This is a genomic window from Bacillus sp. SIMBA_005, assembly GCF_046535585.1.
GTDB classification, from domain to species: Bacteria; Bacillota; Bacilli; order Bacillales; family Bacillaceae; genus Bacillus; species Bacillus pumilus.
On record NZ_JAWRWI010000005.1, the window covers coordinates 172,841 to 288,183 of the forward strand.

At 42.4% G+C, this 115,343-nt stretch carries 116 protein-coding genes, 1 tRNA gene, 1 other RNA gene and 1 riboswitch (2 of these 119 running past the window's edge); of the genes, 24 read left to right on the forward strand and 94 right to left on the reverse strand.

Annotation, left to right across the window (positions count from 1 at the left end):
- The 11 genes from SB660_RS10300 to SB660_RS10350 all read right to left on the reverse strand — a co-directional run.
- A protein-coding gene (locus tag SB660_RS10300; RefSeq protein WP_180310115.1) for an ABC transporter substrate-binding protein crosses the window boundary here: on the reverse strand, positions 1–229 show its 5' portion. It extends 722 nt beyond the left edge of the window; the window shows 229 of its 951 coding nt (coding positions 1–229); its start codon is at positions 227–229; the stop codon falls past the left edge of the window.
- A 172-nt stretch (positions 230–401) separates the two neighbouring features.
- Positions 402–1,793, reverse strand: a complete 1,392-nt coding sequence (locus SB660_RS10305) for a glycoside hydrolase family 28 protein (protein ID WP_410582400.1) — start codon at positions 1,791–1,793, stop codon at positions 402–404.
- Between the two features lie 20 nt (positions 1,794–1,813).
- Entirely contained in the window at positions 1,814–3,307 is a 1,494-nt protein-coding gene (locus SB660_RS10310) for a UxaA family hydrolase (protein WP_410582402.1), read from the reverse strand.
- Positions 3,304–4,761 carry a tagaturonate reductase gene (locus tag SB660_RS10315; protein WP_410582405.1) on the reverse strand — a complete coding sequence of 486 codons (1,458 nt, stop codon included), beginning with the start codon at positions 4,759–4,761 and terminating at the stop codon, positions 3,304–3,306. The genes SB660_RS10310 and SB660_RS10315 overlap by 4 nt, the downstream gene beginning before the upstream one ends.
- Positions 4,762–4,820: 59 nt before the next feature.
- A complete protein-coding gene (locus SB660_RS10320) occupies positions 4,821–5,831 on the reverse strand; it encodes a LacI family DNA-binding transcriptional regulator (protein WP_180310111.1) in 1,011 nt (336 codons plus the stop codon).
- Between the two features lie 68 nt (positions 5,832–5,899).
- Positions 5,900–7,336 (reverse strand): glucuronate isomerase, encoded by a 1,437-nt coding sequence (uxaC, locus tag SB660_RS10325; protein ID WP_180310110.1) that lies wholly within the window; start codon positions 7,334–7,336, stop codon positions 5,900–5,902.
- A 136-nt stretch (positions 7,337–7,472) separates the two neighbouring features.
- The gene (locus SB660_RS10330) at positions 7,473–9,227 is read right to left on the reverse strand and encodes a HAMP domain-containing sensor histidine kinase (RefSeq protein WP_180310109.1); all 1,755 of its coding nucleotides are present in this window, start codon (positions 9,225–9,227) and stop codon (positions 7,473–7,475) included.
- A gap of 3 nt (positions 9,228–9,230) precedes the next feature.
- The gene (locus SB660_RS10335) at positions 9,231–9,953 is read right to left on the reverse strand and encodes a response regulator transcription factor (protein WP_410582408.1); all 723 of its coding nucleotides are present in this window, start codon (positions 9,951–9,953) and stop codon (positions 9,231–9,233) included.
- 177 nt (positions 9,954–10,130) lie between these two features.
- Positions 10,131–10,946, reverse strand: a complete 816-nt coding sequence (locus SB660_RS10340; protein ID WP_169055691.1) for an ABC transporter ATP-binding protein — start codon at positions 10,944–10,946, stop codon at positions 10,131–10,133.
- Positions 10,947–10,965: 19 nt separating this feature from the next.
- On the reverse strand, positions 10,966–11,988 hold the full coding sequence (locus SB660_RS10345; RefSeq protein ID WP_410582410.1) for a FecCD family ABC transporter permease: 1,023 nt from the start codon (positions 11,986–11,988) through the stop codon (positions 10,966–10,968).
- Entirely contained in the window at positions 11,989–13,041 is a 1,053-nt protein-coding gene (locus SB660_RS10350; RefSeq protein ID WP_410582412.1) for a FecCD family ABC transporter permease, read from the reverse strand.
- Positions 13,042–13,300: 259 nt separating this feature from the next.
- Here SB660_RS10350 and SB660_RS10355 point away from each other — a divergent pair, with 259 nt between their 5' ends.
- A complete protein-coding gene (locus SB660_RS10355) occupies positions 13,301–14,239 on the forward strand; it encodes an iron-hydroxamate ABC transporter substrate-binding protein (protein ID WP_410582414.1) in 939 nt (312 codons plus the stop codon).
- 35 nt (positions 14,240–14,274) lie between these two features.
- On the opposite strand, the gene SB660_RS10360 is transcribed toward SB660_RS10355, so the two are convergent.
- The 3 genes from SB660_RS10360 to SB660_RS10370 form a co-directional block, all read right to left on the reverse strand.
- A complete protein-coding gene (locus SB660_RS10360) occupies positions 14,275–15,681 on the reverse strand; it encodes an amino acid permease (protein ID WP_058013694.1) in 1,407 nt (468 codons plus the stop codon).
- A 192-nt stretch (positions 15,682–15,873) separates the two neighbouring features.
- A riboswitch (Lysine riboswitch) is annotated at positions 15,874–16,052 on the reverse strand.
- 121 nt (positions 16,053–16,173) lie between these two features.
- The gene (gene sspJ / locus SB660_RS10365; RefSeq protein ID WP_003213383.1) at positions 16,174–16,317 is read right to left on the reverse strand and encodes a small acid-soluble spore protein SspJ; all 144 of its coding nucleotides are present in this window, start codon (positions 16,315–16,317) and stop codon (positions 16,174–16,176) included.
- Positions 16,318–16,399: 82 nt separating this feature from the next.
- Positions 16,400–16,828: a MarR family winged helix-turn-helix transcriptional regulator gene (locus SB660_RS10370; protein ID WP_058013693.1), complete on the reverse strand. Its 429-nt coding sequence runs from the start codon at positions 16,826–16,828 to the stop codon at positions 16,400–16,402.
- 171 nt (positions 16,829–16,999) lie between these two features.
- On the opposite strand from SB660_RS10370, the gene SB660_RS10375 reads away from it, so the two are divergent.
- The 4 genes from SB660_RS10375 (at position 17,000) to modB (ending at position 21,057) form a co-directional block, all read left to right on the forward strand.
- Entirely contained in the window at positions 17,000–17,491 is a 492-nt protein-coding gene (locus tag SB660_RS10375; RefSeq protein ID WP_410582417.1) for a metal-dependent hydrolase, read from the forward strand.
- A 122-nt stretch (positions 17,492–17,613) separates the two neighbouring features.
- On the forward strand, positions 17,614–19,464 hold the full coding sequence (locus SB660_RS10380; RefSeq protein WP_061409600.1) for an LTA synthase family protein: 1,851 nt from the start codon (positions 17,614–17,616) through the stop codon (positions 19,462–19,464).
- A gap of 151 nt (positions 19,465–19,615) precedes the next feature.
- On the forward strand, positions 19,616–20,392 hold the full coding sequence (gene modA, locus SB660_RS10385) for a molybdate ABC transporter substrate-binding protein (protein ID WP_061409602.1): 777 nt from the start codon (positions 19,616–19,618) through the stop codon (positions 20,390–20,392).
- The gene (gene modB / locus SB660_RS10390; protein ID WP_410582420.1) at positions 20,392–21,057 is read left to right on the forward strand and encodes a molybdate ABC transporter permease subunit; all 666 of its coding nucleotides are present in this window, start codon (positions 20,392–20,394) and stop codon (positions 21,055–21,057) included. Before modA ends, modB begins: the two co-directional genes overlap by 1 nt.
- 38 nt (positions 21,058–21,095) lie before the next feature.
- Here modB and SB660_RS10395 read toward each other — a convergent pair whose 3' ends face one another.
- The 7 genes from SB660_RS10395 to SB660_RS10425 form a co-directional block, all read right to left on the reverse strand.
- Positions 21,096–21,941 carry an aldo/keto reductase gene (locus SB660_RS10395; protein WP_180310101.1) on the reverse strand — a complete coding sequence of 282 codons (846 nt, stop codon included), beginning with the start codon at positions 21,939–21,941 and terminating at the stop codon, positions 21,096–21,098.
- Positions 21,942–22,010: 69 nt separating this feature from the next.
- Positions 22,011–22,880, reverse strand: a complete 870-nt coding sequence (locus SB660_RS10400; protein WP_410582556.1) for an ROK family protein — start codon at positions 22,878–22,880, stop codon at positions 22,011–22,013.
- A 63-nt stretch (positions 22,881–22,943) separates the two neighbouring features.
- Positions 22,944–24,959, reverse strand: a complete 2,016-nt coding sequence (locus SB660_RS10405) for a Na+/H+ antiporter (protein ID WP_410582422.1) — start codon at positions 24,957–24,959, stop codon at positions 22,944–22,946.
- A 319-nt stretch (positions 24,960–25,278) separates the two neighbouring features.
- A complete protein-coding gene (locus SB660_RS10410) occupies positions 25,279–25,890 on the reverse strand; it encodes a trimeric intracellular cation channel family protein (protein WP_003212961.1) in 612 nt (203 codons plus the stop codon).
- A 146-nt stretch (positions 25,891–26,036) separates the two neighbouring features.
- Entirely contained in the window at positions 26,037–26,450 is a 414-nt protein-coding gene (locus tag SB660_RS10415) for a disulfide oxidoreductase (protein WP_012011257.1), read from the reverse strand.
- Positions 26,447–27,133 carry a DsbA family protein gene (locus SB660_RS10420; protein ID WP_268466715.1) on the reverse strand — a complete coding sequence of 229 codons (687 nt, stop codon included), beginning with the start codon at positions 27,131–27,133 and terminating at the stop codon, positions 26,447–26,449. Before SB660_RS10420 ends, SB660_RS10415 begins: the two co-directional genes overlap by 4 nt.
- A gap of 143 nt (positions 27,134–27,276) precedes the next feature.
- Positions 27,277–29,376 (reverse strand): heavy metal translocating P-type ATPase, encoded by a 2,100-nt coding sequence (locus SB660_RS10425; protein WP_180310097.1) that lies wholly within the window; start codon positions 29,374–29,376, stop codon positions 27,277–27,279.
- 430 nt (positions 29,377–29,806) lie between these two features.
- Here SB660_RS10425 and SB660_RS10430 point away from each other — a divergent pair, with 430 nt between their 5' ends.
- The 3 genes from SB660_RS10430 to SB660_RS10440 are packed head-to-tail and all read left to right on the forward strand — an operon-like array spanning position 29,807 to position 32,374.
- The gene (locus SB660_RS10430) at positions 29,807–30,550 is read left to right on the forward strand and encodes a metal ABC transporter ATP-binding protein (protein ID WP_180310096.1); all 744 of its coding nucleotides are present in this window, start codon (positions 29,807–29,809) and stop codon (positions 30,548–30,550) included.
- Positions 30,550–31,422, forward strand: a complete 873-nt coding sequence (locus SB660_RS10435) for a metal ABC transporter permease (protein WP_144461805.1) — start codon at positions 30,550–30,552, stop codon at positions 31,420–31,422. The genes SB660_RS10430 and SB660_RS10435 overlap by 1 nt, the downstream gene beginning before the upstream one ends.
- Positions 31,423–31,435: 13 nt before the next feature.
- Complete coding sequence (locus SB660_RS10440; RefSeq protein WP_410582427.1) at positions 31,436–32,374, forward strand: metal ABC transporter solute-binding protein, Zn/Mn family; 939 nt, start codon at positions 31,436–31,438, stop codon at positions 32,372–32,374.
- A 38-nt stretch (positions 32,375–32,412) separates the two neighbouring features.
- Here the strand turns inward: SB660_RS10440 and SB660_RS10445 are convergent, their stop codons facing one another.
- Positions 32,413–32,961 (reverse strand): hypothetical protein, encoded by a 549-nt coding sequence (locus SB660_RS10445; RefSeq protein ID WP_410582429.1) that lies wholly within the window; start codon positions 32,959–32,961, stop codon positions 32,413–32,415.
- Positions 32,962–33,050: 89 nt separating this feature from the next.
- Between SB660_RS10445 and SB660_RS10450 the strand changes: the two genes are divergently transcribed.
- Positions 33,051–33,659 (forward strand): TetR/AcrR family transcriptional regulator, encoded by a 609-nt coding sequence (locus SB660_RS10450; RefSeq protein ID WP_410582431.1) that lies wholly within the window; start codon positions 33,051–33,053, stop codon positions 33,657–33,659.
- 16 nt (positions 33,660–33,675) lie between these two features.
- Here SB660_RS10450 and SB660_RS10455 read toward each other — a convergent pair whose 3' ends face one another.
- From SB660_RS10455 to SB660_RS10500, 10 genes are all read right to left on the reverse strand, one after another.
- Positions 33,676–34,608, reverse strand: a complete 933-nt coding sequence (locus tag SB660_RS10455; protein WP_410582433.1) for a response regulator — start codon at positions 34,606–34,608, stop codon at positions 33,676–33,678.
- Positions 34,605–35,921: a sensor histidine kinase gene (locus tag SB660_RS10460; RefSeq protein WP_306011199.1), complete on the reverse strand. Its 1,317-nt coding sequence runs from the start codon at positions 35,919–35,921 to the stop codon at positions 34,605–34,607. Before SB660_RS10460 ends, SB660_RS10455 begins: the two co-directional genes overlap by 4 nt.
- A 116-nt stretch (positions 35,922–36,037) precedes the next feature.
- Complete coding sequence (gene aspA / locus SB660_RS10465) at positions 36,038–37,483, reverse strand: aspartate ammonia-lyase (protein ID WP_342490967.1); 1,446 nt, start codon at positions 37,481–37,483, stop codon at positions 36,038–36,040.
- Between the two features lie 16 nt (positions 37,484–37,499).
- A complete protein-coding gene (locus SB660_RS10470) occupies positions 37,500–38,777 on the reverse strand; it encodes a cation:dicarboxylate symporter family transporter (RefSeq protein WP_003213370.1) in 1,278 nt (425 codons plus the stop codon).
- 176 nt (positions 38,778–38,953) lie between these two features.
- On the reverse strand, positions 38,954–39,088 hold the full coding sequence (locus SB660_RS10475; protein ID WP_257474600.1) for a hypothetical protein: 135 nt from the start codon (positions 39,086–39,088) through the stop codon (positions 38,954–38,956).
- Positions 39,085–41,520 carry a heavy metal translocating P-type ATPase gene (locus SB660_RS10480; protein ID WP_410582436.1) on the reverse strand — a complete coding sequence of 812 codons (2,436 nt, stop codon included), beginning with the start codon at positions 41,518–41,520 and terminating at the stop codon, positions 39,085–39,087. The genes SB660_RS10475 and SB660_RS10480 overlap by 4 nt, the downstream gene beginning before the upstream one ends.
- Before the next feature lie 80 nt (positions 41,521–41,600).
- Complete coding sequence (gene copZ / locus SB660_RS10485; RefSeq protein ID WP_144461787.1) at positions 41,601–41,807, reverse strand: copper chaperone CopZ; 207 nt, start codon at positions 41,805–41,807, stop codon at positions 41,601–41,603.
- Between the two features lie 73 nt (positions 41,808–41,880).
- Entirely contained in the window at positions 41,881–42,186 is a 306-nt protein-coding gene (locus tag SB660_RS10490) for a metal-sensing transcriptional repressor (protein WP_012011272.1), read from the reverse strand.
- 100 nt (positions 42,187–42,286) lie between these two features.
- Positions 42,287–42,742, reverse strand: a complete 456-nt coding sequence (locus tag SB660_RS10495; RefSeq protein WP_061409637.1) for a DUF6376 family protein — start codon at positions 42,740–42,742, stop codon at positions 42,287–42,289.
- 279 nt (positions 42,743–43,021) lie between these two features.
- Positions 43,022–44,614, reverse strand: a complete 1,593-nt coding sequence (locus tag SB660_RS10500) for a histidine kinase N-terminal 7TM domain-containing diguanylate cyclase (protein ID WP_410582439.1) — start codon at positions 44,612–44,614, stop codon at positions 43,022–43,024.
- 247 nt (positions 44,615–44,861) lie between these two features.
- On the opposite strand from SB660_RS10500, the gene SB660_RS10505 reads away from it, so the two are divergent.
- Complete coding sequence (locus SB660_RS10505) at positions 44,862–45,101, forward strand: hypothetical protein (protein WP_410582441.1); 240 nt, start codon at positions 44,862–44,864, stop codon at positions 45,099–45,101.
- Between the two features lie 327 nt (positions 45,102–45,428).
- Here SB660_RS10505 and SB660_RS10510 read toward each other — a convergent pair whose 3' ends face one another.
- The 8 genes from SB660_RS10510 to SB660_RS10545 form a co-directional block, all read right to left on the reverse strand.
- Positions 45,429–45,656 carry a hypothetical protein gene (locus tag SB660_RS10510; protein WP_410582443.1) on the reverse strand — a complete coding sequence of 76 codons (228 nt, stop codon included), beginning with the start codon at positions 45,654–45,656 and terminating at the stop codon, positions 45,429–45,431.
- A 357-nt stretch (positions 45,657–46,013) separates the two neighbouring features.
- Positions 46,014–46,375, reverse strand: a transfer-messenger RNA (tmRNA) gene (gene ssrA, locus SB660_RS10515).
- Positions 46,376–46,549: 174 nt separating this feature from the next.
- Complete coding sequence (gene smpB, locus SB660_RS10520) at positions 46,550–47,020, reverse strand: SsrA-binding protein SmpB (RefSeq protein WP_003213153.1); 471 nt, start codon at positions 47,018–47,020, stop codon at positions 46,550–46,552.
- A 139-nt stretch (positions 47,021–47,159) separates the two neighbouring features.
- A complete protein-coding gene (gene rnr, locus SB660_RS10525; RefSeq protein ID WP_058013672.1) occupies positions 47,160–49,502 on the reverse strand; it encodes a ribonuclease R in 2,343 nt (780 codons plus the stop codon).
- A gap of 19 nt (positions 49,503–49,521) precedes the next feature.
- On the reverse strand, positions 49,522–50,268 hold the full coding sequence (locus SB660_RS10530; protein ID WP_410582446.1) for an alpha/beta hydrolase: 747 nt from the start codon (positions 50,266–50,268) through the stop codon (positions 49,522–49,524).
- A gap of 124 nt (positions 50,269–50,392) precedes the next feature.
- The gene (gene secG, locus SB660_RS10535; RefSeq protein WP_003212746.1) at positions 50,393–50,626 is read right to left on the reverse strand and encodes a preprotein translocase subunit SecG; all 234 of its coding nucleotides are present in this window, start codon (positions 50,624–50,626) and stop codon (positions 50,393–50,395) included.
- A gap of 186 nt (positions 50,627–50,812) precedes the next feature.
- Positions 50,813–51,103, reverse strand: a complete 291-nt coding sequence (locus tag SB660_RS10540) for an AbrB/MazE/SpoVT family DNA-binding domain-containing protein (protein WP_003213714.1) — start codon at positions 51,101–51,103, stop codon at positions 50,813–50,815.
- Between the two features lie 26 nt (positions 51,104–51,129).
- Positions 51,130–51,363 carry a helix-turn-helix domain-containing protein gene (locus SB660_RS10545; RefSeq protein ID WP_410582449.1) on the reverse strand — a complete coding sequence of 78 codons (234 nt, stop codon included), beginning with the start codon at positions 51,361–51,363 and terminating at the stop codon, positions 51,130–51,132.
- Between the two features lie 153 nt (positions 51,364–51,516).
- Between SB660_RS10545 and SB660_RS10550 the strand changes: the two genes are divergently transcribed.
- The 3 genes from SB660_RS10550 (at position 51,517) to catR (ending at position 52,853) form a co-directional block, all read left to right on the forward strand.
- The gene (locus tag SB660_RS10550) at positions 51,517–51,921 is read left to right on the forward strand and encodes a helix-turn-helix domain-containing protein (protein ID WP_044138963.1); all 405 of its coding nucleotides are present in this window, start codon (positions 51,517–51,519) and stop codon (positions 51,919–51,921) included.
- A 130-nt stretch (positions 51,922–52,051) separates the two neighbouring features.
- A complete protein-coding gene (locus SB660_RS10555) occupies positions 52,052–52,450 on the forward strand; it encodes a helix-turn-helix domain-containing protein (RefSeq protein ID WP_058013670.1) in 399 nt (132 codons plus the stop codon).
- 82 nt (positions 52,451–52,532) lie between these two features.
- On the forward strand, positions 52,533–52,853 hold the full coding sequence (catR, locus tag SB660_RS10560) for a catDE operon transcriptional regulator CatR (RefSeq protein WP_058013669.1): 321 nt from the start codon (positions 52,533–52,535) through the stop codon (positions 52,851–52,853).
- A gap of 80 nt (positions 52,854–52,933) precedes the next feature.
- Here catR and SB660_RS10565 read toward each other — a convergent pair whose 3' ends face one another.
- The 4 genes from SB660_RS10565 to SB660_RS10580 are packed head-to-tail and all read right to left on the reverse strand — an operon-like array spanning position 52,934 to position 56,391.
- Complete coding sequence (locus SB660_RS10565) at positions 52,934–53,623, reverse strand: ABC transporter permease (RefSeq protein ID WP_044138966.1); 690 nt, start codon at positions 53,621–53,623, stop codon at positions 52,934–52,936.
- A 21-nt stretch (positions 53,624–53,644) separates the two neighbouring features.
- On the reverse strand, positions 53,645–54,562 hold the full coding sequence (locus SB660_RS10570; protein ID WP_058013668.1) for an osmoprotectant ABC transporter substrate-binding protein: 918 nt from the start codon (positions 54,560–54,562) through the stop codon (positions 53,645–53,647).
- Between the two features lie 13 nt (positions 54,563–54,575).
- Positions 54,576–55,229, reverse strand: a complete 654-nt coding sequence (locus tag SB660_RS10575; protein WP_058013667.1) for an ABC transporter permease — start codon at positions 55,227–55,229, stop codon at positions 54,576–54,578.
- A 13-nt stretch (positions 55,230–55,242) separates the two neighbouring features.
- Positions 55,243–56,391: a betaine/proline/choline family ABC transporter ATP-binding protein gene (locus tag SB660_RS10580; protein ID WP_003212926.1), complete on the reverse strand. Its 1,149-nt coding sequence runs from the start codon at positions 56,389–56,391 to the stop codon at positions 55,243–55,245.
- Between the two features lie 269 nt (positions 56,392–56,660).
- Here SB660_RS10580 and SB660_RS10585 point away from each other — a divergent pair, with 269 nt between their 5' ends.
- Complete coding sequence (locus tag SB660_RS10585; RefSeq protein ID WP_012011291.1) at positions 56,661–57,197, forward strand: GbsR/MarR family transcriptional regulator; 537 nt, start codon at positions 56,661–56,663, stop codon at positions 57,195–57,197.
- Between the two features lie 55 nt (positions 57,198–57,252).
- Here SB660_RS10585 and SB660_RS10590 read toward each other — a convergent pair whose 3' ends face one another.
- Positions 57,253–57,885 (reverse strand): MarC family protein, encoded by a 633-nt coding sequence (locus SB660_RS10590; RefSeq protein ID WP_410582452.1) that lies wholly within the window; start codon positions 57,883–57,885, stop codon positions 57,253–57,255.
- 117 nt (positions 57,886–58,002) lie between these two features.
- Here SB660_RS10590 and SB660_RS10595 point away from each other — a divergent pair, with 117 nt between their 5' ends.
- Together SB660_RS10595 and SB660_RS10600 are read left to right on the forward strand one after the other, a co-directional pair.
- Positions 58,003–58,467, forward strand: a complete 465-nt coding sequence (locus SB660_RS10595) for a hypothetical protein (protein WP_410582454.1) — start codon at positions 58,003–58,005, stop codon at positions 58,465–58,467.
- Between the two features lie 15 nt (positions 58,468–58,482).
- Complete coding sequence (locus SB660_RS10600; RefSeq protein ID WP_410582455.1) at positions 58,483–58,947, forward strand: GNAT family N-acetyltransferase; 465 nt, start codon at positions 58,483–58,485, stop codon at positions 58,945–58,947.
- A gap of 22 nt (positions 58,948–58,969) precedes the next feature.
- Here the strand turns inward: SB660_RS10600 and SB660_RS10605 are convergent, their stop codons facing one another.
- From SB660_RS10605 to SB660_RS10665, 13 genes are all read right to left on the reverse strand, one after another.
- A complete protein-coding gene (locus SB660_RS10605) occupies positions 58,970–59,251 on the reverse strand; it encodes a hypothetical protein (protein WP_061409652.1) in 282 nt (93 codons plus the stop codon).
- The gene (locus SB660_RS10610) at positions 59,248–59,616 is read right to left on the reverse strand and encodes a hypothetical protein (RefSeq protein WP_058013663.1); all 369 of its coding nucleotides are present in this window, start codon (positions 59,614–59,616) and stop codon (positions 59,248–59,250) included. Before SB660_RS10610 ends, SB660_RS10605 begins: the two co-directional genes overlap by 4 nt.
- Positions 59,613–61,010, reverse strand: coding sequence for a hypothetical protein (locus SB660_RS10615; RefSeq protein WP_410582458.1), 1,398 nt, complete (start codon positions 61,008–61,010; stop codon positions 59,613–59,615). The genes SB660_RS10610 and SB660_RS10615 overlap by 4 nt, the downstream gene beginning before the upstream one ends.
- A complete protein-coding gene (locus tag SB660_RS10620; protein ID WP_061409658.1) occupies positions 60,982–61,749 on the reverse strand; it encodes an ATP-binding cassette domain-containing protein in 768 nt (255 codons plus the stop codon). Before SB660_RS10620 ends, SB660_RS10615 begins: the two co-directional genes overlap by 29 nt.
- 58 nt (positions 61,750–61,807) lie before the next feature.
- Positions 61,808–62,077, reverse strand: coding sequence for a hypothetical protein (locus SB660_RS10625; protein WP_012011299.1), 270 nt, complete (start codon positions 62,075–62,077; stop codon positions 61,808–61,810).
- Positions 62,078–62,333: 256 nt separating this feature from the next.
- Complete coding sequence (eno, locus tag SB660_RS10630) at positions 62,334–63,626, reverse strand: phosphopyruvate hydratase (RefSeq protein WP_012011300.1); 1,293 nt, start codon at positions 63,624–63,626, stop codon at positions 62,334–62,336.
- Positions 63,627–63,655: 29 nt separating this feature from the next.
- Positions 63,656–65,191, reverse strand: a complete 1,536-nt coding sequence (gene gpmI / locus SB660_RS10635; RefSeq protein ID WP_410582461.1) for a 2,3-bisphosphoglycerate-independent phosphoglycerate mutase — start codon at positions 65,189–65,191, stop codon at positions 63,656–63,658.
- Positions 65,184–65,945 carry a triose-phosphate isomerase gene (gene tpiA / locus SB660_RS10640; RefSeq protein ID WP_034660024.1) on the reverse strand — a complete coding sequence of 254 codons (762 nt, stop codon included), beginning with the start codon at positions 65,943–65,945 and terminating at the stop codon, positions 65,184–65,186. Before tpiA ends, gpmI begins: the two co-directional genes overlap by 8 nt.
- A gap of 30 nt (positions 65,946–65,975) precedes the next feature.
- Positions 65,976–67,160, reverse strand: a complete 1,185-nt coding sequence (locus SB660_RS10645) for a phosphoglycerate kinase (RefSeq protein WP_003213359.1) — start codon at positions 67,158–67,160, stop codon at positions 65,976–65,978.
- A gap of 213 nt (positions 67,161–67,373) precedes the next feature.
- The gene (gene gap / locus SB660_RS10650; RefSeq protein ID WP_012011304.1) at positions 67,374–68,381 is read right to left on the reverse strand and encodes a type I glyceraldehyde-3-phosphate dehydrogenase; all 1,008 of its coding nucleotides are present in this window, start codon (positions 68,379–68,381) and stop codon (positions 67,374–67,376) included.
- 31 nt (positions 68,382–68,412) lie between these two features.
- Positions 68,413–69,450, reverse strand: coding sequence for a sugar-binding transcriptional regulator (locus SB660_RS10655; protein ID WP_058013660.1), 1,038 nt, complete (start codon positions 69,448–69,450; stop codon positions 68,413–68,415).
- A gap of 314 nt (positions 69,451–69,764) precedes the next feature.
- Positions 69,765–71,180 (reverse strand): amino acid permease, encoded by a 1,416-nt coding sequence (locus SB660_RS10660; protein WP_061409664.1) that lies wholly within the window; start codon positions 71,178–71,180, stop codon positions 69,765–69,767.
- A 106-nt stretch (positions 71,181–71,286) separates the two neighbouring features.
- On the reverse strand, positions 71,287–72,480 hold the full coding sequence (locus SB660_RS10665; protein ID WP_410582464.1) for an ornithine--oxo-acid transaminase: 1,194 nt from the start codon (positions 72,478–72,480) through the stop codon (positions 71,287–71,289).
- A 209-nt stretch (positions 72,481–72,689) separates the two neighbouring features.
- On the opposite strand from SB660_RS10665, the gene SB660_RS10670 reads away from it, so the two are divergent.
- Positions 72,690–74,132, forward strand: a complete 1,443-nt coding sequence (locus tag SB660_RS10670) for a sigma-54 interaction domain-containing protein (protein ID WP_339163935.1) — start codon at positions 72,690–72,692, stop codon at positions 74,130–74,132.
- Positions 74,133–74,159: 27 nt separating this feature from the next.
- Here the strand turns inward: SB660_RS10670 and SB660_RS10675 are convergent, their stop codons facing one another.
- Positions 74,160–74,897 (reverse strand): FadR/GntR family transcriptional regulator, encoded by a 738-nt coding sequence (locus SB660_RS10675; RefSeq protein ID WP_058013657.1) that lies wholly within the window; start codon positions 74,895–74,897, stop codon positions 74,160–74,162.
- 171 nt (positions 74,898–75,068) lie between these two features.
- Positions 75,069–76,367 carry an RNA polymerase factor sigma-54 gene (rpoN, locus tag SB660_RS10680; protein ID WP_061409669.1) on the reverse strand — a complete coding sequence of 433 codons (1,299 nt, stop codon included), beginning with the start codon at positions 76,365–76,367 and terminating at the stop codon, positions 75,069–75,071.
- Between the two features lie 70 nt (positions 76,368–76,437).
- Here rpoN and yvfG point away from each other — a divergent pair, with 70 nt between their 5' ends.
- Positions 76,438–76,653, forward strand: a complete 216-nt coding sequence (gene yvfG, locus SB660_RS10685; RefSeq protein WP_058013655.1) for a protein YvfG — start codon at positions 76,438–76,440, stop codon at positions 76,651–76,653.
- Positions 76,654–76,673: 20 nt separating this feature from the next.
- Here yvfG and SB660_RS10690 read toward each other — a convergent pair whose 3' ends face one another.
- The 19 genes from SB660_RS10690 to SB660_RS10780 all read right to left on the reverse strand — a co-directional run bounded on the left by SB660_RS10690 (position 76,674) and on the right by SB660_RS10780 (position 96,977).
- The gene (locus SB660_RS10690) at positions 76,674–77,999 is read right to left on the reverse strand and encodes an MATE family efflux transporter (protein WP_061409671.1); all 1,326 of its coding nucleotides are present in this window, start codon (positions 77,997–77,999) and stop codon (positions 76,674–76,676) included.
- 62 nt (positions 78,000–78,061) lie between these two features.
- On the reverse strand, positions 78,062–78,877 hold the full coding sequence (nikE, locus tag SB660_RS10695; protein WP_061409673.1) for a nickel import ATP-binding protein NikE: 816 nt from the start codon (positions 78,875–78,877) through the stop codon (positions 78,062–78,064).
- Positions 78,878–78,890: 13 nt separating this feature from the next.
- Positions 78,891–79,706, reverse strand: a complete 816-nt coding sequence (gene nikD / locus SB660_RS10700) for a nickel import ATP-binding protein NikD (protein ID WP_410582468.1) — start codon at positions 79,704–79,706, stop codon at positions 78,891–78,893.
- Positions 79,707–79,710: 4 nt separating this feature from the next.
- Positions 79,711–80,544: a nickel ABC transporter permease subunit NikC gene (nikC, locus tag SB660_RS10705; protein ID WP_323639384.1), complete on the reverse strand. Its 834-nt coding sequence runs from the start codon at positions 80,542–80,544 to the stop codon at positions 79,711–79,713.
- Positions 80,541–81,485, reverse strand: coding sequence for a nickel ABC transporter permease subunit NikB (nikB, locus tag SB660_RS10710; RefSeq protein WP_061409677.1), 945 nt, complete (start codon positions 81,483–81,485; stop codon positions 80,541–80,543). Before nikB ends, nikC begins: the two co-directional genes overlap by 4 nt.
- A gap of 18 nt (positions 81,486–81,503) precedes the next feature.
- Positions 81,504–83,126 (reverse strand): nickel ABC transporter substrate-binding protein, encoded by a 1,623-nt coding sequence (nikA, locus tag SB660_RS10715; protein WP_058013650.1) that lies wholly within the window; start codon positions 83,124–83,126, stop codon positions 81,504–81,506.
- 150 nt (positions 83,127–83,276) lie between these two features.
- Positions 83,277–84,455 (reverse strand): DegT/DnrJ/EryC1/StrS family aminotransferase, encoded by a 1,179-nt coding sequence (locus tag SB660_RS10720; protein WP_061410271.1) that lies wholly within the window; start codon positions 84,453–84,455, stop codon positions 83,277–83,279.
- Positions 84,455–85,141: an acetyltransferase gene (locus SB660_RS10725; RefSeq protein ID WP_342498006.1), complete on the reverse strand. Its 687-nt coding sequence runs from the start codon at positions 85,139–85,141 to the stop codon at positions 84,455–84,457. Before SB660_RS10725 ends, SB660_RS10720 begins: the two co-directional genes overlap by 1 nt.
- Positions 85,104–85,697, reverse strand: coding sequence for a sugar transferase (locus SB660_RS10730; RefSeq protein WP_081106472.1), 594 nt, complete (start codon positions 85,695–85,697; stop codon positions 85,104–85,106). Before SB660_RS10730 ends, SB660_RS10725 begins: the two co-directional genes overlap by 38 nt.
- Positions 85,698–85,717: 20 nt before the next feature.
- Positions 85,718–87,232 (reverse strand): MATE family efflux transporter, encoded by a 1,515-nt coding sequence (locus tag SB660_RS10735; protein ID WP_323639389.1) that lies wholly within the window; start codon positions 87,230–87,232, stop codon positions 85,718–85,720.
- Positions 87,233–87,260: 28 nt separating this feature from the next.
- Positions 87,261–88,283 carry a polysaccharide pyruvyl transferase family protein gene (locus SB660_RS10740; RefSeq protein WP_410582471.1) on the reverse strand — a complete coding sequence of 341 codons (1,023 nt, stop codon included), beginning with the start codon at positions 88,281–88,283 and terminating at the stop codon, positions 87,261–87,263.
- A gap of 11 nt (positions 88,284–88,294) precedes the next feature.
- Positions 88,295–89,317 (reverse strand): glycosyltransferase family 2 protein, encoded by a 1,023-nt coding sequence (locus tag SB660_RS10745; protein WP_058013646.1) that lies wholly within the window; start codon positions 89,315–89,317, stop codon positions 88,295–88,297.
- A 27-nt stretch (positions 89,318–89,344) separates the two neighbouring features.
- A complete protein-coding gene (locus SB660_RS10750; RefSeq protein ID WP_410582474.1) occupies positions 89,345–90,448 on the reverse strand; it encodes an EpsG family protein in 1,104 nt (367 codons plus the stop codon).
- Between the two features lie 14 nt (positions 90,449–90,462).
- The gene (locus tag SB660_RS10755; RefSeq protein ID WP_410582476.1) at positions 90,463–91,593 is read right to left on the reverse strand and encodes a glycosyltransferase family 1 protein; all 1,131 of its coding nucleotides are present in this window, start codon (positions 91,591–91,593) and stop codon (positions 90,463–90,465) included.
- A complete protein-coding gene (epsE, locus tag SB660_RS10760; RefSeq protein WP_410582478.1) occupies positions 91,586–92,425 on the reverse strand; it encodes a glycosyltransferase EpsE in 840 nt (279 codons plus the stop codon). Before epsE ends, SB660_RS10755 begins: the two co-directional genes overlap by 8 nt.
- A 2-nt stretch (positions 92,426–92,427) precedes the next feature.
- Positions 92,428–93,567 carry a glycosyltransferase family 4 protein gene (locus SB660_RS10765; RefSeq protein ID WP_410582480.1) on the reverse strand — a complete coding sequence of 380 codons (1,140 nt, stop codon included), beginning with the start codon at positions 93,565–93,567 and terminating at the stop codon, positions 92,428–92,430.
- On the reverse strand, positions 93,533–95,407 hold the full coding sequence (locus SB660_RS10770; RefSeq protein WP_410582482.1) for a polysaccharide biosynthesis protein: 1,875 nt from the start codon (positions 95,405–95,407) through the stop codon (positions 93,533–93,535). The genes SB660_RS10765 and SB660_RS10770 overlap by 35 nt, the downstream gene beginning before the upstream one ends.
- A 165-nt stretch (positions 95,408–95,572) precedes the next feature.
- Positions 95,573–96,256, reverse strand: coding sequence for a CpsD/CapB family tyrosine-protein kinase (locus tag SB660_RS10775; RefSeq protein WP_058013640.1), 684 nt, complete (start codon positions 96,254–96,256; stop codon positions 95,573–95,575).
- Positions 96,246–96,977 (reverse strand): YveK family protein, encoded by a 732-nt coding sequence (locus tag SB660_RS10780; protein ID WP_044138999.1) that lies wholly within the window; start codon positions 96,975–96,977, stop codon positions 96,246–96,248. Before SB660_RS10780 ends, SB660_RS10775 begins: the two co-directional genes overlap by 11 nt.
- A 257-nt stretch (positions 96,978–97,234) precedes the next feature.
- Between SB660_RS10780 and slrR the strand changes: the two genes are divergently transcribed.
- Positions 97,235–97,705, forward strand: coding sequence for an HTH-type transcriptional regulator SlrR (gene slrR, locus SB660_RS10785; RefSeq protein WP_058013639.1), 471 nt, complete (start codon positions 97,235–97,237; stop codon positions 97,703–97,705).
- 88 nt (positions 97,706–97,793) lie between these two features.
- Here slrR and SB660_RS10790 read toward each other — a convergent pair whose 3' ends face one another.
- From SB660_RS10790 to SB660_RS10805, 4 genes are all read right to left on the reverse strand, one after another.
- On the reverse strand, positions 97,794–98,018 hold the full coding sequence (locus SB660_RS10790; RefSeq protein WP_058013638.1) for a phage holin: 225 nt from the start codon (positions 98,016–98,018) through the stop codon (positions 97,794–97,796).
- A 139-nt stretch (positions 98,019–98,157) separates the two neighbouring features.
- A complete protein-coding gene (locus tag SB660_RS10795; protein WP_061409695.1) occupies positions 98,158–99,063 on the reverse strand; it encodes an iron-hydroxamate ABC transporter substrate-binding protein in 906 nt (301 codons plus the stop codon).
- Between the two features lie 18 nt (positions 99,064–99,081).
- Entirely contained in the window at positions 99,082–100,083 is a 1,002-nt protein-coding gene (locus SB660_RS10800; protein ID WP_058013636.1) for a FecCD family ABC transporter permease, read from the reverse strand.
- On the reverse strand, positions 100,080–101,132 hold the full coding sequence (locus SB660_RS10805) for a FecCD family ABC transporter permease (protein ID WP_081042266.1): 1,053 nt from the start codon (positions 101,130–101,132) through the stop codon (positions 100,080–100,082). The genes SB660_RS10800 and SB660_RS10805 overlap by 4 nt, the downstream gene beginning before the upstream one ends.
- A 297-nt stretch (positions 101,133–101,429) precedes the next feature.
- Here SB660_RS10805 and SB660_RS10810 point away from each other — a divergent pair, with 297 nt between their 5' ends.
- A complete protein-coding gene (locus tag SB660_RS10810; RefSeq protein ID WP_410582486.1) occupies positions 101,430–102,839 on the forward strand; it encodes a polysaccharide deacetylase family protein in 1,410 nt (469 codons plus the stop codon).
- 14 nt (positions 102,840–102,853) lie between these two features.
- Here the strand turns inward: SB660_RS10810 and abc-f are convergent, their stop codons facing one another.
- The 5 genes from abc-f to SB660_RS10835 all read right to left on the reverse strand — a co-directional run bounded on the left by abc-f (position 102,854) and on the right by SB660_RS10835 (position 107,617).
- The gene (abc-f, locus tag SB660_RS10815; protein WP_410582559.1) at positions 102,854–104,413 is read right to left on the reverse strand and encodes a ribosomal protection-like ABC-F family protein; all 1,560 of its coding nucleotides are present in this window, start codon (positions 104,411–104,413) and stop codon (positions 102,854–102,856) included.
- Positions 104,414–104,904: 491 nt separating this feature from the next.
- Entirely contained in the window at positions 104,905–106,074 is a 1,170-nt protein-coding gene (locus SB660_RS10820) for a macrolide family glycosyltransferase (RefSeq protein WP_180310052.1), read from the reverse strand.
- A 263-nt stretch (positions 106,075–106,337) separates the two neighbouring features.
- Complete coding sequence (locus SB660_RS10825; protein ID WP_306011232.1) at positions 106,338–106,802, reverse strand: DinB family protein; 465 nt, start codon at positions 106,800–106,802, stop codon at positions 106,338–106,340.
- Between the two features lie 316 nt (positions 106,803–107,118).
- Positions 107,119–107,194: transfer RNA gene (locus SB660_RS10830), tRNA-Arg, on the reverse strand.
- Positions 107,195–107,311: 117 nt separating this feature from the next.
- Complete coding sequence (locus SB660_RS10835; protein ID WP_050944247.1) at positions 107,312–107,617, reverse strand: TM2 domain-containing protein; 306 nt, start codon at positions 107,615–107,617, stop codon at positions 107,312–107,314.
- A gap of 228 nt (positions 107,618–107,845) precedes the next feature.
- Here SB660_RS10835 and clpP point away from each other — a divergent pair, with 228 nt between their 5' ends.
- Complete coding sequence (gene clpP / locus SB660_RS10840) at positions 107,846–108,442, forward strand: ATP-dependent Clp endopeptidase proteolytic subunit ClpP (RefSeq protein WP_024719872.1); 597 nt, start codon at positions 107,846–107,848, stop codon at positions 108,440–108,442.
- Positions 108,443–108,501: 59 nt separating this feature from the next.
- On the opposite strand, the gene SB660_RS10845 is transcribed toward clpP, so the two are convergent.
- On the reverse strand, positions 108,502–109,080 hold the full coding sequence (locus SB660_RS10845) for an LOG family protein (protein ID WP_410582490.1): 579 nt from the start codon (positions 109,078–109,080) through the stop codon (positions 108,502–108,504).
- A 136-nt stretch (positions 109,081–109,216) separates the two neighbouring features.
- Here SB660_RS10845 and SB660_RS10850 point away from each other — a divergent pair, with 136 nt between their 5' ends.
- Positions 109,217–109,546, forward strand: coding sequence for a MazG nucleotide pyrophosphohydrolase domain-containing protein (locus SB660_RS10850; RefSeq protein WP_058013624.1), 330 nt, complete (start codon positions 109,217–109,219; stop codon positions 109,544–109,546).
- 28 nt (positions 109,547–109,574) lie between these two features.
- Here the strand turns inward: SB660_RS10850 and SB660_RS10855 are convergent, their stop codons facing one another.
- Entirely contained in the window at positions 109,575–111,197 is a 1,623-nt protein-coding gene (locus SB660_RS10855; protein ID WP_410582492.1) for a SulP family inorganic anion transporter, read from the reverse strand.
- Positions 111,198–111,234: 37 nt separating this feature from the next.
- Positions 111,235–111,816, reverse strand: coding sequence for a beta-class carbonic anhydrase (locus SB660_RS10860; RefSeq protein WP_119125413.1), 582 nt, complete (start codon positions 111,814–111,816; stop codon positions 111,235–111,237).
- 553 nt (positions 111,817–112,369) lie between these two features.
- Here SB660_RS10860 and SB660_RS10865 point away from each other — a divergent pair.
- On the forward strand, positions 112,370–113,347 hold the full coding sequence (locus SB660_RS10865) for a 2-hydroxyacid dehydrogenase (RefSeq protein WP_180310048.1): 978 nt from the start codon (positions 112,370–112,372) through the stop codon (positions 113,345–113,347).
- 232 nt (positions 113,348–113,579) lie between these two features.
- Positions 113,580–114,020, forward strand: a complete 441-nt coding sequence (locus SB660_RS10870; RefSeq protein WP_371869438.1) for a ribonuclease — start codon at positions 113,580–113,582, stop codon at positions 114,018–114,020.
- A 49-nt stretch (positions 114,021–114,069) separates the two neighbouring features.
- On the opposite strand, the gene SB660_RS10875 is transcribed toward SB660_RS10870, so the two are convergent.
- The 3 genes in view from SB660_RS10875 to whiA are tightly spaced (at most 39 nt apart) and all read right to left on the reverse strand, a layout consistent with a single transcriptional unit that may run on beyond the window.
- A complete protein-coding gene (locus SB660_RS10875) occupies positions 114,070–114,813 on the reverse strand; it encodes an arylamine N-acetyltransferase family protein (protein WP_410582495.1) in 744 nt (247 codons plus the stop codon).
- A 39-nt stretch (positions 114,814–114,852) separates the two neighbouring features.
- The gene (locus SB660_RS10880) at positions 114,853–115,110 is read right to left on the reverse strand and encodes an HPr family phosphocarrier protein (protein WP_044139392.1); all 258 of its coding nucleotides are present in this window, start codon (positions 115,108–115,110) and stop codon (positions 114,853–114,855) included.
- Positions 115,111–115,136: 26 nt separating this feature from the next.
- On the reverse strand, positions 115,137–115,343 hold the end of the coding sequence (gene whiA, locus SB660_RS10885; protein ID WP_003213321.1) for a DNA-binding protein WhiA. 744 nt of this gene lie beyond the right edge of the window; only the last 207 of its 951 coding nucleotides appear in the window; the start codon falls outside the window, past its right edge; the stop codon is at positions 115,137–115,139.

Here is a 115,343-nt window from a genome sequence, read left to right on the forward strand (position 1 = left end):
CATAGGCAACTTCTGTATTACTTGGAATTAATGAAACAATTCGTTTAGGCTGTTCTTTGATGTCAACTGTTTTACCAGCTGCATCTTTAATCGAGACAGGAAATGCCGCAGCCGCTGTTTCGTTATTTTGTGAACTCTTTGCTTTATGGTCTGTTTCAGCACCTGCACATCCTGCTAAAACACCCATCACAAGCAGGAGCGATAGCCAAATGGCCGTTAACTTTTTCATGAATGAACCCCCTGATTTATGTACTGCTTGACGAAATCTCTTCCGTCAATTCTTTTCTAATTTCGGGAATATTATACTACAGTGCAGATAGGTTGTATATGTGATTTCTAAAAGCGTCTTTTTCGTTCTGATATAAGAAAAACAGCCTTTAAAAAGACTGTTTTTCACCCATCTATTTATTAATTTGTTCCCCATTGATGACGACTTTCTGAAAAGAAGGCGCTACTGCATGCTCCAAAGAAAGCGGATACGTCACATGATCTATGACACAATTTTTCATGTTGAAATGGGTCACAGGAGAATGTGGGTAGGCGGCTATTTTCACACCATATCTTCCGCCGCTGCTTTTCAATTCTTCTACTTCAATATGACGTACAACAGGACGATGTGGACCCGCATCCCCTTCCTCATACATCATGTCGATACAGACCACTTCATGCTTTAGGCTTTTGACTGTGTTGTTTTTAAAGTAAATATGTTCAATGGTCCCGCCTCTGACAGAGTTGGTTTTAATCCGAAGTGCCCGGTCAAGGTTCGGACTATCCATTACATTATTCTCTGCATAGACATACCTTACCCCGCCAGAGATTTCACTCCCAATCGTCACTCCGCCGTGTCCATCACGCATCTCATTTCTACGAATGACAATGTTTTCAGACGGAATCCCTATTCTCCGTCCGTCCTCGTTCCTTCCAGATTTAATGGCAATACAATCGTCGCCATTATCAAAATAACAATCTTCAATGAGCACATTCCGGCAAGATTCCGGATTGACACCATCTGTGTTTGGTCCATGCCCAATAATATGGACTCCACGGACAATCACATGTTCACTCAGTACAGGGTGAATTTGCCACATCGGTGAATCCTTCACTGTCACTCCCTCAATAAGAACTTGCTGACATTGGTAGGGCTGGATAAAGCTTGATCTTAAATAATGCCCTTCTCCAAACTCTCTTTCTTCTACTGATATTCTCTTTTCAGCCATCTCAAATAGAAGCTGACGATCCCGATCTTGAGAAGGCTGGCCATTCGTGCCATATTTCCAAGGCCACCAATGATGCTCATCCCCTCCGCCATCAAGCGTTCCAGCTCCTGTAATGGCGATGTTTTCTGCATGGTGTGCATAAATGAGAGGTGAATAATTATAAAGCTCAACCCCTTCATATCTTGTCAGTACAAGCGGCAGATAATCCTTTGGGTTTTGGCTGAATGTCACATACGCTTTCTCATGCAAATGCAATTCTACATGACTCTTCAATTCTAGCGCACCTGTCACAAACGTCCCTTCCGGAATCAGCACACGTCCCCCTTTCAAACGGTGCGCATCATCAATGGCAGACTGGATCGCATCTGTTGAAAGCTCGATTCCTTTTGCATCTGCACCATAAAGAACCACATTAAATTCACGATCAGGGAACAGCGGTGCTTTTATCTGTTTTAACACTTGATGGATTCCGTTTGCTTCTTTGTCTTTCTTCCCTTGCCTTGCTAAACGAGTGAGTCCAATCCCCGTAAGTACCGTTCCTGCTGTGATATACATCAAATCCCGTTTTCTAGACACATTATGATCCCCCAGTCGCCTTAAAGTGTGACACCTGTTTTGAAAATAGCCAGCTCTCTAAAATTGTTTTTTTCATGATTTAATAGCTTTCCGCTCGCCACATCAATGACCGTTGAAATGAATTTTTCTAACACAATATCTTCTGGTACATCTTCAAGCAATTCTCCCGCATTAAAGTCAATCCAATGTTTTTTTGTTTCATATAAGGCTGTATTCGTCGAGACTTTCATTGTTGGGACAAACGTGCCGAATGGTGTCCCTCTACCTGTTGTAAAAAGAACCAACTGACAGCCAGAAGCGGCAAGAGCAGATGAGGCAACCAAATCATTTCCCGGGGCACTTAACAAATTTAAACCCTTTCGCTTCAGCAATTCCCCATATTTCAATACATCTTGAATGTCAGAAGTTCCTGCTTTTTGTGTACAACCGAGAGATTTATCCTCTAATGTCGAAATTCCACCTGCTTTATTTCCCGGGGAAGGATTTTCATATACTGGCTGTCGATGATCCATGAAGTATTGTTTAAAGTCATTGATCATTTGCACAATATTGTCGAAAGTCGCTTCTGATTCCGCTCTCTCCATTAAAATCGTTTCTGCTCCAAACATTTCGGGCACTTCTGTTAACACTGTCGTGCCGCCTTGAGCAACAATAAAATCGGACAGCCTTCCTAAAAGCGGATTTGCGGTAATTCCGGAGAATCCATCTGATCCCCCGCACTTCAAGCCGATTTTCAGCTCAGATAACGGGATTTCTTCACGGTGATCTTCTTTCGCTGCCTCATAAATTTCCTTGAGTAAAGCAACTCCCGTCTCAATCTCATCTCCTACTTCTTGGCTTCTTAAAAATTTCACTCTCTCACGGTCATAATCACCTAATGTAGACTGAAAATGGTCAATATCGTTATTTTCACAACCAAGTCCGAGGACAAGCACTCCTCCAGCATTGGGATGCTTCACGGCATTTTGTAAAATGGTTTTTGTATTCTCATGATCGTCCCCAAGCTGTGAGCATCCGTAATTGTGCTTTAACACGAGAGCTGTTTCAAACGGATGGATGCTTCCGCCCATTTCAGCGGTAAAAATTTGAATGATTTGATCGGCGATGCCATTTACGCATCCAACGGTTGGGACAATCCAAAGCTCATTTCGAATCCCGCTTTCCCCATTTTTTCGTTTATATCCTTTAAATGTAAGGTTCTTTTTTTCATAGGGGTTATTTGTAAAAGAAGGCTCGTATTCATAATCGAGCTTGCCTGATAAATTGGTTTTGATGTTATGTGTATGCACCCACTCTCCAGCAGAAATGGCAGTCGTTGCATGCCCAATAGGGTAACCATATTTCATGACATTCTCTCTTTGCTTGATATCAGCCAATGCAAACTTATGACCTTTGGCGATGGTCTCTTTTAAAATAACGGAATGATCTTGATGATGTAGCTCCTCCCCTTGTTCAAGTACTTTTAAAGCAATACCGACATTATCTGAAGGGTGAATCACAATAAAATCTTTCATGCCTTCTCCCCCTGACTTTCATATTGATGTTGTAGCATTCGTTGAACAGCCGCTCTCATCCCTTGCTCCTTTATGAGGGTAAGCTGGTCAGCTACAGCGTAAACCAAATCATTTATATCCGTTAAATTTCTCCCCCATAATTTCTCACATGATAGAATCTTTGCTGCGATCGTTTCATTAGATTGGTTCTCTTCTTCAAAGGCTTCCTTCATGAATGCCAGTACAGTCTCATCATCCTTTATCTTTTCTGCATGTACTCTGTAAAAATAAATGAGGCTGCTGAGTGAAAACACGAGTTTCATTGGCAGCTGTTTCTTTTGCTCAACATAATCGAGCAATGACGGGAGAATACGGGTTCGAAACTTAGATACACCATTAAGCGCAATATCCAGCAATTGATGCTTCACAAATGGATTGCAAAAGCGATCCCAAACCGATTGTGTATAAAGAAGAAGCTCATCTCGAGAGAGCTCAAGCCCTGGCAGTACTTCCTCCTCCAGCAGCCGCCGGATGAACGTGCCGACATCCTCATCATCCACAGCTTCTTTTACAGTTTCTACCCCGCATGAGTAAGCGATTGGCACCATTGCTGTATGAGCACCATTTAAAATCCGTACCTTGCTCATGCGATAAGGCGCAATATCCTCTACAAAAAGGACATTTAAACCTGCTTCTTGAAAGGGAAGCTCTTTTTGTACGAAGGCAGGTGCTTCAATAACAAAGAGGTGATAGTATTCTGCCGTGACAAGCAACTCGTCGATGTATCCCTCTTCCTTTTGGACAATTTCAGCTGCTTCCTTAGAAAACCCAGGAACAATCCGATCCACAAGCGTATTACAAAACGTATTGGCTTCCTTGATCCATGTGATAAATGCAGACGGCAGATTCCACTCAGCTGCCATGTCTATCACATATTCCTTCAAGCGATCACCGTTATGTTCGACCAGTTCACATGGAAGGATGATCAGCCCTTTTTGTTCATCACCAGCAAATGCTTTAAACCTGTGATATAGGAACGCCGTCAGCTTTCCTGGAAAACTAGCTTGCGGTCGATCCTCCAAGCGATCGGCCTTGCTGAACATAAGTCCTGCCTCTGTCGTGTTTGAGAAGACAAAGCGAAGATCGGGGTTTTCAGCTACTTGTAAAAAAACATCATAATCCGTATACGTACTGATTCCTCTGCTGATCGATTGAATGATCATGCGCTCATTCATTTCTTGCTGGTCATGATAGCCCTGTATACATAAAGTGTATAAGCCATCTTGTTCATTTAAAGCTGCAACAGATCCTTTTCTCGGAGGAACAATTACAGCTCTTCCTTTAAAATCTGTGCAGTCGTTCAGCTTTTGAATGTGCCAATTAATAAAGCCTCGCATAAAATTCCCTTCACCGATCTGCAAAATCGTTTCAGGATACTCAGGCACCGGATATATCGTTTTTGATAAACGTCTCAAATGGATTCTCCTATCTGTAATTTATGCACACGTGAACATTTCTCTATAAAAGATGCTGATTACTGCATCTTTTTGACTGAATCTCTAATCATCAGCTCTGTGTGGACATACACTTTTTCCATATGATCTTCTTCTTGCTTTTCACCGTTAATGACGGATAGGATGGCCTCTGCTCCAAGTGCACACATTTTTTCGATTGGCTTTTTCACCGTTGTCAGTGCAGGCGTGGTATAGGATGAAAATGCAATATCATCAAAACCGATAATAGAGACATCACCCGGGCACGTCTTGCCCTTTGCATATAAAGCATTCATCGCACCAATGGCCATGTCATCATTAGAGCAAAAAAGTGCTGTTGGCGGATGATCAAGGGTCAGCAGGGATTCCATTGATTCATAGCCGCTTTTCATATGATAGTCACCCGCGATCATATATTCTTTTTTCATAGGAATATGGTGATCAATTAACGCTTGGAGAAAACCAGCTTTTCTCTCCTGAGTCGATTTAAAGCCTTCTTTTCCTTCAATGATGGCGATTTGTTGATGGCCTTGCTGAATGAAATAGTGCGCTGCCTGGTATGCTCCTTGACTATCATCTGCTAATATATTCATCACTTCATTACTTTCTACACGGCGGTTCAACACAATGATTGGAATGCCCTGTTTCTTGACATGATGGATAAACGCTTCATCGTGCTCACTTTGGCTCATCAGCAAAATGCCATCGTAGCGCTGCTTATGAATGGTTGTGTAATCGTGAAAATCGTCAATACCCCTAACAAACAAATTGTAATGCTCTGTCATGACGCTATTGACGCCTTTTAACGCATCCACAAAGAAGCTTGAGGATGTGCCTTCTGTTAAACTCGTAAAAAACAGACCGATTGTAAACGATTTTTGTGATACAAGGCCTCTGGCATGGACATTTGGTGAATAATTCAGCTGTTTTGCAATCGACAAAATCTTTTGTTTTGTCTTCTCTTTAATAAAAGGACTGTTATTCAAAGCCCTTGATACTGTGGTATGAGAGACATTTGCCAATTTTGCTATGTCTTTAATTGTGACTGTCATGCTATTCCGCCTTTTATGATTTTTTTCCATCTTATCATAAAACCGCTTTCATTTTCTTGTCTTTCTCTTCATGTGATTTTACTTTGATGATAGAGCTGCTTTGCCCGGTCAAATTGAAAATATTGCTTGGCGTTTTCATAGCTGATACCTTTCACAATGCCCCCTAACAGCTCAAGGTCATAGGGGACTTCTCCTTTTTCTACCCAATCCCCGATAATATCACAAAGCAGCCTTCGGAAATATTCATGCCTTGTATAGGACAAAAAGCTTCTTGAATCAGTCAGCATTCCGATAAATCGGCTGATCAGTCCGATACTGGAAAGAGCCATCATCTGCTCTGTCATTCCTTGTTTCGTATCATTAAACCACCAGGCTGTGCCGTGCTGCATCTTCCCCGGTGTCTTCCCGTCTTGAAAGCTTCCAGCCAATGTTGATATCACGACATTATCCCTTGGATTCAAGGAATACAAAATCGTGTTTGGCAATGCATCTTTTTGTTCTAAACGATCTAATATGCGGCAAAGCGGCTTTGCAATGTCTTCGTCATTCATCGCATCGTACCCCGTATCTGGTCCGAGCCGCTCAAACATTTTCGTATTGTTATTTCTAAGTGCATTGATATGAAGCTGCATTGCCCAGCCACGCTCACAGTAAGCCTGACCTAGCATAATGAATGTCTCTGTTTTAAATTTGATCTTCTCTTTTTCCGTCAATGGATGACCAGACATTCTTTTATGAAAGATAGTCTCCACTTCTTCTTGTGTCGTTTCTTCATATGTCATTTCATTAATAGCATGATCCGAGATCAAGCAGCCGTGTTCATGGAAAAAATCAATTCTCGCTCTGAGGGCATGTAAGAAGTCTTGGTAGGATTGTATTGGAATAGCTGAAGCCTCTGCCAGCTCATGAACATATTTTTCAAACAGATCATTCGCTATATCTAGAGCTTTATCAGGTCGAAACCCTGGAAGCACTTGTACAGAGAATCCCTCTTCCCGCAGTTTTTGATGATATTGAAGTGAATCGACCGGATCATCTGTTGTCACAACGGTTTCAACGTTTGATTTCATGATGAAGTCTCTCGCCCCAAATCCCTCTCCTTGCAGCTTTTCATTGACTTTCTGCCAAATGATATCTGCATTTTTTTCATTTAATAGGTCTTCGACTTCGAAATACCTTCTCAGCTCTAGATGGGTCCAGTGATAGAGCGGATTTCCTATGGTCATAGGGACGGTCTTCGCCCACGCCAAAAATTTATCATCATCAGATGCATCACCCGTGACGTGCGTTTCAGGAATGCCATTTGCTCTCATGGCCCGCCATTTGTAATGATCTCCATAAAGCCAAGCCTCAGTGATATTTCGGAAGGTTTTATTTTCATAGATGTCTTTAGGACTTAAATGGCAATGGTAATCTATGATTGGAAGGTCCTTTGCAAACTCATGATATAACTTTTCCGCCGTTGGACTGTTTAGTAAAAACTGCTCATCTAAAAAGGCTTTCATCAAATTCCCCCATCCCTCTTATCGTATGAAAATGATTTGTTCACGTTAACAATTTAATTGTAATCGTTTACAAAGTTGATTTCAATCCTAAAATAGGAAAAAACGATCTCCTTCAGAAAGGAAAATCGTTTTTTGTCTATTTTACAGGGGGTGATTTTTTTAGGATAATCGCAATAGTTGTTCCAGCACCAGGTTCACTTTCTACTTGAATATCACCGTCATGCAGTAAGACAAGCTCTTTTGCTATTGCCAGACCAAGTCCTGTTCCATTCGTTGGGTCATTTGTATTTGTCCCTCTATAGTAGCGGTTAAATAAGTGATCGACCGTTTCTTGTGCCATTCCGCATCCGTTGTCTTTCATTTCGATCCGAACTTCTTCATCTGTTTCAGACAAAACAGCTGTAATATGCGTGCCTTTTTGGTTATGCTTGACTGCATTCGCCAGCAGGTTCTCAATCACTCGCCTGAACCAAGCTTTGTCGATCTCAAAGATGACACCGCTAGTTTGATCTTCAAAAGAGGATGAAAAATCCTCAGAAAAAGAGCTTCTTGAAAACTCGTCCATAATAGAGGCTAAAAATTCACCCAGCTCGACCGGCTTTCGATTAATAGGCAAGGCCCCATTTTTCAATCGATACGTGAGGTTTAAATCTTCAATCAAGGTCGACATGTATTCTGATTTCTCACGAATCACCTGTCCCATTTCCATGACTTCTTCCTTGGACCATTGATATTGATCAGATTCAAGCATGAGCCCGTAGCCGTAAATGGTACTAAGTGGTGTTTTCAAGTCATGAGACAATCCTGCAATCCATTCTTCCCTTGTGGTTTGAATTTTTCTACGGTTTTCTTCATTCTCTTTTAATGTAAGCGTGAGCTGATCCATTGTTTTTAGGATATCCTCAAATAATCGGTATTCCCGCTTAATACGACCTTTTTTATTTTTACTGATTGGAATTCCTTTTCTATTTGTTGGTTCCTGCAATTTATTTCTAGATAAGAAAATCAGCCAGCGGATAATGTGATAGATCGGAAGACCATAGCGATACGAGTACCATAATGTCATGACGATAATAACCGTAATCACAAGACCTGCAATTAAAATGGTTGTATATTGATTTAATGCGTCTGTTTCTTTATCGTATAATCCATCTGGGCTGTATACTTTATTTGGTACAGAAATAATGATATACAGATTTTTATTCACTCTAATATAAGACAGATCACTTCTAAACTCCCAAGGCTTTGATTGATACTTGAGCAGTTCAACATCTGTTACATCATGTTTCAAATTGGTATTGGCTCGAATGCCTTTTAAATATTTCCCTTCATCATTGAACAGGTGCACCGACCCATTCATTCTCTTCAAGAATTCTTTCGTTTCAACCGAATATTGAGAGAGTGCAGCCAAATTTTTCTCGTTCTGCTTCAAATAATTGGCTACCTTTGTGCTGTTTGTTTTAAACCCATATAGCACGATAAAGCTTTTTTGATCAATCTCAATTGGCCAGAAGTACATCTTATAATCTTTATATTGCCTTTTTTCAAAGATCTTGATCATTTCATCCTTTTGATAGGATGTTGGAATGGACTTGGGGCGGTGATAACTATAGACGTTATGTTTTTTTGAATCAATCACTTGCAGCCAGCCGTCTCGTTTTCTCACTGCTTGCTTGAGCTGATCATCGGCTTCCATTTCTCCATCCTCGTTAAAATAAAGCCAGCTCATGAGTGTATCTCCATCAGCTTTTGTTAAACCGGTTTCAGCCATGTTCTCGTAGTATTTTTTTAAATATAAATTATCAGAGAACGTATTTCCGATTAACAAAATGGCAATCACAATAAACATTTGTCCGACAAAGTGAAAGAAAAGTTTTGCTCGTAAATTCATGAATTAATGATGAACCTTTACTGGGTGTGGTATAAATTTATATCCCATTCCACGGATCGTCACAATATATTCGGGCTGACTCGGATCTAACTCGATCTTTTCTCTCAGCTTTCGAATATGAACCATGACGGTGTTGTTATCACCATATGATGGAACGCCCCATACTTTCTCATAGATTTGATCTTTTGAAAGAACCACATTCGGATGATCACAAAAGTACTTCAGCAAAGAAAGAAGCTGAGCAGAGCATGCAGTCAACTCTCCTCTTACTTTCAATTCAGCTGAATGAGGATGATAAGAGAAATGAGCATATTCATATTGACTTTGAGCCTCTTCTTGCTCTTCCTTTAAAGAGATATAAGTTCGGTTTAAGTGAGCCTTAATTCTAGCCACAAGCTCTAGCGGATTAAATGGCTTTGTGATGTAATCATCTGCCCCTTGAGCAAAGCCGGTCAGTTTATCTACATCAGACGTTCTTGCAGTTAAATAGAAAATGGGTGCTTTCGTATATTTTCTCATTTCAGGAAGAACATCAAAACCAGACTTACCGGGCATCATCACATCTAGAAGTAAGAGGTGGATGTCCTCGTTTTTGACAACATCTAATGCTTCATCTGCATGGTAGGCTTTATATATATGCTTGAAACCTTCTTTTTTTAATACGCGTTCAACCATTTTGACAATTGCTTCTTCGTCATCTGCAATCAATATTTTTGCTGTTTCCACGCATCTCTTTCCTTTCTAGCTATGATCTCTAACCGTATATTACCATTGTCTAAAGTAAAAAAGTACCTCTTTTCTGCATAAAAGCGAAAAAATATCAACTGGGAAAAATGGTGGTACTAGGAAGTTTCAGAGACGCAAAAAAAACTCGGCTATTCCACCGAGTTCCTTTTACTTCTATTATCCATTCACAGCTTCTAGCTTTCTTTCATGGTTCACCAAATCATATGTTAAACAGATCGGCTTATTCGTTCTAGGATCAAGTACGATTTCTGCATCAATGTGGAATACCTGACCAAGCACCTCTTTGGTCATGACCTCATGAGGCGACCCATCTTTGATGACTTTTCCTTGATTGAGAGCAATCATGTAATGAGAAAAACGTGCGGCATGATTCAAATCATGAATGACCATCAACACAGTTCGTCCCTGTTCTCTGTTTAACCGTTCTAGCAGCTGAAGAATCTCGAGCTGATGTGCCAGGTCCAAATACGTCGTCGGCTCATCCAATAGAAGCAGTTCTGTTTCCTGGGCAAGTGCCATTGCAATCCATACACGCTGACGCTGTCCACCAGAAAGTGCTTCAATTGGCCTGTCATGAAAAGCAATCATGCCCGTTTCCTCAAGTGCCCATCTGATGATTCGTTTATCTTCATTTGATAAGCGACCAAATCCATTTTGATGTGGGAAACGTCCATATGACACCAGCTCATACACTGTCAGTCCGCTTGGTGCTTCGGGTGTTTGCGGTAGGATCGCCATTTGTTTTGAAATTTCTTTTGTAGGCGTTTGATGAATAGCCTGACCATTTAAGTAAACAGCGCCTTGATTGGACTTCATGATACGGGACATTGTTTTTAAAATTGTTGATTTCCCGCACCCATTCGGTCCGATCAATGTTGTCACCTTGCCTTTTGGGATACTGATATTTAAATCCTCTACAATCAAACGGTCCTGATAACCGATACATAGCTTTTCTGTTTCAAGCGATTTCATATGTTTTTCTCCTCCCTCATTAGTTCGTTTTCATCAATAAGTAAATGAAGTAAGGTGCACCTAAAGCAGAAACGACTAGACCAACTGGCACCTCTGATGGTGCAAGTATGACACGGCCGAGTGTATCCGCCAGTAATAATAACAGTGCGCCAATCAACGCGGAGGCTGGTATCATTCCTTGGTGCTTTGGTCCAACAAGCTTTCTCGCCAAGTGCGGTGCGGCTAACCCTAAGAAAGAGATACTCCCTGCAACAGCGACACTTGCACCTGCTAATGCAACGGCAATCAGCATCATAAAGCTTCTTTCTTTATGAACTGAAATCCCTAATCCATAGGACAGCTGGTCACCTAAATTCATGATATTTAAGTAGCGTGCTCTCACAAGCGCTAACACAAGGAAAATAAGCATCCATGGCAAAACTGATAGGACATACGTCCAGCTTGAGCCCCAAATGCTTCCTGATAACCACACAATGGCTTGGTTAAAATCATTTGGGCTCATTTTTAATTGAATGACCACAATTGCTGCTGAAAACGCAGCATTGACGCCAATACCCGTTAAAATCAAGCGAACAGGTGTGATGCCTTTTTTCCACGCTAACACATAGATAAGAAATGCAGCAAAGGCTGCACCTGCAAATGCGAAAAGCGGCAGTACAAAAATCGTCAAATGACCTAAGTTCGACATCGTGCCTTGAAATGCAAAGATAAAAAGCACAACAGCAAACCCTGCGCCCGCATTCACACCAAGAATACCAGGATCAGCTAAGCCGTTTTGAGAAACACCTTGCCAGATAGCTCCTGAAACAGCAATAGAAGCACCAACAAGTAAAGCGATGATCATTCTTGGAAGTCTAAATTCGAACAGCACCAGCTCATCCATGTCACTTCCGAGTCCAAAAAATGTTTTCAATGTATCTATCGGAGAAATACGAATTTCTCCGGTATTTAAACTAATCAAAAATACCACGACGATGGCTAAAAAGATCATCAGCATCGTTCGTTTATATTTCTTTTTCTTTGCCTGCTGCACCATTTCCATTTAAATTCCGCTCCTTTCACGTCTAGCTAAGTATAAGAAGAAAGGAACGCCTATAATCGCAGTAATGGCACCAACTGGTGTTTCAAATGGAGCATTGACCAGTCTTGCAGCAACGTCTGCATAAATTAACAAGATGGCCCCTAAAATAGCTGAGCAAGGGATGATCCACCGGTAGTCCACTCCGACCAAGAATCGAGTGACATGGGGAATGACAAGCCCGATAAAGCCAATTGAGCCTGCCACTGACACAGCAGCACCGGTTAAAAGAATCACGACCAATATTCCTAGCACCTTGACCGTTTTCGTATACTGCCCGAGCCCTTTAGCCAATTCATCACCTAAGCTCAGTACAGTGATCGAGCGAGCAAGGATCATCGCAATCACAAGCCCTACGATGGCGACTGGAATAACGACCTGAATGTTGCTCCAATTCAAGCCTGCCACGCCGCCTGCGTACCAAAAACTCATGTCTTGAGCGACGTCAAACCGAATGGCAATTGCTGAAGAGATCGAGCTTAAAAGAGCTCCAACCGCCGTACCCGCTAGTGCGAGCTTCACTGGGGTTAGTCCTCCCTTAGACAGGGTACCGACACCAAACACAATAGATGCACCGAGTGCGGCTCCAGCAAATGACCAAAGAATTAATGTGAAAGATGATTGGCCAGGGAAAAATGCAAATGCTATCGCAATCGCAAATGCAGAGCCATTTGTCACACCCATAATTTCAGGAGACGCAAGCGCATTTCTTGTCATCCCTTGCATGATGGCACCAGATACAGCTAAAAAGGCACCGACGAGTGCAGCCCCAACTGTACGCGGCAGCCTCAATTCCCGAATGATTTGATGTGAAGTTTGCTCTTGATCAAAATGAAAAATGGCTTCCCATACCGTGTGTAGATGAATATTTGCTGCTCCTAATGATACCGATAAAAAAAGACCAAATGCTAAAGCGATGATTCCTATGATGACAACAGCTGCTGTTCCAAAAGGCTTCGTGACAATATCCATTGCATCGTCCTTGGCTGGCAGCTGCTTATTCGATTGTGAGCCCAAAACCAGTCTCTTCCTTTCCGTTCATATCTATTCCTTATCAGTGATAATGATTATCAATCTCGAAGTCTAGTATATCATTTTCTTTCCTTTTTGAAATCATTGTTCTGAACATTTTCTTTATTTTCATCAAAAAACCGGGAGAAATTCACCATTTTTCTTTAGGTCCTAACATAGCCGATGCATTTTTCATTCCATCGTGTTACGATATAATTGAAATTGAGAATCATTATCATAAGAACGTGAATAGGAGAGAATCTTTGTGAAAAAACGATCTGGATTTCTTTTGATATCCTTAGCCTTTCTCATGCTTTTTACAGCTGCTTGCAGCGGCACTTCAAATAAAAAGTCTGGCGCCAACCAGGATGACACAATCACCTATCAGGACGTGAAAGGCGAAGTCAAACTCCCTAAAGATCCAAAACGAATTGTGCTTTTGGCAGAAAGCTACTACGGTGACCTCGTGACACTTGGCAAGACGCCGATTGCTGCAACTGCCCCCATCTTTAAAAACCCTTTCTATAAAGGCAAAACAGATGGTGTCAAAAACCTTGGAACATCCCCTTCTGTCGAAAAGGTCGCCGCTTTGAAGCCAGATATGATTATTGCTTGGGGAGAAGACGAGAAATTTGATCAATACAAAAAAATTGCGACAACCGTTGCCATTAAATACAATCAATATTCCTTTAAAGATCAGCTGAAAGAATTCGGTAAAATGACAGGTACACCGAAAAAAGCAGCAGAATGGATCACAAAATGGGATACAAAAATAGCTGAGGTAAAGCCTAAAGTAACAAAAGCGGTCGGCAGCAAAACCGTTTCAATCGTGTCACCCTTTGATAAAGGTATCTATATCTTTGGAAACACCTTTGCACGCGGAGGCGAAATTATTTATGATGAGCTGAAATTACGTGCACCAAAGGCAGTTAAAAAAGATGCCATCGACAGCGGCGTCGGCTATGCAAACATTTCCCTTGAAAAGCTGCCAGAATACGCAGGCGACTATATTTTCACTAGTCCATGGAGCGGTTCAAAAAGTAAAGGAGACCAGGTGTATGAAAGCAGCATTTGGGCATCACTTCCTGCTGTACAAAATAAACACGTATTTGAAATCGATCCTGTCGGTTACTTCTTTAATGACCCAGTGTCACTAGAAGGACAGCTTGAGTTTATTGTGGACCGTTTAACATCTGAATCATAAAAAAACGTTTCTCCATATACGGAGAAACGTTTCCCTTATACCGTTCCTTTGGCAAATCCTTTTGACATCAATGGATAAAGCAAAATACCTACTAAGAACAGACCGATGCCAAGTCCAAATGTTTTAAAATCAGCTGTTCCTGAAATAATGACCCAAGCGGAATACCCCATCGCAACAAGCGCAATGATTCCGTCTCTTGTTCGCTTCCCTTTTTGAAGATCATACGTGTCACCTTGCATGATGACTTTAAAGCTATAGATCGAAGACACAATATACGGAATGAGATACGCAAGTGTCGCTGATGTCGTTAAAAAGGTAAAAGCTTCATTAATCGTACGAGACATCACTGAGAAAATAAACAGCTGTGACATAATGTTTGTAACCGTTAAAGCAAAAACAGGACTGCCTTTTTTGTTTGTTTTTGCAAATACTGCCGGGAAATCGCCAGCCTTTGCTGCTTGATACGGTACTTCTGAACCAAGTAAGATCCAGCCAAGCATCGAGCCAAATAAACAAATAATCGCAAGCAATGCCATTACAATTCCGCCAGCCGGCCCAATAATAAGCTGAAGCACGTCAACGAATGGTTTATCTGAGCCTTGCAACTGATCGTGCGGCAGGACGCCCATTGTAATCAAAGTAATAATCATGTAGATAGAAAGTGCAATTAAAAGTCCTGTAATCGTTGCACGTTTCACATCGCGCTGCGAGGACGCTCTTCCTGATAAAATGACAGCAGACTCGATGCCAATAAATGCCCATAGTGTGGAAATGGCCGCATGATGAATTTGGCCCCCAAGTCCGAGCATTCCTTCGCCCTCTGCTGCAACTGGGAAGTAATAATGTTCAAATAATGCCGTTTGGAATGCAAATAACCCTGCAACAATAAAAAGGACAAATCCAAGTACCTTTGAAAAGGTCGTAATAAAGTTTAATTTACTTGCAGCACTTAAGCTTGTAATTAAGATCGTATGTGTTCCCCAAAGAAGAATGGTACATACAATAAACGTGGTCAGCTGACCTAGTGTGATCGCTTCTTTACCAAAGGTGAAAATTTCCGTCTTCACGGTGAGAATTGGGAAAAATGTCGTTAAATAACCAGCAAGACTCGTAATAATCGCGACATTACTAATCCAGCTTGCTACCCAATATCCCCAAACCATTGTAAAACCGGCCGCTTTCCCTTTTTTCGGATCGTTAAAAAGCGCTCTTGCATAACTTTGTGGTCCAGCCGTCAGCTGCGGCTTATGAATGGACAAATGCCCAAAAACAAGTGCAATCATCAGCACACCGCCACCTGTGACAAGCCATGCCATCGTCACACCTAAAGGACTCGCATGCTGGGCAAGCGTACTTGGCAGCATAAAGATGCCTGAACCTACCATATTTCCGACGACAAAAGCCGTCAATAACCAAAAACCCCATTTTTTTGTCTGTTCCATTTCCGTACCTCCGTTATATTCACTTCGGACCAGACCCGGCAGTATCTTCATTGATATATTTGTGAAGCAATGACTTGTATTCTTTATGTTCATTATGGGTCACTTTCTTAACAGCATACCCTTATCTTCAGTACTCAGAACATAAAAAAAAGCCTGAACAACAGTCCATGCTTTTCAAAACATACACCTTGATCTCCGGATAGCCCTCCACGCTTCAAAGACGTGGCAGTCCTGCATTTATTCAATGCAGACCCAGCATAAAGAAAGTTGGAGCTCTCTCTACACTTCGGCGCTGATGCCTTTTTTCTCATGATCTTCGATTCCATCTCTCCCATGAGTGACTCATCATCCGCGCAACCTCTACCTCACTGAGACATAGCGTGAGGATTTCTATTCATTTTTACTACACGAAGGTTATCAAACATTCTCACTTCTGTCAAAGGGAAAAACATAGAAAAAGGGCAGAGATCTTTTTCTCTGCCCTATACCTGCTTATTGATCGTTATTTTTCTTCTTTTGTACAGCTTCCTGAAGCGGATCGCCTGCTAGCTCTTTGCTTGCTTCTTCTAACAGCTGATCTACTTGCTTGTGGTCTTTCTCGCTTTTCGCCTTTTTATCCTTTTGGAAAAATGACATCGCTGTTTCCTCCCTTTTTATAAAATGCGGTTGCCTGTTTAATTTGTGCTACAGTGCGCCGCATTATACAAAGTGGAAAGGCTCAATCATCATGAAAGGTCTGTCTCATTTTTTGCAGATACGTCAAAAAGGTCTTTAAGTCTTCCTTTGTGAAGTCTGACATCATATGCTGAATCACCTTTCCGAAAAGACGTGTATGCTTTTCATAAATCGCCTGCCCTTTTTCGGTGGCTTCTAATCGGACGAGCGAGGGGTCATCTTTGTCCCGTTCTCTCTGAATATAGCCCTGCTCACATAATTTATTGAGTGCAATGGAGGCTGCACCTGGGTTTAAAGAGAGCCTTTGTTTCAGCTCTTCGGCATGTGATACTTTGCCTTGTATCAAAATAGTAAGAGCATATATCTGCGGAGGCGTGATGTCTTTTTCTAACTCAAGTAACTTGCGGTTTAATTTACGGCTGACTTCATAATGTACAAGAACAATTTCTTTTAAAATGTCTGCATTACCCATCCGAATCGCATCCTTATCGTTAGTATCAACTTGACTTCCTCCTTATTATAGAATGTTTTACCAATCAGCCAACCCTTTTGTCCTTTTTTTCTTTAGAAATAAGCCTTGCTGAATGAATTCACCCTTGATATAGTGAATACTTGAACAAAAAATAGAACAGGAGTACGCATCATGACAGGAAAAACACACATTATGGGCGGAATCGCCGCCTCAACGGCCGTCGCCTACTACTACGGATTCGACCCAGTCATCATGGCTGCAGCTGGATCAGCAGGTGCTTTGATCCCCGATCTTTGCCATACAAAAAGTAAAATCGGTAGAAAATTTCCGCTGCTCTCGGCCCTGATCAGCAGCGTATTCGGTCATCGCACGTTTACTCACAGTTTATTATTTCTGCTGATCATTTATTTTCTAGCAACAACATACATTCCAAATGACAGCCTAAGTATTGGTTTATTAGTTGGAATGGCGAGCCATCTTATCCTTGATGCTGGAACAGTAAACGGCATTAAATTTTTATTTCCAGCTTCCATTAAAGTGCGTCTCCCCTTCTATGTCAAAACAGGCAGCACAGGAGAACAAGTTGTACTAGCTGCTCTCACTGTCGTCACCTGCTATTACATCGCAGTCATCTGCGGCATGTCTATCCCCATCCAGATCTAACAGAATAAAAAAGAGTTTTGAAAAAGATAAGATATGAATTGATCATTCCTCATTTTTTTAGTAGGTTTAAGATAAGTGTTTTTGCCTTGCAGCTGAATACAGAATGGTGAGGAGATACATAGATGAAAGCGTTTTTCAAAAATCACTGGTTTTTAGTGTATTCCATCCTCTTTATGTGGATGAAAACATACATCATTTATCAACTAGGTTTTCACATACGAACAGCCAATCTGTTTCATGAATGGCTGCTTTTGATCAATCCACTTAGCTTTCTACTCCCTTTGTTTGGGATAGCTCTTTTTTTAAATGAAACCAAACAAAAGGTTTTTTTATTGACTGCAAATTTTATTCTCACGGCGATTCTTATATCGAATACGATCTTTTACGGTTTTTATATTGATTTCATTACCATTCCCGTGCTATTCCAAGCGAAGAACATGGGAGATATGGGCAGCAGTATGACGGAATTATTCCACCCGCTTTTTGTGCTGATGCTCGTTGATTTTGTCGTACTTGCTTGGCTGCTCAAGCGCAGACCATTAGCCCCAAAAGCGTCATACAAGACGATCAAAACATATTATGCGATCTGCTGCAGCTTCCTATTGTTTCATGTCAGTTCAGCTATGATGGATCACCCTAGATTTCTGACAAGCTCTTATGATCGTGAAGTCATTGTTAGAAACCTCGGGCTGTTCCAATTTCATCTGTACGACGGTGCTGCCCAAACGGCACGCATTGGACAAAAGGCTTTTGCAGATGAAGATACGCTTTCTACTGTAGCAAACTACACAAAGGCTGATTACAGCGCACCAAACGAAGAGTACTTCGGACTAGCTAAAGGCAAGAACGTTGTGTTCATTTCACTTGAATCGACGCAGCAATTTGTCATGAATCAAAAGGTGAATGGACAATATATCACTCCCTTTTTAAATCAATTGGCTAAAAAGAGTTTTTATTTTGATGAATTTTATCAGCAGACAGAGCAGGGGAAGACGTCCGATTCAGAGTTTATTGTCGCTAATTCTCTCTATCCTTCTAGCAGCGGCGCTGTTTTTTTCACAGCGAGTGACAATGAATATGACACATTATACAAGCAGTTGAAAAAAGAAAACTATCAATCCGTCCAATTTCATGCGAATAATAAAACGTTTTGGAATCGTGATGTGATGTATGAATCTCTAGGAATTGATCGTTTTTACGATGTCGATTCATATGATGTCAATGAACGGAATTCCACTGGCTGGGGTTTAAAGGATATCGACTTCTTTGATCAATCCGTTGATCATTTAAAAAAGTTGAAGCAGCCTTATTACAGTACGTTCATTACTTTGACCAATCATTTTCCATTTGAAATTGACCCGAAGGATCAGTTTATTGATGAATATGATTCGTCCAGCACTATTTTAAACCGCTATGTGACGACCGTCCGCTATCAAGATGAAGCGATTAAGATGTTTTTTGATCGTATGAAAGAAGAAGGATTGTATCACAATACGATGTTTGTCCTCATGGGTGACCATTATGGCATCTCTGAGGCACATCATGAGGCAATGGCACAGCTGCTCAATCAAGAGGAAATCACACCGTTTGATGCGGTCAAACTGCAGCGTGTTCCATTTTTGATTTACATTCCTGGTGTCACGGATCAAGCACCGCAGACGATTTCTGAAACAGCTGGTCAAATGGACGTGAAGCCTACACTTCTTCACTTACTAGGGATTGAAACGAAGGATTCCATTCAATTTGGCAATGATTTATTTTCAAATGAACGGACGCCTTTCGCTGTATTGAGAAACGGGAACTTTATTACAGATGATTATCTCTATACAAAAAACACCTGCTATGATCAAAAAACAAAAGAACCCGTGAAGCAGGATGAGGTATGTCAGCCCTATATAGAAAAAGCCAACAAAGAGCTCTCCTTATCAGACAAGGTGATCAATGGGAATTTGCTGCGTTTTTATCAGCAGTAAACAGGATAAAACGATCTCCTTTGTCGTCATGCTAAAAGTCGCCATTTGGCGGCTTTTTCTTCTCTCTTTTTGCTGAAAGCCTATGAATGCTCAAATAAGTTTGCTTATAATAAAGGGAACTACATGATATTAAATGATAAGAGGTGTGAACATGAAGTATACATTCTTAGCCCTCATCTCCATATGTTTGCTCCTGAGTGGATGCCAAACAGAGATGAAGCGATCTAATTCGAATAAAGAAACAGAGCTTGTGATTTCAGCAGCGGCAAGTCTTCAGGATGCACTAAAGGAAATTGAAGCCTCCTTTCACAAACAGCATCCACATGTGACATTAACGAATAACTACGGGTCATCCGGCGCATTGAAGCAGCAAATCGTTCAAGGAGCAAAAGCGGATCTCTTTTTCTCAGCAGCTGAGGAGCCTTTTGATGAACTTGTTCAATCCGGAGACATTGATCAAGATTATATCAAGGACGCCATACAAAACGAGCTAGTCCTTATTGTGCCAAAAGATGGCTCTTCCTCTATTAAAAGCTTTCAAGACGTCCAGCACATAAAAGGAAAGATTGCTCTTGGCACACCTGAATCGGTTCCTGCAGGTACATATGGCAAAGAGATCTTCACAAAACTGAACATATGGGACCAAGTGAAAAAGAATGCAGTCTACGGCAAGGATGTGCGGCAAGTTCTAAGCTACGTCGAAACAGGAAATGTTGACGCTGGTGTTGTGTATAAAACAGACGCCCTCGTCTCCAAAAAGGTAAAGATTGCAGCTGAGGCACATTCGGACATGCACTCCCCGGTTATATATCCAGTAGGGATTGTCAAAGGGACAAAACATCTAACAGAAGCCAAGGCCTTTTTTGAATTTCTTCAATCTGATAAAGCCAAATCAATTTTTAAGAAATACGGCTTTCAAGTGTCGTAATGCCTATGCTGACTGAAGACTTTCTATCACCCATTTGGCTGTCCGTTCAAGTGGCCATCGTTAGCGGACTGTTGGCCACTGTCTTTGGCACAACAATTGGCTTTTGGATGGCGCGAACTACTTTTAAAGGGAAAATGATTGTGGAAACGCTCCTGATGATGCCGCTCGTTCTCCCGCCAACAGTCGTTGGCTTTTTATTGCTCATCGTATTCGGAAAGCATAGTGTAATAGGGGGCGCGATTGAATGGATCTTCCATCAGCCGGTAATCTTCACATGGTGGGCGGCGGTCATTGCATCGACTGTCGTGGCATTTCCGCTCATGTATCAATCAGCAAAGGCGGGCTTTTCTACAATTGAGTCAGATATTGAAGGGGCTGCAAAAGTAGATGGTGCTCATTCATTCCAAGTCTTTGCCTATATTACTGTACCTCTTGCCCTGCCTTCCCTCTTGTCAGGCAGCATCCTTAGCTTTGCAAGAGCCCTTGGGGAATTCGGAGCGACCTTAATGTTTGCCGGCAACATCCCAGGAAAAACCCAAACACTCCCAACCGCTATCTATGTGGCGATTGATTCTGGGCGTATGGAACTTGCTTGGGCATGGACGATCTGTATTGTGATCTTATCTTTTATGATGCTTTTGGCTGTTCGTAGAAGCAGTACATAAAAAAACCCCTTTCTCACATGAGAAAGAGGATTTTTTATTTATTCAAACCCAACCGTCATCGTCTCTGGATTCGAGCCGACGCGCTCGTTATTGTTTAATGCATCGATTTTTTCCATGTCTTCTTTTGAAAGTTCGAAATCAAAAATATCTGCATTTTGTTTGATACGTTCTTCGTTGATTGATTTAGGAATCGTCACGACGCCGCTTTGCAGATCCCAGCGCAAGATAACTTGTGCAACGGATTTGTTGTAGCGTGCAGCAATGTCCTTTAATACGTCATGATCTAATAGCTTTCCTTGCATAAGCGGAGACCACGCTTCAATTTGAATGCCTTTTTCTTTTGCGTATTGACGCAGTTCGACAAGTGTCAGTTTCGGATGAAATTCAACTTGGTTCACGGCTGGAACAACTTCAGCATTCTTTAATAGCTCTTCTAAATGCTGAATGTAGAAGTTGCTGACGCCAATGGCTCTCACTTTCCCATCCTTGTAAAGCTTCTCAAGCGCACGCCATGTGTCTTTAAATGTTTCTGCATTTGGGCCAGGCCAATGAATCAAATAGAGGTCTAAGTAATCAAGGCCTAATCGATTTAAGCTTGCGTCAAATGCAGCCAGCGCTTTGTCATAGCCTTGATCCGTATTCCATACTTTAGACGTAATGAACAAATCTTCTCGTTTCACGCCAGATTCTTTAATTGCTTTGCCTACGCCTGTCTCATTTTTATAAACGGCAGCCGTATCAATACTGCGGTATCCGTTTCGTATGGCTGCTTTTACGGCATCTACCACTTGATTGCCGTCCTCCACTTTGAATACACCTAAACCAAACCAAGGCATTTCCACTCCGTTATTCAGTGTTACGGTATCATTCAAGCTTTTAACCATTTTAACAACCACCTTTTTCATAGATTCCATCTTTTTCATTATCTCACGTTGTCCATTAAAACTCTATTATCAGACGTTTTTCTTCGCTTCGATGGCTAACAGCAAAGCACCTGTCATGCCGGCCTTGTCTTCAAGTTCTGGAGAGACAATATATGAATCAAGCAGCGGCAGGTCTACATAATCATTGAGATAAGCAGCAAGCTTCTCTCGAATTAGTGGAAACAGTTGTTTTTGCTTCATGACGCCCCCGCCCATAATGATGCGCTCTGGGCTTAAAATAAGCGAGTACTGCATCAGTGCCTGCGCCAAATAGTCGGCTTCAAGTGTCCAAACTGATTCTTCCTCTGTGAGCTCTTTAGCAGATTTCCCCCACCTTTTCTCAATCGCTGGTCCAGCGGCCAGTCCTTCTAAACACGTCCCATGCGCTGGGCAGACTCCTTCAAACACGTCTGATTCATGCTGCCTGACAAGGATGTGCCCCATTTCTGGATGCGAATGACCGTGAAGAAGCTCGTTTTTTACAACAGCGCCAGCACCGATACCCGTACCGACCGTGATATACATACAGCTATTCAGCCCTTTGGCTGCTCCTTTTGTTAATTCACCTAAAGCTGCCGCATTTACATCTGTTGTAAAAGATACTGGGACTTCTAATTGCTTCTCTAGCTCTGGGATGAACGGGTAATGCTTCCACTCTACTTTCGGCGTGTTCATGATATAACCATAGGAAGGGTCGTCCTTTTGGACACAAATCGGTCCAAAGGAGCCGACCCCTAAAGCTTCAATGTCATGCTGCTTGAAAAATGGGATGAGCTTTTGTAATGTTTTTTCTGGGTGCTCTGTAGGTATCGTCATTTCTTCGAGAATGTCCCCGTGCTCATTGCCGATTGCACAACAAAACTTTGTACCGCCAGCTTCAATTGCTCCATAATACGCCATCATTGATCTCCCCCTGCTTGTTCTCTTTCATCATCATAAAACATAGGGGAGGAGATGACAACATTACGTATTGGTCAGAAGAACAGCTTCCATATCATTGATATACTCCCTTAGATGATGGGCAATATCACGATTGATTTCACCATTTTCATACAAAGTTTGAATTTCATTTCGAATCGTCTGTACAGCTTGGAAGTTAAGCTCTTTTTTCTTCCGGTCAAATGAACGGTCTTTTTGCTGAAAGAAGCTTGGACCGTGTTCACAGCGATAAATGACTTGGTTGTAAAAGCCAATCACTTGATGACACGTTTGTTTATTTTCATCGGTCATATGCTGTTTGATCGAGTCCACAGCAGCCTCTGCCGTTTTCTTACGGATTTGCTTGTACGAGTCCTCGTTTTCTAAAATACCGCTGGAAACGAGCTGATTCGGCCGCCATAATTGGAGCCATTGAAGCAAGCGTAGAAACTTCACTTTTGAGAAACGAATTTTGAAGGAGTTTGAATACAGCATTTCGAGCTCATGAAATCTTTCTTGCAGCTCATAGGCTTCATGTTTATCGATTTTCTCTTCCTCAATGAGCTGTTGGAGCTTCATCTGTTCCGCTTTAATTCCGTGCAGCCTGATTTTTTTCTCTTGTCTTCTCATCCCGAATTGGTACGGCTCACGCTGGATATTACGCAGCTTCATTCGGTAATCATTGATGAGCGCAAGAGACACTTCTCTGTTGTCTTCATTCATTCCTTCTCTTAGCGTTTTAATCGCACTTCTCAGCAGCTTCCGTTTCGCATGCTGAATCTTTGTATCCAAATCCACAGCGATTTGTTTGTCTTTTTTCTCAGATAGAAGAGGCAGTAGCACACTAGCTAAAATGAGTGTACATAAAATGACGCCTGCTGCGAGGAAAATAATCAAATGCCGTTCAGGAAACGGTGATCCGTCCGCAAGCGTAAATGGTATTGAGAAGGCACCAGCTAAAGTGACAGCTCCACGAACACCAGAGAATGTCATCAGCATCGAAGCACGCAGCTTCGGTTTTTTCACATTCTGCTTTTTCGTTACACTCCAGTTACCTGCCCAGAAGAGCCATACCCATAAAAATCTCAGAATCATGAGACATAGCGTGATGATTAAGATGTAACTGATGACCTGCAAATTATTAAACGCTTCATCCTGGAAAATGACTGTCGATACATCAGGAATCTGCAGTCCTAGAATAACGAAAACAAGTCCGTTTAATATAAATAAAATAATATTCCATGTGTTTGATGAAGCAATTTGCAGTTTGGCTAAATTTGCTTCCATTCGATCCTGCTCAATGGCATGTGTCACACCACCAGCAACAACGGCTAAAATGCCGGATACACCAATTTCTTCAGCTGCTAAATAGATAACAAATGGTGTAAGGATTTGCAGGATGATGTGCATCGTGACATCGTCCATTCCTAAACGGCGGAGAAAATAGCGAAAACGAATGATAAAAAAGGATAGAATAAATCCAGTCAATAGACCACCTGCGGCAATCAGGACAAAGCTAAAGGATGCCTCAGCAATTGAAAAAGCGCCAGTCACTGTTGCTGCAATGGCAAATTTAAAGGCAACAAGTCCTGATGCATCGTTCATCAATCCCTCGCCTTCCAAAAGTCTCATGATGCCCTTTGGCATATTCACACGGCTGGAAAGAGCACTGACTGCTACCACATCTGTCGGTGATAAAATTGCTGCAAGTGCAAATGCGGCTGGAAGCGGAATGCTTGGGATCATCCAATGGATGGTATATCCCGCCACAATGACTGTCGCAAAGACTAAACCTAAGGCTAACAGAAGAATCGGCGCTCTTAATTTCCACAGCTCATCCCTTGGGGTACGCTTCCCGTCATTAAATAACAGCGGCGCAATGAATAAAACGAAGAATAGTTCAGGATTTAAAGAAATATGTAAACCTGAAGGAAAAGCTGCCACCAGTATTCCTAAGCCCACTTGAATTAACGGGACTGGAATAAAGGGGACAAAACGATTGATAATATTAGATGATGCAATGAGTGCTAGTAGTACGAGCACTGCTAAAAAAATCTCCACTAATACGTGTCCCTCCTTCATTCATGTTTTTGTCAAGTTTTGCTTACATGCAGTGATGTGTTCATTTCAAAAATTCATCCGTTCTGTGATATATGCCTTCTTAGTATTCCGCAAAAAGAGAAACCAACACATAACAATCCATCTAGGCAAAAAAAGACTGAATCCACATATTCAGCCAGCTGACAAAATTTTCATCACATGCATTGTTCTAATGATGAACAAAAAGATCCTGTTTTTATTTTACACGAAAACTCTCTTACCTGCTGACATCCAGCTCGTATTAAACACAAAAAAAGAGCGAAATCGCTCTTTTCTCGTTTTACCCTTTATTTAAAAAATAAGACCTAGCGGGAAGCCGCCATTTGAATAGGTAGGAACACACTCTGCATACGACTAGGATGAGAAACAGCAAATACAAAGCAATCTCTCCTTGTGCTAAACCGAGTCCTACGAGTAAGCCGCCAAGTGCTGCCCAGACTGCGTAAATCTCCGCTTTTAGCACAAGCGGCTTGCGCCCTGCCAATAAATCACGCACAATTCCGCCTCCGCTTCCAGTCAAAATGGCTGCCACAATGACCGCACTGAGCGGGAGCTCTCTTTGCACAGCAAATAATGCACCTTGGATCGCAAACGCTGCTAACCCAATCGCATCCGAGAAATTCCCCCATGTGCTCCAGTGCTTGAGCAAAAGCTTTGGAAAAAGAAACACAATCGTAATGGATACAAGAGCAATGGTAAACATCTTGCCCTGTGACCATAAAGCAGACACCGGAAGACCAATTAATAGATTCCGAATCGCTCCACCGCCAAATGCTGTCACAATCCCTAAAATGTACACACCAAGAATATCGTACTCTTCCTCCATTGCCACTATCGCACCACTAATGGCGAATGCGATAATACCAATGATACTTAAGACTTCCCATGCCATTTTCCGCTTATCTCCTTACATGATCTGATCATCTCATACTACTCCCTTAATGTATATCTGACATAAGCGAAAAGCAATACAAATTTTCTTTAAATTTTATCTTTTTGCAAAAATAAAAAATAGCCCGCTTAAAAGCAGGCTATCTCTCAATCTTCTTTTGCATTTAAGAGCAGCATACTGATGATAATCAGAATAAATGCAATAAGTGCTAACAGCGGAATGGTGATAAAACCAAACCAGTTCAAATAATCAACAGAACAAGGAATGCCGCTCAGGCAAGGGCGAATCGACGCAAAGCCTGGAATCTTTTGTTCCATATAATGATAGATGGAAAAGCAAGCACCGATCACAGCCAAAGGCAGTACGTAATACTTCACTTTGACATCACCCCGGAACGTAGCAATTCCAAGTAAAAGCACGAGCGGGTACATGAAAATGCGCTGAAACCAGCACATATCGCATGGAATAAACTTTTTAATTTCACTTAAATACAGGCTGCTCATCGTTGCAACGATCGAGACAATCCAAGCACTGTACAAGTAAATAAGCTTATTCTTCATGATTTCTTCCCTTTCAGCTCTTGATCAATTAATTCTTTGATTTCATCATAGTCATAGAAGTTTTGAACTTGTTTATTGTTAATGAAAATCGTTGGTGTTGAATTCACTTTGTATTTGTTCACAAGCTGATCGTCTGTGTTCAGCTGCGGCTGATACGTTTTCTTTGATAAGTTATCTTTGAGTTTGTCCGTATCAATTTTTGTTGTCTTTTTCGCCAGTTCAGTCAGCTTAGCAGGCGTCACCCATTCTGCTTCACTATCTGGCTGTGCTTGATAGACAGCTTCATGGAATGCCCAGAAGTTTTTTGGATCTTCTTTCCATACTTCTTCAGAAGCTAGTGCTGCTAACACTGCGCCATCTCCATGAACAGGCAGTGGCAAGTTAATAAATGAAAATGATACATCGCCTTTATCTATGTAGTCTGCTTTCAGTTTTGGGAAAATGTCTGTTTCGAATGATTTACATGACGGACATTTGTAGTCCCCAAACTCGACAATTTGCACCGCTGCATTTTTGTCTCCTAAGACAGGCTGTCCTTTCATCGAAGGCTTACTGTCAACTGTTTGTGCTTCTTGGCTGTTCTTGTTTCCAATCACAACAAATAAACCGATGAGAAGGGCTGCGATGATGGTTAAAATGACAGCAAATTTAATGGATGAAGATTGATTATTTTTCTTACTCACATAAGCACCTACCTTATCTTTTTCATTCCTTAAAAAAAGAAAAAGGATAATAGCTCAGGGAAATGCCATTATCCAACTTCTTCTATTTTAACAAGAGGGGGTCCATTATGAAAGATGGTATTCATGAAATTTTCCTTACAATTTTATTTCATGACCCTCATCGCATTTAAAACAGCGAGTACGGTGACACCGACATCTGAGAAGACGGCTTCCCACATCGTCGCAATACCGAATGCACCGAGTAATAGGAAAATGCCTTTGACACCAAGAGCAAATGCGATATTCTGCCAGACAATCCTTCTTGTTCGTTTTGCGACAGCAATGGCTTCTGCTACCTTTGATGGCTGGTCCGTCATAATGACGATATCAGCCGCTTCGACAGCTGCATCTGAACCAAGCCCTCCCATTGCAATTCCTATGTCCGCTCTTGCTAATACCGGTGTATCATTAATGCCGTCCCCAACAAATAATAGCTTTTCTTGAGGCGATTTTTTCTGATCAATTTCTTCTAATTTCGATACTTTATCCTGCGGTAATAATTCTGCATGTACTTCATCAATGCCAATTTGCTTAGCGACCGCAGTTCCAACTTGCTTAGCATCACCAGTGAGCATGACGGTTTGAATTCCAGACGCTTTTAGAGCAGATACGGCTTCAATGGCATCGTCCTTTAATTCATCTGCGATCAAGATTGAACCGGCAAACTCACCGTTAATCGCCATGTACACAACGGTTCCGCTTCTTTTTTCTTTTTCATACGCAATGCCTTCTCGCTCCATCAAGCGATGATTTCCCGCTAAGACGTGAGAACCGCTGATGGTCGCTTTAATTCCATGTCCCGCGATATCCTCGTATGCTTCGATCTGGCTTTCATCAAGCGGTGAGCTGTAAGCCGCTTTAATTGATTCTGCAATAGGGTGAGAGGAATGGGCTTCTGCTAGTGCTGCAAAAGAAAGCAGCTCTTCTTCTGACCACTTGTCACTGGCTGTGGCAATATTGGTCACTGTAAAGTTTCCTTTTGTAAGCGTGCCCGTCTTATCAAATACCGCGTATTTCACTGCATTCAATGCTTCTAAATAGTTACTGCCTTTGACAAGGATGCCTCGCTTAGACGCTGCCCCAATTCCCCCGAAAAATCCTAATGGAATGGATACAACAAGAGCACAAGGACAAGAGATCACGAGAAAGACAAGTGCCCGGTACACCCAGTCAGATAATTGTGCTGATGGAATCAAAAGCGGCGGCACAAAGGCAAGCAATAAAGCGAGCACGACGACAGCCGGAGTATAATATTTAGCAAACTTTGTGATGAAATTTTCTGTCTGTGCTTTTCGGCTGCTTGCATTCTCAACCAAATCTAAAATTTTCGTCACTGCCGATTCGCTTAACTCTTTTTGGACTTCAATTTCCAGTATACCGTTTTGATTTACAAATCCTGCAAGAACTTCTTTTCCCGCTTCTACATCCCGCGGCACCGACTCCCCTGTTAATGCAGAGGTATCAACAAGTGAGAAGCCCTCGATAACGAGCCCATCTAGCGGAATTTTTTCACCAGGCTTCACGACAATGCGGTCACCGGCTTTTACTTCTTCTGGATTCACTTTTTTCGTTTCATTTCCGACTTTTAGATTCGCGTATTCTGGACGTATATTCATTAATTCACTAATTGAACGTCTTGAACGGTTCACTGCCGCCCCTTGGAAGAGCTCTCCAATTTGGTAAAAGAGCATCACTGCCAGTGCCTCTGGATATTGCTGAATAACAAAAGCGCCAACTGTTGCAATGGTCATTAAAAAGTTCTCATCAAACACTTGGCCGCGCACGATATTTTTCAGCGCTTTAAAAACCACATCACCGCCGACTAGTAAATATGCTGCGAAAAACATAAGGAACTTTAATACACCATCTTCAGGTATAAAGAAAGCGGCTGTTCCAATGACTGCACCGCCAATTAATTTCAGCACGATCGTTTTTAAATTTTTCGTCCCATGATCATGATCGTGATGATGACCATCTTCTTTCGGTGATACACTCACATGAGGTTCAATGGACTGAACAGTTTTTTCAATTCGCTTCGACATCGATTCTTGCTTATCTGCATGCGTCACAGTCAAGGTGCCTGTCGCAAAGTTAACAGAGCAGGCTTCCACTCCATCCATTTTGCTGACACCTGTTTCTATTTTACGTGCACAGTTGCCGCAATCAAGACCGCTTAATACGTATTCATCCTTCATCTTTTTCATGTTCTCACCTTTTTCTATATGATAAGTAACGTTCCCTGGATCGATTCAACCTATTAAAAATTAAAAACTTTATATATGAGCATATATTCATATATTAGATTATCCTTATTATATGAGGATTTCTTATCTTCTGTCAATCATTTATGAAGAAATAATTGGTTTTTTATATCCCATTCTGTCACACGGATTTTCAATAAACCAAGCTCATGTCCCCCGCTCTGCGCATAACATAAAAACGATCGTTTGCCCTCCGACAGAATAAGTACAGCTTTTCTCTTTACAAAAGAAGGACATACGCTTAGAATAAAATAAAAGTTTCCCTAAGGAAACAAATTAGCATTAGAGAATCATTTCATCCTTTAGTCAAAATTATTTAATGTATGCATATATCTTTAGGAAGTGCAATGATGATTGAAAGGGGCTGCAAGAGATGCCAAATGCTTTAACAATTGACCGTCTTCATGTCTCATATCATGGACAGGATGCTTTAGAGAACATCTCTCTTTCCATACAGGAAGGAACGATGACAGGAATCATAGGTCCAAATGGTGCTGGTAAATCAACTTTACTCAAGGCATGCTTGGATTTAATTGAAAAAGACCAAGGGGATATTCGCTTTTTTGACCAGCCCTTTAAACAAGTTAGAAAACAGATCGCCTATGTACCCCAGAGAAATGATCTAGACTGGACGTTTCCTATTCATGTGCTGGATACCGTCCTACTTGGAACATATCCGAAGCTTGGCCTGATCAAACGTCCGAAAAAAGAAGACCGGGCATATGCCTACCACTGTTTAGAAAAGGTCGGCATGCAGGACTTTGCTAAAAGACAGATTGGTGAGTTATCCGGCGGTCAGCAGCAGCGTGTCTTCCTTGCAAGAGCACTTGCGCAAAACGCACAGCTCTTCTGTTTGGATGAACCGTTTGTTGGGATTGATATGGCAAGTGAAGAGACGATGGTTCGCATTTTGAAGGAATTACGGGATGAAGGAAAAACCATTTTAGTGGTCCATCATGATTTAAGTAAAGCCGATGATTACTTCAGCCATCTCGTTTTGTTAAATAAAAAACTCATCAAAGCTGGACCTGTACACGACATCCTTCGCCCAGAGGTCATGCTGGAGGCATATGAAACGCAGCTGCCATTCTTAAAATCAGCAGGAGGAGACGCGTAATGGAATTTTTAACCGGACTCTTTGAATATGCATTTTTACAAAAAGCGTTATTTACATCCGTGATGGTAGGCATTATTTGCGGGGTCATTGGCTGCTTTATCATTTTACGGGGCATGGCCTTGATGGGAGACGCCATATCGCATGCTGTACTGCCAGGTGTCGCCATCTCTTATATGCTGGGAATTAACTTTTTCTTCGGGGCCGTCTTAACTGGTGTATTAACAGCGATTGGCATTGGATATGTGAGTCAAAACAGCCGCATTAAAAATGACTCTGCGATTGGCATTGTCTTCACCGCTTTTTTCTCAATCGGGATCATTTTAATCACATTTTTGAAAAGTTCCAGTGATTTATATCATATCTTGTTTGGAAACGTTCTAGCTGTTCGATCATCTGATATGTGGATTACACTTGGCATCGGCATTTTTATCCTGCTGGCCGTCATCGTTTTCTACAAGGAATTACTCATTAGTTCATTTGATCCGGTCATTTCTTCGGTTTACGGTTTACCGAATCGAATGATCCATTATTTTCTCATGACGTTGTTGACCCTTGTGACTGTTGCTTCACTGCAAACTGTTGGGATTATTCTTGTCGTTGCCATGCTTATTACGCCAGCAGCCACTGCATATCTCTTAACAGACCGGCTATGGATCATGATCTATTTATCTGCTTTTTTCGGGGCAGTTTCAGCTGTTGCCGGTCTTGGGCTTAGTTTTACGTATAACTTGTCGTCTGGCGCTTCTATCGTACTGGTCGCGACCATTTTATTCGGGAGTGCCTTTATCCTTTCACCAAAGCAAGGAATTCTATGGAGATCATTAAAATCTAAACGAAAACGAACGCAGCTAAAAAAGGAAGCGTCTATGTAAAAGGAGGACATATATGAAGAAGGTATTTGCAATCCGTTTGACCGCAGTATTCATTGCCCTTATGATCATCACAGGCTGTTCTACTAAGCAAAATAATTCCGGCAAAGATGACGGCACATTAAAAGTCGTCACGACCTACTCCATTCTTTATGACATTGTGAAGGAAGTAGGCGGAGAGCACGTCTCTATTCACAGCATTGTTCCCATTGGTACAGACCCGCATGAATTTGATCCACTGCCAAAGGATGTTCAGCATACAACGGATGCAGACCTTGTTCTATATAATGGTTTAAACCTTGAAACAGGGAACGGCTGGTTTCAAAAGCTGCTCGAATCGAGTGGCAAGGACGGGGATGATGCACCTGTAGCCGAAATGAGTAAAGGCGTCAAAGTAAAGCACTTGTCTTCAAAAGGACTTGAAAGCCAGCAGGACCCCCATGCCTGGCTGAATGTCGAGAATGGGATTCTTTATGCCCAAAATGCCCGGGATGCGCTCATTCAAGCGGACCCTGAGCATCAAGAGGATTACGAAAAAAATACAGAAGCCTATATTAAAAAGCTTCAAGCCCTTCACGATGATGCAAAAGACAAGTTCGACCAGCTGCCAAAAGATAAAAAGCGTCTTGTCACAAGTGAGGGAGCCTTCAAGTATTTTGCAGATGCCTATGGACTAGAGGCAGGCTACATTTGGGAGATCAACACAGAAAATGAAGGTACACCTGGACAAATGAAGCGCATCATTCATTTTGTCAAAGATCATCAAGTGCCTGCGCTCTTTCTTGAAACAAGTGTCGATCAACGCAGCCTTGAAAGCCTATCTGAAGAAACTGGGGTTCCGATTAAAGGAAAAGTATTTACTGACTCCATTGGAAAGAAAGGTGAAGATGGGGACAGCTACTATAAGATGATGAAATGGAATATTGACACCATTTACAAAGGGCTTTCATCATAAGAAAAGACAGGCGGAATGATATTGCCTGTCTTTTCCTATTAGCTGGCTATATTTTGCGGGTGTTTTTTCGGCCAGATCACATAGCTGATGCTAATGACGAAATCAATGGCTAGGACCATTCCCCATACTCTCGCTAGCTGCATCAGTGCTTCCGTTCGTTCTGGTGCTTGGATGAGGTAGGATAACCCAAATAGTAGACCAGCTCCGATGACATAAGAGACGAGATGCCGCGTCCAGCCGACTATTTCATACACAGACCGCTCTTTCCCGTACTTTGGTCTTCCCTTCGGCTTAGGGCCTCCTGCAAATCGATAAGCAAACCGGACATCTGCCCATTTCACCATTTGATGTCCAAAAGCAAGACTCACCCCAATATAAACAGCTGCGAGCCCGTGAATGACACTCGCCACAGCCCCCTGCCTTAAATCCATATACGTCGCTGCAAGAAGAATGAGATCCAAAATCGGTGTACAAATGAGAAAGAAGGCGCCCCACTTTTTCAGTCTAAACACATAACGAAGTGTTAACCCCACCAGAATAAACAGCCAAAAGCCAATTTCACATGCCACAATCAATAAACCGACCAATATTCCCCACATCCTTTTTAATACGATTGTATTAAATAAAAAATAACACAACTGTGTTAAAAAAACAATAGCTGTGCTAAAATCAATGTATGCCAAAAATCGTCGATCACCATAAACAAAAACAAAAAGTCGCTCAAGCTGCTATGAGAGTGATTAAACAAGATGGATTGGAAAACGCTTCTGTCCGAAAAGTAGCGGTAGAAGCTGGCATTTCAGCGGGCTCTATGCGTCATTATTTCTCCACACAGCAGGAGCTATTTCTTTTCTCTATGACATTGATTCAGGAAAGAGTCAAAGAGCGGTTGACAGCACTTCAGCTGAAAGGTTCAACGGAAGAAAATGTTCTCGCGTTATTGGAGCAGGTTCTTCCACTTGATGAAGAACGAAGATTTGAAATGGAGGTGTGGCAGGCTTTTACAGTCAAGTCGATGACTGAACCTGATTTACAGCCACTCAATGCAAAGATGTATGACGAGCTTTTCCAAATGACCCAATATTGTTTAATGAAATTAAAAGAAGATAGGCTTTTGCTCGATCATATCGATCTTTTAGTCGAAACTGAGCGCCTTTATGCGGTCATCAATGGGCTTGCATTGAATGGAATCTTGCAGCCTCATCGTTTACCGCCTCAGCTCATACGCTCCGTGCTGCAGATGCACCTGCAATCCATCACCAAAAAAGACATGTCTCCCTCATGAGGGAGCATGCCTTTTTTTAATCTTCCATAAAAATACGTTTTGCTTCGTAGTAGAGCACCTGCACAAATTTCTTCACATTGATACGGGTATGTTCTTCTCTACCGTTCGTCTCTTTTGTTAATTCACTCATTTTCTTTCGCACGATGGTGAAATCAAAGAATTTAGAAGCGTAATTTTCAAAAGTCGGATGAGAAAAATCAGTTAACCCAAGTGATGCGATGTGTTTCAAGGATTGGTTGATCGCACGCCTCACCCGCTGTTCCGCTGCCTTCGCTTCTCTTGCAATGTCTGCAGATGTGTAAGGCTCATTTAATTTATCCTCCGTGACACCATTGAAAATGACCTTTAAAGAAGGAAAGGAATCATGATGTTCAGTATGCAGCGCTAAATACTGATCTGTGAAGAGGATCATATCTAATAAATCTTTAGACCCCTTTTCACCCACAATCCCAAGCTCTGCCAGCAAGAACTGACCTGCCTCTGCAAGAGTTTTCCCACGCTGCTTCGTTTTGGTCTGACCTCGCTGCTGAAACTGCATGACAGATTTGAGTGAGTGCTGAATATTTTCAATTGAATGCTCCAAATGAAGCCGCTCAATCATGAGGTGGAGCACACTTAACACCTCTACACGATTGATTGGCTTTGTCACATAATACTCGACACCAAGCGTATACGCCTGGCCGATTAATTCCTTTGTTTCTACCTGTGACAGCATTAAGTATTTCCCATGAAACTCATCCTTAATGGCTCGAACCGTTTCAAGACCATCTCTTTCCGGCATCAATAGATCAATACATAAGATATCAATGTGCAAATCATTTAAGTAGCTTGCTGTTAACTCTGCGCCATCCACTGCTTCCCCTGCGACAATGCCAAGCTCTTCATCTTCAATGAGCTGAGCCAGTGAAGAACGCACGGCTTCATCGTCATCCACAATAAAAAATCTCATCTCCCAATCCCCTCTTTTCTACTGACTTGATCCATTGGTATCGTTAACGTGAAAATCGTTTGTTTATTTGGGATACTCTTCATCTCAACACTTCCGCCAAGCTTCTCCGCTGTATCCTTCACGTAGGAAAGCCCGATACCGCTTGATGGATTCCCAGCCTGATCGTATTTTAAAGTAAAACCGGGTTTAAAAATCACATGATGATTACGCTCTTTAATGCCAGGCCCGTTGTCACTAATTTGAAAGATCACCTGGTTCTCTTTCTGGGAAATAGAGAGTGACACCTCTCCATCCACCGGAATGGCTTCGACAGCATTGGAAACGATATTATTTAACAAAGATAGAATGGTATACACATGATAGACGGGATGCTGCCCATCTTCATCATAATGAAAGACAATATTTTTTTTAAGAGATTCTGCGTAATTTTCATGAATACGAATCACCAGCCCAGCAATATGCGCAGGACTTGCATAAGCCTGAAAATTTTCTTCATGAATCAGCTTTGATAAGGCAGAAAAAATCCGCTGATTATCCTTTTTGATCTCATGCACCTCTCCTGCGATTTGCAGGGCTGTTTTTCCGAGCTTTTTCAAATCCAAAGATTCCGCATCCTTTGCGTGATGCAAGGATTGATACAATTGATAGGATGTCGCTGTAATGTGTTCAGCATGTGCAAGTGTTTTATGAAAGTATGTAGATTCCGTATAAAGGTTAGACAGGAGCATGAGCAGATGTTCCTTTTCCTTTTTCATCTGACGCTCTCTCGCCTGCTCTTCATATAAACGAATCATTGTATAACAAGCCAACACGAAAAAGCTTCTGAAAATCGCTAAAACGAAAAGTTGAAACAGCGTCCGCATCGTTAAAATTTCATCGATGGTACCACGAAGTGCAATCATTTCAACAACGCTTGCACACAGCTCCATGATGATACCTGTCGCTCCAATCAACCAAGGCTGATCGCGGAAACGTCTGACCTTTAATAAATAAAAGAGCGTGCCGTAGACGACATAATAAAGCAGGGGAGGAAACCTTAATGAAACCGCCTCTTCCAGCGGAAGATGACCTGTGACGGCTGTATCAAGAAGCACGCGAAATACAAAAACAGAAACCCCTGCAATGATACCGCTTGCCCATGCCGGGAATTTTTTCATTTGAAGCAGGATAAAGAAAAAGACAACGGTTCCAAAGCTGACCCGAAAGCTGTCCTCAAATGGATAAAATTTAAACTCTCCGCCAATCGGTGTCAGTACAATGAGCATGACAATCAAATAAGGCTCTGTATTCAACCATTTTTTTAGTAGATTCAAGCGCAGTCACATCCCTAATAATTGACGATAGTATACTATGTGAGCTTCAGAAAAACAAACATCCATGAAAAAGCGCACACCGGAACTTTGTCGGTGTGCGCTTCTCATGATGCCGCTTAATCTTCTAAACGATCCTTTTCTAAAAGTGATGCGCCAGCAATACCTGGTTTGGTCATTTCAAAAGGATTCAAGATGACGTCAAGCTCTTCCTCTGTTAACACATCATTTTGCAGACAAAGCTCACGTACAGATGCGCCTGTAAGAATCGCTTCTCTTGCAATTCGTGCAGCAGCTTCATAACCAATATGCGGATTCACCGCTGTCATGACACCAGCACTTTTTTCTACATATTCTTTTAATCTCGTTTCATCTGCTTTTAGATCACGCAAGCAGTTGTCCATGAATGACTCAAATACATTTTTCATCATGCTGAGAGATTGTAGTAAGTTGAATATTAAAACTGGTTCCATGACGTTCAGTTCAAGCTGCCCAGCCTCTGATGCAAGACAGATCGTGTGGTCATTTCCGATGACTTGGAATGCCACTTGGTTCATGACCTCAGGCATCACTGGGTTGACTTTCCCTGGCATGATAGATGAACCTGGCTGTCTCGGCGGCAAGTGAAGCTCACCAAAGCCTGCTCTTGGACCTGATGCCATTAAGCGAATATCGTTCGCCATTTTGGACATATTCATCATACATACTTTCAGTGCAGCTGATACTTCTGTATAAGCATCCGTATTTTGTGTAGCATCGACTAAGTCTTCTGCTCCAACTAACGGTAATCCGCTAATGTCTGATAGATAGCCAACCACCTGGCGAATATATTTAGGATCAGCATTCAAGCCAGTTCCGACTGCTGTTGCTCCCATATTGACTTCATATAAATGCTGTCTAGACTGCTTGATACGTTTAATATCACGAGCAAGAACCTTTGCATAAGCATTAAACTCTTGACCAAGTCTGATTGGAACAGCGTCCTGAAGATGCGTACGTCCCATTTTGATGACATGATCAAATTCTTGTGCTTTTTCTGTCATGACTTGATGCATGTTTTCCATCGTATAAAGTAGTTTTTCAATCATATTCAATGTAGAAATATGAATCGCTGTTGGGAAAACGTCGTTTGTTGACTGCGACATGTTCACATGCGTGTTTGGACTTAGCTCAGTATAAGCGCCTTTTTCCTTTCCTAGTAGTTCAAGCGCTCTGTTTGCAATGACTTCATTGGCATTCATATTCATTGAAGTACCAGCCCCGCCTTGAATTGGATCGACAATAAATTGATTGTTCCATTTTCCTTCAATAACCTCATCTGCGGCTTGAACAATTTTTTCTCCAAGACCAGAATATAGTCGCTTTGTATCCATATTTGCAAGTGCGGCTGCCTTTTTAACAATCCCTAATGCTTTGATGAGTTCCTCATGAACATGGTAGCCAGTAATTGGAAAGTTCTCTACTGCACGTAATGTTTGAATTCCATAATACGCTTGAGTGTCTACTTCCTTTTCACCTAGAAAGTCTCGTTCGATTCGAACTTGCTTGTCCTGTAGCTTCGTCATTTGAAAAGATCTCCTTTTACGCTGCTTTTGTTTGTTGTTTTAATTCCTCAATATACTTCTTCGATTTCTCTTGATCAAAAACTTTTTCCCACTTAGACATGACAATGGCTGCAAGTGAATTACCAAATACGTTAACAGTTGTACGAACCATGTCAAGAATACGGTCGATCCCAACGATGAAGGCAAGTCCTTCAAGCGGCAGTCCCATTGCACCAAGTGTTGTGATAACAACAACGATTGATGCACCTGGTACACCAGCCATTCCTTTTGATGTCAGCATCAAGATTAATAGTAACGTAATTTGCTCATAGATGGAAAGTGGCATGCCGTACATTTGTGCAACAAATATGGCGGCAATGGATTGATAGATGGCACTTCCATCTAAGTTAAAGGTGTAGCCTGTTGGGATAACGAACGACGTGATCGCTTTCGGGCAGCCGAACTTCTCCATTTTATCCATTAGTCTAGGCAGTACAGCTTCTGAACTTGCTGTTGAGAATGCAAGAATGATTTCTTCTTTTAGCACTCTAAATAGTGTAAAGACGCTTGTTCCAGCTAATTTTGCGATAATGCCAAGTACGACAATCACGAAGAATGCCATTGTGCCGTAAACGACAAGTACCAGTTTACCTAGCGGGAGAAGCGCTCCGACCCCGAATTTGATCACCGTCACACTGATGAGCGCGAATACACCAAATGGTGCAAACTTCATCACTTTATTGGTCACCCAGAACATGGCTTCGAGTATCCCCTCAAAGAACCCTAACACTGGTTTCCCTTTGTCTCCTACTGCGGCAATTCCTAATCCGAATAAGACGGTAAAGAAGATCGTTGGTAATAGATCACCTTCTGCAATGGATTGGAAAACGTTTGTTGGCACTAGATGCACAATCGTTTCAGAGAAACTTGCTTTTTCGGAAGAAGCTTTCGATGTCTCTTCATATTTAGAGATATCGCCCTTTTCCATGTTGCTCATGTCAATTCCTGTACCAGGATGGAAAACGTTTGCTGCAAGCAGTCCTACTGCTAATGCAATCGTTGTCACAATTTCGAAGTAAAGAATCGTTTTCCCACCGAGTCTTCCGATGGTTTTCATATCCCCTACTCCAGCCACTGCTACAATCAACGCAGCAATAACAATTGGCAGAACGATCATTTTAATTAAATGGATGAATATATCGCCAATCGGCGTTAACACATTAATAACGGTTTCATTTTGATAAAACAGCGCTCCCACGATAACACCCAGAACAAGTGCAATGAGTATTTGAGAAGCTAACCCTAACTTTTTCATACGTGAACCCCCTTTTTTTGATAACGCTTTCTTTGTTGCTTAATCGCATCTTAACGATGAACCTACAAAAAACGACAAAAAGGAACAAAAAGAAGTGAATTTTTTATGAAAAATCTTTTAAAAGGTGGGTTTTTCCACAAAATTGTTAAAAAAAGACTTCGCTTTTGGGCGAAGTCCTAATGATTTTGCATTTGTTCACTTGGTGTATCTTGTTGTGGATAAAATTGATCGTACATCGCATATCCAATGAGGACAAGAGCAACATAGAACAATGCACTAATCGTCCAAATCCATTTGACATTCAGTTTCATTGTGCCACTCCCTCTCTCACCGGTTTCAATCGCTGCAATCTGAGCGCATTCAATACAACCGACACGGAGCTAAAGGCCATTGCTGCTCCTGCAAGCCATGGCGCAAGAAGTCCTAAAGCAGCTATCGGTATCCCAATACAATTATAAGCAAGCGCCCAAAATAGATTTTGCTTGATGTTTCTCATCGTTTTTTGACTAAATACAAGCGCATCAGCAATGGCATGGAGGTCTCCTGTCATGAGTGTGATATCTGCTGCTTCCATGGCGACATCTGTCCCAGTTCCAACTGCCATCCCAATATTCGCTGTCGCAAGAGCTGGGGCATCATTAATACCATCTCCGACCATGGCGACTTTCTTTCCTTGTTCCTGAAGCGCCGCAATGTGAGCAGCCTTTTCCTCTGGCAGGACTTCAGCAATGACATGATCAATGCCCGCCTGTTTCGCAATCGCCTCTGCTGTCATCTTGTTATCACCTGTCATCATCACGACATGAATTCCTTGCTCTTTCAGACGCTTGATCGCTTGAGATGAGGATGATTTGATCGTATCGGCTACCGCGACAATGCCCGCAACTTCACCGTCAATCGCGACAAGCATAGCCGTTTTCCCCTGCTGCTCCAGTGTTGAAACGGATGCTTCGACTTGATGATATGGGATATGATGTTTCTGTAATAACTTACGCGTCCCAATCAAAAGCTTGTGTCCTGCTGCCTTTGCTTCAATTCCATGACCTGGGTCTGCTTGGAAGGATTCAATCTCGACCGTTTCTAGACCTTGTTCCTTCATTCCATCTGTGATCGCTCTGGCAAGCGGGTGTTCCGACTGCTGTTCTGCTGATCCTGCTAGCTGTAGCAGCGCGTCTTCTGTCCAATTGGCATATGCCAGCACATCTGTCAGACTCGGCTCCCCTTTTGTCACAGTTCCTGTTTTATCTAACACCACCGTGTCGAGTGATTGAGTCACCTCTAAATGCTCCCCGCCTTTAAACAGGATGCCTGATTCAGCTGCACGGCCGCTCCCAGCCATAATTGAGGTTGGTGTAGCAAGGCCAAGCGCACACGGACATGCGATGACGATGACCGCTATAAAGGTTTCAAGTGCTGCTGTCACATTTCCTGGATCAACAAAGAAAAACCAGATCAGGAAGGTGAGCACTGCAATTCCTACAACAATGGGAACGAATATCCCTGAAATTTGATCTGCCATCCTTTGAATCGGTGCTTTTGAGCCCTGTGCTTGTTCTACGACTTTAATAATCTGTGAAAGGGCGGTCTCTTTCCCAACCTTTTTCGCTTTCACTTTCACAAACCCATTTTTATTGATGGTTGCCCCAATGACCGCATCACCAGCCGTTTTATCAACAGGCAGACTTTCGCCCGTAATCATGGACTCATCAATTGCGGTTGTTCCCTCCACAATTTCTCCATCTACCGGCACTTTCTCTCCCGGTTTGACAAACACAAGATCATTCACTTTCACTTCAGAAATAGGAACAGTCATCTCTTCCCCATCTCGCTCGATGACCGCTTCTTTCGCTTGTAGACCCATTAGCTTTTGAATCGCTTCTGATGATCTCCCTTTCGCTCTTGCTTCCATTAATTTTCCGAGAACGATCAACGTAATGAGTACAGCACTTGTTTCGTAATAGAGGGCTGCCTCATGTGTGCCTTGAACCGCTGACTGAATGCTTTCATATAAACTATAGAAAAACGCAGCTGATGTCCCAAGTGCGACAAGAACATCCATGTTGGCACTTTTATTACGTAACGCTTTATACGCACCTACATAGAAGGGCCAGCCGACAATGAACTGAACGGGCGCTGCTAACGCCAGCTGAACCCAAGGATTCATGAACGCTTCAGGAAGCCAAATAAAAGACGTGAAAGAAAAATGACTGACCATTGCCCAAAGAAGCGGCAGTGACAGAATCATTGAAAATAAAAAGCGTGCCGTCTGTTTCTCTATTGCTGCTTGGCGATGATCTTTCTTTCCTTCCTCTGCTTCATCTACAGCTGGTTCAATTAAAGAATACCCAATGGACTGAACCGCATCCTTTATATCACTTGTAGACGTTTGGTCAGGGTGATACGTGACCTGAAGGGTCTCCAGCGCAAAGTTTACAGATCCATGATCAACACCATCCATCCGATTGATTTTTTTCTCGATTCGGTTGGCACACGCTGCACACGTCATTCCCTCTATATCAAATTCTGCTTGCTCCATCACCACATCGTAGCCGAGGGATTGAATTTTTTGCTTTAGCTCCTCTGGTGTGAGTTGTTCTGCTTCATACACAATATGAGATGTTTCCAGCGCCAAATTCACATTGGCATCCTCCACACCTTCCAGCCTTTTCAATCCCTTTTCGATGCGTCCTGCACAGGCAGCACAGGTCATCCCCGTAATTTGAAAGTCGATTTCCTTCTTCATTAACCTCACCTCTCCATATACACCATGAGGGTATTATATTTTGAAAAAAATACGTGCTGTTATGCAGCACGTATGTTCATTTATACGACATCATATCCCTGTTCTTCAATTACATCAGAGATACGGTGCAACGTGACTTGTTCTGGGTGAAAAGAAACTTCCACCTCTCCTTTGTCTAAATGGACTTTCACAGATTCAACACCTGCTAGTTCTCCTACATTTCCTTCGACTGCTTTTACGCAATGTCCGCAAGACATGCCCTGCACTTGAAGTGTTGCTTGTTCCATTTCTCATCGCCTCCATCAATCATTTTCTACACTTACTATACCCCAGTAGGGTATCATTGTAAACATATAAATGCTACGATTTTGTCAGTTTCGTAAAAACCGTCATTAACTCTTCAATGGCTTCATCACCATTGCCGCTCTTAATCGCATCCGCTACGCAGTGATGTGTATGCTTTTCCATCAAATGAAGGCTGACCTTTTTCAAAGCCGCATTGACTGCGGAGATTTGATTGACAACATCTATACAGTAACGATCGTTTTCAATCATTTGCTGAATTCCGCGCACTTGTCCTTCCACTCGTTTCAGCCGATTAATCAATTGATCTTTTTCCTTCTCGGCTCTAGGCGAAGCCATATGTCTTTCTTCATGTTCTGTCATGTGATCACCTTTTTCCATTATGACTTGTCTTTCCTTAAATTAAAGCATATCTCCACCGGAAAAGGCAAAGATATGCTGAATTCACTTTATAGTGTTTGCTTTAGTTTGTTAATTGTTCAATGTCCTGCAATAGATTCACGGACTGCTGAAGCTGCTTGATCAACCCTTGCTGGTCCTCAAGCATGGCGGCAACGTCGATGTTATCTGCCTTCAATTGCTGTAAATACGTTTGAATTTCCTCTGACAGCACCTTATTTTTTTCAATGATCTGTGCATGCAGGTCTTCTGCTATTTGGGGTGCTTTGACTTCATTAAATGCCTGAATGTCTGCCTTCAATGATTCTAACTGCTTGGTTAATTCTGCTTTTTTGGCAGCGTTTTTCACAGCTTCTTCAGCAAGTTTTGGAAAGTCCTCTGTAAATTGCTGAATGTCTGTGACATAGTCATTGGCCTCAGTGACATATGTCGTTGTATCGTTGACTTGATCAAGTAAGCTGGAGCACCCGCTTAATACAAGTGTTCCGGAAAATAGGAAAGCTATCGCATATTTTTTCAAGATCGATCATCCTTTCATCTGTGGGATTAAACGCATCATTTGTTCTGCTTCCCTATCACACAGACTTAAAAAGACCTTAAAAATAGCCAGACCTTTGCCTCATGTGTGATAGGCAAAGGTCTGGCTAACATTGTTCATGCCGGAATGGCCGAGAAACAACGGATGTTTCTGTAATGACGACCAAACCGTAAAAGCTACTCCCCTTTTAGGAAACCGTTCAAATGTTATGTTTATCATATCGAATGTCAGGACAACCGTCAATGAGAAGCTAGCGGCATGTCAATTCTTCTCTTCATAAAGCATATAGTCTGCTCCAGTTGACGCATAAATCCGGTTGCGTCCTTGGCGTTTTGACATATACAAGGCTTGGTCCGCTTCAAATAGAAGAGTTTCTAATACATTTGGATCATAAGCTGTGTGAGCAATTCCAAAGCTCGCTGTCACTCGCACTTTTTCCTCATCATTCTCAAAGAAACTCATCTCAAACGAATGTCTAATTCGCTCCGCAATATGACATGCCTCTTCAAAAGAATGATGCGGCAGACAAATAGCAAACTCTTCTCCGCCATATCGTCCGAATAAATCGTCCATTTGTAAATGCTGCTGACAAATGGTGACAACATGACGCAGTGCCTCGTCACCAATATGATGTCCGTGCGTGTCATTAATTTGTTTAAAGAAATCAATATCAAACAGCATAACAGCCGTATCCTGCGCATCCTCTTCTAGGATCATCTGCGTTCGTTCAATGAATGAAGACCGATTGAAGATATTCGTCAATCCATCAATATATGCACGGCGCTCCAGCTCTTCCTGCAATAAACGCTGCTCTGTTACATCACTGATCACAATTTGCCTGCCCTCAATCTCTCCTCTTCTATTAAATAGGGACGATGCGGTCAAGTGATAATAGCTGGAATGATCTTTTTCCTTTTTCAACATTAGATCATATTGCGAATGATCCTGCGGAGAACGCAGCCATTGAATGAAGTCAGTATCTTTGATGATCCCTGAGAATATATCGTCTATTTTAAAACCAATCCCCTTTTTATTAGAAAGGGCTGGAATGATCGATGCAGCAGCGGGGTTGTAATCGATGAGTGTTCGGTATCGATCTAAAATGAGAACCCCTTCAGACATATGCTCAAACACACGCTCCATCGCAATGGGAGAGAGCTTAAAGAGCTGGAACGACATAATCGCCCATAAGTAGAGCGCATTGGTTAAAAACATCACCACAGGGACCGGGTCAATATGAAGAGGTGTCACACCTAATAAATAGATAAAAGATGTCGTAATTGGCAGTAACATGCCCACTAGCAAAATAAGGATCTGCTTTAAATATTCCTTTTTTGTGACACGCAAAAACCAAACCAGCATAAAAATAGCGAGCATCGAACAGCCAAATGTATAGACGCCATGAATGATATACCAATAGCCAATCGTAAAGTCAGCCAATAAAAATCCGTCTACTGGATTCATCGTAATGCTTCGATAAAAGAGTGAATGAAAAGAGTTGGTGAACACCATAATGGTGGTGAGAGTTGGAATCAGTAAGATGAGAAGCACGCGGCGCTTTGTGAAATATTGATGGAATCCCGTAAATTGCAGCACAATCATCAAACTGAATGGCGCGATGAACGGAAGGCCTATGTATTGAAAACAAACCCAGAACATAATCTCCCTAGGTGTATTTGCCAATAATTCAAACGTGTGCCCAAAGATATAAATCGCAGTTGCTCCAGACATGTACATAAACAATTGACAGCCAATATACCGGTAGCGGTTCGCATGAGCAATGATTGATAATATCACGGACAGAATGCCAGAAACACTCATGATCACAATAAAATGTAAAACAATCGAATCCATGTAAACGCCCCAATTTCAGTTATTTAGAACTAGTCTAATCTTACTATATATGAGGAAGTCACAAATGGGAAGATGTGATTTTGAATTGGTTGGGGGTTTTTTGTAAAGTTTCGGTCGACTTTTATCCATGAGACCTTATATTTCCACTACTTTTTGCTTAATTTGAGGGAGAGATATGTTGCGTTCGGAGAAATATCTGTACAATGTGGGGATTGGAAAATCAATGAAGAGGAGGCTTGCAAGGTATATGACTTTTTTGATTATAATGGCGGGGCTGTTTATGCTGATTCTTTTGGAGAAGCCTTTTGAGAAGAGAGCATCTGGATTGATATTTTTGGTGAGTTATTTACTGCTGATTGCAGTTTATGTGGTTCAAACAACTTTTGTGAAAATTGTATCGAATGGTTTGTTGATGATGATGGCAGTGATTGTGGTTTGTCCTTTATTTTTTCGATTGGTGCAGTCTTCTTTGAGGAAACATTCTTGAAAACTATAAAAAATTGAACCTAGATTAATATTTTATAAATTAAAAAGTAAAGCCAAATATACAACAAAGGTCAAAGCTAAGTGTACCTGGTCAATAGAGTTATATTCTTTGGAATAACCAAAATAAGCAAGCATGGAGCTTGCTTATTTTCATCATCGCTTATTAGTAAAAAACTTATCAATAATGTTAATAGCAATAAGACAAATAGGAAATGCGATGATAATGTACAGAAAATTTTTAGGTACAAACATATTGTAATAATAGAAAAATACGCTGATAAACAGAATCATAACAGCATACTTCATTATATTCTTCACAAAATTCCTCCTAATAAATATCCACCCAACCATTATTAGGGCCTTTATCCCTTTTATCTAATTGTTTAGCAATTTGGGTTCCAATATCCAAATAATTTAGAGCAATTGCGACAGCAACACCAATAGAAACCGCTAATTTTTTAGCTCCCCACGCCTTTAATCTACTTGTTAAGGTTTTAGTGAATATTCTTTTAGCTTCTGCTTTGCCTTTTTTAATAATAAATGTTGTATAACACAACGCCACCCCCAACAGCAAAACCAATCACAGCATTGAAAACTGTACATGCAAACCTCACAGATACACCAACCTTTATACCAGATGATTTTTTTCTTTTTAGCAGCTTCAACTTCTTTAACCCCAAATGAAGAAGCAAATACCTCTTTAGCAAATGCTAAATTCTCATTGATACTCCGAATAATAATTTAGGTTATAATACTATTACAGAATAAAAAAAAGACGCTTAAAATAGCGTCTTTTTTATTCTTAAAGTTTTTAATAAAATCTTTTTGTGCTAACCAATCGTTTAGAACAACATGTTATCAGCCCCACATCAAGGGCTTTCAAACCCTTGATACGACTGCATTCTAAAAGTTTTGATGGAGACGGTGGGAGTCGAACCCACGTCCAGAGACATCGATTACTTAAGCGTCTACGAGCGTAGTCAACATATTTGGTGTTCACTCATCCTCATGCCTGCTGACGGGCGCTTGGAGAGCTAGTCTGATGGATCTCTTCTTACGTCCTCAGACGAAAACGTAAGCGTAGCCTACTTCATTGGGCTCCTCACAGACACATAGGCGATGTCAGGAAGAGCTCGCTGCACTTATTAGGCAGCTAGTGCTAAGTTTTGGTTAAAACTTTTAGTTTTGCCAGTTACATTTAGTGCGTGTTAACGAGATCGCCTCTCGGCTCGCAGCTCAAGCTCGAACCGCCCCTGTCGAATCCGTAACGTCCCCTTGTAAAAGGGATATACGGGATGGAAGTTCAGCTTAACTGCTTCCGTTTATAACTATTATAACAATCTCATCGCTTGAAACAACTGGTGTTTTCTGTAAGAAAAGCGATGATTGTTTACTGCATAACATATTGTAGCATAATGCTTCCGCTCTCAGCAAGCCATCTGCATCAGGCTAGAATTGCTTTTGACGATCACGGAAGGCACGGTCGATTTCGCGTTTTGCATCTTTTTTCTTCAGATCTTCACGTTTATCGTATTTCTTTTTCCCTTTACCAATTCCGATCAACACTTTGGCAAAGCCATTTTTTAAATAGAGTTTCAGCGGTACGAGTGAGTAGCCTTCTTCCTTTGTCGCACCAATCAATTTGCTGATTTGCTTGCGATGAAGCAGCAGCTTTCTCGTTCTCAGCGGATCATGGTTATAACGGTTCCCCTGCTCGTATGGGCTCACGTGCATGTTGTGAAGAAACACTTCTCCCCGCTCGATTTTGGCAAAGGAATCTTTTAAATTCACTTTTCCTGCACGAATCGATTTGATTTCAGTTCCTTGTAACACAAGGCCGGCTTCATATGTTTCTTCTATAAAATAGTCATGATTTGCTTTTTTGTTTTGGGAAACAACCTTTCCCTCTCCCTTTGGCATTGGCGTACACCCTCCTTTTGACACAAACACGGTCCAAATCGTACGGATTATTTTATCAAACAATCCAGCTTTCGACAATGATGACGCTATGTGGTCAAAAAGCAAATAGAGCGTGATGCCCTATTTGCTTTTTGTCACGTTACTTTTTCTTTTTACGCTTTTGTTTTGGCGCGTTATCAAATACACGTTTTTTCTTTTTCTTCTTTTTACGGCCTGTGAACCAGTCACTTCCGCCTTTATCCTCTTTGGCTTTATCACCAGAGGCATTTTGACCTCCGCGCCCTTTTTTCGCTGGTGAATCTGTTCGTTTTTTAAACTTAAAATCTTTTGGCGATTTTCGGCGGGTGCCTTTCATGCCGACGATTTCAAAATCAATCGAGTGCTCATCTTTATTGACATTCACCACTTTGACTGTGATTTCATCACCGATACGGTAGACATTTCCTGTGCGTTCACCGATCATGGCAAAGTGCTGCTCATCAAAGCGATAGTAGTCGTCTGTCATATAGCTGACATGGACAAGGCCTTCAATTGTATTCGGCAGTTCAACGAATAGTCCGAAGTTCGTCACGGAACTAATCATGCCATCAAATTCTTCACCGATTTTATCAAGCATAAATTCTGCCTTCTTGAGATCATCTGTTTCACGTTCTGCATCAACTGAGCGGCGCTCCATTGTAGACGCATGATCTGCAATTTCAGGAAGCAGCTGGCCCCACTTTTCTAGGGTTGCTTCGTCTGTCTTTTTCTGAATCAAATAGGTTCTAATCAGTCTATGCACGATTAAATCCGGATAACGGCGGATCGGTGATGTGAAATGTGTATAGAATTCCGTTGATAAACCAAAATGGCCGATGCTTTCCGGATCATATTTCGCCTGTTTCATCGAACGAAGCATCACGGTTTGTATCACAACTTCTTCTGGTTGATCCCTCACAGCATCAAGTACACTTTGAAGTGCACGTGGATGGATGTTTGTCGACGTTCCTTTCACAATGTAACCAAACGTTGTCACGAACTCTAAAAAGCGCTGAAGCTTTTCAGGATTTGGTTCTTCGTGAATTCGATAGATGAAAGGTACATTCAACCAGTGGAAATGCTCTGCAACTGTTTCGTTAGCAACAAGCATGAATTCTTCAATTAATTTCTCTGCGACTGAACGCTCGCGAACGACAACATCTTTTGCTGCGCCTTCATCATCTACAAGCACTTTTGCTTCCTTGAAGTCAAAGTCTACTGCCCCGCGCTCCATCCGTTTTTCGCGAAGGATCTCTGCAAGCTTCTCCATCTCTTGGAACATTGGGACGAGCGGCTCGTATTTGTCAATAAGCTCTTCGTCTTCATCGACTAAAATCTTATTCACATCAGTATAGGTCATTCTTTCCGTCGTTTTGATCACACTTTGGAAAATCTCGTGTTTCACGACCTTCCCATTTCGATCAATGACCATTTCACAAGACAGTGTGAGACGATCGACCTTCGGATTCAATGAGCAAATACCGTTTGACAGGCGGTGCGGGATCATCGGAATGACGCGGTCTACGAGATACACACTCGTTCCACGCTCATAAGCTTCCTGATCAATCGGGGAGTTCTCAGTGACATAATGAGAGACATCTGCAATATGCACCCCTAGCTTATATTTGCCATCATCCAGCTTTTGCACCGTAACGGCATCATCTAAGTCCTTCGCATCTGCTCCGTCAATGGTGACAATCGTTTCGTTGCGCAGATCTCGCCTGCCTTCGAGGTCTTTTTCATCAATCGTTTCAGGTGTGTCTACTGCCTGCTGGAGCGCTTCTTCTGGGAACTCCCCTGGCAGGCCGTGTTTATGAATGATTGATAGTATATCAATGCCAGGGTCATTTTTATGACCGAGGATTTCAGTCACTTCGCCCTCTGCACTCATTCTTCCTTCTGGGTAGCTAGTCAGCGTCACGACCACTTTATGCCCTTCGACCGCTCCATTTTTAGCGGATTTCGGAATGAAGATATCGGTTGTGATTTTTTTATCATCAGGAATGACAAAGCCAAAGCTTTTCGTTTCTGTGTAGGTACCGACAACCGTCTGAGTATTACGCTCCAGAATTCGGATGACCGTTCCTTCTTTTTTTGTGCCGTTTGATTTGTGGCTGACACGAACCATGACCGTATCACCATTCATCGCTGTGCCTAGCTCATTAGGCGGAATGAAAATATCATCCTGTCCAAACTCTTCTGGTGTCACAAATGCAAAGCCTTTTGCATGAGCAGACAGCTTTCCTTTTACCAAGTTCATTTTTTCTGGTACACCGTAGCGATCGCTGCGCGTGCGAACGATGAGTCCTTGATCTTCCAGAATCACAAGCGCTTTGACGAGCTCTTTATAATCATCTGGATTGGTAATCTCCATCATCACTTCCAGCTCTTGAACGGTTAACGGTTTATACGCTTCATCTTTCATAAAAGCGAGTAGTTCATTCATAAATTCTTCTTTTTGCACACTCTAACCCCCTATATATTTAAATTGACCAATCAAGTGATTCTAGGAATGCATATACATCCTGATGAACCTTCTCGCGCTCTTTATCAAGCGTGATCGCATGGCCTGATTCTTCATACCATGTTAAATGCTTTTGATCTGTCTCTACTTCGTTGTAAATGATATTCGCACTGTCTGTATTAATCATATGATCGTGACGTGCCTGAACAACAAAAGTAGGTGAATAAATCATGTCGACATTGTTTCTAACATCTGCAATGAGTTCTTGCAGGCTCTTAAGTGTATCCATTGGCGTTTTCTTGAACTCTTCCATTTCCTGTTCAATTTGGTCCTCTGTCTTACCCTCGAATTTCTTATAGTTACGGGCATATTCTAGTACACCCTGGTACATGACTTCTTCACTTTTTATGTACATAGGTGCACACATAGGTACAATTCCCTTTACAGGTACAGTGTAACCTAATTTCAATGAAAAAACTCCTCCGAGGGATAGGCCGCAAACCGCGATTTCCTCATAGCCTTCATCCTTTAAGAATTGATAGCCTTCTTGTACATCATTCCACCAGTCATCCGGTCCAAAATGGACAAGCTCTTCTGGCGGCACACCGTGTCCTTTATATTGTGGTGCATGACACGTATAGCCTCTTTCGTTCAAATAACGGCCCAGCATTCGAACATCGGCTGTATTCCCAGTAAAACCGTGAAGAAGAAGCACTGCCTTTTCTCCACCTTTAAACGTAAATGGTTTTGGTGTAACAACTTTCATGATGTGACTTCCTTTCCTTCTGATATGGTTTATATTTTCCACTTGTATGTATGAAACAAACACTAAAGAGTGCTGATAATAAAAAAAGGTCTGAAAAAAGATCAGACCTTCTGTTACTCGCGCTTTACACGCCTAAATATGCCAATGCAAGTGTTAAAATGAAGAAAAGCACTGACAAAATAACCGTTAAACGGTGAAGTATCAAGTCAAGACCTCTCGCTTTTTGCTTACCGAAAAGCTGCTCGGCTCCACCTGAAATAGCGCCTGACAGTCCAGCACTTTTACTAGATTGTAACAATACAACGATGATAAGTGCGATACTGACAATTACGAGTAATGTAATAACAAATGCGTGCATGAAAACACCTCCAGACAAACTGGTACACATAACTTTATTTTACATGAAAACAAGGTGCATGTCACGAAACATCAAAATAAAGATTCCCTCTATATTCTCGACTTTATTCGTTATTTTGATTCAATTTCATTCCAAAGAGTAGTATGCAGCATTTTTCATATGCAATTTTCGGTTAAAAACACGTTTTTAACGGGTTGCTTCTTCTTTCAATAGCTGTTTTAATTCTACTAACAAACGTTCAGCTCCTTCAGGACTCAGCATCACTTTCCCATTTCCATAGCTTTTGTTATACTTCGTCACTTGTCCAGTTAACAGGCAGCTCTTATCAGCATCATATTTTTTCAGCATGATGGTTTGATCTTCAATGAAAATTTCTAACAGCTGCTCTTCTTTAATATTGAGCACCTTGCGCATTTCTGAAGGCAGAACAATTCTGCCTAGTGAATCAATATGTCTGACCATCCCAGTTCTTTTCAACGACATTGCCTCCTTGATCATTTCGTTCATTGACTTTTGTCAACACTTTCATAGTAAAATAGATCTTCAAATTTTTTATCAAAGTAATGAATCATTTTGCCAATGACAAGCTGGCCTGGTTTCCGGTGACCATTTAATACCCTGCTAAGTGTAGCAGGAGAAATGCCAATTTCATCAGCGAGCTGATTTAAAGACATATCGTTTTCGATCATATACTGCATGACAAAAGTCCGCCTGATCTGAATCTTTTCGACCATCATTACAACCTCCTATGGAATCAATATGTACAACGTGTAGGTGCTCATATGAACTAGATCTATTAACTTAAGTCAACACTTTTACCCCTCTGCTATTTCCTTTGGTCAATGATCATACTAAAATAAGTCATATACTGAAATGTGAGGTTCGATGTCATGAATCACTTTGGTGAACAATTACGCATTTTAAGAGAAAATAGAAAAATGTCTGTCAATCAACTCGCCATGTATTCAGGTGTAAGCGCTGCTGGTATTTCTCGTATTGAAAATGGAAAGCGTGGTGTGCCGAAGCCTTTAACCATAAAAAAATTAGCACACGCTTTGAAGGTGCCTTATGAGGATTTAATGCTGCTTGCCGGTCATATTGAACAGGAACAAGTTCATGAAATGAAACCAAAATATGAATCCGTGTTGAAAATCTATCAAACGGCGCTTCAAAAGGATGTAGAACATCTTCCCATTTTTGACGGTGACCTATGGGAAAGACTATCCGCACAAGACATCAGCCAGCTGAATGAATACTTTCTCACGCTCATCAACCAAAAAAAGACGAACAAATAGCGGGGCATAACCTTAAGATACATTCACTATTAACTAATGTCAATATTTTCATGGTATACTTGTTGCCAATAGTCAACAAATCAAGTAAAATAGATATATCTAATCTATAACCATGTGAGGTTTTGCCTTGATGAAATTTGGTGCATATTTAAGAGCATTACGTGAGGAAAAGAAGCTGTCAGTAAACCAATTAGCGATGTATTCAGAGGTCAGTGCTGCTGGTATTTCTCGTATTGAAAATGGGAAACGCGGCATTCCGAAGCCTCCTACGATAAAAAAACTAGCCGGTGCATTAAAGGTTCCCTATGAGGAAATGATGCAGGCTGCGGGCTATATTGAGGAAGTCTCTTCTGTCCATCAGTTGAAGGAAGAGGAAATGGCACTATCCAAAATAAAGGAAGCCGCAGCGCAATACGAACTTGGCGATCTCGAACTATTTGATGGAGACATTTGGTCAACTCTTTCGAAAAAAGAAATAGAAGACCTCAACCGCTATCTGTTATTTATAATAAACAGCCGTTCGTCATAGAATGTTTTGATCATTGACAAGCTTTTTGAGCTGATTTATGACAAATTTACGGTATAATGGGTTCAGATTGGAGTGAAGAAAGATGAATCAATCTGATATGTGCCCGCGGTTTGAAAAAGCAGTTGAGTTATTGAGTAAACGCTGGGTTGCACTGATTGTTTTTCAGCTTCTCTCAGGTCCGCAGCGTTTTAGTGAAATTGAGGCCGCTCTGACAAATTTAAGCGGAAGAGTATTATCTGAGAGATTAAAAGAGCTAGAAGCAGCAGGCATTGTAAAACGGGAGGTTTTTGCTGAAACACCCGTGCGTATTGAGTATTCTTTAACTGATATGGGGCGTTCCCTTGCACCCGTTTTTGAGGAAATTTCGAAGTGGTCTACTGAATGGATCACGCTTGAATCATAAAATCCCCGCATGTGAACTGCCTGCTCATCATAAAAAAACCTCCCTTACAGACGTAAGGGAGGTTTTGTCATTTCAACCACTTAAGCAGATGTCATGTTTTTTTCAGCTAATGCTTTTCTTTCTTTTTTCTTGTTCGTTGGGCTTAAATAGCGTTCGAGCCAGCCCATGACTAGGTCAGCGATAATGGCCATGAGTGCAGTTGGAATAGCACCTGCTAAAATGATGGCTGTTCCGTTTGTGGCGTTTGATCCTCTGATGATGATATCACCTAGACCTCCTGCACCAACAAATGTCCCAATCGCTGTAATGCCGATGGCGATGACCAGTGCCGTTCTTAAACCAGCCATAATGACCGATAAAGCAAGCGGTAATTCAACCATTCTCAGCACTTGCCATTTCGTCATGCCCATCGCTTTACCCGATTCTAAATAAGCATGTTCAATGCTGACAATCCCTGTATACGTGTTGCGGATGATCGGCAGAAGCGAATACAGAAAGAGTGATAAGATGACTGTATTGGCGCCAAGTCCTAACACAAGCATTAACACGGAAAGCATCGCCAACGCCGGTATGGTTTGAATGACGTTGGTAATGGCGAATATCCAATTGCTTAGCTTACGGTAATGCGCCACAAAGATGCCTACTGGAATTCCGACTATTGCCGCAAACAGCACCCCATACGCTGACATGAGAAAATGCCGATAAAATTCTTCTAACACATATGAACCGTTCTGCTGATAATACGTCCATAATTGCTGCAGTGTGTCCATCAGACGTGACACCTCCCCATCTTACTCAAAGTAATTGTTCTTTTTCAGGAAATTCTTCGCAACGGTGGCTGGTTCTTGAAGCTCCCCGTCGACTTGATAGTTCAGCTCTTGCATTTGCTCTGTATCGATTTTTCCGATCAGTCTGTTGATCACCTTATCTAGCCCTGGATTCTCTTTTAAGACTTTTTCCGGGACAACAGGCGATGCGTCATATGGCGGGAAAAACCGCTTATCATCTTTTAAAATTTTGAGGTCATAGGCTTTGATTCGTCCATCTGTTGAATAGGCAAGCACAATATCCATTTTTTCATTTTTTAATGCATCGTAGACTAAACCAATCTGCATTGGATACGTGCTTCCAAATTCAATTCCGTATGTTTTCACGAATCCTTCATAACCGTCGCCTTTCTTTTTGAGCCAAATATTATCGACACCGAACCGGTAATTCTTCGCATTCTTTTTCAAGTCAGAGACCGTTTCTAACTTGTTTTCCTTCGCCATCTTTTGCGTCACGGCAAAGGCATACGTATTATCAAAGCCATAGGAATCAAACCATTTGTAATCATAGCGTTTCTTAAATTCTTTTTGAACGATTTCCATTGCACGCTCCGGATCTTTTTCCGCATCCATTCCAAGCGTACTCGTCAAATCTGTCCCTGTATATCTTGTCGCAGATATGTCGATATCTCCATTTTCCATTGCTTTCTGCTGTACGGTATTAGAGCCTAGGTTTTTCACAATGGTTGTCTTTTTATCTGTGTAATGTTCGATGATCTCGCTCACCATATAGGCCATTATTTCTGATTCGGTAAAGTTTTGTGCTCCCACCCGCAGCGTATTGCCTGAGGAGCCGGCTAGTCCAGGAAGTGAACAGCCGCTTATCAATAACAAGCAACCGGCAAGCAGTGCACTGATCCATTTTGTTTTTCGATTCTTCACATAAGCCAACTCCTTATGAAACTTCCTTCAATCCTTTTAAGGCTTCTGGTGTTACTTTTTTCTCCAGCTTCATCAATGTAAAGTCGATGATGACCGCTAAAATAGTGACTGGGATGGCACCTGCAATAATGTATTCCGGCTGGTATAGCTGAAGTCCAATCAAAATGTAGTCACCAAGACCGCCTCCACCAATAAAAGCAGCAAGTGTTGTCCAGCCAATTAAATAAATCGTTGACGTACGGACACCTGCCATAATGATCGGTACAGCAAGCGGAAGTTCCACAAGTCGAATTTGCTCCCATGTCGTCATGCCGATCCCTTTACCGGATTCAAGAAGGTTTTTGTTCACCCCTTGGACGCCAGCATACGTATTTCTCAAAATAGGCAATACCGAATAGAAAAAGAGAGCAACGATTGCAGGTATTTTCCCAACTCCCAAAATAGGAATAAAAAATGCAAGAATCGCTAAACTAGGGAGTGTTTGAAAGATATTTACGACACCGATGACAAAACCTGCGCCTCGTTTCATTCGCGTGAGAACGACGCCTAAAGGAACGGCAACGATAATTCCTAGCACGACAGCAATTAAGGAAATATATAAATGCTCCCACATTTTTGTGAGGAGTTCCCCACCATTTTTCTCTAGAAAATCGATGATTTGATCCATGTGTCCACCTCCCTTAGTTCATTTCAATGGCAGACGCTGGCGTATCGTCTCCCCAAATGGAGTCGTACACAACATCTACAAGACTTGCCCGTGTCACAATGCCTTTTAAATGCCCTTTGGCATCGACAACCGGTACATATTTAATACCGCGTATTAAGATTTTCCGAACGGTGTCTCTGAGAAGTGCGCCTTCTTGTACAGTATAGAACTCTGTATTTAAGATCTCACCAACGAAAGCCGCTTTTCTGCGGTTCGCATCAATAGTTTCAATATCGATATAGCCTTTTAACACATCATGTTCATCTACTACAAGCAAGGAATCGACCCGCTTTTCTCTCATGATGTAGATGGCATCAGTCAACGTTTGTTCGACTGTAATGGTAACTGGTGACGTGTTCATCATTTGTTCTACACGTTCCATATTCGGATTTGACTGAAGCAGGCGTTCTTTTCCGATGAATTCTTCTACGAACTCGTTGGCTGGGTTACGTAAAATATCTTCTGGTGTGCCTACTTGAACAATCTCTCCATCTTTTAAAATCACAATTCGGTCAGCCAGTTTAATTGCTTCATCCATGTCATGTGTGACGAATACGATGGTTTTATTTAACGTTTTTTGCAGCTTCTTAAATTCTTCCTGCAGTGTATCTCGTGTAATTGGATCAAGTGCACCAAATGGTTCGTCCATGAGGATCAGAGGGGGTTCTGCTGCTAGTGCGCGAAGAACTCCGATACGCTGCTGCTGTCCTCCACTAAGTTCATGAGGATAGCGCTCTAAAAATTCCGGGCCCATGTCGACGAGCTTCAGCAGTTCACGTGCTCGTTCTTTCCGTTTTTCTTCCGGCCATTTTAACAGCTTCGGCACAAGTGAGATGTTTTGCGCGATGGTCATATGGGGGAACAGTCCAATTTGCTGAATCACATAACCGATTTCTCTTCTTAATTGAACTGGATCTTTTTTCATGATATTTTCTCCCTCTATAAAAATGTTTCCTGAGGAAGGTTCGATGAGTCGGTTGATCATCTTCATGGTTGTAGTCTTACCACAGCCACTCGGTCCAATAAAACAAATAAATTCTCCTTTTGCTATGTCTAAATCAATATTTTTGACAGCTTTTTTTCCGCCTTTATACGTCTTAGATACATTCTCTAGTTTCAGCAAATGAGACACCTCCAATTAGTTGGATCTATATATTCAGAAAATTTACACCTTATTAATTATAGTGCAAACTTTATAAAATAAAAAGTTTATGATGTGTTTGTATTGCATAACATTTATATAAAATTTTCAGTTAACGCTGTAATATCTAGAGATCTCTCCTTTTTCCTCCAAATTACTAGCAATTACTCAATATTTATTGTTTTCATCAACAAACAGGTATATGATATATTGTGTTACAAATTGTCAGTCGTGAAGGGATGAAGCGGGGAGTGGACAAGCAAGCGCTAGGCGCCATTCAAAAAGCACAGGATCATTATATTGAAAAAGCTGCAGAGAACATGAATGCCTTTGGTCTTTCTTCTACAGTGGGTAGAGTGCTTGGTATCATTCACATGAACCGTAAACCAATGACGCTGGAAGAGCTATCAGAGGCGACCGGCATGAGCAAAACGAGGATGAGTCAAGTCGTTCGAGAAATGCTCGATTTAAATATTGCGGAAAAGGTTTATGAAAAAGGAATACGTAAAGATCTTTATGACGTTGAGCAAGATCAATACCAAACGTTTATTTCATTGTTTGCAGCCAATTGGACACGTGTTGTCAGTAAAAACCGTAAAGCACATAAGAAAACGTGCAAGGAATTGCAAGAGCTGCTTGAACAGGAAGATTTACCAGAAGAAACAGAGGATAAAATCAATCTGCTTCTTTCAGAAATCAAGGAAAGTCTTGATTACTATGATTGGATTAGCCGCTTAATTGAGTTCTTTGAAAGTGAAGAAGTATTTAAGCATGTGCCGAAACCTTAAAAAAAGCTGTTTTATTTTACATCTTTGTAGAAAAAAACAGCTTTTTTATATACACTTATGACATAAACATCGGAAACATCCCTTTTAAGCCTGCGCCGATCATTTCAACTGCCACTACAGCCAGAATTAATCCCATCAAACGCGTCACAACATTCATCTCTGTTTTCCCCATTTTTCGCATAATAAAACTTGAATAATGAAATGCATAATACGTCATAGCAAGAACGATGACAATGCCAATTAGAATCGAAAACATGTGGAGCATCCCTTGACTTCCAGGGGTCAAACTCATGACTGTAGCGATTGTACCGGGACCAGCGATGATCGGAATGGCGAGCGGCGTAACGGAGATATCTGCCTTCTCTTTGCTTTCTGCCTTCTCCTCCGAATGAGGATTTTGGACGTGTGATTCTTTTGCATTCAGCAAATTGTAAGCGATACCAAAAATAAAAATACCGCCAGCGATGCGGAGTTCATGAATATCGATCCCAAACAATTTGAAAATAAGCCTGCCTGCCAATAAAAAGGCGATCAAAATAATAAAAGAGACCACGACGGCTTTTTTGGCTGTCTGGGAGCGCTCTTTCTCTGTATAGCCCTCTGTTAAGGTGATGAAAAGAGGTACGTTTCCTATGGGGTTTGATACAGCAAATAATGAGACGACCACATGAATCATAAAGGAAATCAACAGACACCCTCCTTTTTTCATAGTGTCTGCCATTCTGATGTGAATATTCCCTTATGATGTTAAAACCTGTATATCTTTAACCGATGATAATAGAGGTTTAAAGAAAGGGGTTCACACATGAAGAAAACAATGACGATCATTCTTCTTTCTGTAGCAGTTATAGCCTCAGGTGGCTGGATTGTTTGGCAGCAGCAGACCATCGAAGAAGCAGAGAAAACTCATCAGCAAGAAAGCAAAACGAGCGATCTTAAGCTCTCGCAGTTAACATCAGATCAAACAGATATGAAGCATAAAAATGATGAACAAAAAAAGCAAATAGCCACCGTCACAAAAAAGCTCAAAAAAGAAAAGAAAGCCTATGAAAAAGAGGTCAAACAGCGTAAAGCGCTTGAGGTAAAAGTTGACCAGCTTCAAAAAGAGCTGACGGCAGCAAAAGCTACTGCTCAAGCAAATAAGCAGACCACTCAGTCTACAAGGAAACCAACTGTCAAAAAAGACCCGAATGTCACTCATCATCCTCCCTCACAGTGGGTACAGGACCAATACGATTGGGGCGTGAAACAAGGGTATATTAAAGAATAGAAAGGACGAAAAAATGTGATACAGATTCGGCGATTATCTCATGATCAACCTCTGCCAATGGATCTTTTACTATTAGCTGATCCTTCAAAGGAAAAGGTTCTCACTTATGTACAATCCGGCTCTTGTTATGCCGCTTTTCATGAAGAGGATGTGATTGGTGTCTATGTGCTATCATCGCTCTCTCAGCATTCAGTGGAAATCATGAATGTGGCTGTGAAGGAGTCATGGCAAGGAAGGGGAATTGGGAAGCAGCTGGTCCGCCATGCGATCGCTGAAGCGAAAGCTGCTGGTTTTCATACGATTGAAATCGGCACAGGCAACTCGAGTATTCAGCAGCTCGCACTTTATCAAAAATGCGGCTTCCGCCTAACGTCGATCGATCGAGATTTCTTCCTTAAGCATTATGATGAACCAATTTATGAAAACGGGATTCAGTGTATAGATATGGTACGGCTGTCACTCACATTTCAAGCAGACTGACTTTTTGTTCAGCCTGCTTTTTTTATGCTCTTCGCTTTTTCACAGCATGAATCACATATTGAATGAATAAGTAAAGCACAGTGCCAGTTAAAAAGCAGACAACGCATCCAAAAAGCGTCGCCTCAGAGCTGAATTGATACTCTTCAATTTTCATGATATAAAATGGCATGCCAAACAGCGTTGGACTTGATTCGATATGATTGACCTCTAACAGTAGTAAAAAGACAGGGGTCATAAACACAGCAAATATATACAGCATCGCAAGTGTTAAGCCGCTAGAAAACGAATGAAATACTTTGATCATCTCTTTCTCTCCTTCATCTCTTTTAAACTGGCTGTGATATTTTTCCCGTCTGGGCAAGCTGGATGCAGCATCACAGTGTTCAGTAAAGAAAAAAACAGCAGCTGATGACTCACCGGATGCTTCCACATCAAAAAAAGCACAATCGAGCAGAGTACCGGAAACAGCGGACCTGCAAGTGCCACCATCAAATTAAAGCTCGGCCGGGCAAATGTCTCATGAATGATCGCCACATGCTTCCAATCAATCGTTACCACAAAATCAAAGAGCGGCCTTTTTTCGACTTTGTTACATACCATGATCATCAGCATATGACCGAGTTCATGTATGAGCACAACCGCTAGTAAACTAATGACAAGCCCCATCATCGCAATATCGGCCTTTTTAACATCACAGCATATATACAACTGAAAAAGACAAGTGAACCAAGCAGATAAGCAGTGGCAAGAAGAAACATATTAGCTGACAGCCACTCTAATAAAAGCATATCGATGAAGCTGAATACAGCTATCATCATCACGATGACAAATAGTTTATTAAAATCACTGATTTTCACGACAAAACCTGTACAGGCTGCCATGACGGTCATGAATAAAATGGACAAACTCGCCAAGCCATGACCTTCACTTTCAATTCCAATCACCAAATAAGCAAGGCTAATATAGACAAAATAAATGAGTAAATTGATTGTGTAATAAAATAAAATTCTCGACAATATATACGCGCCCTTTGATGTATTTAACATAAAGATGGCCCGTTGATTGAGATGATATTCTCTGCCAATCATCAGTGGAAGCATGATCAATATTTCCTTTAACGCAAACTGCACAATAAAGGCATACAGCCAGCCAGTTTCTTCAGGTGTAAAAACAAATGGCAGTCCAGCCGTCAAACAAACGAGAAAGAGGAACAAAATGCCTTGTTCTTTAAAAACAGCTGATCGAATGAAATAGACCATTTCCTGCCGCAGGTGCGTCAGAAAGGAAGAATACGTCCTGATTTTCTGGTAAGAAAACGACTTTATCTCTGTTTTCAGCTGCAAAAACATTTGATGAACATAGCAAGCTGCTAAACCTTTTACCCATAGCCATCCAGCGCTTAGAAGGATCACCAGCAACGTCAGATAGACAGCCGGCCATACACGGATCATCTCCACCGCTTTTTGAAAAAGAAGAAATATGAGTACTTGAAGTGCCGCAAAGCCGATCGTTTGCAGCAGTAAATGCTCCTTTGTTTTTGATACGAAATGACTTACACCGATCCGCAACAGCATCCATGAAGAGAGCGTATAAAGTGCCAAGATGCCGCATGTGATGCAGACAACGATGATCCAATACAAAGATGGGATGGCACCCGTGATAAAAAGCCCTAATACAATCGGTAAAAAAAGCAGTCCAGCCATGAGAAAGCAAAAAAGCCCTGGAAAGAAATATGCACAAAGGACAAATGGTACACTTTGTATCGCACTGTTCAAAAAGTAGAATTGATATTCTTGGCGCTTCAGTTTATTTCGGGATAACACAATCCCTGCTCCTAATAGTAAGAGCGACATTTTGACAAATTGGATGTATAGCGCAGCTGGCTCACTTTCACCTGCCTGCATGTAAAAGCGCAGGCTGATGACAACGTATATCGCATAGATGAGCAAGAGAAAAACGGTGGCTGCGAGAAGCTGCAAAGGATACTTTTTTCCAAGCTGCTTTCCTTTCGTTGTCAGCATTCCCCATTCGATTTTATGAAGAACGTGTCGTGTCCAAATCATTGAGTAACCTCTCCACCTGCATATAGTAATCTCGATTTACTTCTTTATAAATCTCTTCAAGTGCCTGATGAGGATATGTCTGATTTGTTTCTTGGCGGGACATATTCAGCTTGACGTCACCATTTCTTAAGATCATGAGATGATCATATAATGTATCACCAAAGCTCAAATGATGAGTTGAAATCAGAATGCCAGCACCTTGATCTCTCAGCTTCATGAGCACCTTTTTTAAGATGATCATCATATCTGGATCAAGTCCGTTCGTTGGCTCGTCAAACACATAATAATCACACGGTCTGAGGAGCTGCGAAATGATCTGTGTTTTCTTTTGATTGCCATGGGACAGCTGAGCGATTGGTTGATCCATATACGGACTCAGCTCAAACAAATCGATGAATGTCTCTTCACGTGTGACATCTTGCTCATGTGGCAGCTGAAGTAATTGAAAGTATTCCCTCGGTGTTAAATAATCGAACAACGCATGATCATCAGGAACATAGGAAACATGTTTTTTCAAAAGGGAAATATGTGCTGAGGATTGAAGGTTCAGCTGTTCACCATGTAAGGAAACGCAGCCAGTAAATGGCGTCAGCCCAAACATAGCTTGGATCATTGTTGTCTTTCCTGCCCCATTGTGTCCTAAAAGAAGCATCATCCGGCCTTTCTCCACGTTCATTTGTATATGGCGGAGAGAGAAGGTGCGGCTATACGTTTTTTCTTGTAATTGTAATGTCAGCATCATATTCCTCCGTTTGTTTCAGATGGAACAGATGGCCTCGCATCTGTTCTCATCCCTGTTAGAAACCGCATTTGATTTTCACGTACATGCCTAAAAACTTGAATTCGCCTAAAAATTTAGAGCCTTTTCCAAAAGTCTTGCATGCCCAAATCAATGCTGCGACTGTCACAATACCTAAAATAGCGGCAAGGACATAAATCCAAAATGCATTTTTCTGTACGTTCTTAGAAGTTAGAATTCGTTGCTTCCTTTCATCATAGGCCGCCAGTAGGTGAAGGACATACATATACACTCCTACTGGAAAACGAAGGCTAAAAGGATTCAGCATCTCATCACCCCCTAATATATGTAAAATGATACCATCCCCCATACAGAAAACATAAGTTCATTTCAGATCATATTTTTAGTCGATTTTTCATGATCTATTGCTTATAAATAGTCGAGCTGCGCGCTTTCCCTCTGACCGAAGGACGACTTTTTACAAAAATAGGATGCGACTATTGAAACAGCTGCGGGATCTCATTCAACAAAAAAACGCTGCGCCCACTCTTATATAAGAGCGGAACGCAGCGCGTGGCATTACATTATTTATTCAAGTTATAGAATGTTTCAATGCCGTGGTATTGAGCTGTTTCAGCCAATTGATCTTCGATGCGAAGTAATTGGTTGTATTTCGCCACACGGTCCGTACGAGACGGAGCACCTGTTTTGATTTGTCCAGCGTTTGTTGCAACAGCGATGTCTGCAATTGTGCTGTCTTCTGTTTCACCAGAGCGGTGAGAGATCACAGCTGTGTATCCTGCACGTTTTGCCATTTCGATTGCATCAAATGTTTCAGTTAATGTACCGATTTGGTTTACTTTGATTAGGATTGAGTTACCAACGCCGTTTTTGATTCCTTCAGAAAGCTTCTTCGTGTTTGTCACGAATAAGTCATCTCCTACTAGCTGAACCTTGCTGCCAAGGCGCTCAGTTAATAGTTTGTGACCTTCCCAGTCGTTTTCATCAAGGCCGTCTTCGATCGAGATGATTGGGTATTTCGATACCATATCTTCATACCAGTCAACCATTTCAGCAGATGTTTTCACAACACCTTCACCTGATAAATGATATTTACCGTCTTCTTTGTTGTAGAACTCAGAAGATGCAGCATCCATTGCAAGTTTCACTTCTTCACCTGGTTTGAAACCAGCTTTTTCAATCGCTTCTACGATTGTTTGAAGTGCTTCTTCGTTAGAACCAAGGTTTGGAGCGAATCCACCTTCGTCACCTACAGCTGTGTTTAAGCCTTTTGCACTTAATACAGATTTCAGGCTATGGAAGATTTGTGCGCCCATGCGAAGTGCTTCACGGAAGTTTGGGGCACCTACAGGCATAATCATGAATTCTTGAATGTCTACGTTGTTATCCGCATGCTCTCCGCCGTTGACGATGTTCATCATTGGCACTGGAAGCGTTTTGGAGTTGAATCCACCAAGGTATTGGTAAAGTGGAATTTGTAAGAAATCAGCAGCCGCACGTGCTACAGCGATAGATACGCCAAGGATTGCGTTTGCGCCTAATTTCCCTTTGTTTTCTGTTCCGTCAAGTTCGATTAACATTTTGTCAATTGCTACTTGTTCAGTGACATCAAAGCCTAAAAGCTCTGGTGCAATGATTTCGTTTACGTTGTTTACAGCTGTCAGAACACCTTTTCCAAGGTAACGGTCTTTGTCTCCGTCACGTAGTTCTACTGCTTCATATTCACCTGTAGAAGCACCACTTGGTACTAGTGCACGGCCAAAGCCGCCAGATTCTGTGTAAACTTCTACTTCAACTGTTGGGTTACCGCGAGAGTCTAATACTTCGCGTGCATATACGTCAACAATGTATGGCATTGTTATTTCTCTCCTTTTGAATCAATTTGTTATTTCTGAATCAATGATGTTCCTGTCATCTCTTTTGGTTTTTCAACACCAAGTAAGTCTAAAAGGGTTGGAGATAGATCGGCTAGAATGCCGCCTTCTCTAAGCGTTGCACCTTTTTTCGTTACGATGACTGGAACAGGGTTTGTCGTATGTGCAGTATGCGGCTTTCCTTCTTCGGTAATCAGCACGTCTGCGTTACCGTGGTCTGCCGTGATGATGGCATGTCCGCCTTTTGCTAGGATTGCGTCGACAACAGCTCCTAAGCACTCATCTACTGCTTCAATGGCTTTGATTGTTGGCTTGAGCATACCTGAGTGACCAACCATATCCGGGTTAGCAAAGTTCAGGATGATCGCATCATGCTTGTCAGCATTGATGTCTGCAACAAGTGCATCCTTTACCTCATAAGCGCTCATTTCTGGCTTGAGGTCATAGGTTGCCACATCTGGCGAATTGATCAAGATGCGGTCTTCACCAGGAAATTCTTCTTCACGTCCACCGCTCATAAAGAACGTCACGTGAGGATATTTCTCTGTTTCAGCAATCCGCAGCTGTTTCAATCCATTTTGCGCTAGCACTTCTCCTACTGTGTTATCCAAATTCACTGGTTTGAAAGCAACATAGCCATCAACCGTTTCACTGAAGTGTGTGAAGCAGACGAAGTGTAAATTCTTCGGATGTGCTTCCCCGCGGTCAAATGAGCGGAAATCTTCATTTGTGAAGGTGTTCGAAATTTGGATCGCACGGTCTGGGCGGAAGTTATAGAAAATCACAGAATCGCCGTCGTTTACTTTAGCAACTGGCTCACCGTTTTCTCTCGTGATGACAGATGGAATAACGAATTCATCGTAGATTCCATTTTCATAGGAGTCATCAACGACATCATAGATGTTTTGATAACTTGGGCCTTCACCATACGCCATCGCGCGATATGCTTTCTCCACACGATCCCAGCGTTTGTCACGGTCCATTGAGTAATAGCGTCCAGAAAGTGTTGCTACTTCTCCGACACCGATTTCTTTGATTTGTTCTTCAAGCTGTTTTAAGTACACTTTGGCTGTCTTCTGACCAACATCACGTCCATCCAAGAAGCCATGAATGTATACTTTTGTTAAGCCTTCTTTTTTCGCTAGTTTCAGCAAGGCAAAAAGATGCTGGATGTGGCTGTGCACACCGCCGTCTGACAAGAGACCGAATAAATGAAGGGCCTTGTCATTCTCTTTTGCATAAGTCATTGCCTCTAGGAACGTTTCGTTTTTCTCAAATTCCCCATCACGAATGGCAACATTCACTCTTGTTAAGCTTTGATACACAATGCGTCCTGCACCGATGTTCAAATGCCCAACCTCAGAGTTCCCCATTTGACCTTGCGGGAGGCCTACTGCCTCACCTGAAGCCGTTAAGGTTTGATGCGGGAATTCGTTCCAGTAGCGGTCGAAGTTCGGTTTCTTTGCTTGGGCAACAGCGTTACCGACTGTTTCGCCTCTTAAACCGAATCCATCTAAGATGATTAATGCAGCTGGTTTCTTACTCATATTGACCTTCCTCCAATAATTGAACGAAAGACTGAGGTTCTAAGCTTGCGCCGCCTACCAAAGCACCGTCAATATCGGATTCTGCCATATATTCTTTAATATTCGCAGGTTTCACGCTTCCGCCATATTGAATGCGAAGGCTGTCTGCCGCTTCTTGACCATATTCACTTGCAACCGTTTGACGGATATGCGCACAAACGTCGTTTGCATCTTTCGCTGTAGAAGATTTCCCTGTACCGATCGCCCAAATTGGCTCATATGCAATGACAGATTCAGCGACTTGCTGAGTTGTTAAACCAGCTAGTGCTTTCTTCACTTGATCAGCGACAAGTTCATTTGTTTTGCCAGCTTCACGCTCTTCAAGCGTTTCACCTACACAGATAATTGGAACGATGCCATGCTTGAATGCAGCATGTGCTTTTTTGTTCACTGTTTCATCTGTTTCAGCAAAGAATTCACGGCGCTCTGAATGACCGATCACTGAGTAGCCAATGCCAAGATCTTTTAGCGCAGCAGGGCTGATTTCACCAGTGAATGCACCATTTTCTTCAAAGTGCATGTTTTGTGCACCAATTTTAAGGTCTGTTCCGTTAGAAAGGCTGTTGAGCTTTTCAAGGAAAAGGGCTGGCGCACAGACAATTGCTTCCACTTTGTCAGGAGATGGAATGGATGACTTGACTTCTTCAACGAAGCTAACCGCTTCGCCAAGTGTTTTGTTCATTTTCCAGTTCCCAGCTATAATTGGTTTTCTCATGATTGACACTTCCTTATAGCAGTTTTGGTCTTATTTATCGTTTAATGCAGTAACACCTGGAAGCTCTTTGCCTTCCATAAATTCAAGTGAAGCGCCGCCGCCTGTAGAAATATGGCTCATCTGATCAGCAAGACCAAATTTCTCAACAGCTGCTGCTGAGTCTCCACCACCAATGACAGAATATGTATCTTTTGCTTCTGCCAGTGCTTCTGCGATTGCTTTTGTTCCTTTAGCGAATGCGTCGATTTCAAATACACCCATTGGTCCATTCCAAACAACAAGTTTGCTGTTTTTAATGACATCAGCGTACTTGCCTATTGTCTCTGTTCCAATATCAAGTGCTTCTAGATCACTTGGAATTTCAGAGATTGGCACAATGCTCGTATTTGCATCATTTGAAAAGTCGTCGGCTACCAGAACATCTGTTGGAATCAGGAAGTTCACGCCTTTTTCTTTTGCACGGTCCATAAAGGATTTTGCTAAATCAACTTTGTCTTCTTCTAATAAAGATTTTCCTACTTCGTGGCCTAGTGCTTTCACAAATGTGTAAGCAAGTCCGCCGCCGATGATGAGGTTGTCCACTTTATCAAGAAGACTTTCAATGACACCGATTTTATCCTTTACTTTTGCGCCACCAATAATCGCTGTAAATGGGCGATCAGGGTTTGAAATGGCTTTTCCTAGAACCTCAAGCTCTTTTTGCATGAGGAAGCCCGAAACAGCCGGAAGATATGCTGCAATACCAGCAGTGGATGCATGTGCACGGTGTGCAGCACCGAACGCATCATTGACATACACATCAGCTAAATCAGCAAATGCTTTTGATAGTTCAGGATCGTTCTTTTCTTCACCAGGATAGAAACGAACGTTTTCAAGCACTAGCACATCTCCTTCTTTTAAGTCAGAGATTTGCTTTTTCACGTTGTCGCCATAAGCTTCATCCGCTTTTTTCACTTCTTGTCCAAGAAGCTCTTGCAGACGTTTCGCTACAGGTGTCAGACGCAATTCTTCAGTAACTTGACCCTTCGGACGACCCAAATGACTAGCTAGCAGTACCTTTGCGCCTTGTCCTGTTAAATACTCAATCGTTGGTAATGCTGCGCGAATACGAGTATCATCCGTCACTTTTCCGTCTTTCATTGGAACGTTAAAATCTACGCGGCAGAACACAACTTTACCTTTTACGTCAATGTCTTTTACTGATTTCTTATTCATGCTCGTCAGGAGATCCTCCTTTATTCTGGTTTCCTTACGCATTGGACAAGTCTCTCTTTATCCTTTTCCCATTTTGCCCTCATCAAAACGAGAAATCGTGCAGAACGGATAAAAACAGAGAAAAAGGGAAAGGGATGCTTCCCCTTCCCTTGTCCGTCTTCATTATATCGTGTCTCTAGGAAAGAACCAAGTGAGTTCCTTCAGTGTGACAAATTAAAGACCTTGTTTTGCAATGTAAGCTGCAAGGTCAACAACGCGGTGAGAATATCCACTCTCGTTATCGTACCAAGAAATGACTTTCACCATGCTGCCTTCCATTACCATTGTAGAAAGAGCATCGATTGTTGAAGAGTTTGCATTACCATTGTAGTCACCAGATACTAATGGCTCTTCGCTGTAGCCAAGGATTCCATTAAGTTCTCCTTCAGCTGCTTCTTTAAGTGCTGCATTTACATCTTCAGCCGTTACATCTTGGTTTAATTCAGCTACAAGGTCAACTAAAGAAACGTTAGGTGTTGGAACACGCATAGCGCCACCGTTTAATTTACCTTTAAGTTCAGGCAATACAAGTGAAACAGCTTTTGCAGCACCTGTAGAAGTTGGGATGATGTTTTCCGCAGCTGCACGAGCACGACGGTAGTCTTTGTGCGGAAGATCAAGAATTTGTTGGTCATTTGTGTATGAGTGAACAGTTGTCATCATACCGCGTTTAATGCCAAATTTATCGTTAAGTACTTTTGCAAATGGAGCTAAGCAGTTTGTTGTACAAGATGCATTAGAGATGACATCGTGGCTAGCTGCATCGTATTTGTCTTCGTTTACACCCATAACGATTGTGATATCTTCTTCGTTAGCAGGAGCAGAGATGATGACTTTTTTAGCGCCAGCTTCTAAGTGTTTTGCAGCGTCTGCACGTTTTGTGAAGAATCCAGTAGATTCAACAACGATTTCTACGCCTTGTTTACCCCAGCTTAATTTTGCAGGGTCACGTTCAGCTGATACTTCGATTGTTTTACCGTTCACTACTAAGTTCGTACCGTCTACAGAAACCTCTGCATCTAGTTTTCCGTGAACAGAGTCATATTGTAAAAGGTGTGCAAGCATGTTAGCGTCTGTTAGATCGTTAACCGCTACTACCTCAACTTCAGGATTGTTTAATGCTGCACGAAATACGTTACGTCCAATACGTCCAAATCCGTTAATACCGACTTTTACTGCCATGATGTTTCCTCCTTTTATAGGTCACAATGTTTTATATTGAGGGATCAATTGACTCCCTTAATAACTCTTTTGCGGCTCCTTCGTCTGTGACGAGAACCGTTCGGCGGGGTTTTTTGAAATAAGCTTCAATGGCCCCTGCCTTTGATGATCCACCTGCAACAGCAATGATGTGTGGAATGCTTTCTAAATCATCTAGCTGCATGCCGACGGAGTGCACTTTGTGGACGACCTCACCATCACGGTTAAAGTAATAGCCAAAGGCCTCTGTCACTGCGTCATGCTCATCAATCTTTTTTAAATCTTCAGCTGGTGTGTTTCGTCTCATCGCCATTGTTTTTGCTTCACCGATTCCATGAATGAGCATCGTGGATGATTTAATCGTTTGAAGCACTTCTTTGACTGATGGCTCTTCAATAATGGAAGAGTAAGCACCTTCTGACAGCTGTCCTGGAACAAACAGCAGTTTGTAAGTACCGGAAGCTTTTTCAGCCATGTGGGCACAAATGGTGTTTGCCTGATTTTTTACATTCTCCCCAAGACCGCCTCTTGCAGGGACAAACATCATGTCTCTGTTTTTGGCATCAGGGGTCATCATTTCGGCAACGGCTTCCATCGTCGTTCCGCCAGTGACGGCGACGATATTATTTCCAGTAAACCTTTTTTTCATACACTGCACAGCAGCTCTTCCCATTTCTTGCTTCACCCACGGGGATTCGTCACTGTCACCAGAAACGATCATGACTTCTTCTAGGCCTAACTTCCTCTTTAATGTATTTTCCAAAAAGGTTAAGCCTAAAACGTCCTTCATCATTCCTTCAAGCATTTCAAGCAAAGCATGACCTTCAGTCGTCAGCATCATACCGCTCGTTTTGACATCCAGCAGATTTTGTTCTTTTAAGAACTGAACTTCAGCTCTTAAGATGCGTTCACTGAGACCTAGACTCGTCGCAAGGCTTCTGCGGCCGATTGGTTCAGCTAGCCTGATGTATTGCAAAATGTCGTAGCGTTTTTGCATAACTGTGAGAAGATCTGGCAATAATTTTTTTTGAGCTTCTAATAAACGATTCATGGCTAACGACCCTTTCTTTTCACGTTGGACTAAAAACGTCCCACTGTGACAAAAAACGTCCCGCCACAGCCAAAAAAAATCAATCCCTGCTTTCTTTAATTATTTTAACAGGATAATCTTGCATTTTCAACTCTTACAAACACATTTAGACAAAAAATAGACACATTTTCACCGATAACCTGCTTGTCATCAAGGTTCTTGCTATGATATTTCTTTTCAAAATATTTTATTTTCTTCTATATTGAATGAATTCATCCATGAAAGTGTGCATGCGTAAGAGGTCCGCATGCACATTTTTTGGTCTAGTCGGTCTTTTATGTTTTTGGGACTCCTTCCTCTTCGGCGAAACGCTTTGCCTCTTCTTTCGGTTTGATTTTGAGATAATAAATGATGTAGCAGGCTGCCATGAACGGAACGCCGCAATAAAGGCCAATCCGCTGATCCTCAATAAAGAATAGGCTGATGAGCACGATGCCAAATGCGGTGAAGCCTGCTAGTGGGACAAATGGATAAAGCGGCGTACGGAAAACAAGATCCTTTACATCTCCACCGTCTTTTATGAATTGTTTTCTAAAGAAATATTGAGACAAACAAATGGACATCCACACCACAACAAGAACCATTCCAGAAATTGAAATAAGCCACACATACACCGTTTTTGGCGCCACAACACTTGTGAGCAAAGATAGAGCGGATACACCCATTGTCACCAATAATGCATTGATTGGGATTTTACGCTTGGACAGCTTTTTCGTAAAGTCAGGTCCTTTCCCGTCCTTTGAAAGCGACCAGAGCATACGTGATGATGCATACAATCCAGAGTTTGCTACAGATAAGACAGCTGTGATAATAATAAAATTCATGATATCTGCAGCATATGGGATGCCGACCTTGTCCAGCACGACCACAAACGGACTGTCGACAGCGCCTGCTGTCTGCCATGGAAGAAGTGCGGCTAAAACCGCAATGGATAAAACGAAAAAGACCATTGTTCTCCAAATAATATTTCGTATTGATCGAGGCAATGTTTTTTCAGGGCTTTCACTCTCACCTGCTGCGATCCCTACAAGTTCTGTTCCTTGGAAGGAGAAATTGACGGTGACCATGGTTAATAAAATAGCAAAAACACCATTAGGAAATAGTCCGCCATGATCCGTCAAATGACGAAATAAAGGGGCTGGTTCTCCGCCTTTTAAATGGATCATTCCGAAAATTGCGCCAATTCCGATGATAATAAACAATAGGATGGCCGCAACCTTGATGGCTGAAAACCAAAACTCCGTTTCAGCGAAGCTGCGAGCAGAGATGGCATTCACGGCAAATAATATGACACTAAATGCTAGACACCAGAGCCAAACCGGGATATCTGGAAACCACCTTTGGAGCAATATGCCTGCTGATGTAAACTCCAGTCCAATCGTACACGCCCAGCTAAACCAATACAGCCAGCCGATCATAAAGCCTGTGGACGGGCCGATATATTTGGTTGCATATTCCTGAAAGGAACCCGCTGTCGGCATTGCCACTGCTAATTCTCCAAGACACAGCATGACCAAATACATTAAAAATCCGCCAATGATAAACGATAGAATGGCTCCCCCTGGTCCTGCCTGATGAATAATCAATCCTGATCCAAGGAAAAGGCCCGTACCGATGACGCCGCCTAAGGCAATCATAAAGAGATGTCTGCTTTTCATGGAACGCTCTAGTTCATTATGCTGTTCTTGCATCAAATCCACTTCCCCACTTTCCCTCTTCTATTCATCATCCTTTGACAAAATTCGCTGTTCATTGAAAAAGAAAGGGAGAAAGTGAAGCTTCCTCCCCCTTTGTCATTTAAGCTTGAAATAGTGCTTCAATATGACCAATCGCCCAGTCTAAATCTTCTTTTGAAATGGTCAGTGGTGGTGCAAAACGGATGACTGTTTCATGGGTTTCCTTACATAACAATCCTGCTTGCTTCAGCTTTTCACAATAAGGTCTAGCTGCCTCTGTCAGCTCCATGCCTATAAATAGTCCGCGGCCGCGCACTTCTTTAATCACAGGACTTTGAATGCGTGACAATTTGTCTTTGAAGTATTCGCCAAGTTCCATCGAGCGTGCTGCAAGCTTTTCGTCAATTAAAACATCCAGTGCTGCAAGCGACACCGCACACGCAAGAGGATTTCCTCCGAAGGTAGACCCATGAGAACCAGGGTTAAACACGCCTAAAATATCGCGGTTTGCTACAACACACGAGATTGGGAATACTCCGCCGCCTAAAGCTTTCCCAAGAATCAGCATATCTGGCTCAATGTCTTCCCAATCACACGCAAACATCTTACCTGTTCGTGCTAACCCCACTTGAATCTCATCCGCAATGAACAGCACATGTTCTTGTTCACAAAGCGCTTTGGCATCTTTCAAGAAACCTTCTGGCGGCATAACAATACCCGCTTCACCTTGAATCGGTTCAATGAGGAAAGCCGCTGTCTGTGGTGAGATCGCTTCACGTAATGCTTCAATATCTCCGTAAGGAATCAGCTTAATTCCAGGAAGCATTGGACCGAAACCTCTCTGGTATTCTGCTTCTGAGGAAAGAGACACAGCCGTCATCGTTCTCCCATGGAAATTGCCAACACATGCAATGATTTCTGCACGATTCTCTTCGATTCCCTTCACATCATAGCCCCAGCGTCTCGCTGCTTTTACAGCGGTTTCTACAGCCTCAGCACCTGTATTCATTGGGAGTGCCGTGTCTTTATTCGTCAGTTTGCAAATTTTTTCATACCAAGGACCAAGCTGATCATTATGAAAGGCTCTCGACGTGAGTGTCACGCGGTCTGCCTGTTTTTTTAGCGCTTCAATAATGAGGGGATGGCGATGTCCTTGGTTCACTGCGGAATACGCACTCAGCATATCCATATATCGATTACCTTCAGGGTCTGTCACCCACACCCCCTCAGCCTCTGAAATCACAATTGGCAACGGATGATAGTTTGCCGCTCCATATTGCTCTGTTTGTTGAATCAATTCATTTGTCTGTGTCATCATCTATTCCTCCTTCTGTAAGGTAGCTTTTTTCAATTGGGTTCATCTTCATCCATATGTTATGCAAGGATCGTGCCAACTTTCTGACCGCTTGATCACGGGGGGCTATCTCATTCATTCCGCAAAATTTATTTGCATGTGCCAAATTTTTTAGAGGAAACCGCAAAATTTTTCATGTAAAATAGAGGTAACGTCAGGAGGTGGCGCAAGTGAAAAAAGATCTGCATACCGCAAAGCTTGAAAATGAGATTGATTTATATAAACAAATGCTCGATTTAATTGATGTCGGGGTTCATGCAATTGACGAGAATGGACATACGGTTGTTTATAATAAAAAAATGATGGAGATCGAGTCTTTAAAACGCTCTGATGTTCTCCATAAAAATGTGCTCGATTTCTTCGCCTTTCAAGATGAGATGCACAGTACACTTGTCCAAGCGCTGCGTACCGGGAAACAAACTGTACATGCCAAGCAGACGTATCATAATTACAATGGAAAAGAAATTACAACGATTAACCATACATACCCGCTTGTTCGAGACGGTCTCATTCAAGGGGCTGTTGAAATTTCGAATGATGTGACCAAGCTGGAACGGCTGATTCATCACAATATGAAGAAGAAAGGAAGCACTCGCTTTACCTTCGACTCTATTATTGGACAAAGCCCTGCATTTTTAGAGGTGATTGAGCATGCGAAACGAGCGACACGCACCTCTTCTTATGTGCTCATTGTTGGCGAAACTGGGACTGGGAAAGAACTGTTTGCTCAAAGCATTCATAACGGCAGCAGCCGGGCATCTGGACCATTTATTACCCAAAATTGTGCCGCACTGCCTGATAATCTGATTGAAAGCCTGCTCTTTGGTACACAAAAAGGGGCTTTTACGGGGGCAGCTGATCAGCCTGGCTTATTTGAGCAGGCGCAAGGAGGAACCTTGCTTTTAGATGAGATCAATTCACTGAATCCTCATCTTCAAGCAAAACTACTGCGCGTCTTACAGGAGAAACGCGTGAGAAGGCTGGGCAGCACAAAGGAAATCGCTGTTGATGTAAGAGTGATTGCCAATATGAACGAGGACCCTGTGGATGCAATCGCAGGCGGTCGCATGCGCAAGGATTTATTTTATCGTCTCGGTATTGTCACCTTATTTATTCCGCCGCTTTCTGAGCGAAAAGAGGACATTCCTACGTTTGTGAATCATTTTATTCAAAAATATAATGAGCTGTTTCAAATGAAGGTGAAGGCGGCTGATGAAGAGGTACTTGCCCTTTTTAAGGCGTATGATTGGCCAGGCAATGTAAGAGAACTGGAGCATGTGATTGAGGCGGGGATGAATATGATGATGGATGAAGACGACTTAGGCATGCATCACCTTCCCTATCATTTTAGATTTAAGCACGGGGAAGGCCGTCCTAAGGCGCAATTGCAAACAAATTCTCTGCAGCAAACCGCAGCTGCTGACACCTTTGTGTATACAAGCCCTGAACAGACGACTGATTTCCAAACCCAAATGGAGCGGTTCGAAAAACAATACATCGTCCATTACTTAGAAAAAATGGACGATAATATTTCACAGACTGCAAAGTTATTGGGCATGAGCAGGCAAAGTCTGCAATATCGAATGAAAAAGCTACATATTTCTCTTCAATAATAGAGCTGTGCCATCATTCGGCACAGCTTATTGTGTATCTGACTGTTCTGCTGGGTTTTGCAGCACATCACCGAGCAGATTTTCTACATTTTTTAAATGCGTAAGCATCGCTTTCTCTGCTTCTTCTGGCTGCCTTGCCATGACGGCTTTGTAAATTTGTTCATGTTCTTCGTAAAGCTTCCGAATGGAGGCTTTCGTTGAGAATAACACGACTTTTCTCGTTTCCCGCATCGTTTCTACTAACAAGGTTGAGACTTGATTCATTAACACCTTTAGTACGTCATTCTTCGAGGCTTTGGCTAATGCAAGATGGAAGGTAAGATCTGCCTCTTCACCAATTTCTTCATGGGCTTCTGCCTGCCTCATTTGTTCGAGTGCTTCACGCAGCTGATGAAGGTCATCGTCCGTCCGAAACAGCGCCGCCTTTTTGACAGCACCTATTTCAATAATGGTTCTCACTTCAAGGAGCTGCCTGACATCATGCTGCTTCATTAAAAATGCAGGGGATAAAGAAAATGCGAGCTGTTCAGGATCGAACTGCTTCACATATGTGCCTTCCCCTTGTTTCATCTCTATTAATCCGATCGCTTTGAGAGCAGACAGTGCCTCTCTCACAGCGGAACGGCTGACTTGAAAGCTTTCTGAGAGCGCTTGAACCGAATCTAATTTTTCTCCCGGAAGAAGCTCACCAGTGCGAATGGATTCAATTAATGCATCCGCAATTTCTTCATATATTTTTTTGGTTTTGATTTGTTTATATTTCAATTGGTCTCACCTCATCACTGTTGTCTACCCTTATCGGCTCATGCCCTATCTTATACTTTACCCCAAAATTTCCGTTCACACGTCTCCCCGATTTAATTTTCAAAAAATCTTCTGTGTGCCTTGCTTCCAATTAAAAAAAGCACCTGCCATGTTTCTGGCAAGTACTTCTTTTTAATCATAGCGCTTCCGCAGTGTAGATGATGGAAGATTCATTTGTTCACGATATTTCGCAATGGTTCTGCGCGACACTCGGATGCCAAAGGTTTGCTGAAGCTGCGTCATCATTTGCTGATCTGAATACGGTTTTTTCTTATTTTCTGTTTGGATCAGCTCTGCGATGTACGTCTTGACTGTATAGCTGGACGCCTCTTCCAGCGAGGGTCCTTCTAGCTTTGCTTGGAAAAATTGTTTCATTTCCATGAGGCCATAAGGGGTTTGCACCATTTTCCCTTTCACTGTTCGGCTGACTGTGGACTCATGCACTTGCAATATATCTGCGATACGCTTCATCGTAAGCGGTTTCATTTTATGTTTCCCTGTAAGGAAAAAATCTGTCTGATGTAAGATAATCTCACGAACGACATGAGTCATCGTTTGTTTTCTTTGCTTCAACGCTTGGACTAGCCAATTGTACTGCTGCTCTTTTTCCTTTAAATACACATATGCTTCATGCCGCTTTTGGTCTTGCATCATGGCGAAGTATCCTTCATTCATTTCAACATCTGGGAAAGCGCGCTGATTCAGCTCAAATGTGATGTGGTCCTGCACGACAGTAATCGTCACATCCGGCTCTATATACACATGGTCTTCTTCGTATGAGAAATGGATGCCTGGTCTTGGCTCAAGCTGCGACACCTCATCTTGTACCGCTTGAAGTGTTTTCATAGAAATGCCTGTTTTCGCCGCAATTTCCTTCCATGCCTTTCTTGCAAAGAGAAAGAAGTGCTCATCGATGATCAGCTCGGCTTCATACCAGCGCTCCTTTTTTCTTCTCAGCTGAAGCAGGATGCATTCTTGTAAAGATCTTGCACCTATACCGGCAGGCTCTAGCGATTGAAGCTGATGAAGGACGGCTTCTACTTCTTCAGCTGACACCTTTAAGACAGCTGCCATCTCGTCAACCGGTTCATTTAAATAGCCATTGGAATCAATGGACTCGATCATAAAGTGAAAGATCCTTTGATTTTTTTCACTTAGATTCAAATCAATGGCTTGTTTCTTTAAATACATTTGCAGGCTTTCTTTTTGATGCGTTCGATACGGCTCTGTCATTCGGTCTTGAGATTTTTTATGATAAACTGGTTGATAGCTGTCCGTGTCTTTCCGCTCAATCAGAGGGTTCTCAAGCGCTAACTGGTCAAGATACTCGCCAAGCTCAGTGCTATTCAGCTGGAGCAATGTAATGGCCTGCCTGAGTTCTTGTGTGAGCACCTGCTTTAATACTTGTTCTTGTTGCAGATTAAGGCTCATTGTCTCCCCTCCCTCTCATCATTTTACATGAAGATTGACGGACCGTATATACGAAATAGGAGTGATTCCCATGTCTGAACTTTTTTCCGTTCCATACTTTGTTGACAACTTGAAACAGCACATCACCATGAATCAAAATGAAGACAAGATTCATGCGATGAATGCCTATTACCGCTCAGTGGTGTCAACGCTTGTACAAGATCAGCTGACCAAAAATGCTGTGGTTTTGAAGCGAATTCAACACCTTGATGAGGCGTATCAAAAGGTGAAAAAAGAAAGCGAATGAACGAACAAGAACACCCTTTGTCATGATGGCAAAGGGTGTTTTTCATTTGCGAAAAGCTTCTGATCGAGCCTTGATTTGTACATCATCAAAAAGCCAGACCGTCCGGTAGTATAGATGATAAAGGCAAACCATAGTCCGTGATTGTGCCAAATAGGCGTAACTGCTGCTTGAACAACGATAAACAAGATCATCGCAAACAGCATCGAATTTCTGACAGGGGCAATTTCTGTCGCACCTGTAAATACGCCGTATATGACCAAACCGAAACAAGCGGCAAACGGATAGAGAACGAGCCAGTCTGCATAGCCCAATGTCACATCTAGAAGACGCGGGAGATTTGTAAACAAGCCCAAGATCGGCTCTTTTAAGAGAAAATACAACGACGCAATGAGGCATGCCATGACAAGCGCCCACTGCCTCGAAAGGGTTAACGTTCTCTCATAAAGGGTGCGGTCATTTGCACCAACTGACCTGCCCACAAGGATGCTGGATGCATTGGCAAAACCATCGAACAAATAAGCCATGATGTAGTGAATTTGAAATAAGATGGCATTGGCCGCCAACATTTCTGTTCCAAAAGAAGCGCCTTTTGCTGTAAACATGTTAATCACGACAAGCAGACAAATCGTCCGAATAAACAAATCTTTATTCACATGAAACATTTTCTGCACTGCCCGTGTATCCATGATTTTCTTAATAGACGGCATCTGGAACCCGTTTTTTGAATGCTTCATGATGATCCATGCGCCTAGTACAAAAGCAGTTAATTCAGAGATCAATGTCGCGGCCGCCACCCCTTTAACTGCAAACGAAAACACATGAACAAGCAGAAGAGCAAGGACCATATTCATGACATTGATCAAGATTTGTAAAGAGAGGGCTTCCTTCATTTTTGCCATTCCCATCAGCCAGCCTAATATCACATAATTCATCAAGGTAAACGGTGCACCCCAAATCCGAATATGAAAGTAATCTGCTGCAAATTGCCGAACATCCGCAGCGGGAGAGATCACGAGAAAAGCAGATTGAATAATGGGCCATTGCAGGGCAATAAAACAAAGGCCGACAATGATGGCGATTAAAAATGGTCTCAGAAAAGCAAGTACACCCTGCTCTTCACTCTGCGCCCCGTTTGCCTGAGCGGCAAAAGCAGATGTACTCACCCGCAAAAAACCAAAGAGCCAATAGAGTGTACTGAAAATGAGACTGCCAACTGCGACGCCTCCAATATACGCGGGATTGGCAAGCTGACCAACAACGGCTGTATCAACAGCTCCAAGTAATGGTGTCGTCATCGTTGAGATGGTTAAAGGAATGGCTAAAGCTAAATACGCTCGATGGTTCACGATGCTACCTGCCTTTCATGAAAAATAGCCTCTTCTAAAAGAGGCATTGATGAAATGACGATTTATCGAACTGGTCTGCCAATCGTTCGGGACAAAGGATGGTCTGCCAGCATTGCCTCTCTCATCTTTTGCACCGCTTTCTCTTCTGATGAAAAGAAATCATCCTTTGATCGAAATTGTGCAACAAGTTCACCTTGATCTAATATCGCCAATTGATCACTTAAGTGATAGGCTGCCGTCATATCATGTGTAATAAATAAGTAAGCGACACCCAGTTCCTTCTTTAATTCTACTAATAAATCTAAAATGACACCCTGTGTGACCATATCTAAGCTGCTGACGGATTCATCCAGTACGACGAGCTTTGGCTGCAACAATAAGGCTCTTGCAATGTTGATCCTTTGCAGCTGGCCGCCGCTGAATTGATGCGGATATTTAGACAAGTCCTTTTCACTGAGCCCGACTCTTTCCAGCCAATGGATCAGCACGCTTTTGCGTTCTTTTCGGCTCATCGTTTCATAGTTTTCAAGCGGTTCGGATAAAATTTGTTCGACGGTCCACCTTGGATTCACCGCCGAGTATGAATCTTGAAACACCGCTTGCACATGCCGGCGATAATGTTTGCGTGTTCTTTGGTCTGCACAATATATATCCTGACCTTCAAAAAAAACCTGACCGGCTTTTGGCTTCTCTAGACCAAGTATGATACGGCCTAGCGTGCTTTTCCCTGCGCCGCTTTGCCCTAGCAATCCGACGCACGTGCCTTCTTCAACGAGCAAATTGACGCCGTTTAAGACTTGGTCTGCGCCTTTTTTTCTCATCAGAAACGACCGGCTGTTGTATGAATGACTAACTGCTTTCACTTCTAATAAATGCAATGGCCTTCTCACCTCAAATCGGACAAACAGCTGGGATGGATGGACGAGCTGCTAATAGTTTCTTTGTATAATCATGCTTTGGGTTTTCAAAAAGCTCAAGCACTTCTGCTTTTTCTACTATTTCTCCCTGCCTCATGACAACAACCTGATCTGCCATTTCTGCAATGACGCCAAGGTCGTGAGTAATGAGCAAAATGGCGGTTCCATACTCATGACGAATGTGGTTCAGATGCTCAAGCACCAGCTTCTGCGTGTGTACATCTAAAGCAGTTGTTGGTTCATCTGCTATGAGGAGAGGCGGGTGCATACAGGCAGCCATGGCAATCATGACACGCTGCAGCATGCCGCCGCTTAGTTCAAAGGGATACTTGTTTAACAACTTGTCTGGCTGCGGCAGATTCATTTGCGCTAGCGCATCCATTGCCTTCGCTTTTGCCTGCCTTTTACTGACAGAGGTGTGCTGGCGGATGGTTTCAATCAGCTGATGACCGATCGTCCATACTGGCGTAAAGCTGTTCATTGGATTTTGCATAATATATGAGATGTCCTTGCCCCGAATAGACCGCATATCCCTTTCACTCAGACCGATCAATTCTCGTCCTTTTAATGTGATGCTGCCAGTAACATCCGTTGTTTTCTGGTCAAGCATATGTAAGATTGACATACTTGTCACCGTTTTCCCGCAGCCGCTCTCACCTATTAATCCAACGATTTGACCTCGCCCTACTTCAAACGATACGTCCTGAATAAGAGAGGTTGTCCCATGAGGCGTTTTCGACTGCACATGCAGGTTCTCTATTTGTAAAATGGACTCTTGCACATTGATCATTCCTTTACACACGGCGTTTGATACCATATTTCTCTGAAAGGGCTTCTCCTAGTAAATTAAAGAGGACGACGACAGCCATGATGACAAGACCTGGATAGAGCATCAACTGAGGATTCGTTTGAATATACGACTTCCCTTCATGGATCATCGCTCCCCATTCAGGCATAGGAGGCTGAACGCCTAATCCGAGAAAGGACATTGCTGAAATGTCCATAATCGCCCAGCCCATTTCAAGTGTGCCAATGACCGCCAGTGGCGGCAGGACATTTGGAATCATATGCTTTTTCATGATGTTCCAGTGGGATGTCCCGCTAATTTTCGCAGCGGCAATAAAGTTCTGTTCTTTTAAACTCAGCACCATTCCTCGGAAGACGCGAGCATAGTATACCCATTGCACAAGCATCAAGGCCAGCACGACTTGAGAAAGTCCAGGACCGAAGATGCCGACTAATCCAAGGATCAGCACCAGGTTCGGGAATGCCATGATTCCGTCGCAGAATCTCATTAAGACGTGATCGACCCAGCCGCCTTTGTAACCTGACAACAAACCAACGATTAACCCAATCAATAAAGAAGAGAGAAAGATTAATAACGCACAGCCTAGCGAAACACGTGCCCCATATAAAATTCGGGATAAATTGCATCGGCCTAATTGATCTGTCCCAAGAGGATATTCCCACGAAGACCCCTTTAGCTTCATCGCTAGATTGACAGCCGCCGGATCATGTGGAGCGATCCACGGTGCACATATTGTCACAATCAGCAATAGACCAAGGAGCACCACGCAGATCGAGATCATCTTTTGATGAGAGAAGAGATATTTTCCTTTTGTCATCATGACTGGCGGCCTTCCTTTCTGGAAATACGGGGGTCAATGATCAGCTGAAGTAAGTCCACAATCAAGCTGCTCAAGATAAAGATACCTGCTGCCATGAGGACATAGAATTGAATGACCGGCAGATCCCGGTTAAAGATTGCTTCAATAAAGAAGCGCCCAAACCCTGGCCATGAAAAAACAGCCTCTACGATAATAGTTCCTGTCAGCAGCTTGCCAAGATTCACCCCAAGCCCTGTCAGCATTGGCGATATCGCGATTCTCAATACATGCTTGAACATGATTGACCGTTCCTTTAATCCTCTAATTCTCGCATATTGAACAAACGGCTCTTGAAGCACCTCACTCACACTTGAGCGTAATAGCCTTGTATACATTGCAATTAAAGGGACAGCCAGTGTGACCGATGGCAGAATGAGATGCTCCCATGTTCCCACCCCTTCAACCGGTAGAAGATCGAGCTTCACTGAAAAAAAGAAGATGAGCAAATACCCCAAGACAAATGTCGGGATCGATGCTCCTAAGAAAGAAATGAGCCGGCTCACATGATCAACGATGCCATTTTTCCTCATACCGCTGAAAAAGCCGAGTGGAATGCTGACACAGATAGCAATCAGCAGGCTAGTCAGCGCCAATTGAATCGTCGCTGGTATTCTATACATCACCTCATTGAGCACAGGCTGGTTAGACATATATGACTTGCCAAAATCAAGATGAATGACTTTTTCAATGGTGTGAAGATACTGCATATAAAACGGTTGGTCTAAACCAAATTCACTTCGTTTTTGCGCTAATATTTCATCCGTTGGCTGGATATGAGCCGCTGCTAAATATGCCTCAGCCGGGTCAACTGGCGAAAGGTGAATCATACCAGTCGTGAAAAGAGTGGCTAATAAAAATACAGGGATGATTGATAGCATGCGTTTGACGATATAGCGGCCCATTTCCTAACCTTCCTTCTATTACTTCAGCTTAATACCTGTGAATGGATGTTCATCGCGATTTGCTGGGAACTCAAAGTCCTTCACATTTTTTTGATAAACGGCTGTCTTTTTAAAATAAGAGATTGGCACAATTGCGCCTTGATCCTGTAATGAAGATAAGACAGACGAATAAAGTGCTTTTCGTTTGTTTTCATTGGTTGTTGATGGAATTTCGCTCATTTCTTTGATCAGCTTGTCCTTATTTGGATAGGCTGAGATGGCTTCTTTGAATCCAAAACCATCTGATGAGACGACGTTCATAAATGTATGCGGATCATATGGTGCTCCGTAGTTGCTAAAGAAGTTCATATCAAACTTGTTGGCTTTAAAGCGCTGCACCTGTGTTGCCAGCTCTACACCTTCAAGTTTGACGCCAACGCCAATGGCACCCCATTCTGCTTGAAGCGTCTCAGCCATCGCTTTTTGAATCGATTCTGCTGAATCATACATCATACTAAATTCAAGCGTTTTTCCATCTTTTTCACGAACGGTTTTTCCTTTTGGAAGTGTCCAGCCTGCTTCATCCAGTAATGCTTTCGCTTTGTCTACATCATATTGGAACGGCTTCACATGAATATCAGATGTGTAAGGCATGTTGGTCGGCAATATGTGATCTGCTTCATCCTCTAAGCCAGAGGTGACACCCTCTACCATTGATTTCTTATTGATCGCATATTGAAGGGCATGTCGCACTTTCTCATCTGACAGCTGATCGACTTTTGTATTCATGACAAGCTGTCTCGTTGCTACAGGCTCTGACATTTTTGTTTCATACTTACCGCTCGCCTCTAACTGTTTGTAGGCATCTAGGCTAATGGTACCTTCTCCGTAAAGGACATCTACATCACCTTTTTCAAATGCCATGACTCTCGTTTCCGCATCTGGGATGACCTTGACTTTGATTTCTTTGACCTTTGGCTTTTCTCCCCAATAATGTTCATTTCGTTCGAAAATGGCATAGTCATCTTTTTGATATGTTTTTAATACCCAAGGGCCTGTCCCCACTGGTTTTTCAATTCCTTTTGACGTATCTCCGTTTTTAGGGAAGCCTGCTTCGCCTAAGAAACGAACCGGGCGGACAACGGCTAATTCTTGAACAGTTGGATAATATGGCTCTGTTAATGTGAGTTGAAACGTTTTCTTGTCTACTGCTTCTGTCTTTTTGATTTTTTTTATCACACCTAACCAGCTATGTATGTCCTTGTTTTTTAAGATGGAATCAAAGTTCTTTTTCACAATGTTTGCATTAAACTCAGATCCATCTGAAAATGTCACATTGTCTCTTAGATGGAACGTGTACACCTTGCCATCCTTTGACACATCCCATGATTTCGCTAATTCAGGTTTTAGCTTTCCATTCTTTTGATAGCTGACCAATGGCTCATAAATCATTGATTGCGCGAACAGTTGTGATGGGTTGTATACGTGCGGATTCATTTCGCCAATATCTCTCGGCCAGGCCATCGTGATCATGTCAGGATGATCCTTATCTCCACCTGCTCCATTGTTTGCTTGAGAGCAGCCTACTAATAAAAAGATAAGCAGGAAAGGGATGACTGTATTTATTTTAATTTTCGGAAAAAAATGGATGCAAATCGACATAAGATGTTCCTCCTAATTGATGCTGATAATCATTTTCATTTTAAGGAGGAAGGTCCCCGTTGTCAATAACATATTTAAATCGAATCGGCAATACTTATTCCTATTTATTCCACTAATTGATGAATTTGATAAAAAAGAGAGGCAGGCTGCTTACGAGTGAGCAGCCTGTGAAGAGGTGAATGTTTTTTCTCGCAGGGCATGACGAATTATGTCAATGATACGATCCTGTTCAGCTTCTGTCATACTTGTTCCAGAGGGGAGACAAAGCCCTGATTCAAATAACAACTCAGATACGGGGGTGCCTTTCGCAGCTGAATAAAATGGACAATCACGAAAGAGCGGCTGCTGGTGCAGCGGCTTCCATACACGCCTTGCTTCAATCTGTTCTTTTTCTAGTGCAGCAATGATGTCCACTGGAGACGTTTGCTTATCACAATCAATCGTCAATGTCGTCAGCCAGCGGTTGGACTTGGTGTTTTGATATTCTGGCATGAAATAAAGCCCCTCAACATGAGATAACGCATCCTGATAACGCCTGAAAATGCGGCGCTTTTGTTCAACACGCTCGTCCAGTATTTCCATTTGAGCGATCCCGACGCCTGCTAGCAGGTTGCTCATGCGATAGTTGTATCCTATCTCTTGATGCTCATAATGCATCGCGCGTTCTCTAGCCTGTGAAGCGAGAAAGCGGCAGCGTTCGATCGCAGCTTCATCATCACTCACAAGCATTCCGCCGCCTGATGTTGTAATGATTTTATTTCCATTAAACGAATAGACACCGAACCTGCCCATTGAGCCGCTTTTTTTTCCTTTATAAAGAGCGCCTAACGATTCAGCCGCATCCTCAATGACTGGTACATCATATGCTTCACATAACGCCAAGATCTCGTCCATTTTTGCGCTTTGTCCATATAAATGCACGACAATGACAGCACGGGGCATTTTTCCAAGTCGTTTTGATTCCACAAAGGCTTTCTCTAAAGCAAGCGGACACATATTCCATGTATCCCTTTCAGAATCAATAAAAACGGGTGTGGCTTGTTCGTATAAAATCGGATTTGCAGTTGCCACAAATGTGAGGGTGGAACAAAAGACAATGTCCCCTTTTTCAACGCCAATCAGCTTTAATGCGAGGTGAATGGCTGCTGTTCCAGAAGATAGAGCCGCTCCTGCATTCACTCCTGCATAGCGCGCAACTGCCTGCTCAAATTCATTCACAAGAGGTCCAAGCGGTGCAATCCAGTTACTTTTGAAAGCTTCCTCTATTTTCAAATACTCTTTTCCGCTCATATGCGGTGGTGATAAGTAAATTCGTTTCCTTTCTTGCATCATCTCCCGCCCTCTCTCCGATCTTTGATTTCTATTGCAGGAATGCCTACAGCGACTTTCTGATCGTCAATATCTCTTGTTACTGCGGCTCCTGCGCCAATGATTGTCCAGCTTCCGATCGATGTCCCGGGTATCACAACAGCACCTGCCCCAATATGTGTACCCATTCGTACCGACACACAGCCAGTTAACACTGCTCCCGGTGATAGATGGACAAACGATTCGAGTATACAGTCATGCTCTATGATAGATCCTGTGTTGATAATCGCATGTTCACCGATTGCTGCATCTGCTTGAACTACTGCCGTTGCCATCACGACACTCCCCCTTCCAATGACCGCTGATGGACTTACGACCGCCCGTGGATGGATGAGTGTGGCAAATGCCGTGTTTTCAAAAGAGAGGCGTTCCTTTACTAACTGTCTGCTCTCATTTTGTCCGATCGCAATCAGCCATTTCATATGTGGCATTGCCTCTCTCAGCTTTTGACTCATGGAGATCGGTCCATACAAGATACTGCTTTGAGTGACTGCCTCTTCAAATTGATCATCTAATACAGCACATAATGAGTAATCGGGATGGGCAGCAATCATGTCTTGAATGACTTTGCTATGCCCACCAGCCCCAATTAAACCAATTGGTTGCTCTTTATATATCGGTTCCTTTGAATTTTTCAGCTGTGGCATGATGCGGCTGCTGCACCCCCTCTGTTTTGATGACTTTCAGCAAGGTCATCCATAAAATTTTCATATCAAGCCAAAATGATTGATGCTCGACATACCAGAGATCATAGGTGAATTTTTCCTCCCAGGAGATCGTGTTCCTTCCATTCACCTGTGCCCATCCAGTAATGCCAGGCTTGACAAGATGGCGCCTTGCTTGCTCCTCTGTATACATCGGCAAATATTCCATCAGAAGCGGCCTTGGTCCAACGAGACTGAGCTCTCCTTTTAGAACATTGACTAGCTGCGGCAATTCATCAAGACTGAGCTTGCGAATCAATGCGCCCGTCTTAGTTAATCGTAGATGATCTGGCAGGAGCACCCCGTGCTCGTCGCGTTCATCGGTCATCGTCCGAAATTTATATAGCATAAATGGCCGGCCGTACAGACCAGGCCGCTTCTGCCGAAACAACACAGGCGTCCCAATTTTCCACCGAATCAGTCCATAAAGCACAAGAAAAAGAAGACTGCCTGCGATGAGCAGCGTCAATGCCACCACCACATCTAACATTCTTTTCATCATGAAATCTCCTTTTCTCACTAGCGGGAAACAGCTTGTTTTACCTTACGCACCAGCTGCTGCCGCTCTCGTTTTGTTCCTGCAAATTGATACAAGTAGCCCATATAGAGAAAGAAACATAGACCCCCAATACAAAACAGCTCCCACCAGGACGTCACGTCATAAATCGCTTGAATTCCTGCACAGACGCCCCAAATCATGAGCGCTCCTGCAAGTGGAACCATCGTATGTTTGTAAAAGATGGTGCGTTTCTGATTCGTGATGCGGGCCGTATAAAATGGCAGAAACACGATATTTTTGATCAATAAAACAATCGCTCCTGCTGATGCAATGCCGTATAAACCAAGCTGAAGCGTATGCGTCAATCCATAGGCAAAAAGCACATTGGATACACCTAATATGAGCGTGACCACTGCCGGAACCTTCAATCGATTAAAAGCGGTCGGGACATATGTCAGCGGTAAAAACATCAAGGTTAAGCATAAATAAGCAGCATGAATCATGAGGAGCCATTTCAGCTCTTCAAAGGCAGGTCCAAGCCACAAAAGCATGAGCGGACCGGCAAGTCCTCCTAGCAGAGCCGCTGGAAACGCGACAAATAACCCGCTCCACTTAATGGCACTTGCTGCATATCGGATGAGACCCTCTTCATCTTGATTTGAGTAAAATTTCGTAATCGTTGGGGCAAACACAACCGCCAATGTTCCTGCTAGTGTGCGTAATAATAATGGAAATTGTAATATCGCCGCATACTGTCCCGTCGCTTCCGCTCCAATGAGCAGATTCGTCATCAATAAATCAATTTGTAAAAATAGCAAAATCCCCATTTGCTCAAAAGAATGCCAGACCCCTGATCGAACAAGTGTGAGACTAGAAGATAGTGAAACGTGCCGCCACTTAAACGAAAACCAAGGGATGAGTTTTTTAAAATAATAGATACCAATTCCCATAGCCGCCAAGCTTCCTATCACAGCCGCAAGTGGAATATGCCAGATGGCGGGTGCCGTCCATGTAAACAGCAGCACAATCATCAGTGCCCTCAAAAACATCTGAATGGCCTGACCAATACTTGATACATATAACTTATTCGCATAAAACGGCGCAGCCCCAATGCCGGACATGACAAAATTGAGCATAAATAAAAGACCCCCTAATATAAAGGCGGTCTGTGTGTCCTTTGCGAGATCATCAGGCACATGAAGCCACTCTACCAGCTGGCGGGACATGAAGAGACAAAACAGAAAAAGACTGATTGATAAAAAAATGGAACTGACGAAATAAGATGAGAGATAGCGCTGCGCCTTCTCCATTTCCCCTTTATGAGCCGCCACAGAAAAAAAACGCACCACCACAGCACTTAATGAAGCCGTAATAACCGATAAATAGTTGATCATATTTTGCGTCAGATGGATTAAGCCGAATGCTTCCACTCCAAGTGTATGAACGATATACGGTGTTAAACATACAGACATAAGCATCATCAAGACAAACGTCATGATGTTTGCACTGGCATTGTAAAGAAACGCTCGATTCATTTTGATTTCACGCAGCGTGTAAAATCCTTCATCCAGCTTCCTCTCCCTTTTGTCCGCTCGTTTTCATCATCTGATGAATCGCCTCTTTCACAGACGCCTCATTCGGTTCTTTCAATAGCGTCAAAAACGGAAGATGGGCCACCCATTCATACCCTTCCATCACCTTATGATCAAATGACCTGAGGACAACACACGGTGTTTGCGTAATCGCACAAAAAATCATGCCGTGAAGCCGGTCTGTCACGACGACCTGTGCCTTACTTAACTCTGCCCATAAAGCAGATAATTCATCTAAGCGAGTCGTTCGATCAACTCGTTTGCCAATTGTCGTAGTGATCAAACCGACTTGATCATACGTCTCTTGAATATGCTGCTTTAGCTGCCGCCGCTCCTTTTCAGTGAGATATGCTTCCTTATCCTCTCGCAAACAAAGAAGAACCCCTTCACGTTTTTGTTCCTTAGTCGATTCATCTAATGTGAGCACCATATCAGGCTGTTTCCACACTTCTTGATCAGGGAAGTGCTGCTTCATCCAATTGTAGGTTGTTTGATCTCTTGCCATGAGAAGCAGTCTTGGATGGTGTTTGTATGTTTGAATGGCGCGGCGTTCCTCTCTTTTTCCTCTCTTTGTTTCTGTAAAATGGGCAGTGGCCGGCAATTGAATCACTGGATAGGACTTGAAAGTTTTCATAATAAATTGTCTCGTCCATTCTTCATAACGGTATAAGTCCCCCATATTGCCCCCACCAATGATACAGACGATGTCTTCCGGATGCCGCATACGCTTTAACGGACGGGCGAGGCGATAGATCTCTTTCATGTCCACTTCCATAATGTCATAGGCGGGAAAGTGCTCTTTTAAAAAACAATAACTCGCATAGGCAATCGCATGATCCCCTAAATTATCATGTCCTGGCAGCAGCGTGAGAATGATTTTCTTCTGATGACTCCGCTCTGGCAGGCGTTGGCGGCTCAGTCGATATTCAAGTGGATATTTCACCTTTAAGAGCAGCCACTCTGCGGCGTGTGCCTTCAATTGCTGCAATGTCAATCTCTTCACCCCTATTTCCTTGTTTGATATTCGATCCATTTTTGATAGCTTGAAGCGGCGGCAGAAAGCGGATAGACCAGCCGGCACTTCGCAAGGAATAAAATCATTCGCTTTCGAGCAGTGAGCTTCGATGGTTCCACTTGTTTGACGGCATGCTGAAAAGCTTCGTGTGTCACCATTTCCCGCATGTGATCAAGCTTTTCCCGAAGAGAGAGTGCATTTTGGCTCTTCCATTCGTTGAGCATACAATGAAGGGTGTGATTGACAATAAAAAAATCAAGTGCCTTCTCATACAGAGAGATGTCATCATATTCTGTCAAAAACAAGCGCTGCGCATGATAAAAGGTTAGACCATGATGAAAATACTGCTTTTGATATCGCTGCACAATAGAAGATAGATGAACCCGGTAGTAATAAAGAGGTTCATGAACAAAGGCAATGCCGCGAGCTAAAGAAAAACAGCGCAGCGTCACATATTGATCTTCTATGTTCTCAAGTTCCCCCCGAAGCGGAAATCGAATGTGATGTTCTTCGATAAAGGCACGCCTATACAGCTTATTCCATGAGAACCCCGTCATGTCTCCGTGCAATAACGCTTCAATTAAACTCGTTTTTTCGGAAGACCGCTCGGCTAACAGCGTCGTTGGTATGGTTCGCTTTGACTGTTCAAATTGAATCCAGTACTCACTGATTACTAGATCTGCGCCGGTCATTTCAGCTTTTTCATACAAGGCTTCGCAGTAATGAGGCGCGAGAATATCATCTGAATCAATAAAGGCAATATACGTGCCCTTTGCTTCTTCGATGCCCCGGTTCCTCACAGCGCCTAACCCTTGATTGGTTTGATGAATGACCCGAAACCGCTGATCTTGCTCAGCAAATGCTTCAAGATATTCTCCGCTGTGATCTGTAGATCCATCATTCACAAGAATGACCTCTATATCTGAAAAACTTTGATCTGCAATTGATTGAAGGCATTGCTCCACATATTGACTTGTATTGTAGACTGCGACCAATAGACTGATAGCTGGCATTACAACATGCCCCACCTTTCTCAAAATCTACTTTGTAAATATCGTCCTGTACGGCAACACAGATGAATCGAACGGCATCAGCATGATGCTGTACAGAATATAACAAACAGCAATCCCTACATAGATAAAGACATTAGACCGCTGATCAAAAATACGTGTGAAGTATGGCAGTAAGATAAGCTGATACAAGCCAAAGTAAATATGAAATCTTGCATAAATGACATCCTTTGTGGCAAGGATGCCAAACAAGAAACCGAGCAAACAAAAGTTCACAACGTAATCGCTCTCAGGCGTCAGCTCACGAAGCCGTTTTCGATAAAAGAACGCGAGCAAAAGCGGCAAAATCAATACACCAATTTTTGTCACATTCATTCCATTTGTATTCGTTGTGAGCCATTCCTCGTAATGCCCATATGAACTTCCCTGCAGCATCACGACAAACACAGAAACAAAGCGGTCATAAAGAGCGGTTAACCCTAAGAAAATCATGCATAAGACCAGCATCATCCATGACCACGATTTTGTTCTCACGATAAAATACACAGGAATCATGATGAGAGCTGATGAATGAAACAATGAACATACGAGAACAAGCGGAAAATACAATTTCCATTGACCATTGATGACAAGACGGATGGCATAAAAAAGAACCGCAGCCACCATATACTGACGCATGCCATTAAACGAAGCGTAATAATGAAAGGTACCGAGAAAAAGCAGCATACTCAGCTCAAAGGGACGGCCATATTGAATGAGCGTCTTGATGATAAAAAAATAGGTGATCGCCCCAACCGAGATATACATGATTTGCGGATCATGGGACAGTTGATTGAGCATCCATAAAATAAACGTAAATCCTGGGTCAGTGGCCGCCTTGTCCACACCAAATCCGAAGATATGCCAAGGCTTTTCATAATTGATGGAGAACTCATACATCTGTCCATATGTGACAAAATCGGTTCCTACTTTGTACCGAATACCTGCGACAATACAAAGAAACAAAAACGGAAATAACACGAGAATTTTGTTAGGCCGCCATCCGCTTTGAATGGTATCATCACGCCTGCCGTAAAATGCGGCAAAGCTCGACCATAAATAGACCATGATCATGTTCACCAAATATACCGCCATCTGCCATTCCTTCCTTACAGTCCATATCCATTCATCACACGTGTGATGTTCTGTTTGACATCAAATCCTCTTTGTTCAAGCTGGGACGTAATGGTCTCTTGAAGAGGAGGCTCTGCATGATATGCTTCAAGCACCGCCTTCATCCATTCATGTGCGGAATCCCGAAGCGACATTCTTTTCACAAGACCGCAGCCTAAATCTACTTCCTCTGTAATATGATCTGAAATCACACATGGCAATCCAGATGCCTGTGCTTCCACTAAAACAAGCGGAAGGCCTTCAAACAAGGAAGGCATCACAAATACATCAAATGCTTTCATATATTCTGGAACGTCTGATACGACGCCTGTAAAGACAATGTCGTCTAACAAGCCGGCCTTTTCCGCATATGATTCAACCACCTGCTTCAGCGGTCCATCCCCTACAAGGACAAGCTGAAATGAGACCCCCTGCCTCTTTAAGGTCTGTGCCAGTTCCATAAAAAAAACGTGATTTTTTTGTTCATGAAAACGCCCAATATGACCTATCACCATGCTCTTTTCATGAAGACCTAGCTGCTTTTTGATCTTCACCTTTTCTTCTGGATCAGGCTGAAAGAAAAGGGATAAATCAATCCCATTCGGCAGCACCTCAACCTGTCCATTCTTCATTTTTTTCTGACCAAACAAAAAGGAACCGGCATCCTCACCGCATGCAACAAGCTTTGTAGAAAATGCAAAAATCAGCTGACGAAATCCTTTGAGCATCATATGGTCTACCCAATTTGGCGACTGTTTCCATGCTGTATTATGCGAATGACAAATGCGCACCTTCACACCCGCCAGTTTCGCAGCAAGGGCAGAGAAACCTGTTTGAAAATCTGTATGTGCATGCACTGCTTGGTACGGTCCTGTTCGCTTGATTGTCTTTGTCAATGTTCTGACAAATGCCAAAGGAGAGGACGCCCCAATACTCGGGACATAAAAGATACGCCCACCGAGTCTCTGAATTTCCTCATCATAATCACAGACATCCTTCCGGTGGGTAATAAAGTCAAATTGAAGGACATTTCTATCGAGTGCACGATAGATGTTCATGATCATCGTTTCAGCTCCGCCCCGGTTCATCCCGCCCACAATATGAAGGACACGCTTTGGCTCACTCATCCCGAATCGTCCTCCTTTTCAACAAAGACGCCGCCAGCTTCCGCTGATGATAAAATTTCATGATCTTCGGCGATAAACAGGCGCGGATCACCGGCTTTAGCGCAAACAAATAATGAACCGGCGGCAATTTTAATAACCAGCATGCTTTTAAAACGAGCCAAGCATTATCTATCGAGTATTGAAACTTACGGCGCTGAAAAGCCGCTTCATCCTCTCTCACAAGGTATAACGGCTCTTGTAAATTAAAGCCTTTTCTCCCCGCAGCAAAAAAACGGATCCACAGATCGATATCTTCCATCCGCCTCGTTGTTTTCACAGAGCGATATCCATTTAAAGCCTTGTACGCAGCAGCCCTCATCATAATGGTTCCATGACAAAAAGGCGTCCCTCTTGCCAGCACTTTTCGATCAGGCGCTGAAATCAGTGCACGTACACCTTTAGTACCCGATTCATCAAACACGGTCATCGCGGTCCCGACCACATCATATTCAGGATGTGATTCAAGGAAATGCACCTGTTTTTCTAAACGATCATGTACTGATATATCGTCGCCATCCTGCCTTGCAATCAAGTCTCCCCTCGCTTCAGCTAGACAGCGATTCAGACTGGCAGCGAGCCTTTGATTATGCTCATTGCGGATAAGGCGAATTCTTTCAGGGTCCCGTTTTGTATAGGACAGCACTATTTCATAGGTGCCGTCTGTTGATGCGTCATCACATATGATGAGCTCCCAGTTGTCATATGTTTGATGAAGAATGGATTCAATACTTTCTTCTACTGTGTCTTGGCAATTGTAGACGCCCATGATGATAGACACCTTTGGCTTATGCATGCTCACATCACCTTCTCTGCTTGATCCATATAAGCTGTATAAATTTCTTCCATCGCACTCACCGTCTGCTCCTGTGCAAATGCATGTGCTAAGGAGCGCCCTGCTTTTCCCATGAGGGGCAGCTGATCCCTTTTGTGATAAAGCTGATGCAAATATTCAGCCAAGTCATTCACATCATGCGGTTTGACTAAAAAACCATTCACGCCATGTCTGATCAGCTCACAGTGTCCTCTATTCTCAGTTGCAATGACCGGCTTTTCTGCAGACATTGCTTCAAGCAGATTCATGCCAAGCCCTTCTCTCAAACTAGTCGACACACATACATCACTCAAGTGCATCCATTCTTCAATTTGTTTGCAAAAACCAGCAAAGTGGACATGCTTTTCAAGATGGAGTTCATGAACCAGCTTTTCATACATCGGCCGCATGGCCCCTTCCCCGGCAAACACGATCTTCACATTTGGTATTTTCCTATATAGCTGGGCACATGCTTTGATGAGCATTCCTTGGTTTTTATTCGCATTTAATTCGCCAGCGCACAGTACAATAAAATCTTCTGAAGAAAAGCCATGGACTGCACGAAGACGCTGCTTCTCTTTTTCATGAACTGGTGCAAATCGTTTCATATCCACACCCATACCAGGAACATAATAAACAGATGCCCGTTCTTTTGATAGACGATCTGCTCTTTTAAAATCTTCTCCATTAATGGTGATCAAAGCGTCTGTATGGCGGGCGAGCCATCGCTCAATCGGATAATAGAGCAGCCAGTTTTGAAGCGGCGCTCCTTGCCAAAAGTGAAAGCCATGTGCTGTGTAAAGAACCTTCGTCCCTTTTTTGCGCGCGCTTTTGGCTGCAAGTCTGCCAATTACACTTCCCATTGGTGTGTGGCAATGGATGAAGTCGTAGTGCTCTTTCGCTAACAGCTTCTTCAGCTCCACATACGCAAACCGGTTGTGCACATGAAAAGGAGAGCGCTGAATCGGAATCGAGTGCGCTTGATCCACATAGGGAAGCTCCAGCTGACCATTTGCCGCTGTATGCACTTCCCATCCTTGTTCCTGAAACCACCGGAAATACGGAAGGTGAAATGCCTTAAAATGATAGTCAACCGTTGCGCAAAACAAGACTTTTTTCTTCATCGGCAAGCGCTCCCCCCTCTCTTGTCATTTGTTCAGACAACAAATCACGCGATTCGATGGCAGCAAACAACGCTTCTCTCATTTGCTCTTCACTCATCATGTCAAATTCATGGATAAAGCGGTTCAGCACATATGGGTCTCCATCCAGCGCATGGCCGATATGAATTTTCGGGAAAATTTGTTCCTGTGCTTTTTCATGCTGGTTGAGTAGTTCCTCATACATTTTCTCCCCAGGGCGAATGCCTGTGAACGTAATCGGAATCTGGTCTGTGGTGTAACCTGAGAGATGAATGAGGTTTTCTGCGAGGTCAACAATTTTCACTGGCTCCCCCATGTCTAATACGAAAATCTGCCTTCCTTCTGCCAAGGCACCCGCCTGAATGACAAGCCTCGATGCTTCTGGGATGGTCATAAAATATCTTGTCATGGCTGGGTGTGTGACCGTGACCGGCCCGCCTTGTTCAATCTGTTTCTTAAAAATTGGTATGACGCTTCCCCTGCTTCCGAGTACATTTCCAAACCGTACCGCGACAAATTTTGTGTCACTGCTTGCCCCCATGTGCATGATCAGCATTTCAGCAAATCGCTTTGTGGCGCCCATGACATTGGCAGGATTGACCGCTTTGTCAGAGGAAATAAGGACGAATGTTTCAATGCCATGCTCATGTGCAGCTTCTGCGACATTTTTTGTCCCGATAATATTGTTTTTCACTGCTTCTTTTGGACTGATCTCCATGAGCGGGACGTGCTTATGTGCCGCGGCATGATAAATCATATCCAGCTGAAACTGACCAACGATTTCACTCATTTTCTGTTTATCTTGGATATCCGCAATTTGCGGATAGAGGCTGATGGTGTCCCCATAAATTTCTTTCAGCTCTAGTAAAATAGAATGAATGCTAAATTCTCCATGTCCCACAAGCACAATCGCTTGAGGGGCAAACACACAAATTTGACGACAGATTTCGGACCCAATCGATCCACCTGCCCCTGTGACCATGATCGTTTTCCCCTTTAAATGGACAGATAGACGGCTTGAATCTAATTGAATCGGTTCTCTACCTAGTAAATCCTCTGGCTGTACATCTCGTAATTGATTCAGCGCATGGGTTCCTTTTAGAATCTGCTCCATCTCCGGCATGATCTGCGTTTTGACCCCAGTCGCTACGCATTCCTTATACAGCCCTTTTAACGTATGGCTGCTTTTGGACGGAATGGCGATGATGATCTTTTGAATATCCATCATCACAACAGCTGTTTGAATCTGTTCTTTTCCCCCTAAAACAGGCAGTCCCATGATTTCAAGCTTATGTTTCCTCTTGTCATCATCTATGAAGGCGACTGGTTCAATATGCACATCACTCGATTGCTGAAGCTGACGAACGATGATGGTCCCAGCTGATCCGGCGCCAATGATTAAGGCCCGCTCCTTTTCTACCTGCAGCCGCTTTGCCCCATCATGAAATAGCCGGGATGCCATTCGAGATGCACCGATGAATAATACGTGAAAAAGCCACACGATGAATAAAAAACGAAAGGGCCATGTCTGCACGAAAAGGTACAGCATTGCCATTGAAAATAAAAAAGAACATGCAAAGGTCTTCATTAAAGAAAATAGCTCTCTTACCCCTGTATAAGCCCATACTTGCTTGTACACGTGAAAAATATACGAAAACAAATGGTGCCCAATGAGTAGACTGAGCGAAGAAATGACGAGCATTTCAAATGTATAAACAGTTAACGCCGCTTCTTGGACAAATTGAAAACCAAAAAAGACAGCCACTAAGATGAGATATGAATCTAGTGCCACGATGATTGATAATCTTTGGGCGTAAGTCAACGCTCCTCCCCCTTTTTAAAACATCACTATTCTTACGTAAAATGGGCATCAAACCCGTCCTCACATCCCACTATTGATGACGAGCATCTAAGGCATTGGTCATGCCCACAGCAGGATCGAGTGCCTCCATTGTTAAAGATTAGGAGACATCACCTATCAATCTTGTTAATACATATACAGCCTTCCCTTTTTCTCTTTCTTGCCATTTAACATAGCCCCAAGCAGTTTACCTGTTGTCCCGTCTAACACTTCTTTTGATTTCTTCACTGCAGCTATCTTGGTTTTGCCGCTTAAGACAACAAGAATGCTCCCATCTGTCCGGTTCGCTAGGATCTTTGCATCGGCTACTGGCAGAAGCGGCGCAGAATCAACAATCACCATGTCATATTGCTGTTCAATTTCATAAAACAGCTGCTTCATGACAGAAGAGGAGAGCAGCTCAGCTGGATTCGGCGGAATGGTTCCGCTCGGAAGCAGCTCTAAATGCTCAATAGGTGTGGGTAAAATGGCTTCCTCCAAGCTGCAATTATTTAATAGCACATTGGTCAAGCCCGTGTGATGGCTCAGGTCAAAATATTCATGAAGAGCCGGCTTTCGCAAATCAGCATCCATCAGCAGCACACGCTTTTTCTGCTGTGCAAAAACAGCTGCTAGATTTGCAGCCGTAAATGATTTCCCTTCCTTCGGCAAGGAGGATGTCACCAATATGGATTTCAGCCTTGTTTGGATTGATGTGAATTCGATGTTCGTTCGGATCGTACGGAATTGTTCTGCTATGACAGAGTGAGGATTTAATACAGAAATACAGGTTAAATCTCTCTTTTCTCTTTTCTTTCTCTTAAAGATCAATGTTCTGTCCTCCCGTTATGACGGACTGCTTGTCTTTTTTTGCCCTCCTGTCTGCCTGCATCTGATAGACGCTGCCGAGCGACGGCAATCCGATCTCTTCTCTTATTTGATGTGTTCGTTTTACAGTATCATCGAGTAGGTTCATTAAGAAAATGAGTGTTATCCCCCCTAATAAAGAGGCGCCTAGTGCCAGTACGATATGAACGAATTTTCTTGAATTCATGAGAATCGTATTGGACAGCTTGGCTTCAGACAAAACATTAATGCGATCCATATTCATGGTTTTTTTGATTTCTTCTTGCAGCACCTCTGTTGCAGTATTTGCGATGGCGACTGCCTTTGCGCGATCCTCATCTTGTACAGAAATATTAATGACCTCAGACTCATTTTCTGTACTTGTGGCAATTTTGTGTTTTAATCCTTCAGCTGATTCTGTGAGGTTGAGTGTTTCTTTTACTTTTTCAATGACGATTGGACTTTTTAATAAAACTTGAAAGGTACGTGTATATTGAAGGTTCATCTGAATATCGTTTAAGTTTGCTTGTGCGTCATTGCTGCGTTTATGAACAAGAATTTGAGTGGTTGCCTGATATACAGGAGTCGAGACATAGAACTGATAGTAGGCTGAAATGCCCGTTACGATCAGGACAATCAGGATCAGAAGGGCCATTTTCTCTTTAATGACAGAAAACAGCTGCTTAAAACCTATATTCTCATTCATAGATACCTCCCGATTTCATCATAAAAAGGTTATATATGGTTTCTTTTTGTTAATGATTGGATTATAAAAGATAATACCCGCAAAGAAAAATGTCATAATAGGTCTTATAGTTCTTTTTAAAGAACAAAATCGTTCGTTTTCTTTTGTTTACTTCCTGATTCTTACGTTTTTGAATTTTATAAAGAACAATTTATTTCTTATAATGAACGAAAAGGTCGCACTACGATTCGCCAGGGAGAAGGGAGATCATTGATCGAATGATAGGAAAGGTGATACGCATTTACCGAAAGAGGAAAGGATACTCCATTCAGCAGCTGGCTGAAGATGCCCATGTTTCTAAATCTTATTTGAGTAAGATTGAGCGTGGTGTCCACAGAAATCCATCTGTCCAGTTTTTAAAAAAGGTATCCTCTTCGCTAGAGATTGATTTACAAGAGCTATTTGATGCAGAGACGTTGATGTTTCATGAGTCTGAGAGTGGTGAACATGAATGGCGGGAGCATATCGTCAATGCCGTTCAATCCGGTATGCCAAAAGAAGAACTCTATCAGCTGCTCCAAACGTATCGAAAAGAGCAGGAAGAAAGGACGTTACATGTCACTCATAGAAGGTTGACGGATTCAAATATATCAGAGTGGAAGCGTCTGATGAGTGAAGCGAAGGCCATCGGCTTAAGCATTGAGGAAGTAAAAGCATTCCTCGCCAACATGGGAGAACGACGGGCGTAAGCCTTTCAGGAAGAGTCAAATTGCGGGGAGAGGCGTTTGACGCTTCGCTGAAAAAGAGCCTTTTATCATGAAAAGGCTCTTTTTTCTCTTATTCTGCTTTTTTCGTTCGTGCTTTTTTCGTTATATCATTGTTTTTCCAATAGGCCCAGAGAGATGTAATCCCAAGAAAGGCTAACGTGATGAATTGCTGAATACCTTCTTCATCAATAGGTATTGGGCTTTTTCCCGCAGCGGTTAGCGCACTGTTGACAAGTGCGAGCAAAAGCAGCACAAACCTTGCAATTGTACCTGCACTAATTTTTTGAACCTCCAACTGTAACCCCTCCCTTTCTTCCCCTTCACGGGCGGTACGGCTCGTTCTCTCTCATATGTATGCAAAAGCCGAAAGAATAGAAGACCGGATCAAAAAAAGAGACATCATACCTATATAAGGAATGATGCCTGATTTCATCTTATTTTGATGTTGAAAACATCTCTTTCGCTTCATCCAATGCCATTTTATTGCCTAGTGCTGAGTAATCGAGCCATGGCTGATCGGCAATCGGATAAACTTGGTTGTTCTTCACGGCTTTTAGACCCTTCCAAATCGGCGTCTTTTCTAATTGCTTGAATGCTTGCTGGGCTTTATCATCACGGTTCACGACAACAAAGATAGCATCTGCATCATAGTCAGGAAGAACCTCTTGAGAAATCACTTCAAATGGCCGCTTGCTGTCCAGTTTCTTCACACCATCGACAGGTGTGAGGCCTAAATCCTCATACAAAATTGGACCCATTGGGCGCTTCATGCTAAATACTCGAAGCTCCTTTGCCGTCACACGGATCGCCATTACTTTTCCGTTTCCAATCTTTTGCTTGATGAGCGATTTGACTTCTTTTGCTTCTTGATTGTAATCCTGAATATATTGATCGGCTTCTTTCTCTTTATTGACGAGCTTGCCGATTTTTTTCAAATGATCGCGCCAAGTGCCGTTATTTAAATTAAACACTTCTGTTTTGGCAATTTTTTTATATTTCGATAAGTCTTGTCCAGCTAGTTCTTCATCAATGTAAATAACATCTGGTTGTAATGCAAGCAGCGACTCCATATCGGGATCGGCTGCGATGCCCAGCTTCTTCGTACCACTCAACTGCTTTTTCGCATGCGGAAGGAAATCTTTTAAATCCCCTCCTACAACAGAGCCTGCCGGCTTGATGCCGAGAGCTAATAGGTCATTCGTTAAATGAATAGACAAGGAAGCAATTTTCGGTGTTCCATGATCATTTTGAGTTGCTTTATTCTTTGTTTCCTGTTGACCACAAGCGGCAAGCAAGATAAAACAGAGTGTTAAACCAAGCACAAGTAATTTTTTCATGATGAGTTCCTCTTTCTTGTTTTATTTCGTTTTTACTAATAAATAGAGAAAATAAGGAGCGCCGATAAAAGCCACAACGACACCCGCTGGAATGGCATTTGGGGCAAAGATGGAACGTCCGATTGTATCGGCACTGACCAAAATCAACAAGCCAATCAGCGCACTAACTGGTAAAAAATATTGATGGAGTGAGCCGACAAGCCGCCTTGCCAAATGCGGGGCGACAAGTCCAATAAAACCAATACCGCCTGTCATTGAAACACTTGCACTCGCCAAACCAACAGCTAAGGTCAGTAAAAGGAGACGCTGACGCTGGACACGAACACCTACGCTTGAGGCGACAGCATCTCCTAATGTCAACGCATTGAGCGTGCTTGACTGCATCAGCGTAAACGGCACAAGGCATACAATCCAAGGCAGAAGCGCTAACACATGAATCCAGTCTCTCCCCCAGACATTGCCGACAAGCCATCTTGAAGCAAATGTGTAAGTATCTTCATCCAGCTTCAATGACAAAAATAACGTCAAAGCACTGAATCCCGCTGCAACTGCAATTCCTACTAGGATCAGCCGGATGGGAACGAGCCCTTCCTGCCGGTCATACGCCAGAAGCACGATGACCGCTGCCGCAAGAAGCCCTCCGCCAAATGTAAAGAGCGGAATAAGAAGAGAGGGATTGCCTTCTAGAGCGTGGAAATACGTTACAAACACGATTAAGCCAAATGCGGCGCCTGCATTCAGTCCAATAATCCCTGGATCAGCCAGCGGGTTTCGAGATAGACTTTGCAAAATGCCTCCCGCAATACCAAGCCCAATTCCCGCTAGCATCGTTACCACGATTCGAGGCAGACGATAGTCAAACAGCACGGTTTCACTTTGAAAATCTCCAAAGCCGAATAACGTTTTGACGACCACAAGAGGATTTAGTTTCAGCGTACCGGTATTTAAGCTATAAAGCACAACAGCCACACTTAAACAAAGCAAAACGACCGTCACAACAAGAGCCCGCTGTTTCTCTCTCATGACAGGTTCCTCCCTTCTTTTCTGGCAATATACAAGAAGAAAGGAACACCGACAAGTGCCACCATCACGCCAATGGCAAGCTCTCGCGGTGGATTAACGGTGCGGCTGGCAAGGTCAGCAAAGACAAGCAGCACCGCGCCTAATATCGCTGACATCGGAATGACGAAACGATAGTTTACACCAACCAGCTTTCGTGCGATATGCGGGATAACAAGACCGACAAACCCAATGGAGCCGACTGCTGACACAGAAACCCCTGCTAATAATACAGCAGCTGCCATTCCTAGTATTCGCACTTGTCGCGTTTTCACCCCTAAATTTGCCGCTACATCTTCACCAAGCGACAGTAGCGACAGTGACCGTCCTAATAGCATCGCCCAGACGATCACTATGAGAATGACCGGAGCAAGAATTGTCAGCTGCGGCCATTTCACACCAGCCACTCCGCCTGCATACCAAAACGCAAGGTCCTGACTTAAGTCAAAATAAATCGCGATTCCAGAGCTAAGTGCATGAAGCAATGCAGCCACAACGGCCCCTGCTACAGTTAAGCGCAGCGGTGTCAAAACGCCGCCAGCCGCACCAATCGCAAAGATCAGCAGCGTACTGAGCACTGCACCAATAAAGGAAAACAACATCAGTGCCGAATAAGGGATGCCTGGGAAAAAAGCAAAACAGAGAGCGACCACGAACATCGCACCGCCATTGATGCCCAAAATCCCCGCATCGGCCAGAGGGTTTCTTGTGATCCCCTGCATGAGCGCACCCGCTACGGCAAATGCCGCTCCAACAAGAGCCGCTCCTAAAACACGTGGAAGTCTCAATTCATGGATGATCTGCTGCTCTGTGACATCTGGCTGATAGTCAAATACAGCTGTCCAAACCGTTTGCAGAGACAATGTTTTGGCACCATATGACACAGCCAAAAACATGGCAGCCGCCAAACCAATGACGGCGAGAAAAAATATCAAAAAGAACAAAATATATGATGATCGTTTTTGTTGAGGTGTTCGCTTATCCTGCAAAATCGGTGTCATCCTTTTCTTCATTAAAAGTCTGTTTGAAAATGAGAATCATAATCATCAAAATTATATCTGCCTGCCTCTCAAAAATCAATGTACGCCTTATTTTTTAATTAATGAAGGTATTCAGATGACCGTGTCATACAGTGTGTTTGCTCGTTTGAAACGGCCTATCACTTTTTCTCATAGTTTAATAGGAAAATAGTTGACATTCCGCCTGAATATCCTCTAAAATTACAAAAGTAAGTCAAATGTTATAAAAATATTACAAAAAGATGTCAAACCGATAAAGAATGGCCCGTCTTGAGAGGAGATTTGAACGTTGTGTCACTAAAGGGAAAATGGAGTATCGGCCTATTTGCACTTGCGATCGTCATTGGAATCGTCGCTTTCTTTCAGAATCAACAAGCAAGTGGGACCGAGAAGAAAAATGTAAAGCAGGATACGAACTATAAAAACGTCGAAATCGTTACTCTCGTAAATGACGGGAAATTTATGAGATATGCAGTCAACTATCCTCTTTTTCATCAACAAGAGCTAGATGACAAGATTCAAAGCTACGCCAATTCAGCTTTAGAGCATTTCAAAAAGACGTTTAGTGAAGCCAAAGACGTCGATGAAAACAAACGCTTTGAACTGAATATTGATTATGATATGGTGCATTATGCGAAGCAGTCTGCTGCGATTCGCTTTACGACTTATACCTATACAGGTCAGCAAAATGGGACCACCAATCATCTCACGATCAACTATGATTTTCAGAAAAAAACCTTTCTTGACACAAAAGATTTATTTCTGCCTAAAACCAACTTTTTGAAGAAATTATCCTACATTACATATTCGGAGCTTCAAAAGGACAAAACGTTATCTAAGGATCAGACGCTCCTTCAGAAAGGAACTGCCCCTACTGCTCAAAACTTCAGTCAATTTGCCTTGAAAGAGAAATATGTAGAATTTTATTTTCCAGCATCTCAAGTAGCCGGCGAAGATCTTGGTCCGCAAACACTCGCAATTAAAAAGACGCTGCTAAAAGATATATTAAAGCCAGAATATATGAATAAAACCAAAAATCAAAATGAAATGAAAGAACCAAATCCGAAAAGAAAAGCCGTCAAGCTGCCGCAAAAATCAAAGCTTGATCCAAATAAAAAAGCCATTGCCCTCACATTTGATGATGGTCCGAACCCAGCGACCACCTCAAAAATTTTAGAAGCACTGAAGGAAAATAAAGGACATGCGACCTTTTTCGTATTAGGCAGCAGGGTGCAGTATTATCCTAGTATGCTTGCCGATATTCTAAAAGGCGGGAATGAAATCGGAAACCATTCTTACAGTCATCCTTTATTAACAAGACTGCCTTTAAAGGAGGCGGTAAAACAAGTGAAGGACACTCAGAAGCTGATTGAGAAAGCGAGCGGGTATTTACCTACGCACTTTAGACCGCCATATGGTGGAACAAATCAAGACATCAATCAAGCGGTTGGGATGAAGGTCTCTTTATGGGATGTTGATCCTGAGGATTGGAAAATTCGCAACAGCCAGCAGATCACAAACCACGTTCTCTCACATGCAGCAGATGGCAGAACGGTGTTGATGCACGATATTTATGACAGCTCAGCTCAAGCAGCAGTGAAGATCATTCATGAACTCACCAAACAAGGCTATCAGCTCGTCACGGTCAGTGAACTTGATCAATTAAAAAAAGAACGGAATGAACAAGCCCCTGTGCAATAACACAGGGGTGTTCTTTATGACTCCAAAGATTTCTTTTGTTTCAATAATGCTTGAAATGTCTCCTCCAGCTCCTGAGACGGCTCAATACTTAACCGGCTGAGCACTTCAGACAGCTGTAAATCAATTAACAGCAGCTCCTCTTCTCTTTGGGTAACAGCTGGTTTGTCGTCTTTTTGTTTATACGCTTCATATGTCCCATCAAATGCTTCAATACGCTTTTCATGAACATGAAAAATGCGAGTCGCCACCTTCTCAACCAGTCTGCGATCATGGGAAACGAACACAACAGTACCAGGGTAATCCTTTAATAGACCTTCAAGCGCTTCAACTGCCGCCAGATCTAGAAAGTTCGTCGGTTCATCCAGCATGAGGACATTGGTATCGCTGACAAGCAAGGACGCCAGCATGGTCTTCACCCGTTCTCCCCCGCTTAATACCCCAACAGGTTTATGCACGTCATCTCCTCGAAATCCAAGTCTCGCTAAAACCGTTCGTACTACTGTCTCATCTTGAACTGCCTCTTTCAGCGCATTTTGTAAAATCGATTCATCTACCTTTAATCCTGAAAGATCCTGACGAAAATAGCCGAGCTTGACAGCTTCTGAGCGAGAAACTCCGGGATGTCCATTCACCAGCATTCGGAGAAATGTCGTTTTTCCGCTCCCATTCTTGCCAATGATGGCGACCTTGTCCCCGCCTCTCACTTCCACATTCGCCTGTTTCCAAAGCAATTGATCGCCCGCCTTGCCATCTACATTTTTCACTCGCAAAATGGTACGGCTCGCTACTTCTTTCATTGAATGCTGCGTCATTTGAATGGGCTGAATGTCTTTTACTTTCTCAACCTTTTCTAATTTGTCCATTCTTGTTTCAATCGATTTGGCTGTTTTTTGCAGTTTTTTTTGCTTATTTGCATAGTAGGGCTTTGCAATTTTTGGTCCTGATGATTTCAGCTTTTGGGATGGCTTTGTCGCTTTGTCGGCTTTTTTCTTTTTCTTTTCCAGCGCATGCTCTAACTGTTTTTTCTTTTGGGTATAAGCTTCGTACGCTTCCACCTGTTGACGATGCGCTAACTCTTTTTGCTGTGCAAATTGCGTGTAGTTACCTTTGTATTGATTGAGCCGTCCATGATCCAGCTCCCAAATCTCCGTACATACCGCATCTAAAAAAGCACGATCATGTGAAACGACAATAAGGGCTCCTTGATAATTGTTCAACTTCTCTTCCAGCCACTCAATGTGCTCTGTATCTAAATGAGTCGTTGGTTCATCTGCTAATAAAAGGGCAGAAGGACGGTTTAACGCGCTTTCAATATAAGACTGGGTCATCTCACCACCACTCTGTGTGCCATCCGCTTGTTTTAACTGAGGAAGCAGTATCCAGGTCGTTGTGGCAGCAAACGTGCCACTGTCTGGTTTCTCTTGCCCCGTGAGCACGTGTAATAATGTCGTTTTCCCGCTTCCATTTGCCCCGACAAGTCCAATGCGGTCACTTTGATGGATGGTAAGTTCCTCAATATCAAATAACAATCGATCTTTTCGAAACACTTTTAACTGATTGGCCTTTACTAACATCCAACCCTCTCCTTTCGTATCAGGAGACATGAAAAAGCCTCCCATTCTCAGAATAGGAGGCAAAATGGTGTACAAAAATAAGCGGATCAATTCCGGATGACGTGCCGTTCCTATATGAACACACACATCCCCCGTATCAATCTCCTCATTCTTTGATTCCCAAGCTGTACCATCCTATTCCGAAGCTAAAAAATGAAAACGCAGCAAACATGGCAAACCAATCGTTCGCTCACTGCCTTCGTTTTTTCATTTTGCTTACAGGTCATAGGATTAGTACTTCATTGCATTGGGTCACCCTTCCGTCGTTTGTTACGTTTACAATAAAAGATTGGTTATTTTTTGTCAAGCTGACATGGCATAAGTGGGTCCATTCATTTCAGCGTAATAGAAAACCTTCGAAGTCTTAGAAGGGCTGGTACCGAAGCTGAACGAATTCGACTTTTACGAACGTCAGACACCAAATGCGAGGGTTTGCCTACACGCTGACAGACTCATGATTGAGTCTGTTTCGTCTTCATCCATTGATCAATCGACCGCAATGCTTTATCGGTTCCACCTGCTGTTTGGAAGCTTTCTTCAATTTTTTCGATTCCAGCACGGTACGTATTACTTTCCAGAACAGATTCCACGGTTTCTCTTAGCTGCTTTGCTGTCAGTTGATCTTTATCAAGTGCACGGGCAGCAGATAGCTCGGTCAGTCTTTGTGCGACCATCGGCTGATCTTTGTCGATCGGAATGACGACCATCGGAACGTGATAATGAATGCCTTCATTGACACTGTTCATTCCGCCATGCGTCACAAACACATCTGTCAGCTCAAGCACTTCAAGCTGCGGCACATAAGGCTCGATCAGAAAATGAGAAGGTGCTTCTTTCAAGAGAGATCGATCTACTTTTTCACCTGTTGCGAGCACCACTTTTCCATCAAAATCGGCAAAGGCATCAATACACATATTAAAAAATGCTTCTGTATCCCCAAGAACGGTGCCCATCGAAATAAAGACGACTTTTTCTTGCTCAAGTGCTTCCAGCGGGAAATCATGCTGATCTGCCCTTTTTAGAAAGCTCGGTCCAATGAAAACAAATGAGTCGTTTACTGCATCAACAGACGGCTGAAAATATTCACTTGTATACACGATATTCAGTTCTCCGCGATTTTTCATGAATTGCATCAAACGCGTTGGCTGAACGCCAAAGCGCTCTTGTATGCTTTCTAACAGATGATCGGCTTTCTCATCCTTTCTGTATAGTGGTGTATCAAAATGCGCCTCTTGCAGCACAAAAGATGGGTTTGAACCGATCCCTGGAATTTGTAAGTAATCTCGAACAAGCTCTCCTGCCCCAAACATATCAAAATAGACAAAATCAAATGAATGCTGCTGAGAAAGTGTTTCCACCACCTCTAAAATATCAAATGATGTTTGCAGCATGGCATGAAAGAACGGCTGCATGGAATCGAGATTTCCTTCATCCACATGTAATGTCCGAATATAGTCTGGATGTTTATGTACGTGAGCGCCTAAGCGTTTGATTCGTTCCTCATAATGTACAGTTGTGACCGCATGCACTTCATCTCCACGATCCGCCCAAGCTTTGATGATCCCTAACATAGGATTCACATGACCTTCAGCAGGAAATGTAATCAATAAAATCTTCGCCACAAGAAACCCCTCCTCATTGTCAATTCTCTTCCATGTTAATCATATACAGCCAGCATGCTCAACAAATACGCCTGTAAAGGGAAGAAATGAGTCTTATGGCTAGTAATTTTAAGCAGATATCAAAAAAAGACAAAGCCCCCTGTTCAGTGCTTTGTCTTTTTTCTATTATTTTTTTTGAGCAGTATTTGTTTAAACGCAGCAGACTGTTTTTCAATAGAGATCGGATCAACATAGATAAATTCATTGATTGAAGTTGAAGAACATTATTCAAACATTAAAATTTTGAGGTCTTTATTGTAACAGTGAACAAGCATAGCATGTAATTGTCCCCTATGATGATATACATGTGCTAATATTTCTAACAACCATTCATACCTTGTATATGTCACACCCCAATATGAAGTGGTACGAGACAGTAGTTCTGTGTCCGATAATTTCATATAATTATTTTTTAATGAATGAAAATTAGTCATTAAACCATTTTCTATCGACTTTAAAGTTTTATATGATACATTAGCATAAAATTTTTCCATCTCTTCTTGGGTAGCCTCATTAGCAATACGCCAGTCCGCTTCACAAATGATCGCAATGTGTTCCAGCAACTCTCCGATAGACTGCTTATGAGGTGTTGGTCTTTTTTGTAAATCATCTTCTTCTAATTGACTTACTATTTTTATTAATGTTTTAACAGCTACTTCAATTTGATGTAAAACACTTTCACAATTCATGAGTGCCTCCTTATTAAAGGATTCTGCCCTTTTAGTTGAACAAGCTTTGGGAATATTGTTGATTCAATGATTTTAGACTCCAATTTTAGATTAACTTTACTTAATCACTATCATAAAGAAAATTTGTCTTTTTAACAATTTTAATCCGTGCTTTTTGGTACAAAATGAACTCCTTCACTTAAACGATGATAAATAGTGAAGTTCCTCTCAATTTACTCACGCAATGCCACTCATAAAAAAGCTGAAAACCCTTTATTTCAAAGGGTTTTCAGCTTTTTTCATAAATTATAAAACGAATCCTATCGGATACTATAGACGCGCTCGGAGGGATTCGAACCCCCGGCAGACGTGGTACCGGAAACCACCGCTCTATCCAACTGAGCTACGAGCGCACGATATGTTTTTTGAACGTCAGCATATCAAATTATAAGGGAAATGCTGCAAGAAAGCAATGATATTCTGATGACTTCAAAGAAGAAGCCTGCACCAAAAGATGCAGACATGTCTACTTATGCACTTTTAACAGATGCAATAATTTTTCGTTCCATGTTTTCATTTACTTCATCCACTGTTTTGACAAGACAAATGATCCCATCAATAAATGGCCAAATGAACAATGTCAACCATCCTAGTAGAAGCATGGTCACTGCATAGCCTTTCTTTTCATCAAGATAAAAACGATGAACGGCAATCGCTCCAAGGAACCACCACAAAATAAATACAACTAATTTCGACTTTTTTTTGGCTTGAAGTTCAGTTGATACAACAATACGCTGTTGATCAGTCAAACTACTTTTCTCCAAAAGATTATCCACTCTTTTTCCTTCTTTCTGACTATATATAATAATAACATAGGTAATATTACCTCATAACAGAAAGTTTTACCATATTTTTTTAAAACTTTTCCATGGTTTAAGAAAATAAATTTTTGGGAAAAATAACATGTGCCTGTCGAATTTTTTGATTGCGTTTTGTTTGACCTTTATTGACCAAAAATGTATCATTGAATTACATACTTACCTAAAAGGTGAAGGAGGAACATTATGAATTTAATACCTACAGTCATTGAGCAAACAAATCGTGGGGAAAGAGCTTACGACATTTATTCTCGTCTTTTAAAAGACCGTATTATCATGCTTGGTTCTGCGATCGATGACAATGTTGCCAACTCCATCGTGTCACAGCTGCTTTTCTTAGAAGCTGAAGATCCAGAAAAAGATATTTCTATCTACATTAACAGCCCTGGCGGTTCAATCACAGCTGGTATGGCCATTTACGATACGATGCAATTTATTAAACCAAAGGTATCAACCATTTGTATTGGTATGGCTGCATCTATGGGTGCGTTCCTGCTTGCTGCTGGTGAAAAAGGTAAGCGTTATGCCCTTCCAAACAGTGAAGTCATGATTCACCAACCACTAGGTGGTGCCCAAGGTCAAGCAACAGAAATTGAAATTGCGGCAAAACGAATCCTTTCTTTACGTGATAAACTGAACCAAGTACTTGCTGAACGTACTGGTCAGCCAATTGAAGTCATTGAGCGCGATACAGATCGTGACAACTTCAAAACAGCGGAAGAAGCACTTCAATACGGACTCATTGACAAAGTCTTGACCCGTAACTCAGAAGAACAAAAATAATATGACAAAACAAACCGTCTGCTCCTTGAACAGACGGTTTTTTGTGTTGAAAACACGCTTTACGACAGCTCCGTCCATTTCTGCTGAAGAGTTGGTGTTCGATAAGAAGACATCTGCGTGATTAATTCCTCCGGTTCGCTGGAGGCATGTAACAATTGGAGATGTGATTCATTCGAAAAACCTTCCTGTATACTAAACTTCACCATGTCTATGAGCGGATTGAAATAGTCATTCACTTGATATAAGCCAATTGGCTTTTGGTGAATACCGATTTGTGCCCAGCATAGCACCTCAAATAATTCTTCATATGTACCAAAGCCGCCTGGCATCGCAATAAATCCATCAGCCAGCTCACTCATTTTCGCTTTTCGTTCATGCATTCCTGTTACTTCGATTAACTTTGTCAGCTCTTGATGCACAACTTCTCCTCTAAAAAGCCCTTTAGGCATAACCCCAATGACTTGCCCGCCATGTCTTAAGACCTCATCTGCAATGGCACCCATCAATCCAATTCGTGAACCGCCATATACAAGACGGATGTCTTGCTCTGCCATATAAGTTCCCAGCTCTACAGCCTTTTCTTTGTAGACATCCTTCACGCCTGGATTCGAACCAGCAAACACACAAATCGTTTTCATCAAAACAGCTCCATCTCTCTCTATGATTTCTTCACCCACTCATTCTACTATAATTGTTTTTTAAAAAACAGCCGCTTCATCTATATATAGTGTAAAATCAAAAGGTGCACACCATATAAGGAGCTGTATAAAGAGAATGCAAACAAATGAGATGGAGAAATGGATCAAGGATTTTTACAAAAAAAGAAATTGGACAGAATACGGACCGTTTATCCGATTAGGGTTCCTGATGGAAGAAACAGGCGAACTCGCTCGCGCTGTTAGAGCCATCGAAATCGGACGTGACCGGCCTGACGAGCAAAAACAAAACTCAGCTGAGTTGAAGAAAGAACTCGTTGAAGAAATGGGAGATGTATTAGGAAATCTACTCATTTTAGCCGATCTCTATGATGTCACAGTAGAAGAGATTTTCTCCTCTCATCAACAGAAACTCACAAAGCGTTTTTCAGAACTGAAAAGCACGTGACCACATCGTCACGTGCTTTTTTCCACCTTTATAGATGCTGTGGTGAAATATCATCTGTTCGTTCAAAGAAATGCTGTTTTCCAATATGATGGAAAAGGCCTGTCCGACGCAAAAGCTCTTTCGGCTGTGATTGAAGTCCGACAATCATCAGCTTACCATTATGGTGCTTTAACCGATTGGAGATATTCATCAGCACCGCTTCTGCTGATGTGTCCATATAATTGACTTTATTCATGAGCAGAATGAGCGTTTTCGGCTTTGTCTGAACATGGTCCAGAATCGAGTTTTCGAGTGAATCTGTTGTTCCGAAAAACAACGGCCCTTCAATGGCGTACATACTGATGCCTTGCTGGCCTGTCTGTTTTTCTAAAGCAGCTGCTGTTTCCATTTGGGGAACCGCAATGTTTGGATGAATGCTCGTTGTCTGGCTCATTTTCTTGATAAAAGCAATAAAGGCTAAAATGAGCCCAGCGGTGACGCCAATAATCAAATCACCGATGACCGTCAGCAGGAAGGTCACAACAAGTACAAGTGAATCCGCATTTTTCACTTTTACAATATTGATAAACTCTTTTTTCTCACTCATATTCCAAGCCACAAACATCAAAATCGGTGCCATCGCAGCAAGTGGAATCATCGACGCATATGGTGCAAACAGCATTAAGATGAGCAAGACGACGACACCATGCACGACACCTGAAATCGGGCTTACTCCGCCATTTTTAATATTTGTTGCCGTACGGGCAATCGCCCCAGTCGCCGGAATTCCTCCGAACAGCGGTGCCGCCATATTGGCAATTCCTTGCCCGACAAGCTCCTTATTGCTGTCATGCTTTGAGCCTTTCATATTGTCTGCGACCATTGCGGATAAAATTGATTCCACGCCGCCTAAAAGCGCAATAACAATCGCTGGAGGGAGAAGGTATATCATTTTTTCAATCGTTACTTCAGGAAAAGCAAAGCTTGGCAGCTGACGAGGAATTTCCCCATATGCCGAGCCGATCGTTTCAACTTGTCCTTGAAAAAAGAGAACAGCTAGAAACGTTGAAGCCAATAGACCTAATAGAGCACCAGGTATTTTAGGAATGTATTTTTGTGCCGCCAAAATCACAATAAGCCCAATCACAGCTGTAATGATGGCAAGACTGTTTGTGGTACCGAGATGGACCACAATTTCTCTCATATTGAGGAAAAAGCTTTCATGCTTTTCAACACCCTTTAATCCGAGGAAGTTGGCAATCTGCCCTGAAAAAATAATGACAGCAATGCCAGCAGTAAAGCCGATGATAACCGGACGAGGAATAAATTTCATGAGCTTCCCTAGCTTGAATATCCCGAATAAGACAAGCATACACCCTGCCATAAAACCGGCAATGAGTAAGTTTTCGATACCGTATTGGCTGACGATACCAAATAAAATCGGAACAAACGCCCCAGTCGGCCCACCGATCTGATACTTTGAACCACCAAACAATGAAATCAAAATGCCGGCAACGATGACTGTGTATAATCCATATTCTGGTCCGACACCAGATGCAATGGCAAAAGCCATGCCTAAAGGAATTGCCACAACGCCCACGACAAGCCCAGCGATTAAATCACGTCTAAACTTTGATGAATCATATCCTTCAAATCTTCCATAAAAACGCATGGTATGTGTTGGCCTCCTTCAAGTATGTGTAGATGATTTAGGTATACTGCGCGTCAATCTGTTTATCTTTCACAACGACATCCAGTTTTCCCGTTGCTGGATGAATGACAAGTCCATGAACAGACACATCACTTGGCATCAATGGATGCTCTTTGACCAATTTCACACTTTGAGACACGCTCTCTTCAACCGAATCAAAGCCTGTCAGCCATCCCTTTAAATCAACTCCTGAGTTTTTCACGATGCTCAAACATTTCTCTTCAATGCCGCGTGCTTTCGCCTTTTCAAGTAAAGGCTCTGCCGCAAGACCTGCCATTCCGCATTCATGATGTCCTACAATGCATACCTCTTCTGCCTTCAGCTCATAGATAGCTAATAGAATACTCCTCATCACACTGCCAAAAGGATGTGTGACGATGGCGCCCGCATTTTTAATGATCTTTGCATCACCGTTGCGCAGCCCCATGGATTGCGGCAATAATTCCAAAAGACGTGTATCCATACAAGTTAATATAACGAGTTTCTTTTCAGGAAATTTCCCCGCTTTGTAAGGCTCATAATGTCTCTCATGTACGAACTCTGAATTGTGCTGAAGAATCTGTTCTAATTTTGATCCCATCTTGCCATCTCCCATCTTTTTATAAATCACGTAAGCTACTGCCCGTCCTCCTTTTCTTTCGTGTGTTCTCAAGCATAAAGATGAAAGATGATAGAAAAAAAAGAAAAAAATGAGAAAACGATGAGAAGAAATGTGATCATTTTCTCTCATTTACGCTTCATCGCAAGGGGGACGCGGTCTTCCTTTCAATCTATCGTTCTCTGCTCGGCAAAAGACGATGAAATGGTTTAGTAGAAAATGACCTTCCCGATTAATATGTTTCAAATATAATCATTTTTCTATCAAAAAATCTCGATCTTTTTTCCAGTTTGTCAGATAATCTCTCAGAAAAACCGGCTTTTTCATATGTCACATCTCCCATTAGCTGATTTCCATCTAAGTAAAAAATGCATCAGATGGCATATGAATAACCTTGTTCACTAAGAAAATGTCTCTCTTTTCCGTTATTTTAGTATATTAAATATTGAGCAGATAACCTTCAGACGTGTTTAGCCTAAATGGTTGCTTTATAATAAAAGGAGCAAGATGATCATGTGAGAGGAGCGAGTTGACAGTGAAACCACACATTTTTGTCGCCAAACCATTACCTGCCTCATTTGAGGAAATACTAAAGGAACATTGTACATACGAGGTGTGGCAATCAAAAGACCCCATTCCAAAAGATATTTTATTTCAAAAACTGCAGCATGCTGATGGTCTTTTAACGTCTGGGACGAAAATCGATCAAGAGCTATTAGATCATGCACCAAAACTCAAAGTAGTGAGCAACAACTCCGTTGGCTATGACAACTTCGATATAGAAGTGATGAGGCAAAGAGGCGTAATTGGAACACACACGCCTCATACACTCGACCATACTGTGGCTGACCTTGCATTTTCACTCATTCTTTCCTCTGCGCGAAGAATTGCCGAGCTTGATCGTTTTATCCGTGAGGGGAAATGGACGAAATTTGTACAGGAAGAGGATATCTTTGGCATCGATGTCCATCATCAAACACTTGGCATTATTGGCATGGGGCGAATCGGAGAGCAAGTCGCCAAACGAGCTTCACATGGTTTTGATATGAATGTCCTGTACCATAACCGCAGCCGGAATGAAAAGGCTGAATCAGCATATGGCGCTTTATATTGCACACTTGATGACCTGCTAAAGCAAGCTGATATCATTGTGTTGATTACACCGCTGACCGATGAAACGTATCATATGATTGGTGAACGAGAATTGAAGTTAATGAAGCAATCGGCTTTATTCGTAAACATCTCCCGCGGGAAAACAGTGGACGAAAAAAGCCTCATTCAAGCGCTTCAAGAGGGATGGATCAAAGGCGCAGGTCTTGATGTATTTGAACAGGAACCGCTTCAGGAGAATCATCCTTTCAAAGAAATGAACAATGTCACCCTTGTTCCTCACATCGGTTCCGCTACTGAAACAACGCGGGATCTTATGCTGAAACGAGCCATTCATAATGTGATTCATGGAATTGATGGCAAAGCTCCTGTAGATATTGTAAAAGAGCTTGCTTCATCTTAATCGGCAAAGACGCAGGATTCAGAGCTGCGTCTTTTTATTTATTTCATCAGAAGGGTATCAGGAGAAAAGCCTCATTTTAGCAAAGATCCTGTTTCTTTACATTTCCTTCATGTTCGGGTGCTATAATATGAGGTAGACAAGCATCAAGAGGACAGCTTCCGATTTCCTTAATAGGAGGATGAAGATGAAAAAAATCAGTTCGGTTTTTACTATGTTTGCTCTGATCGCTGCTATTCTGTTTTCTGGTTTTATTCCGCAGCAAGCCTATGCTGAAACACCACTTACACCGACCGCCACAAATGAAACAGCTTCTATTCAACTGACATCAGATGTTCATACCCTTGCCGTCATTAATACGTTTGATGGTGTAGCAGATTATTTGATTCGCTACAAACGACTTCCCGATAACTACATCACAAAATCACAAGCAAGTGCGCTTGGATGGGTGGCATCAAAGGGAAATCTAGCAGAGGTTGCCCCAGGCAAAAGCATCGGTGGAGATGTATTTTCTAACCGGGAGGGACGTCTTCCTTCAGCAAGCGGCAGAACATGGCGCGAGGCCGATATCAACTACGTCTCAGGCTTCCGCAATGCTGACCGCCTCGTGTATTCAAGCGACTGGCTCATTTATAAAACAACAGACCATTACGCGACATTCACGCGTATTCGTTGATCAATCAAAAAACAGCCCCATTTGATAAAGGGCTGTTTTTTGATGCTGCTTATGGAAGCAGCGTTTTCACATATTCCTCAAAAGGAAGAGGCAGCGGTTTTTTCGACACTTCTTCGTGTTCATGTGTGGTGACATGATCCTCGGTGACGATTACACGCCCTGTTGGTGTGAGTTTTGATGCAAGTGGTCTTTTGTTAAAAGGAGAAGCTTCATTTTCATAAATCTGCTTTCTCATTTGGACCAATGTAGGCTCACTCACCTCTTCTAATATGAATGCATAGCCTGTTTCAGCGCCTTCTCCTCTATCTAATTGGAGAAGATGCGTACCTTTTTCGGTTTTCTCTTCTTTGACTCGAAACCGAATAGATGCTCCTTCCACCCATTCCTCAGTAAAGGGTACAGGCTGGAGAGGTAAATTCACACCAAAACCCGCATCAATCAGATACCGTTCGCTGTGATGATTCAACGTCATGGCTACGTGCGTACCATCAATTGCCCATGCACCCGCCTCCTTGTTATACACGGTCCCTTGAACGAGCTGTACAGCGAGTCCTGCCTCTTTTAACACATAATATAAAAGAGGATTGAGATCGTAACAAAGACCTCCTCTGCTGCCTTCAAGAAGATGCTGCTTCAACCCTTCTTGATTCAAGGCATAGGATTGTTTGTTCAGCACAGATCTATTTTCAAATGGAAAGGTGTAGGCCATCTTTTTTAATAATGCAGGCAGGTCATCAAAGGTGATGGACTGTCCTTCATATCCGATCTTCTGCAAAAATGCTGATTGCATCATGTTCATTCCCTTCTAAAAAAACTGAGTCTGTGAAGAGACTCAGTTTTCTTGATTGATAAAATCCGTTAACGCATCAATAGCTTCTTGTTCATCCGCACCATCTGCTATCAGTTTGACAGTGACCCCAGAGCTGATCGCAAGGCTCATGAGACCCATAATGCTCTTCGCATTGACTCTTTTTCCGTCCTTCTCTAGAAAAATTTCAGCCCCAAAGCGATTCGCTTCCTGTACGAACAAAGCAGCGGGACGTGCCTGCAAGCCTGTTTTCAACTGGATGGTGACCGTTTTTTCCACCATATGATCTGCCTCCCTTTTTCATTCTCCTATTTGAGTGTAACAGCTTGTCCGTTTCGTAATTGTTCTGCAATTTGATCTAGCTTTCTTAAGCGGTGATTAATGCCTGATTTGCTGATCTTGCCGCTTTCCACCATTTCTCCCAGTTCCTTTAGCGTGACCTCTTGATAGTCGACTCTCAGTTTTGCAATTTCACGCAGCTTATCTGGCAGGGCATCAAGTCCAATTTTTTCATC

Excerpts from the sequence above, each read along its gene's own strand:
- SB660_RS10755 (WP_410582476.1), bottom strand. The coding sequence starts at position 91,593 with ATGAGTGAGCCAAAGCGTGTCCTTCATATTGTGGGCGGGATGAACCGG.
- slrR (WP_058013639.1), top strand. The coding sequence starts at position 97,235 with ATGATAGGAAAGGTGATACGCATTTACCGAAAGAGGAAAGGATACTCC.
- SB660_RS10800 (WP_058013636.1), bottom strand. The coding sequence starts at position 100,083 with ATGAGAGAGAAACAGCGGGCTCTTGTTGTGACGGTCGTTTTGCTTTGT.
- catR (WP_058013669.1), top strand. The coding sequence starts at position 52,533 with ATGAATCAATCTGATATGTGCCCGCGGTTTGAAAAAGCAGTTGAGTTA.
- nikB (WP_061409677.1), bottom strand. The coding sequence starts at position 81,485 with ATGGGCCGCTATATCGTCAAACGCATGCTATCAATCATCCCTGTATTT.
- SB660_RS10780 (WP_044138999.1), bottom strand. The coding sequence starts at position 96,977 with ATGAATGAGAATATAGGTTTTAAGCAGCTGTTTTCTGTCATTAAAGAG.
- epsE (WP_410582478.1), bottom strand. The coding sequence starts at position 92,425 with ATGCATAAGCCAAAGGTGTCTATCATCATGGGCGTCTACAATTGCCAA.
- SB660_RS10380 (WP_061409600.1), top strand. The coding sequence starts at position 17,614 with ATGAAAGCGTTTTTCAAAAATCACTGGTTTTTAGTGTATTCCATCCTC.
- SB660_RS10440 (WP_410582427.1), top strand. The coding sequence starts at position 31,436 with ATGAAGAAGGTATTTGCAATCCGTTTGACCGCAGTATTCATTGCCCTT.
- SB660_RS10735 (WP_323639389.1), bottom strand. The coding sequence starts at position 87,232 with ATGAATCGAGCGTTTCTTTACAATGCCAGTGCAAACATCATGACGTTT.
- SB660_RS10880 (WP_044139392.1), bottom strand. The coding sequence starts at position 115,110 with ATGGTGGAAAAAACGGTCACCATCCAGTTGAAAACAGGCTTGCAGGCA.
- abc-f (WP_410582559.1), bottom strand. The coding sequence starts at position 104,413 with ATGTTAGTAAAGGCCAATCAGTTAAAAGTGTTTCGAAAAGATCGATTG.
- tpiA (WP_034660024.1), bottom strand. The coding sequence starts at position 65,945 with ATGAGAAAACCAATTATAGCTGGGAACTGGAAAATGAACAAAACACTT.
- aspA (WP_342490967.1), bottom strand. The coding sequence starts at position 37,483 with ATGACGAAGCTACAGGACAAGCAAGTTCGAATCGAACGAGACTTTCTA.
- SB660_RS10555 (WP_058013670.1), top strand. The coding sequence starts at position 52,052 with ATGAAATTTGGTGCATATTTAAGAGCATTACGTGAGGAAAAGAAGCTG.
- uxaC (WP_180310110.1), bottom strand. The coding sequence starts at position 7,336 with ATGAAAGCCTTTTTAGATGAGCAGTTTTTACTAAACAGTCCAACGGCG.
- SB660_RS10625 (WP_012011299.1), bottom strand. The coding sequence starts at position 62,077 with ATGCTGAATCCTTTTAGCCTTCGTTTTCCAGTAGGAGTGTATATGTAT.
- SB660_RS10430 (WP_180310096.1), top strand. The coding sequence starts at position 29,807 with ATGCCAAATGCTTTAACAATTGACCGTCTTCATGTCTCATATCATGGA.
- SB660_RS10660 (WP_061409664.1), bottom strand. The coding sequence starts at position 71,180 with ATGCAAGAACAGCATAATGAACTAGAGCGTTCCATGAAAAGCAGACAT.
- SB660_RS10825 (WP_306011232.1), bottom strand. The coding sequence starts at position 106,802 with ATGAATTGTGAAAGTGTTTTACATCAAATTGAAGTAGCTGTTAAAACA.
- SB660_RS10435 (WP_144461805.1), top strand. The coding sequence starts at position 30,550 with ATGGAATTTTTAACCGGACTCTTTGAATATGCATTTTTACAAAAAGCG.
- SB660_RS10875 (WP_410582495.1), bottom strand. The coding sequence starts at position 114,813 with ATGATGCAATCAGCATTTTTGCAGAAGATCGGATATGAAGGACAGTCC.
- SB660_RS10330 (WP_180310109.1), bottom strand. The coding sequence starts at position 9,227 with ATGAATTTACGAGCAAAACTTTTCTTTCACTTTGTCGGACAAATGTTT.
- SB660_RS10845 (WP_410582490.1), bottom strand. The coding sequence starts at position 109,080 with ATGAAAACGATTTGTGTGTTTGCTGGTTCGAATCCAGGCGTGAAGGAT.
- copZ (WP_144461787.1), bottom strand. The coding sequence starts at position 41,807 with ATGGAACAAGCAACACTTCAAGTGCAGGGCATGTCTTGCGGACATTGC.
- rpoN (WP_061409669.1), bottom strand. The coding sequence starts at position 76,367 with ATGAGCCTTAATCTGCAACAAGAACAAGTATTAAAGCAGGTGCTCACA.
- SB660_RS10450 (WP_410582431.1), top strand. The coding sequence starts at position 33,051 with ATGCCAAAAATCGTCGATCACCATAAACAAAAACAAAAAGTCGCTCAA.
- modA (WP_061409602.1), top strand. The coding sequence starts at position 19,616 with ATGAAGTATACATTCTTAGCCCTCATCTCCATATGTTTGCTCCTGAGT.
- SB660_RS10545 (WP_410582449.1), bottom strand. The coding sequence starts at position 51,363 with ATGATGGTCGAAAAGATTCAGATCAGGCGGACTTTTGTCATGCAGTAT.
- clpP (WP_024719872.1), top strand. The coding sequence starts at position 107,846 with ATGAATTTAATACCTACAGTCATTGAGCAAACAAATCGTGGGGAAAGA.
- SB660_RS10410 (WP_003212961.1), bottom strand. The coding sequence starts at position 25,890 with ATGGCATGGGAAGTCTTAAGTATCATTGGTATTATCGCATTCGCCATT.
- SB660_RS10415 (WP_012011257.1), bottom strand. The coding sequence starts at position 26,450 with ATGAAGAATAAGCTTATTTACTTGTACAGTGCTTGGATTGTCTCGATC.
- SB660_RS10645 (WP_003213359.1), bottom strand. The coding sequence starts at position 67,160 with ATGAATAAGAAATCAGTAAAAGACATTGACGTAAAAGGTAAAGTTGTG.
- SB660_RS10480 (WP_410582436.1), bottom strand. The coding sequence starts at position 41,520 with ATGAAGAAGGAAATCGACTTTCAAATTACGGGGATGACCTGTGCTGCC.
- SB660_RS10505 (WP_410582441.1), top strand. The coding sequence starts at position 44,862 with ATGACTTTTTTGATTATAATGGCGGGGCTGTTTATGCTGATTCTTTTG.
- SB660_RS10665 (WP_410582464.1), bottom strand. The coding sequence starts at position 72,480 with ATGACACAGACAAATGAATTGATTCAACAAACAGAGCAATATGGAGCG.
- gap (WP_012011304.1), bottom strand. The coding sequence starts at position 68,381 with ATGGCAGTAAAAGTCGGTATTAACGGATTTGGACGTATTGGACGTAAC.
- SB660_RS10855 (WP_410582492.1), bottom strand. The coding sequence starts at position 111,197 with ATGCGTTTTTATGGAAGATTTGAAGGATATGATTCATCAAAGTTTAGA.
- SB660_RS10565 (WP_044138966.1), bottom strand. The coding sequence starts at position 53,623 with ATGGACACACTGCAGCAATTATGGACGTATTATCAGCAGAACGGTTCA.
- SB660_RS10345 (WP_410582410.1), bottom strand. The coding sequence starts at position 11,988 with ATGGAAATGGTGCAGCAGGCAAAGAAAAAGAAATATAAACGAACGATG.
- SB660_RS10575 (WP_058013667.1), bottom strand. The coding sequence starts at position 55,229 with ATGGATCAAATCATCGATTTTCTAGAGAAAAATGGTGGGGAACTCCTC.
- nikD (WP_410582468.1), bottom strand. The coding sequence starts at position 79,706 with ATGATCAATGTGCAAGAGTCCATTTTACAAATAGAGAACCTGCATGTG.
- SB660_RS10470 (WP_003213370.1), bottom strand. The coding sequence starts at position 38,777 with ATGAAAAAGTTAGGGTTAGCTTCTCAAATACTCATTGCACTTGTTCTG.
- SB660_RS10745 (WP_058013646.1), bottom strand. The coding sequence starts at position 89,317 with ATGCCAGCTATCAGTCTATTGGTCGCAGTCTACAATACAAGTCAATAT.
- modB (WP_410582420.1), top strand. The coding sequence starts at position 20,392 with ATGCCTATGCTGACTGAAGACTTTCTATCACCCATTTGGCTGTCCGTT.
- SB660_RS10490 (WP_012011272.1), bottom strand. The coding sequence starts at position 42,186 with ATGACAGAACATGAAGAAAGACATATGGCTTCGCCTAGAGCCGAGAAG.
- SB660_RS10425 (WP_180310097.1), bottom strand. The coding sequence starts at position 29,376 with ATGAAAAAGATGAAGGATGAATACGTATTAAGCGGTCTTGATTGCGGC.
- SB660_RS10725 (WP_342498006.1), bottom strand. The coding sequence starts at position 85,141 with ATGCCACAGCTGAAAAATTCAAAGGAACCGATATATAAAGAGCAACCA.
- yvfG (WP_058013655.1), top strand. The coding sequence starts at position 76,438 with ATGTCTGAACTTTTTTCCGTTCCATACTTTGTTGACAACTTGAAACAG.
- SB660_RS10750 (WP_410582474.1), bottom strand. The coding sequence starts at position 90,448 with ATGGCGGTATATTTGGTGAACATGATCATGGTCTATTTATGGTCGAGC.
- SB660_RS10860 (WP_119125413.1), bottom strand. The coding sequence starts at position 111,816 with ATGGGATCAAAATTAGAACAGATTCTTCAGCACAATTCAGAGTTCGTA.
- SB660_RS10375 (WP_410582417.1), top strand. The coding sequence starts at position 17,000 with ATGACAGGAAAAACACACATTATGGGCGGAATCGCCGCCTCAACGGCC.
- SB660_RS10730 (WP_081106472.1), bottom strand. The coding sequence starts at position 85,697 with ATGAAAAGAATGTTAGATGTGGTGGTGGCATTGACGCTGCTCATCGCA.
- SB660_RS10595 (WP_410582454.1), top strand. The coding sequence starts at position 58,003 with ATGAAGAAAACAATGACGATCATTCTTCTTTCTGTAGCAGTTATAGCC.
- SB660_RS10850 (WP_058013624.1), top strand. The coding sequence starts at position 109,217 with ATGCAAACAAATGAGATGGAGAAATGGATCAAGGATTTTTACAAAAAA.
- SB660_RS10310 (WP_410582402.1), bottom strand. The coding sequence starts at position 3,307 with ATGAAAGATTTTATTGTGATTCACCCTTCAGATAATGTCGGTATTGCT.
- SB660_RS10605 (WP_061409652.1), bottom strand. The coding sequence starts at position 59,251 with ATGATCAAAGTATTTCATTCGTTTTCTAGCGGCTTAACACTTGCGATG.
- SB660_RS10320 (WP_180310111.1), bottom strand. The coding sequence starts at position 5,831 with ATGACAGTCACAATTAAAGACATAGCAAAATTGGCAAATGTCTCTCAT.
- SB660_RS10360 (WP_058013694.1), bottom strand. The coding sequence starts at position 15,681 with ATGGAACAGACAAAAAAATGGGGTTTTTGGTTATTGACGGCTTTTGTC.
- SB660_RS10370 (WP_058013693.1), bottom strand. The coding sequence starts at position 16,828 with ATGGGTAATGCAGACATTTTAAAAGAAATTGTTCTTGTACATTATGAA.
- nikC (WP_323639384.1), bottom strand. The coding sequence starts at position 80,544 with ATGATGACAAAAGGAAAATATCTCTTCTCTCATCAAAAGATGATCTCG.
- SB660_RS10655 (WP_058013660.1), bottom strand. The coding sequence starts at position 69,450 with ATGAATCGTTTATTAGAAGCTCAAAAAAAATTATTGCCAGATCTTCTC.
- SB660_RS10805 (WP_081042266.1), bottom strand. The coding sequence starts at position 101,132 with ATGAAGAAAAGGATGACACCGATTTTGCAGGATAAGCGAACACCTCAA.
- SB660_RS10550 (WP_044138963.1), top strand. The coding sequence starts at position 51,517 with ATGAATCACTTTGGTGAACAATTACGCATTTTAAGAGAAAATAGAAAA.
- SB660_RS10615 (WP_410582458.1), bottom strand. The coding sequence starts at position 61,010 with ATGATTTGGACACGACACGTTCTTCATAAAATCGAATGGGGAATGCTG.
- secG (WP_003212746.1), bottom strand. The coding sequence starts at position 50,626 with ATGCACGCATTTGTTATTACATTACTCGTAATTGTCAGTATCGCACTT.
- SB660_RS10475 (WP_257474600.1), bottom strand. The coding sequence starts at position 39,088 with ATGAAACTGAATGTCAAATGGATTTGGACGATTAGTGCATTGTTCTAT.
- SB660_RS10400 (WP_410582556.1), bottom strand. The coding sequence starts at position 22,880 with ATGGCGTATTATGGAGCAATTGAAGCTGGCGGTACAAAGTTTTGTTGT.
- eno (WP_012011300.1), bottom strand. The coding sequence starts at position 63,626 with ATGCCATACATTGTTGACGTATATGCACGCGAAGTATTAGACTCTCGC.
- SB660_RS10610 (WP_058013663.1), bottom strand. The coding sequence starts at position 59,616 with ATGATGGGGCTTGTCATTAGTTTACTAGCGGTTGTGCTCATACATGAA.
- SB660_RS10395 (WP_180310101.1), bottom strand. The coding sequence starts at position 21,941 with ATGGTTAAAAGCTTGAATGATACCGTAACACTGAATAACGGAGTGGAA.
- nikA (WP_058013650.1), bottom strand. The coding sequence starts at position 83,126 with ATGTCGATTTGCATCCATTTTTTTCCGAAAATTAAAATAAATACAGTC.
- SB660_RS10340 (WP_169055691.1), bottom strand. The coding sequence starts at position 10,946 with ATGAAATCGCTTGAAACAGAAAAGCTATGTATCGGTTATCAGGACCGT.
- SB660_RS10500 (WP_410582439.1), bottom strand. The coding sequence starts at position 44,614 with ATGGATTCGATTGTTTTACATTTTATTGTGATCATGAGTGTTTCTGGC.
- smpB (WP_003213153.1), bottom strand. The coding sequence starts at position 47,020 with ATGCCAAAGGGAGAGGGAAAGGTTGTTTCCCAAAACAAAAAAGCAAAT.
- gpmI (WP_410582461.1), bottom strand. The coding sequence starts at position 65,191 with ATGAGTAAGAAACCAGCTGCATTAATCATCTTAGATGGATTCGGTTTA.
- SB660_RS10620 (WP_061409658.1), bottom strand. The coding sequence starts at position 61,749 with ATGCTGACATTACAATTACAAGAAAAAACGTATAGCCGCACCTTCTCT.
- sspJ (WP_003213383.1), bottom strand. The coding sequence starts at position 16,317 with ATGTCATTTTTCCAAAAGGATAAAAAGGCGAAAAGCGAGAAAGACCAC.
- SB660_RS10455 (WP_410582433.1), bottom strand. The coding sequence starts at position 34,608 with ATGAGATTTTTTATTGTGGATGACGATGAAGCCGTGCGTTCTTCACTG.
- SB660_RS10530 (WP_410582446.1), bottom strand. The coding sequence starts at position 50,268 with ATGAAAGTTGTTACACCAAAACCATTTACGTTTAAAGGTGGAGAAAAG.
- SB660_RS10720 (WP_061410271.1), bottom strand. The coding sequence starts at position 84,455 with ATGCAAGAAAGGAAACGAATTTACTTATCACCACCGCATATGAGCGGA.
- SB660_RS10765 (WP_410582480.1), bottom strand. The coding sequence starts at position 93,567 with ATGAAGAAAAAAGTCTTGTTTTGCGCAACGGTTGACTATCATTTTAAG.